At 67.0% G+C, this 113,137-nt stretch carries 104 protein-coding genes, 4 tRNA genes and 1 other RNA gene (2 of these 109 only partly in view); 66 read left to right on the top strand and 43 right to left on the bottom strand.

Annotated elements, in window-relative coordinates:
• From SBI20_RS12845 to SBI20_RS12810, 8 genes are all read left to right on the top strand, one after another.
• Window positions 1-40: the 3' portion of a chemotaxis protein CheA gene (locus SBI20_RS12845; protein WP_317975391.1), read on the top strand. Its footprint begins 2,303 nt before the window's first position; only the last 40 of its 2,343 coding nucleotides appear in the window; its start codon lies off the left edge, out of view; the stop codon is at window positions 38-40.
• Window positions 37-906, top strand: coding sequence for a CheR family methyltransferase (locus SBI20_RS12840; protein ID WP_317975390.1), 870 nt, complete (start codon window positions 37-39; stop codon window positions 904-906). The genes SBI20_RS12845 and SBI20_RS12840 overlap by 4 nt, the downstream gene beginning before the upstream one ends.
• On the top strand, window positions 903-1,946 hold the full coding sequence (locus tag SBI20_RS12835; RefSeq protein WP_317975389.1) for a protein-glutamate methylesterase/protein-glutamine glutaminase: 1,044 nt from the start codon (window positions 903-905) through the stop codon (window positions 1,944-1,946). Before SBI20_RS12840 ends, SBI20_RS12835 begins: the two co-directional genes overlap by 4 nt.
• Window positions 1,947-1,949: 3 nt before the next feature.
• The gene (locus tag SBI20_RS12830) at window positions 1,950-2,507 is read left to right on the top strand and encodes a chemotaxis protein CheD (RefSeq protein WP_317975388.1); all 558 of its coding nucleotides are present in this window, start codon (window positions 1,950-1,952) and stop codon (window positions 2,505-2,507) included.
• A 20-nt stretch (window positions 2,508-2,527) separates the two neighbouring features.
• Complete coding sequence (locus tag SBI20_RS12825; RefSeq protein ID WP_022677527.1) at window positions 2,528-2,899, top strand: response regulator; 372 nt, start codon at window positions 2,528-2,530, stop codon at window positions 2,897-2,899.
• A 39-nt stretch (window positions 2,900-2,938) separates the two neighbouring features.
• The gene (locus SBI20_RS12820; RefSeq protein ID WP_317975387.1) at window positions 2,939-3,382 is read left to right on the top strand and encodes a chemotaxis protein CheW; all 444 of its coding nucleotides are present in this window, start codon (window positions 2,939-2,941) and stop codon (window positions 3,380-3,382) included.
• Between the two features lie 83 nt (window positions 3,383-3,465).
• Complete coding sequence (locus SBI20_RS12815; RefSeq protein WP_317975386.1) at window positions 3,466-3,720, top strand: hypothetical protein; 255 nt, start codon at window positions 3,466-3,468, stop codon at window positions 3,718-3,720.
• A gap of 167 nt (window positions 3,721-3,887) precedes the next feature.
• The gene (locus SBI20_RS12810) at window positions 3,888-4,559 is read left to right on the top strand and encodes a glutathione S-transferase family protein (protein WP_317975385.1); all 672 of its coding nucleotides are present in this window, start codon (window positions 3,888-3,890) and stop codon (window positions 4,557-4,559) included.
• Window positions 4,560-4,613: 54 nt separating this feature from the next.
• On the opposite strand, the gene SBI20_RS12805 is transcribed toward SBI20_RS12810, so the two are convergent.
• Window positions 4,614-5,528: an NAD(P)H-binding protein gene (locus SBI20_RS12805; protein WP_317975384.1), complete on the bottom strand. Its 915-nt coding sequence runs from the start codon at window positions 5,526-5,528 to the stop codon at window positions 4,614-4,616.
• 189 nt (window positions 5,529-5,717) lie between these two features.
• Between SBI20_RS12805 and SBI20_RS12800 the strand changes: the two genes are divergently transcribed.
• Window positions 5,718-5,804, top strand: a tRNA-Leu gene (locus SBI20_RS12800).
• A gap of 63 nt (window positions 5,805-5,867) precedes the next feature.
• On the opposite strand, the gene SBI20_RS12795 is transcribed toward SBI20_RS12800, so the two are convergent.
• Together SBI20_RS12795 and SBI20_RS12790 are read right to left on the bottom strand one after the other, a co-directional pair.
• Complete coding sequence (locus tag SBI20_RS12795; RefSeq protein WP_317975383.1) at window positions 5,868-6,293, bottom strand: DoxX family protein; 426 nt, start codon at window positions 6,291-6,293, stop codon at window positions 5,868-5,870.
• The gene (locus SBI20_RS12790) at window positions 6,290-6,565 is read right to left on the bottom strand and encodes a BufA1 family periplasmic bufferin-type metallophore (RefSeq protein ID WP_317975382.1); all 276 of its coding nucleotides are present in this window, start codon (window positions 6,563-6,565) and stop codon (window positions 6,290-6,292) included. Before SBI20_RS12790 ends, SBI20_RS12795 begins: the two co-directional genes overlap by 4 nt.
• A gap of 165 nt (window positions 6,566-6,730) precedes the next feature.
• Here SBI20_RS12790 and SBI20_RS12785 point away from each other — a divergent pair, with 165 nt between their 5' ends.
• From SBI20_RS12785 to SBI20_RS12755, 7 genes are all read left to right on the top strand, one after another.
• Window positions 6,731-7,270 carry a sigma-70 family RNA polymerase sigma factor gene (locus SBI20_RS12785; protein WP_317975381.1) on the top strand — a complete coding sequence of 180 codons (540 nt, stop codon included), beginning with the start codon at window positions 6,731-6,733 and terminating at the stop codon, window positions 7,268-7,270.
• Window positions 7,267-7,908, top strand: a complete 642-nt coding sequence (locus SBI20_RS12780) for a DUF1109 domain-containing protein (protein WP_317975380.1) — start codon at window positions 7,267-7,269, stop codon at window positions 7,906-7,908. Before SBI20_RS12785 ends, SBI20_RS12780 begins: the two co-directional genes overlap by 4 nt.
• 124 nt (window positions 7,909-8,032) lie before the next feature.
• A complete protein-coding gene (gene bufA2 / locus SBI20_RS12775; protein ID WP_317975379.1) occupies window positions 8,033-8,320 on the top strand; it encodes a BufA2 family periplasmic bufferin-type metallophore in 288 nt (95 codons plus the stop codon).
• A gap of 127 nt (window positions 8,321-8,447) precedes the next feature.
• Window positions 8,448-9,314: an MNIO family bufferin maturase gene (bufB, locus tag SBI20_RS12770; RefSeq protein ID WP_317975378.1), complete on the top strand. Its 867-nt coding sequence runs from the start codon at window positions 8,448-8,450 to the stop codon at window positions 9,312-9,314.
• Complete coding sequence (locus SBI20_RS12765; protein ID WP_317975377.1) at window positions 9,305-10,066, top strand: HvfC/BufC N-terminal domain-containing protein; 762 nt, start codon at window positions 9,305-9,307, stop codon at window positions 10,064-10,066. Before bufB ends, SBI20_RS12765 begins: the two co-directional genes overlap by 10 nt.
• Window positions 10,067-10,620: 554 nt before the next feature.
• Window positions 10,621-13,257: a TonB-dependent receptor plug domain-containing protein gene (locus SBI20_RS12760; protein ID WP_317975376.1), complete on the top strand. Its 2,637-nt coding sequence runs from the start codon at window positions 10,621-10,623 to the stop codon at window positions 13,255-13,257.
• A 203-nt stretch (window positions 13,258-13,460) separates the two neighbouring features.
• Entirely contained in the window at window positions 13,461-14,030 is a 570-nt protein-coding gene (locus SBI20_RS12755; RefSeq protein WP_317975375.1) for a GNAT family N-acetyltransferase, read from the top strand.
• 57 nt (window positions 14,031-14,087) lie between these two features.
• Here SBI20_RS12755 and SBI20_RS12750 read toward each other — a convergent pair whose 3' ends face one another.
• From SBI20_RS12750 to SBI20_RS12720, 7 genes are all read right to left on the bottom strand, one after another.
• Window positions 14,088-14,711, bottom strand: a complete 624-nt coding sequence (locus SBI20_RS12750; RefSeq protein WP_317975374.1) for a TetR/AcrR family transcriptional regulator — start codon at window positions 14,709-14,711, stop codon at window positions 14,088-14,090.
• A 201-nt stretch (window positions 14,712-14,912) separates the two neighbouring features.
• The gene (locus tag SBI20_RS12745; protein WP_317975373.1) at window positions 14,913-16,388 is read right to left on the bottom strand and encodes an efflux transporter outer membrane subunit; all 1,476 of its coding nucleotides are present in this window, start codon (window positions 16,386-16,388) and stop codon (window positions 14,913-14,915) included.
• Window positions 16,389-16,390: 2 nt separating this feature from the next.
• Entirely contained in the window at window positions 16,391-19,576 is a 3,186-nt protein-coding gene (locus SBI20_RS12740; RefSeq protein WP_317975372.1) for an efflux RND transporter permease subunit, read from the bottom strand.
• Between the two features lies 1 nt (window position 19,577).
• Entirely contained in the window at window positions 19,578-20,648 is a 1,071-nt protein-coding gene (locus SBI20_RS12735) for an efflux RND transporter periplasmic adaptor subunit (protein ID WP_317975371.1), read from the bottom strand.
• A 497-nt stretch (window positions 20,649-21,145) separates the two neighbouring features.
• A complete protein-coding gene (locus tag SBI20_RS12730) occupies window positions 21,146-22,261 on the bottom strand; it encodes an IS110 family RNA-guided transposase (RefSeq protein WP_004206949.1) in 1,116 nt (371 codons plus the stop codon).
• Window positions 22,262-22,487: 226 nt separating this feature from the next.
• Complete coding sequence (locus SBI20_RS12725) at window positions 22,488-23,213, bottom strand: helix-turn-helix domain-containing protein (protein WP_317975370.1); 726 nt, start codon at window positions 23,211-23,213, stop codon at window positions 22,488-22,490.
• 95 nt (window positions 23,214-23,308) lie between these two features.
• Window positions 23,309-24,400: an acyltransferase family protein gene (locus tag SBI20_RS12720; RefSeq protein WP_317975369.1), complete on the bottom strand. Its 1,092-nt coding sequence runs from the start codon at window positions 24,398-24,400 to the stop codon at window positions 23,309-23,311.
• 593 nt (window positions 24,401-24,993) lie between these two features.
• Between SBI20_RS12720 and SBI20_RS12715 the strand changes: the two genes are divergently transcribed.
• The gene (locus SBI20_RS12715; RefSeq protein ID WP_317975368.1) at window positions 24,994-25,890 is read left to right on the top strand and encodes a pirin family protein; all 897 of its coding nucleotides are present in this window, start codon (window positions 24,994-24,996) and stop codon (window positions 25,888-25,890) included.
• A 245-nt stretch (window positions 25,891-26,135) separates the two neighbouring features.
• On the top strand, window positions 26,136-27,017 hold the full coding sequence (locus tag SBI20_RS12710; protein ID WP_317975367.1) for a TorF family putative porin: 882 nt from the start codon (window positions 26,136-26,138) through the stop codon (window positions 27,015-27,017).
• 121 nt (window positions 27,018-27,138) lie between these two features.
• Here SBI20_RS12710 and SBI20_RS12705 read toward each other — a convergent pair whose 3' ends face one another.
• The 5 genes from SBI20_RS12705 to der form a co-directional block, all read right to left on the bottom strand.
• Window positions 27,139-27,834 (bottom strand): carbonic anhydrase, encoded by a 696-nt coding sequence (locus SBI20_RS12705; protein WP_317975366.1) that lies wholly within the window; start codon window positions 27,832-27,834, stop codon window positions 27,139-27,141.
• Window positions 27,835-27,943: 109 nt separating this feature from the next.
• Window positions 27,944-29,365 (bottom strand): ATP-binding protein, encoded by a 1,422-nt coding sequence (locus SBI20_RS12700; RefSeq protein ID WP_317975365.1) that lies wholly within the window; start codon window positions 29,363-29,365, stop codon window positions 27,944-27,946.
• A gap of 49 nt (window positions 29,366-29,414) precedes the next feature.
• A complete protein-coding gene (locus tag SBI20_RS12695; protein WP_317975364.1) occupies window positions 29,415-30,152 on the bottom strand; it encodes a response regulator transcription factor in 738 nt (245 codons plus the stop codon).
• Window positions 30,153-30,425: 273 nt separating this feature from the next.
• Window positions 30,426-30,788, bottom strand: a complete 363-nt coding sequence (locus SBI20_RS12690; protein WP_317975363.1) for a DUF983 domain-containing protein — start codon at window positions 30,786-30,788, stop codon at window positions 30,426-30,428.
• Between the two features lie 41 nt (window positions 30,789-30,829).
• Window positions 30,830-32,206, bottom strand: coding sequence for a ribosome biogenesis GTPase Der (gene der, locus SBI20_RS12685; protein WP_317975362.1), 1,377 nt, complete (start codon window positions 32,204-32,206; stop codon window positions 30,830-30,832).
• 203 nt (window positions 32,207-32,409) lie between these two features.
• On the opposite strand from der, the gene SBI20_RS12680 reads away from it, so the two are divergent.
• Window positions 32,410-33,198 (top strand): CHAP domain-containing protein, encoded by a 789-nt coding sequence (locus SBI20_RS12680; RefSeq protein WP_317976135.1) that lies wholly within the window; start codon window positions 32,410-32,412, stop codon window positions 33,196-33,198.
• A 65-nt stretch (window positions 33,199-33,263) separates the two neighbouring features.
• On the opposite strand, the gene SBI20_RS12675 is transcribed toward SBI20_RS12680, so the two are convergent.
• Window positions 33,264-33,593, bottom strand: coding sequence for a DUF3297 family protein (locus SBI20_RS12675; RefSeq protein ID WP_317976134.1), 330 nt, complete (start codon window positions 33,591-33,593; stop codon window positions 33,264-33,266).
• Window positions 33,594-33,716: 123 nt separating this feature from the next.
• Here SBI20_RS12675 and SBI20_RS12670 point away from each other — a divergent pair.
• Window positions 33,717-33,791, top strand: a tRNA-Val gene (locus SBI20_RS12670).
• Window positions 33,792-33,970: 179 nt separating this feature from the next.
• On the opposite strand, the gene katG is transcribed toward SBI20_RS12670, so the two are convergent.
• Complete coding sequence (gene katG, locus SBI20_RS12665; RefSeq protein ID WP_317975361.1) at window positions 33,971-36,196, bottom strand: catalase/peroxidase HPI; 2,226 nt, start codon at window positions 36,194-36,196, stop codon at window positions 33,971-33,973.
• A 225-nt stretch (window positions 36,197-36,421) separates the two neighbouring features.
• Here katG and SBI20_RS12660 point away from each other — a divergent pair, with 225 nt between their 5' ends.
• Window positions 36,422-36,805, top strand: coding sequence for a winged helix-turn-helix domain-containing protein (locus tag SBI20_RS12660; RefSeq protein ID WP_317975360.1), 384 nt, complete (start codon window positions 36,422-36,424; stop codon window positions 36,803-36,805).
• Window positions 36,806-36,821: 16 nt separating this feature from the next.
• On the opposite strand, the gene SBI20_RS12655 is transcribed toward SBI20_RS12660, so the two are convergent.
• Entirely contained in the window at window positions 36,822-37,070 is a 249-nt protein-coding gene (locus tag SBI20_RS12655; protein ID WP_317975359.1) for a hypothetical protein, read from the bottom strand.
• A gap of 2 nt (window positions 37,071-37,072) precedes the next feature.
• Window positions 37,073-39,610: a DNA topoisomerase (ATP-hydrolyzing) subunit B gene (gyrB, locus tag SBI20_RS12650; protein ID WP_317975358.1), complete on the bottom strand. Its 2,538-nt coding sequence runs from the start codon at window positions 39,608-39,610 to the stop codon at window positions 37,073-37,075.
• A 144-nt stretch (window positions 39,611-39,754) separates the two neighbouring features.
• On the opposite strand from gyrB, the gene SBI20_RS12645 reads away from it, so the two are divergent.
• Window positions 39,755-41,179, top strand: a complete 1,425-nt coding sequence (locus tag SBI20_RS12645) for a M20/M25/M40 family metallo-hydrolase (protein WP_317975357.1) — start codon at window positions 39,755-39,757, stop codon at window positions 41,177-41,179.
• 166 nt (window positions 41,180-41,345) lie between these two features.
• Window positions 41,346-41,981: an HNH endonuclease gene (locus tag SBI20_RS12640; protein ID WP_317975356.1), complete on the top strand. Its 636-nt coding sequence runs from the start codon at window positions 41,346-41,348 to the stop codon at window positions 41,979-41,981.
• A 44-nt stretch (window positions 41,982-42,025) separates the two neighbouring features.
• Here SBI20_RS12640 and SBI20_RS12635 read toward each other — a convergent pair whose 3' ends face one another.
• A complete protein-coding gene (locus SBI20_RS12635) occupies window positions 42,026-43,237 on the bottom strand; it encodes an MFS transporter (protein ID WP_317975355.1) in 1,212 nt (403 codons plus the stop codon).
• Between the two features lie 58 nt (window positions 43,238-43,295).
• A complete protein-coding gene (locus tag SBI20_RS12630; protein WP_317975354.1) occupies window positions 43,296-44,306 on the bottom strand; it encodes an NAD(P)H-dependent flavin oxidoreductase in 1,011 nt (336 codons plus the stop codon).
• Between the two features lie 261 nt (window positions 44,307-44,567).
• On the opposite strand from SBI20_RS12630, the gene SBI20_RS12625 reads away from it, so the two are divergent.
• Window positions 44,568-44,708 (top strand): hypothetical protein, encoded by a 141-nt coding sequence (locus SBI20_RS12625; RefSeq protein ID WP_317975353.1) that lies wholly within the window; start codon window positions 44,568-44,570, stop codon window positions 44,706-44,708.
• 40 nt (window positions 44,709-44,748) lie between these two features.
• On the opposite strand, the gene SBI20_RS12620 is transcribed toward SBI20_RS12625, so the two are convergent.
• Window positions 44,749-46,008 carry a UbiH/UbiF/VisC/COQ6 family ubiquinone biosynthesis hydroxylase gene (locus SBI20_RS12620; protein ID WP_317975352.1) on the bottom strand — a complete coding sequence of 420 codons (1,260 nt, stop codon included), beginning with the start codon at window positions 46,006-46,008 and terminating at the stop codon, window positions 44,749-44,751.
• Between the two features lie 107 nt (window positions 46,009-46,115).
• Between SBI20_RS12620 and SBI20_RS12615 the strand changes: the two genes are divergently transcribed.
• From SBI20_RS12615 to SBI20_RS12590, 6 genes are all read left to right on the top strand, one after another.
• A complete protein-coding gene (locus SBI20_RS12615) occupies window positions 46,116-48,305 on the top strand; it encodes a protein-disulfide reductase DsbD family protein (RefSeq protein ID WP_317975351.1) in 2,190 nt (729 codons plus the stop codon).
• Between the two features lie 37 nt (window positions 48,306-48,342).
• Window positions 48,343-48,416: transfer RNA gene (locus SBI20_RS12610), tRNA-Gly, on the top strand.
• A gap of 76 nt (window positions 48,417-48,492) precedes the next feature.
• On the top strand, window positions 48,493-48,909 hold the full coding sequence (locus tag SBI20_RS12605; RefSeq protein WP_317975350.1) for a nuclear transport factor 2 family protein: 417 nt from the start codon (window positions 48,493-48,495) through the stop codon (window positions 48,907-48,909).
• A gap of 462 nt (window positions 48,910-49,371) precedes the next feature.
• Complete coding sequence (locus SBI20_RS12600; protein WP_317975349.1) at window positions 49,372-49,833, top strand: helix-turn-helix domain-containing protein; 462 nt, start codon at window positions 49,372-49,374, stop codon at window positions 49,831-49,833.
• Window positions 49,833-50,282, top strand: coding sequence for a terminase small subunit-like protein (locus SBI20_RS12595; RefSeq protein WP_317975348.1), 450 nt, complete (start codon window positions 49,833-49,835; stop codon window positions 50,280-50,282). The genes SBI20_RS12600 and SBI20_RS12595 overlap by 1 nt, the downstream gene beginning before the upstream one ends.
• A 67-nt stretch (window positions 50,283-50,349) precedes the next feature.
• The gene (locus tag SBI20_RS12590; RefSeq protein WP_317975347.1) at window positions 50,350-51,864 is read left to right on the top strand and encodes a terminase; all 1,515 of its coding nucleotides are present in this window, start codon (window positions 50,350-50,352) and stop codon (window positions 51,862-51,864) included.
• Between the two features lie 110 nt (window positions 51,865-51,974).
• Here the strand turns inward: SBI20_RS12590 and SBI20_RS12585 are convergent, their stop codons facing one another.
• The gene (locus SBI20_RS12585; protein ID WP_317975346.1) at window positions 51,975-53,423 is read right to left on the bottom strand and encodes a methyl-accepting chemotaxis protein; all 1,449 of its coding nucleotides are present in this window, start codon (window positions 53,421-53,423) and stop codon (window positions 51,975-51,977) included.
• Between the two features lie 260 nt (window positions 53,424-53,683).
• On the opposite strand from SBI20_RS12585, the gene SBI20_RS12580 reads away from it, so the two are divergent.
• The 14 genes from SBI20_RS12580 to SBI20_RS12515 all read left to right on the top strand — a co-directional run bounded on the left by SBI20_RS12580 (window position 53,684) and on the right by SBI20_RS12515 (window position 66,181).
• Window positions 53,684-53,881 (top strand): hypothetical protein, encoded by a 198-nt coding sequence (locus SBI20_RS12580; RefSeq protein WP_317975345.1) that lies wholly within the window; start codon window positions 53,684-53,686, stop codon window positions 53,879-53,881.
• Entirely contained in the window at window positions 53,874-55,562 is a 1,689-nt protein-coding gene (locus tag SBI20_RS12575; RefSeq protein ID WP_317975344.1) for a portal protein, read from the top strand. The genes SBI20_RS12580 and SBI20_RS12575 overlap by 8 nt, the downstream gene beginning before the upstream one ends.
• Window positions 55,563-55,871: 309 nt before the next feature.
• Window positions 55,872-56,525, top strand: a complete 654-nt coding sequence (locus SBI20_RS12570) for a hypothetical protein (protein WP_317975343.1) — start codon at window positions 55,872-55,874, stop codon at window positions 56,523-56,525.
• Between the two features lie 12 nt (window positions 56,526-56,537).
• The gene (locus tag SBI20_RS12565; protein ID WP_317975342.1) at window positions 56,538-57,554 is read left to right on the top strand and encodes a major capsid protein; all 1,017 of its coding nucleotides are present in this window, start codon (window positions 56,538-56,540) and stop codon (window positions 57,552-57,554) included.
• A gap of 89 nt (window positions 57,555-57,643) precedes the next feature.
• Window positions 57,644-58,072 (top strand): Bbp16 family capsid cement protein, encoded by a 429-nt coding sequence (locus SBI20_RS12560; protein WP_317975341.1) that lies wholly within the window; start codon window positions 57,644-57,646, stop codon window positions 58,070-58,072.
• Between the two features lie 230 nt (window positions 58,073-58,302).
• Window positions 58,303-58,953 (top strand): hypothetical protein, encoded by a 651-nt coding sequence (locus SBI20_RS12555; protein WP_317975340.1) that lies wholly within the window; start codon window positions 58,303-58,305, stop codon window positions 58,951-58,953.
• The gene (locus SBI20_RS12550) at window positions 58,950-59,600 is read left to right on the top strand and encodes a hypothetical protein (RefSeq protein ID WP_317975339.1); all 651 of its coding nucleotides are present in this window, start codon (window positions 58,950-58,952) and stop codon (window positions 59,598-59,600) included. Before SBI20_RS12555 ends, SBI20_RS12550 begins: the two co-directional genes overlap by 4 nt.
• Window positions 59,600-61,408 (top strand): phage tail protein, encoded by a 1,809-nt coding sequence (locus SBI20_RS12545; protein WP_317975338.1) that lies wholly within the window; start codon window positions 59,600-59,602, stop codon window positions 61,406-61,408. Before SBI20_RS12550 ends, SBI20_RS12545 begins: the two co-directional genes overlap by 1 nt.
• Entirely contained in the window at window positions 61,405-61,902 is a 498-nt protein-coding gene (locus tag SBI20_RS12540) for a hypothetical protein (protein ID WP_317975337.1), read from the top strand. The genes SBI20_RS12545 and SBI20_RS12540 overlap by 4 nt, the downstream gene beginning before the upstream one ends.
• Window positions 61,902-62,399, top strand: a complete 498-nt coding sequence (locus tag SBI20_RS12535; protein WP_317975336.1) for a hypothetical protein — start codon at window positions 61,902-61,904, stop codon at window positions 62,397-62,399. The genes SBI20_RS12540 and SBI20_RS12535 overlap by 1 nt, the downstream gene beginning before the upstream one ends.
• Window positions 62,400-62,447: 48 nt before the next feature.
• Complete coding sequence (locus tag SBI20_RS12530) at window positions 62,448-65,315, top strand: right-handed parallel beta-helix repeat-containing protein (RefSeq protein ID WP_317975335.1); 2,868 nt, start codon at window positions 62,448-62,450, stop codon at window positions 65,313-65,315.
• Window positions 65,316-65,319: 4 nt separating this feature from the next.
• Window positions 65,320-65,616, top strand: a complete 297-nt coding sequence (locus SBI20_RS12525) for a hypothetical protein (RefSeq protein ID WP_317975334.1) — start codon at window positions 65,320-65,322, stop codon at window positions 65,614-65,616.
• Window positions 65,613-65,849, top strand: coding sequence for a hypothetical protein (locus SBI20_RS12520; protein ID WP_317975333.1), 237 nt, complete (start codon window positions 65,613-65,615; stop codon window positions 65,847-65,849). The genes SBI20_RS12525 and SBI20_RS12520 overlap by 4 nt, the downstream gene beginning before the upstream one ends.
• A gap of 47 nt (window positions 65,850-65,896) precedes the next feature.
• Window positions 65,897-66,181, top strand: coding sequence for a hypothetical protein (locus SBI20_RS12515; RefSeq protein ID WP_317975332.1), 285 nt, complete (start codon window positions 65,897-65,899; stop codon window positions 66,179-66,181).
• 64 nt (window positions 66,182-66,245) lie between these two features.
• On the opposite strand, the gene SBI20_RS12510 is transcribed toward SBI20_RS12515, so the two are convergent.
• Both SBI20_RS12510 and SBI20_RS12505 read right to left on the bottom strand, forming a co-directional pair.
• Window positions 66,246-66,677 carry a VOC family protein gene (locus tag SBI20_RS12510; protein ID WP_317975331.1) on the bottom strand — a complete coding sequence of 144 codons (432 nt, stop codon included), beginning with the start codon at window positions 66,675-66,677 and terminating at the stop codon, window positions 66,246-66,248.
• Window positions 66,678-66,779: 102 nt separating this feature from the next.
• On the bottom strand, window positions 66,780-67,523 hold the full coding sequence (locus SBI20_RS12505; RefSeq protein ID WP_317975330.1) for an SDR family oxidoreductase: 744 nt from the start codon (window positions 67,521-67,523) through the stop codon (window positions 66,780-66,782).
• 106 nt (window positions 67,524-67,629) lie between these two features.
• On the opposite strand from SBI20_RS12505, the gene SBI20_RS12500 reads away from it, so the two are divergent.
• Both SBI20_RS12500 and mtgA read left to right on the top strand, forming a co-directional pair.
• Window positions 67,630-68,019, top strand: coding sequence for a winged helix-turn-helix transcriptional regulator (locus SBI20_RS12500; RefSeq protein ID WP_317975329.1), 390 nt, complete (start codon window positions 67,630-67,632; stop codon window positions 68,017-68,019).
• Between the two features lie 45 nt (window positions 68,020-68,064).
• On the top strand, window positions 68,065-68,793 hold the full coding sequence (mtgA, locus tag SBI20_RS12495) for a monofunctional biosynthetic peptidoglycan transglycosylase (RefSeq protein WP_411911525.1): 729 nt from the start codon (window positions 68,065-68,067) through the stop codon (window positions 68,791-68,793).
• Between the two features lie 87 nt (window positions 68,794-68,880).
• Here mtgA and SBI20_RS12490 read toward each other — a convergent pair whose 3' ends face one another.
• The 7 genes from SBI20_RS12490 to SBI20_RS12460 form a co-directional block, all read right to left on the bottom strand.
• A complete protein-coding gene (locus SBI20_RS12490; protein WP_317975328.1) occupies window positions 68,881-71,484 on the bottom strand; it encodes a TonB-dependent receptor in 2,604 nt (867 codons plus the stop codon).
• A gap of 365 nt (window positions 71,485-71,849) precedes the next feature.
• Window positions 71,850-72,686 (bottom strand): metallophosphoesterase, encoded by an 837-nt coding sequence (locus SBI20_RS12485; protein ID WP_317975327.1) that lies wholly within the window; start codon window positions 72,684-72,686, stop codon window positions 71,850-71,852.
• Window positions 72,687-72,827: 141 nt separating this feature from the next.
• Complete coding sequence (locus SBI20_RS12480) at window positions 72,828-74,429, bottom strand: efflux transporter outer membrane subunit (RefSeq protein ID WP_317975326.1); 1,602 nt, start codon at window positions 74,427-74,429, stop codon at window positions 72,828-72,830.
• Entirely contained in the window at window positions 74,426-77,605 is a 3,180-nt protein-coding gene (locus tag SBI20_RS12475; RefSeq protein ID WP_317975325.1) for an efflux RND transporter permease subunit, read from the bottom strand. Before SBI20_RS12475 ends, SBI20_RS12480 begins: the two co-directional genes overlap by 4 nt.
• A complete protein-coding gene (locus tag SBI20_RS12470; protein WP_317975324.1) occupies window positions 77,605-78,813 on the bottom strand; it encodes an efflux RND transporter periplasmic adaptor subunit in 1,209 nt (402 codons plus the stop codon). Before SBI20_RS12470 ends, SBI20_RS12475 begins: the two co-directional genes overlap by 1 nt.
• A 275-nt stretch (window positions 78,814-79,088) precedes the next feature.
• Complete coding sequence (gene rpoH / locus SBI20_RS12465) at window positions 79,089-80,000, bottom strand: RNA polymerase sigma factor RpoH (RefSeq protein ID WP_317975323.1); 912 nt, start codon at window positions 79,998-80,000, stop codon at window positions 79,089-79,091.
• Window positions 80,001-80,167: 167 nt separating this feature from the next.
• Window positions 80,168-81,112, bottom strand: a complete 945-nt coding sequence (locus SBI20_RS12460; protein ID WP_317976132.1) for an RluA family pseudouridine synthase — start codon at window positions 81,110-81,112, stop codon at window positions 80,168-80,170.
• A 55-nt stretch (window positions 81,113-81,167) separates the two neighbouring features.
• On the opposite strand from SBI20_RS12460, the gene SBI20_RS12455 reads away from it, so the two are divergent.
• From SBI20_RS12455 to SBI20_RS12435, 5 genes are all read left to right on the top strand, one after another.
• Window positions 81,168-81,623, top strand: coding sequence for a M67 family metallopeptidase (locus SBI20_RS12455; protein WP_411911524.1), 456 nt, complete (start codon window positions 81,168-81,170; stop codon window positions 81,621-81,623).
• Window positions 81,624-81,726: 103 nt separating this feature from the next.
• Window positions 81,727-82,389 (top strand): histidine phosphotransferase family protein, encoded by a 663-nt coding sequence (locus SBI20_RS12450; protein WP_317975321.1) that lies wholly within the window; start codon window positions 81,727-81,729, stop codon window positions 82,387-82,389.
• Window positions 82,390-82,406: 17 nt separating this feature from the next.
• Window positions 82,407-83,111 carry an N-acetylmuramoyl-L-alanine amidase gene (locus tag SBI20_RS12445; RefSeq protein WP_317975320.1) on the top strand — a complete coding sequence of 235 codons (705 nt, stop codon included), beginning with the start codon at window positions 82,407-82,409 and terminating at the stop codon, window positions 83,109-83,111.
• Window positions 83,112-83,121: 10 nt separating this feature from the next.
• An RNA gene (gene rnpB, locus SBI20_RS12440) (RNase P RNA component class A) lies at window positions 83,122-83,549 on the top strand.
• Window positions 83,550-83,578: 29 nt separating this feature from the next.
• The gene (locus tag SBI20_RS12435) at window positions 83,579-83,926 is read left to right on the top strand and encodes a RidA family protein (protein ID WP_317975319.1); all 348 of its coding nucleotides are present in this window, start codon (window positions 83,579-83,581) and stop codon (window positions 83,924-83,926) included.
• Window positions 83,927-83,938: 12 nt separating this feature from the next.
• On the opposite strand, the gene SBI20_RS12430 is transcribed toward SBI20_RS12435, so the two are convergent.
• Window positions 83,939-85,216: a nucleotide sugar dehydrogenase gene (locus tag SBI20_RS12430; RefSeq protein ID WP_317976131.1), complete on the bottom strand. Its 1,278-nt coding sequence runs from the start codon at window positions 85,214-85,216 to the stop codon at window positions 83,939-83,941.
• 240 nt (window positions 85,217-85,456) lie between these two features.
• Between SBI20_RS12430 and bioB the strand changes: the two genes are divergently transcribed.
• From bioB to SBI20_RS12405, 5 genes are all read left to right on the top strand, one after another.
• The gene (gene bioB, locus SBI20_RS12425; RefSeq protein ID WP_317975318.1) at window positions 85,457-86,521 is read left to right on the top strand and encodes a biotin synthase BioB; all 1,065 of its coding nucleotides are present in this window, start codon (window positions 85,457-85,459) and stop codon (window positions 86,519-86,521) included.
• 4 nt (window positions 86,522-86,525) lie between these two features.
• A complete protein-coding gene (locus SBI20_RS12420; RefSeq protein WP_317975317.1) occupies window positions 86,526-87,665 on the top strand; it encodes an 8-amino-7-oxononanoate synthase in 1,140 nt (379 codons plus the stop codon).
• 2 nt (window positions 87,666-87,667) lie between these two features.
• Window positions 87,668-88,288: a dethiobiotin synthase gene (bioD, locus tag SBI20_RS12415; protein ID WP_317975316.1), complete on the top strand. Its 621-nt coding sequence runs from the start codon at window positions 87,668-87,670 to the stop codon at window positions 88,286-88,288.
• Window positions 88,285-89,565 (top strand): adenosylmethionine--8-amino-7-oxononanoate transaminase, encoded by a 1,281-nt coding sequence (locus tag SBI20_RS12410; protein WP_317975315.1) that lies wholly within the window; start codon window positions 88,285-88,287, stop codon window positions 89,563-89,565. The genes bioD and SBI20_RS12410 overlap by 4 nt, the downstream gene beginning before the upstream one ends.
• Before the next feature lie 280 nt (window positions 89,566-89,845).
• Entirely contained in the window at window positions 89,846-91,627 is a 1,782-nt protein-coding gene (locus SBI20_RS12405) for a glycoside hydrolase 5 family protein (RefSeq protein ID WP_317975314.1), read from the top strand.
• A gap of 29 nt (window positions 91,628-91,656) precedes the next feature.
• Here SBI20_RS12405 and SBI20_RS12400 read toward each other — a convergent pair whose 3' ends face one another.
• Window positions 91,657-92,403, bottom strand: coding sequence for a peptidylprolyl isomerase (locus tag SBI20_RS12400; protein ID WP_317975313.1), 747 nt, complete (start codon window positions 92,401-92,403; stop codon window positions 91,657-91,659).
• Window positions 92,404-92,475: 72 nt separating this feature from the next.
• Between SBI20_RS12400 and SBI20_RS12395 the strand changes: the two genes are divergently transcribed.
• The gene (locus SBI20_RS12395; protein WP_317975312.1) at window positions 92,476-93,417 is read left to right on the top strand and encodes a methyl-accepting chemotaxis protein; all 942 of its coding nucleotides are present in this window, start codon (window positions 92,476-92,478) and stop codon (window positions 93,415-93,417) included.
• On the opposite strand, the gene SBI20_RS12390 is transcribed toward SBI20_RS12395, so the two are convergent.
• The 3 genes from SBI20_RS12390 to SBI20_RS12380 form a co-directional block, all read right to left on the bottom strand.
• Window positions 93,411-94,019, bottom strand: a complete 609-nt coding sequence (locus tag SBI20_RS12390; protein WP_317975311.1) for a LuxR C-terminal-related transcriptional regulator — start codon at window positions 94,017-94,019, stop codon at window positions 93,411-93,413. The genes SBI20_RS12395 and SBI20_RS12390 overlap by 7 nt on opposite strands.
• Window positions 94,020-94,094: 75 nt before the next feature.
• Window positions 94,095-94,181 (bottom strand) — tRNA-Leu (locus SBI20_RS12385).
• Between the two features lie 217 nt (window positions 94,182-94,398).
• Entirely contained in the window at window positions 94,399-95,274 is an 876-nt protein-coding gene (locus tag SBI20_RS12380; RefSeq protein WP_317975310.1) for an MJ0042-type zinc finger domain-containing protein, read from the bottom strand.
• Between the two features lie 211 nt (window positions 95,275-95,485).
• Here SBI20_RS12380 and ftsE point away from each other — a divergent pair, with 211 nt between their 5' ends.
• Genes ftsE through thiD form a run of 5 tightly spaced genes read left to right on the top strand, consistent with a single transcriptional unit; the run spans window position 95,486 to window position 99,281 of the window.
• Window positions 95,486-96,241 carry a cell division ATP-binding protein FtsE gene (gene ftsE, locus SBI20_RS12375; RefSeq protein WP_317975309.1) on the top strand — a complete coding sequence of 252 codons (756 nt, stop codon included), beginning with the start codon at window positions 95,486-95,488 and terminating at the stop codon, window positions 96,239-96,241.
• A gap of 10 nt (window positions 96,242-96,251) precedes the next feature.
• A complete protein-coding gene (locus tag SBI20_RS12370) occupies window positions 96,252-97,196 on the top strand; it encodes a cell division protein FtsX (RefSeq protein WP_317975308.1) in 945 nt (314 codons plus the stop codon).
• A 35-nt stretch (window positions 97,197-97,231) separates the two neighbouring features.
• On the top strand, window positions 97,232-97,780 hold the full coding sequence (locus tag SBI20_RS12365) for a YdcF family protein (RefSeq protein ID WP_317976130.1): 549 nt from the start codon (window positions 97,232-97,234) through the stop codon (window positions 97,778-97,780).
• Window positions 97,781-97,782: 2 nt separating this feature from the next.
• On the top strand, window positions 97,783-98,529 hold the full coding sequence (locus SBI20_RS12360) for a lysophospholipid acyltransferase family protein (RefSeq protein WP_317975307.1): 747 nt from the start codon (window positions 97,783-97,785) through the stop codon (window positions 98,527-98,529).
• Complete coding sequence (gene thiD, locus SBI20_RS12355; protein WP_317975306.1) at window positions 98,526-99,281, top strand: bifunctional hydroxymethylpyrimidine kinase/phosphomethylpyrimidine kinase; 756 nt, start codon at window positions 98,526-98,528, stop codon at window positions 99,279-99,281. Before SBI20_RS12360 ends, thiD begins: the two co-directional genes overlap by 4 nt.
• 58 nt (window positions 99,282-99,339) lie before the next feature.
• Here the strand turns inward: thiD and SBI20_RS12350 are convergent, their stop codons facing one another.
• From SBI20_RS12350 to SBI20_RS12325, 6 genes are all read right to left on the bottom strand, one after another.
• Complete coding sequence (locus SBI20_RS12350) at window positions 99,340-100,272, bottom strand: electron transfer flavoprotein subunit alpha/FixB family protein (protein WP_317976129.1); 933 nt, start codon at window positions 100,270-100,272, stop codon at window positions 99,340-99,342.
• On the bottom strand, window positions 100,272-101,018 hold the full coding sequence (locus SBI20_RS12345; protein WP_317975305.1) for an electron transfer flavoprotein subunit beta/FixA family protein: 747 nt from the start codon (window positions 101,016-101,018) through the stop codon (window positions 100,272-100,274). Before SBI20_RS12345 ends, SBI20_RS12350 begins: the two co-directional genes overlap by 1 nt.
• A 119-nt stretch (window positions 101,019-101,137) precedes the next feature.
• Window positions 101,138-103,159 (bottom strand): acetyl-CoA carboxylase biotin carboxylase subunit, encoded by a 2,022-nt coding sequence (locus SBI20_RS12340; protein WP_317975304.1) that lies wholly within the window; start codon window positions 103,157-103,159, stop codon window positions 101,138-101,140.
• 12 nt (window positions 103,160-103,171) lie between these two features.
• Window positions 103,172-105,307: a methylmalonyl-CoA mutase gene (scpA, locus tag SBI20_RS12335; protein WP_317975303.1), complete on the bottom strand. Its 2,136-nt coding sequence runs from the start codon at window positions 105,305-105,307 to the stop codon at window positions 103,172-103,174.
• 141 nt (window positions 105,308-105,448) lie between these two features.
• Complete coding sequence (mce, locus tag SBI20_RS12330; RefSeq protein WP_317975302.1) at window positions 105,449-105,892, bottom strand: methylmalonyl-CoA epimerase; 444 nt, start codon at window positions 105,890-105,892, stop codon at window positions 105,449-105,451.
• Window positions 105,893-105,944: 52 nt separating this feature from the next.
• Complete coding sequence (locus SBI20_RS12325) at window positions 105,945-107,471, bottom strand: acyl-CoA carboxylase subunit beta (protein WP_317975301.1); 1,527 nt, start codon at window positions 107,469-107,471, stop codon at window positions 105,945-105,947.
• A 137-nt stretch (window positions 107,472-107,608) separates the two neighbouring features.
• On the opposite strand from SBI20_RS12325, the gene SBI20_RS12320 reads away from it, so the two are divergent.
• From SBI20_RS12320 to bcsA, 4 genes are all read left to right on the top strand, one after another.
• The gene (locus SBI20_RS12320) at window positions 107,609-109,048 is read left to right on the top strand and encodes a helix-turn-helix domain-containing protein (protein WP_317975300.1); all 1,440 of its coding nucleotides are present in this window, start codon (window positions 107,609-107,611) and stop codon (window positions 109,046-109,048) included.
• A 245-nt stretch (window positions 109,049-109,293) separates the two neighbouring features.
• Window positions 109,294-109,788, top strand: coding sequence for a hypothetical protein (locus SBI20_RS12315; protein WP_317975299.1), 495 nt, complete (start codon window positions 109,294-109,296; stop codon window positions 109,786-109,788).
• Window positions 109,788-110,618, top strand: a complete 831-nt coding sequence (locus tag SBI20_RS12310; protein ID WP_317975298.1) for a cellulose synthase operon protein YhjQ/BcsQ — start codon at window positions 109,788-109,790, stop codon at window positions 110,616-110,618. The genes SBI20_RS12315 and SBI20_RS12310 overlap by 1 nt, the downstream gene beginning before the upstream one ends.
• Window positions 110,615-113,137 carry the 5' portion of a UDP-forming cellulose synthase catalytic subunit gene (bcsA, locus tag SBI20_RS12305; RefSeq protein ID WP_317975297.1) on the top strand. It continues 1,950 nt past the right edge of the window, so only the first 2,523 of its 4,473 coding nucleotides appear in the window; its start codon is at window positions 110,615-110,617; the stop codon falls past the right edge of the window. Before SBI20_RS12310 ends, bcsA begins: the two co-directional genes overlap by 4 nt.

Raw genomic sequence — 113,137 nt, 5'->3', positions numbered from 1 at the left:
CGGCCCTGGCAGCGGCAGCGGATTGGCCCAGGCCGCATGAGCGTCCATTCCGCCTTTGAAGTCGCGATGCCCGGCGTCAGTCCGGGGGTCTACGACGCCGCCGACTTTCAGGCGATCAGCGAGATCGCCCACCGCGAGGTGGGGATCGTGCTGCCGCCGGGCAAGGCGATGCTGGTCTATTCGCGCCTGGCCCCGCTGGTGCGCGATTCGGGCTGCCAGACCTTTGCCGCCTATGTCATGCGCATCCGCGAGGACACCGCCGAGCGGACCCGCGCGATCTGCGCGCTGACCACCAACCACACGTTCTTCTACCGCGAATCGCACCATTTCGAGCACTTCGCGCGCGAGATCCGCCCGCGCCTGATCGAACAGCTCGAACGCGGTGGCCGGGTGCGGATGTGGTCGGCGGGCTGTTCGAGCGGCGAGGAAGTCTGGTCGCTGGTCATGACCCTGCTCGGCCCCGACCGCAACGCCGGGCTGCAACTGGCCCGGCGCGACATCCGCGTGCTGGCCAGCGACATCGCCACCCACGCGATCACCAAGGCCCAGGCCGCACGCTACCGGCAGGAAGACCTCAACCCGGTGCCCGAGCCCCTGCGCCGCGCCTGGACCGTGCCCGACGGCGCGGAGGCCACCATCGCCCCGGAAGCCCAGGCGCTCCTGCGCTTCCGCCACCTCAACCTGCTGGGGGACTGGCCCATGGCCGGCACCTTCGACGTGATCTTCTGCCGGAACGTCATGATCTATTTCGACACCCCGACCAAGGAACGGCTGGTGGCCCGCTTTGCCGAAAAGCTCCCGCCCGGCGGCCACCTCTACATCGGCCACAGCGAGCGGGTGACCGGCCCGGCGCTGGGCACTTTGGCCAATACCGGCCCCACGATCTACGAGAGGAGGGCGGCATGACGATCCGCGTGGTGATTGTCGAGGATTCGCCCACGATGCGCGCGATCCTCACCAACCGGCTCTCGCGCGAGCCCGACATCGAAGTCGTGGCCGCCGCCGCCAATGCCGCCGAAGGGCGCCAGATGATCCGCGAGCTGGACCCCGACGTGGTCACCCTCGACGTGGAAATGCCCGGCATGAACGGGCTCGATTTCCTCGAAAAGATCATGCAGCTGCGCCCGACCCCGGTGATCATCGTCTCGGGCGCGACGCAGAAGGGCGCCGATACCACCGCCCGCGCGCTCGCGCTCGGCGCGGTCGACTGCTTCGCCAAGAGCGAACTGGGTGGCGGGGGCAGCGCCTTTGGCGATGGCGACCAGCTGGCCGCCATGATCCGCTCGGCCTCCAAGGTGCGCTTTGCCCCGCGCCAGGCCCCGCCGCCCGCGGCCTCGACCGCGCGCGTGGCCAGCCAGGCGCGCCTCTCGATCGTCGACCGCCCGCGCCTGATCGCGATCGGCTCGTCGACCGGCGGGGTCGAGGCACTCCAGACCCTCCTGGGCGATTTCCCCGTCGATTGCCCGCCCACGATGATCGTCCAGCACATCAACGAGCGTTTTGCCCCCGCCGTGGCGCGCACGCTCGACCAGAATTGCCCGCCGCGCGTCCAGCTGGCCGAACCGGACATGCCGCTGCGCGAGGGCAACGTCTATCTGGCGCCGGGCGATGATCGCCATCTGGGCGTGGGCGGCACCAGCCAGCTCCATGCCAAGCTGCGACGCGGCGAGCCGGTGTCCGGCCATGTGCCCTCGGTCGACGTGCTGTTCGCCTCGGTCGCCGAACTGGTCGGCGCCCAGGCGGTGGGCATCCTGCTCACCGGCATGGGCTCGGACGGGGCCAAGGGCCTGCTGGCCATGGCCCAGAAAGGCGCGCGCACCATCGCCCAGGACGAGGCCACCTGCACCGTCTTTGGCATGCCGCGCGCGGCGATCTCGCTGGGGGCGGCCAAAGTCATCGCGCCGATCGGGCATATCGCCCGCCACGCCTTCCACAAGGCTGCCTGACCCATGTTTCACAAACCCATTCTTCCCCACCCCCACGGCCTCGACCGCGTGACGGTGATGCAGGGCCAGGCCCTGGCCAGCGGCGACAAGAACCTGGAATATTCCACCGTTCTGGGCAGTTGTGTGGCCACCTGTCTCTACGATCCCGAAGCCCACGTGGGCGGCATGAACCACTTCCTGCTGGCCGAGCCCCCGCCCGGCTATGGCGGGTCGTCGCTCGACGAGCACTACGGGCTCTATCTGATGGAACTGCTGGTCAACGAGATGATGGCAAAGGGCGCGCGCAAGTCGAAGCTCAAGGCGCATCTCTATGGCGGGGCCAACGTCAACCGCAACATGATGAAGATCGGCACGGTCAACGCCGAGTTCGCCCGCCGCTTCCTCAAGGATGAAGGCATCGTGCTCATGCGCGAGGATCTGGGCGGAACCCAGGCCCGCCGCGTCGATTTCCGCCCCGCTTCGGGTCAGGTCCGCCTCCGCACGGTGGAAGACCGGCTCGCGCCTCCCGTGCAACCCACCGCTCGTCCCGCCAAGGCGCTGGGCGATGTCGATTTTTTCTGAATGGAAAAGCGAGTCACCGCATGACCACCACCACCCGTATCCTGACCGTAGACGACAGCCCGTCGATGCGGGCCCTGCTCAACCACGCGCTCACCTCGCAAGGCTTCGATGTCTCGCAGGCCGAAGACGGCATCGCCGCGCTCGACTGGCTGGCGCTCAATGAAGTCGACGTGGTGATCACCGACATCAACATGCCCCGGCTGGACGGGTTCGGGCTGATCGAGCGCCTGCGCGAAGGCAGCCGCCACCGCGACCGCCCGATCCTGGTGCTCACCACCGAAAGCTCGGAAGAAAAGAAGGCCCGCGCGCGCGCCGCCGGGGCCACCGGCTGGATCGTCAAGCCCTTCGATCCGGCCAAGCTCGTCGCCGCAGTGCGCCGCGTGTCGCACTGATCTTTCAACCTTTCAACCAAGCATGACGGGAGACGTTCAATGATCCGCGAGTTGATCACCTTCGAGGTGGAGGGCCAGGTTTTCGGGCTCGACATCATGGCCATCCGGGAAATCCGCGCCTGGACCCCGACCACGCGCCTGCCGCGTGTACCCCATTACGTGGCCGGCGTGGTCAACTTGCGCGGCACGGTGCTGCCGGTGGTCGATCTGGCCGCCCGGCTGGGCTGGCGCGCGACCGAACCGACCCCGCGCCACGCGATCATCGTGACCCAGCTGGGCACGCAGATCGGCGGCTGGATCGTCGATTCGGTGAGCGACATCGTGACCGTCCCGGACGAGGCGATGCAGCCCCCGCCGCCCGCTTCGGGCAACGACACCGTCGTCCCCTTCCTCGATGGCCTGGCCGCGATCGAGGACAAGATGGTCATGGTGCTCAACCTCGCGGCGCTGGCCGACAGCGATTCGATGGCCGAGGCGGCCTGAGATTCCGCAGCACAGGCCTCCCCAAGCGTTCCCACGGAGCCGTTCCCGTGCCTCCCTCACCCCCTCATCGGAGATGCCCCCCAATGACCCATGATGCGACACGTCACCAAGTCGCCATCGTTCTGGGCGAACTGTCGCAGGAAGTGGAAGACCTGGGCGCACGGCTGTGCACCGACATGGACATCGCCATGCGCCACATGGACATCCTTCAGGCCATCGACCTGATCGCGCAGAAACAGCGCTCGCTCGCGTTCCTGCTCGAAGCCGACAGCCCGGTCAGCGCGATCGAGAAAATCGCCATCGATGTCCTGCGCGACCGGATGCGCCTGTTCCACTGAAGCCCCCGACCGGACTTCAGCACCGGATTTCAGGCCGGTCAGCAGGGGCGGGCCAACCCCGTCAACGGCCCGCCCCTGCTGCTTTCGCCGCTTCATTCCCGCAAAAATCGCCCTTGCCCGCGCGCAGTGCTGGACTTGGCCCCGCGCCATCGTCCATGGAGCAAGGCATGTGGCAGCTCTATCAATTTCCCCTCTGTCCGTTCAGCCGCAAGGTTCGCCTGCTGATGGCGGAAAAGGGCATTCCCTATGAACTCGTCCGCGAGAATCCGTGGGACTATCGCGAGGAATTCCAGAAGCTGAACCCGGCGGTGCGCACCCCCGTCCTGCGCGACGAAGGTCGCGGCCTTACGCTCGTCGACAGCCGGGCGATCTGCGAATACCTCGAAGAAACCAGCGACAAGAACCCGATGATCAACGGCACGGCGGCCAATCGCGCCGAAATCCGCCGTCTGGTCGCGCTGTTCGACGAAAACTTCTTCGCCGACGTAACGATGCCCCTGCTCGAAGAACGCATGAAGAAGCGGCTGGTCTATCGCCAGTCCCCCGATTCGCGCGCCCTGCGCGAGGCGCTGCGGCTGGCCCACGACCACCTCTATTATATCGACCACCTGATCGACAATCGCCCGTGGCTGGCCGGTTCGACGATGAGTCTGGCCGACCTGACCGCCGCCGCCCAGCTTTCCGTCGCCGACTATCTGGGCGGGATCGACTGGAACGGCCACGACCAGGCGCGCGACTGGTACGCCGTGTTCAAGAGCCGCCCGAGCTTCCGCCCGCTGCTCTCCGAACGCATGGACGTGATCCAGCCCCCCACCCACTACGCCGACGTCAACGCCTGACACCTTCCGGAGCAGGGCCCCGGATCACGTCCGGGGGCCCTCCCCTCTCGCCCTTTACCGCGCAAACCGCGCCATCCAGGCCTTCAGGAACAGCCCCAGGGGCCGCGCGGGAACCTCCAGGTCTTCCAGCCCCGGAAACGCCCCGCTGGCCACATTCCCCGCCCGCAGCAAGGTCAACTGGTCCATCGACAGAGGCGTGCCGGGCAGCCGCGCAAACAGATCGGCCAGCCCCTCGGGTACGGCCAAAAACCGCCGCCTGCGCCCTTGCGCCGCCGCGATCCGCACATTGAGATCGAGCATCGTCACCACTTCGGGCCCGGCCAGTTCGAACGTGCGCCCCGCATGGGCCGGCCAGCCAGCCACGATTTCCGCCACCGCGCGCGCCGCATCATCGACGAACAAGGGCTGCAAGCGCGCATGGGGCGCAAACACCGGCACGAGCGGAAACTGCGCGATGACTTTGGCAAACAGCCCCAGAAAGGCATCGTCGGGCCCGAACAGGACCGAAGGCCGCACGATCGCCGCGCCGGGAAAGGCTGCCGCCACGGCGACCTCCCCGGCAGCCTTGGTCCGCGCATAGGCCACCGGCGATCCGGCATCAGCCCCGATCGCCGAAATCTGGACAAAGCCCTGCACCCCCGCCGCCCGCGCCAGCGCGGCCACCCGCCCGGCCCCGCTGCCCTGCACGGCATCGAGATCGCCGGTAAACGCACCGACCAGATTGACCACCGCATCAGCCCCCGCAACGGCCGCGGCCACCTCCTGCTCGACCCGCATGTCGAGCCGCACCACCTGCATCTGCCCCAGATTGGCCAGCGGCTTGATCGCAAAGGCCCGCTCGACATGGCGACACCCGATCCGCACCCGCGCCCCGCGCCCGAGCAGTTCCTGGGTCAACCGACTCCCGAAAAAGCCGCTGCCGCCGATCAGCGTCACCAGCCTGCCTTCCAGATCACGCATGCCGCCCATGAACCGTCTCCTGTCTTTTCCGTACCTTTGGCCTTACCCTTGCGCCGTGCAACGGCGCAGACTTTGCCAAAACGCCCTGTGGAAAAATAGTTGTCCTCAAAATGACATTCCGCGTGTTGACACCCCCGCCCCTCCCCCGTATTGGCCCGTCCACACCAACGGTGAGTGCCCCGGCCCTCACTGAAAAGTGCCCAGGTGGCGGAATTGGTAGACGCACCGTCTTCAGGTGGCGGCGCTCGTAAGGGCGTGGAGGTTCGAGTCCTCTCCTGGGCACCATTCTTTCCCGACAGGGAAAGAGGCGCAAACGAAAAAGCCCGGCTTGGCCGGGCTTTTTGCGTTTCAGGGCTGGCGGGAGGCGAAGCGGGCGTCGAGGGAGTAGCGGCCTGCGCCCTGGACCAGCAATGGGACGAGGAGGCCCGCCCAGCTCAGGTGCGTGGGCCAGGCGTCGGGGTAGACGAAGACCTCGATCACCGTGGTCATCCCCAGCAAGCCGAGCGCGGCCACGCGCGTGCCCAGCCCCAGCACCAGCAGGATCGGGAACAGGTGCTCGGCACTGGCGGCGGCCCAGGCGGCCACGACCGGCGGAAGCAGGGGCAGCGCATATTCGGTGCGGAACAGTTCGATCGTGCTGTCGGTGAGCGTGAACAGGCCTTCCACCTTGGTCCGGCCCGACAGGAAGAAGACCGGCGCGATGGCCAGCCGTGCGAGCAGCAGGAGCGCGCTGTCGCGGCGCCCCTGTACTGTGGCAACGAGGCGCCCGGTCATGCCTTGGGAGCTAGCGAACCAGCCCCCTTGGGCGTGTGGATCGACGTGCAGGTGCCTGCTTTCACGAACTTCCATGCGTCGCCCTGATAATCGACGCGCGAGGTGCCCGCGCAACTCGTGCCCGCGCCCGCCTTGCAATCGTTGCGTCCGGCCTTGGCCACGCCATAGCATTTTTCCATGTGCGGCGCCGGGGCCGCCTGGGCGGAGAGGGCAGCGGGCCCGGCGGCAAGGGCGACGAGAGCGGCGGCCAGGGCGGCCTGATGGGGTGTCATGCGCGATTTCCTTTGCTGATGATGTGTCGGCCCGTCCGATTGCGACCGGCCTGACGGGGAGTTCGGCGGCCCCGCCCTCTCGGTTACGAAAAAAATTTCTGGGCAGCCGGGCTCCTGCCTGTAACCATCGCGCCGATCGCCCCGAATAGCCGGTCGGGAAACGATATGCGGGCAGACGAAAACCAACTCAGGGCATGGATGATCGGAGGGCTGGCGGGCAACCCCGCGGCCCACGATGCACTGTTGCGCGCGCTCCTGCCGATCCTGCGCGCCTTTTACCGGCGGCGGATGCACGGGCGCGAGGAAGACATCGAGGATCTCGTGCAGGAAACCCTGATTGCGGTCCACCAGCGCCGCGCGACCTACGACCCGGACCGCCCCTTCACCGGGTGGCTGTTCGCCATCGCGCGCTACAAGATGATCGACGGGTTCCGCCGTCAGGGCCGGTTTGTCGCGATCGGGGATTTCGACGACATGCTGGTCGAGGACAGCCACGAGGAAGCCAGCAACGCGCAGGCCGATGTCGCCCGGCTGCTCGCCGCGCTGCCCGACAAGCAGGCCGACGCGATCCGCGCGACACGGCTCGAAGGGCTCAGTACCCACGAAGCGGCCCGGCGCCTCGCGCTCGGGGAATCGGATGTGAAAGTATCCGTGCACAGGGGCCTCAAGGCCCTTGCCGCACGGGTCAGGGATACATGGAAATGAACAGCGAAGACCTGATCGCCACTCTTGCACAAGACGTGCGGCCCCTGCGCCGTCACCCGCTGGCGCGCAGGCTGCTCGCGGGCCTTCTGGCCGGAAGCCTGGCGACCGCGCTGATCGTGGGGTGCGCGCTCGGCTTCCGGCCCGATCTGTGGCTCGCCATGCATGGATCACCGTTCTGGGTGAAGTGGATCTACACGGCCTCGCTCGCGCTGTGCGCCACGCGCGCCACGGCCAGCCTGGCCCGGCCCGATACGCCCCGGATGGGGTGGATGTGGATCATGGTCGTGCCCGTGCTGGGGCTTGTGGCGATCAGCATGGCCGAACTGGCCGAGGCGCCCCCCGCGCAATGGCTGGCCATGTGGCTGGGGGGGAGCTGGAAAGTCTGCTCCAGTCTGGTTCTGCTGCTTTCGCTGCCGATCTTTGGTGGGCTGCTGTGGTCGTTCCGCCGCCTCGCGCCCACGCGGCTGCGGCTGGCCGGAGCAACTGCGGGCCTGAGCGCCGGGGCCTGGGGCGCCACGCTCTATTGCCTGCATTGCCCGGAAGTCTCGGCGATCTTCGTGCTCACCTGGTATTCGCTGGGGATCGCGCTGGCCAGTCTGCTGGGCGCGGCGCTGGGGCCCCGGCTGTTGCGCTGGTGATACCGGACTGGTGATACCAGGCCGGTTCCGGGATAATTTCAGGCTGCCGAAAAAACCTGTAACCGGCCCCTGCGTCTCCACGAATTGCCTGATGCCGATCCGGCATGATTTCAGGAGACCCGCAATGAACGCCCTTACCCCTTCCGGCATCACCACCTCTGGCACCCGTCTGGGCCTTGCCGCTGCCGTCGCCCTCGTGGCGCTGGCCTCGGCGGCCACGGGCACCATGGCCGAAGCCAAGACCTCCAAGGTCGTCGCCTGTTATGGCATCAATGCCTGCAAGGGCCAGTCGGACTGCAAGTCGGGCAACCACGACTGCAAGGGCCTCAACGACTGCAAGGGCCAGGGCTTCAAGGACACTTCCGCCAAGGCCTGCGCCACCGCCGGCGGCAGCCTGACGGCTCCCAAGTAAGGTCAGGCACGCCCCCGGTACGTCGTCCCCATGCGGACCGGAGGGCGGGAGGCGGGCCGGTCGTCCCCACCTGCCCGCAGCAGGCCGCCCGCCTCCCCTTTTTTTACATCGCCCGAAAGGCACGACGATGAAAACCCACAGCACAGCGCGCCTGGCGTTCGGGCTGGGCCTGCGCAAGCCGCACTATCAGGACTTTCTGGCCGGTGACGGGCCCGACGCGGTGGTCCCGGTCGATTTCGTCGAGGTGATCTCGGAAAACTTCATGGTTCCCGGCGGGCGCCCGCGCGACATCCTGCGCCGCGTGCGCGCGCGCCATGCGGTCGCGCTCCATGGGGTCTCGCTCTCGCTCGGCGCGGCGCAAGGGGTGGACCAGGTCTATCTGCGCACGCTGCGCCAGCTCGTCGACGAGATCGAGCCCTTCATCGTTTCTGACCACTTGTGCTGGACGGGCACGGTCGGCTTCAATTCGCACGACCTCCTGCCCCTGCCCTATACCCACGAGGCACTGGCCGTTGCCTGCGCCAATATCGGACGCGCGCAGGACATTCTCGGGCGGTCGCTGGTGGTCGAGAACCCGTCGAGTTACCTGCAATTTTCCCCCGCTGACTGGAGCGAGTGGGACTTCATCGCCGAACTGGCCGCGCGCACGGGCTGCGAGCTTCTGCTCGATCTCAACAATGTCCATGTCAGCGCGACCAACCACGGCTTTTCTGTCGTCGACTATCTCGCCGGGATTCCGATGGCGCGCGTGCGCCAGATCCATCTGGCCGGGCATTCGCAGGGTCGCGAACTGCTGATCGACACCCACGACCAGCCAGTGGCCGATCCGGTCTGGGCCCTGCTCGCACATGTCGCGCCCGTGCTTGAAGACGTGGCCGTGATGATCGAGCGCGACGACGCCATCCCGCCCTTGCCCGAACTTCTCGCCGAACTCGACCACGCCCGCGCGCTGTGTCACCAACCTGCGCGAGTGGAGACCCGGCAATGGGCCTGAGCGCATTTCAGGACGACTTCCGCGCCTGGCTGACCCGATCCGATGAACTGGCCGCCGACCGGCTCGCCCTGGCCGACCGGCGGGGGCTTGCGGTCTACCAGAACACCTATCGCGCGCAGTTGATGGCCTGTCTGGAAGAAAGCTATCCGCAGACCATGGCGCTGATCGGCCTCAGGTTCGGCGAGGCCGCCTTTCATGCCGCCGCCGCCCGTCACATCGACAGCGTGCCGCCGTCGCGCTGGACGCTCGATGCCTATGCACAGGGATTTCCCGCCAGCTTGCGCCGCCTGTTTCCCGATGCGCCCGCAATCGGCGAACTGGCCGATCTGGAACTGGCCCTTGGCGAAACCTTCGTCGCTCCCGATGCCACCGCGCTGACGCTCGCCGACCTGCAATCCGGGGCGCTCGACGAAACCGCCATCGCGCTGGTGCCCGGCACCGTTTTCCTGCCCCTGCGCACCAATGCCGATACGATCTGGAGCGCGCTGTCAGCGCAGGAGCCCTGCCCGGCGCCCCATGTGCGCGGAAGCGCGGATACTCCGGTGATGATCTGGCGACAGGATTTCGTCTGCTGCTTCCGCCGCCTCGAAGACGATGAAGCCGCGCTGCTGCCCTCGCTCGTGACAGGCACGCCTTTTGCGCAGATGTGCGAAGACCTCGTGGCGCGGCTGGGCATGGAAGACGGGATCACCCGCGCGGGCGCCCTGCTGGCCCGCTGGACCCAGGCCGGGCTTTTGACGCGCCAGCCCTGACCCGCCCGTTTGCCCCCTGCGTCATTCTCCTGCCGGACGGAACGATCCCGCGCTGTCCGGCGGTGGACAGCGCCTCAAAGATCACACCGTGAGCCATTCCGCCCCCTCAGGTGAGATAATTCTGCAACATTGGCGACATCTGGCGACAATTCGGGATATTTTCGCTTGCAACCAGCGCCACTCCATGATGAATTGCCCACATAACAAACAATTGAATGTTATAAATCCAAACATATCCTGTAATTTATGCGATTCACTCCTGTCGCAGGGAGGTTTGCGCCAAAAGCTCGCAATATTGGTCGAAATATAGTCCATTTTGAACATAACAATCGGCGACTTTAGTTGAATTTTGTCCAAAATGACGGGAATTGCCGGCACGAATGACTGTCTCCATAGGAGCATCCGTCATTTCAAAGGCGGTTTTCGCTCTTCACCACAATGAGCCCAGCGTGAGATCACAAATGATCCGCGACCATCAGCCCCGGACCACCGGGCAAAACCACAGGGCCACAGGGAAGGATGCCTCCAGGCGCAATTGACATGAGGGGCTACGAATGATCAGGATTACGACTTCGGTCACAGCTTTGGCAGTCGCACTCGTTTCATCGGCTGCCGCATTCGCGCAGGACGCTCCTGCCCCGGCCGATGCGCCCGCGGCTTCGTCCGACGTGGCCGAATCCATCGTCGTGCTGGGCACGCGCCGCACCGACCGTACGCTGACCAACTCGGCCTCGCCGGTCGATGTGATCAGCTCGGACGAGCTGACCGCGCAACCTTCCGCCAACATGATGGACGCGCTCAAGAACATCATCCCGTCGTTCTACGTCGGCCAGAACACGATTTCCGACGCCTCGACGTTCGTGCGCTCGCCCTCGTTGCGCGGCCTTTCGGGCGACCAGGTGCTGGTCATGCTCAATGGCAAGCGCTACAACCGCTCGGCGCTCGTGCAGGTCTATGGCGGCAGCGACACCGGCCTTGGCCGCGGCGCGCAAGGCCCCGACATTTCGGCGATTCCGGCGCTGGCCGTGGGCAATGTGCAGGTCCTGCGTGAAGGCGCGACCGCGCAATATGGCTCGGACGCGATTGCCGGCGTGCTCAACTACGGCCTGCGCGAGGATCAGGGCTTCGAGGTCGTTGGCCGCATGGGCCAATATTACGCCGGTGACGGCGAGAGCTACCAGATCGCGGCCAATGGCGGCCTCAAGGGCGACTGGGGCTTCATCAACCTGACCGCCGAATACGACGACGATGGCCAGACCAGCCGCGGCAAGCAACGCCCCTCGGCGGCCAATTTCGCGAAAAACTATCCCGATCTGGCCTCGCAGCTGCCCAACTATCCCGATCCGGTGCAGAACTGGGGCAGCTCGCCCAGCCACGGCTTCAAGTCGGTGGTCAACGCCGCCCTCAATGTCACCGACAACAGCAAGATTTATTTCTTCGGCAACTATGCCCGCAGCCGCGGCGACCAGAGCTTCAACTATCGCGCCTCGGTCAGCAGCACCGCCACCGATGCCAGCGGCGTCGTGCGCAACCAGGGGGCCAACAGCGCCTTCAACAACATCTTCTACCTCACGCCCTGCCCGGCCGGGAATGCCACGTGCCCGTCCGGCGGTTTCGTGAAGGATGGCAACACTTTCCGCTTTGGTTCGCTCTATCCGGCCGGTTTCACTCCGCGCTTCGTGGGCAAGACCGAGGAAATCTACGGCGTCCTGGGCTACAAGGGCCATACCGGCGACTTCACCTACGATCTCTCGGGTTCGTGGGCGCGCAACGCCCTTTCGCTCTCGATGCACAATTCGGCCAACTTTTCCTATGGCCCCGAAACCCAGACGACGTTCCAGTTCGGCGACCTGATCCAGAAGGAACTGAACTTCAACGCCGACTTCACCTATGCGCTCAATCTGGGCTTGGCCGCCCCGCTGACCATTTCGGCCGGCGCCGAATACCGCAAGGAAATCTACGCCCAGACCTCGGGCGACGAGCAATCCTATGGCGCGGGACCCTATGCCGTTGCCCAGCCACTCTATGCGATGACCGCGCCGGGCGTTTACACCTCCGCTGGCACGACCAAGGCCCAGGGCGTGGGCGCCAGCGGCTATGCCGGGACCAGCCCGGAGACCGCCGGGAAATGGAGTCAGCAGTCCTACGCGTTCTACCTCGGCCTCGAAACCGACCTGACCAAGTCGCTGACGGTCGGCGCTGCCGGGCGCTATGAACACTACAACACCTTCGGCGATGCCTGGGTGGGCAAGGTCAACGCGCTCTACAAGATCATTCCGGGTCTCTCGATCCGCGGCAGCGTGGGCACCGGTTTCCACGCCCCCTCGCCCGGCCAGTCGAACGTGTCGATCGTGACGACCTCGTTCAACAACGGCGTCGCCTTCCAGAGCGGCACCTACCCGACCACCAATCCGGTCGCCCAGTATTACGGCGCAACCACCCTTACCCCTGAAAAGTCGACCAACTACGGCGCGGGCGTGATCATCGAGCCGGTCCGCAACATGACGCTGACGGTCGATGCCTACCAGATCAGCCTGCGCAATCGCATCGGCCTGACCCAGCCGTTCACCGTCACCGCCGCCGACCTCGCCACGCAGCCCGCGCTGCTGCCGGTGGGCGTAGACGGACAGGTTCAGTATTTCACCAACGGCTTCCGCACCCGCACCCGCGGCATCGACGCGGTGGCCACCTACCGCACGACGCTGGCCCGCGCCAAGCTCAACTTCTCGCTGGCCTACAACTACAACAAGACCAAGGTCACCGGCTACAATCCGCAGGTCGTGAGCACGGCCCAGCTGATCGACGCCGAGAACCTCTCGCCCAAGCACCGCGCGGTGTTCACCACCAACTGGTCGCTCGACAACGTGGGCCTGACCATCCGCGAGAACTACTACAGCTCGTGGACCGCAGCTCAGGACTATGGCGAAACCAACGGCGTCGCCAACCAGATCTTCGGCTCCAAGTTCACCACCGACATCGAGCTGAGCTATACCTTCCACGACCACTACACGCTTTCGGTCGGTGCGCAGAATTTCCTCGACGAGCACCCCGATCGCCTGAAGCAGACCTCCTCGGTGCAGATCTATCCGATGACCGGCGGCACCAGCGACGGTCAGGTCTATCCGCGCAACGGGGGCCCCTTCGGCTTCAACGGCGGCTTCTACTATGTGCGCCTTCGCGTGAAGTACTGAGTCTTTCCTGCCACCGGACAGGACGCGAAGGGGCCGAAAGGCCCCTTCGTTGTCATTACGCCCCGGTATGCCAGACCGCTTTATGGCCACCTGTCCGGGCAGGGCTGCCCTTGCACGGATTTACGGCCTATGAGCAGGACAGCACCCTTCGCGCTCATGAAGCGCACAGGACGAGGAACCCGCAAAGGGGAGACAAGGACGGCATGATGACGCAGGTGCAAGCGGACAACGGGACTTTCACGATGCGCTGGGCAACAATGGACGACGCGCCCGCGCTCGACGCGCTGATCCGTCTGGCCATCGATACCCTTCAGGCCGACGTGCTCACCCCCGAGCAGGTCGTGGCCAGCCATGCGGTCATGGGGCTCGACCGCCAGTTGATCGCCGATGGCACCTACCTGATTGCCCAGCGCGATGGCCAGATCGCCGGTTGCGGTGGCTGGAGCCGCCGCGCCACGCTCTATGGCGGCGATCACAGCGCCGACTTGCGCGATCCCGCCCTGCTCGACCCGACCCGCGATCCGGCCCGCATCCGCGCGATGTATACCCACCCGGCCTTCGTGCGACAGGGCGTGGGACGGCGCGTGCTCCATGGTTGCGAGCAGGCCGCCGCCCGCCATGGCTTTGTCCGCGCCGAACTCATGGCCACGATGAGCGGCCAGCCGCTCTATGTTGCCGCCGGATACCAGCCGATCGAACCGACATCCGTCAACGCGAACGGCGTCGTGGTGCCGATGGTGCGGATGGGCAAGGCCCTGGTGATCGAAGATTGAAAGGGAGGGCGGGGCCGGCTTGCGGATGGCCCGGCCCCCCGGACCCTCGTTTTTTTTTCAGCCCGCCGGGCGCACGGCATGGGCGGCCAGGAAGGTCGAAACCGCCATCTGCGCGATGATCCGGGTCTGTTCGTCATCGGGCTGGATGGGCGAGCCGAGCAGGATTTCCTCGTTCGGGCCGATCTTGCACAAGGCGATGAATTGCCGGGCCAGCAGTTGCGGATCCTGCGGACGCAACTCGCCCCGCTCGATCCGCCTGGCCATCCACTCGGCCAGAAAGTCGTAGCTGCGCTGCGGGCCGCTCAGGAAGAAGGTGCGCCCCATCGCCGGGAAGCGAGCCGCCTCGGCCACGGCCAGACGATAGGAGGCAATCGCATCGGGCAGCACCACGAAGCGCCCGAGCGCGAGCGCGAGCGCGCCCAGCACGTCTTCCAGGCTCTGGTTCGGCTGGCTTTCGAGAACTTCGAGAACTGGCAGGAAATGTTCGTCGAGCAGATCCTGCACAACGGCCCCGAACAGGGCCTCCTTGTTGGCGAAATAGCCGTAGAGTGTCCCCTTGGAGCCCCCGACCAGCGCGGCAATCGCAGCCATCGAGGTAGCGCTGTAGCCCCGCTCCAGGAAAGCCGCACGGGCGATGGCCAATATATCGCGTCGCCGACTTTCACACTTTTTGCGCGCCATAGACTCCTCGGTGTGCAGGGGGCCAGCCCGGAGCCGCGAGTGCGTGACATCGCGCAAGCTGGCCGACAAGTCCGTAGAACAGGACTCCGTAAAAAGGACTTTCTTGGGGAAAATGCCCGGAAGCCGCCGCGCTTCCTGTGCCTGCGATGGGGGGGATAGGCGGCAGGAAACGCGGCGGCGGCGGGGCGGACCGACCGGGGCTCAACCGGAGGGGGAGGGAGTCCCGGCGGTCCATCCACCGCCAAGCGCGCGATAGAGCGAGATTTCGCTCGTCTGCTGCGCGAGACGGTCGGTCAGGTATTGCTTCTGGGCGCTGAACACCGTGCGCTGGGCATCGAGCACCACGATGTACTGACTCACCCCGCCGCGCCAGGCCTTGGTCGCGAGATCGAGGTAGGATTGCGACGATCTCACCTCGCGGCGCTGGGCATCGAGCTGGCTGCCGAACGTGGCGCGCGCGGCCAGCCCGTCGGCCACTTCGCGAAAAGCAGTCTGGATCGCCTTCTCGTAAGTGGTCACGGCGATGTCGCGGTTGGCCTGCGCATAGTGCAGGTTGCCCTTGAGGCGTCCGCCGCTGAAGATCGGCAGGCTGATCTGCGGGGCAAACGACCAGGCGCCCTGTCCCGCGCCGAACAGGCCCGTGACACTCTGGCTGACCGTTCCGCCCGACCCGGTCAGCGTGACCTTGGGGAAGAAGGCGGCGCGCGCGGCACCGATATCGGCATTGGCGGCCTTGAGCTGGTGCTCGGCCTCAAGGATGTCGGGGCGGCGTTGCAGCAGGTCGGCAGGAAGACCGGCAGGGACCGGGGCCAGCACAGGAAGGCCCTGACCACTGCCGATGGCCATGTCCTGATCCATGAATCCGGCGTCGAATCCGTCGGGAAGATCGGCACCCACCAGCAGGCGCAGGGCGTTGGTGTCGGTCTCGACCAGACGGACCCCGCGCTGCACTTCGGCCTCGGTCTGGGCCACGAGGGTCGCGGCCTGACGGCGGTCGAGTTCGGTGGCGGTGCCCGCTTGCAGGCCCCGTTCCACCAGCCTGAGCGCGGCCCGGTAGTTTTCGAGCGTGGCCTTGCTGAGCGCAAGCTGCTGGCGGTCGGTTTCGAGCGTGAGGAAGGCCACGCCGATATTGGCCACGAGCGAGATCTGCGTCGCGCGCCGGGCCTGTTCGGTGGCGAAGAAGGTTTCGAGCGCGGCGCTGTTCAGGCTGCGGATACGCCCGAACAGGTCGAGTTCATAGGACGTGACGCCCAGCGTCGCTCCATATTGCTCGAACACCCGCGCCTGCCCGGTCTGCGACACGTCGCCCGGCAGGCGCTGGAGCGAGGCGCTCCCCCCTGCGTTGAGCGTGGGCATGAGGTCGGCATGGGCGATCCGGTATTGCGCGCGGTAGGCTTCGACATTGAGCGCCGCCTTGCGCAAGTCGCGGTTGTTGGCCAACCCCTGGGCGATCACCGCGCGCAATTGCGGCGAGCGGTAGAAATCCTCCCAGGCGATGTCGGCGGCGACAGGGGCCGTGGCCCCCTCCCCGGCGGATGCCGGAGAGGGTGTGGCCACGTCCTTGAGACGGTCGGGCCATTGCGCCGAGACGGGACTTGCCGGGCGCACGTAGTGAGGGGTGAACGAACAGCCGGCCAGCAACAGGCCGAGCGTGGCGGAAAGACAGGTCTTGCGCATCGTCAGGCTCCCTGCGGGGTCGGTTCAGGGCTGGCGTGGCCGGGCCCGTCCTGATGGTCAGGGCCGGACTGGTCGGGGCCAGCAAGCTTCCGGCGCGGAATCTTGAACGCCTTCATCACCACCACGAAGAAGGCCGGGACCAGGAACACCACCAGGATGGTGGCGCCCACCATGCCGCCCACGACCGCCGTACCGATGGCGATGTGCGAGCCGGCCCCCGCCCCGCTGGCCACGGCCAGCGGCAGCGTGCCCAGCACGAAGGCGAACGAGGTCATCAGGATCGGACGCAAGCGTTCCTTGGCGGCAACAATCGCGGCATCGACCAGTTCGCGTCCGTGATCATAGCCTTCGCGGGCGAATTCGACGATCAGGATCGCGTTCTTGGTGGCCAGCCCCACGGTGGTGAGCAGGCCGACCTGGAAGTAGATGTCGTTGTTGAGACCACGCATTAGCGAAGCCAGAACCGCGCCCAGCACGCCCAGCGGAACCGCCAGGATCACCGCGATGGGCACGCCCGCACTTTCATAGAGCGCGGCAAGGCACAGCAGCACCGCCACGATCGAGACCGCATAGAGCTTGCCCGCCTGACCCGACGACTGTTCCTGTTCGAACGAGACCGAAGTCCATTCCGACGCAATGCCTGCGGGCAGCTTCGAGGCATATTCCTTCATGATCTCCATGGCCTGCCCGGTGCTGACACCCGGCACACCCTGGCCCAGGATTTCGACAGCCTCGACGCCGTTGTAGCGTTCGAGCTTCTGCGCGCCGATCTTCCAGTCGATGTGGACGACGCCCGAGAGCGGAACCATCTGGCCCTGGTTGTTGCGCAAGTACCACTTGGTCAGGTCGTCGGGCTCCATGCGCGAGTCGGGCTCGCCCTGGATGAACACGCGCTTGGTGCGGCCCGAGCGGGTGAACTGGTTGACGTAGAGCTGCCCGAACGAGCCTTGCAGCGTCGAGTTGATGTCGGCGATGCTCACGCCCTGCGCCTCGGCCTTTTCGCGGTCGACCACGAAGTGGGCCTGGGGCATGTCGTCGAGGCCGTTGGGGCGCACGGCCATCAGGCGCGGGTCCTTGGCGGCCATGGCCAGAAGCTGGTTGCGCGCGGCGATCAGCTTTTCGTGGCCCAGATGCCCGCGATCCTCGAGTTCGAAGTCGAAGCCGCTGGCATTGCCCAGTTCCATCACCGCAGGCGGCAGGAACGGGGTGATCCGGGCCCCCTTGTAGGTGGCAAAATGGGCAAAGGCGCGGCCAGTCACCGCCGCGGCGGTCTGGTCCGCCCCCTTGCGATCCTCGAAGTCCTTGAGGCCGACAATGATGATACCGGCATCCTGCGCGCGGCCACCGAAGTTGAAGCCCATGACCGACAGCACGTTCTGGACTGCGGTCTTTTCCTCGTTCGCAAAGTACTGGCGAATGTCGGCGTTGACCTTTTCGGTCTGCTCGGCGGTCGAACCGGGCTTGAGCTGGACCTGCACGAAGATCGTGCGCTGGTCCTCGTCGGGCATGAAGCCGCCGGGAATGAGCTGGAGGCACCACAGCGCAAGGCCCGTCAGCGCGACATAGACCACCGCCGCAGGGCGGACATGGCGCAGCACGCCCGCCACGCCGCCGCCATAGCGCACGACCATGGCGTCATAGCGGGTGTTGAACCAGTGGAAGAAACCGCGCGGCTGATGGCCGGGCGCATGGGGCTTGAGCAGGGTGGCGCACAGCGCCGGCGTGAACGTGATCGCCACGAACGCCGAGAGCAGCATCGCCGAGATGATGGTGATCGAGAACTGGCGATAGACCACGCCCGCCGAGCCGCCGAAAAAGGCCATCGGCAGGAACACGGTGGAAATGACCAGCGCGATACCCACCAGCGCGCCGGTGATCTGGTCCATCGACTTGCGGGTGGCTTCCCTGGGGTCGAGGTGTTCCTCGGCCATCAGGCGCTCGACGTTCTCGACCACGACGATGGCGTCGTCGACCAGCAGGCCGATGGCCAGCACCATGCCGAGCATGGAGAGCGTGTTGATGGTGAACCCGAAGAAGCCGAGCACGGCGAATGTGCCGAGCAGGACCACCGGCACCGCGATGGTCGGAATCAGCGTGGCGCGGATGTTCTGGAGGAACAGGTACATCACCGCCACGACCAGCACGATCGCGATCAGCAGCGTCTCGACGACTTCCTCAAGGCTCAGCTTGACCACCGGCGCGGTGTCGTAAGGGAAGACCACGTCGAGCCCGTGGGGGAAATAGGGCTTGAGGTGATCGAGTTCGGCCTTGATCGCGGTGGCCACTTCCATCTGGTTGGCGCCGGGCGCCAGATTGATGGCGATGCCTGCGGTGTCCTGCCCGTTGAGCAGGGCGCGCGGCGACATGTTCTGGCGGTTGAGTTCGACATCGGCGACATCGCGCAGGCGCACCTGCGCCCCGTCGGTGTTGACCTTGAGCAGGATGTTGCGGAACTGCTCGGGATCGGTGAAGCGCGTGGGGCCGACCACCGTCGCATCGAGCAACTGGCCCTTGCGCGCGGGGATGCCGCCGATTTCACCCGAGGAGACCTGGATGTTCTGGCTGCTGATCGCCGCGCTCAGGTCGCTGATGGTCAGGCCATAGCTTTGCAGGCGCTCGGGCTTGACCCAGATGCGCATCGCATATTCCGAGCCGAACAGCGTGTAGTCGCCCACGCCGCTGATCCGCGCGAGCGGGTTGGTCACGTTGGAGGCCAGATAGTCGCCGATCGCGGCGCCATCCATCGAATGGTCGCGCGAGACGAAGCTGGCCACCAGCATGAAGTTGCGGGTCGCCTTGGTCACCGAAAGCCCCTGCGCCACCACTTCGGTGGGCAGCATCGGCTGGGCCAGCGACAGCTTGTTCTGCACCTGGACCTGGGCGATGTTGGGGTTGGTGCCCTGCTTGAAGGTCATGACGATCTGCGCCGAACCGTCCGCCTGGGCATTGGCGGACATGTATTCGAGGCCGTCCAGACCGTACATCTGCTGTTCGATCGGCTGGATCACGGTATCGCGCACGGTCTCGGCCGAGGCGCCCGGATAGACGACCGCCACGGTGATCGGCGGGGGCGCGATATTGGGATATTGCGCGATCGGCAGCGAGATCGTGGCAATCGCGCCGACCAGCATGATGATCAGCGCGATAACCCAGGCAAATATCGGCCTGTCGATGAAATAGCGGGCCATATCAGTTGGCCCCCGCGTCCGTCTGGGTTCCGTTGACGGACTTGTCGATCGTCACCTTGGTGCCAGAATTGACCGCTTCGAGGCCGTTGGAAATCACCCGGTCGCCCGGATGGAGGCCCCCGGTCACGACCCAGGCATTGCCCTGCGTGCCATCGATGGTGACCTTCACCTGCCGGGCCTGGCCCTGGGCATCGACCACGTAGACGAAAGGATCGGCGTGGATGTCGCGCTCGACGCAGTTCTGCGGAACCAGATAGCTGGCCTTGGCAGGCGCCGTGCGGACCCTGGCGCGCACATACATGCCCGGCAGCAGCAGGTGCTGCGGGTTGGGGAAGATCGCGCGCAAGGTGGTCATGCCGGTGCCCGGGTCGACGCTGACTTCCGAGAACGCCAGCCTGCCCTTGATCTCATAGGGCTTGCCGTCTTCGAGCGTCAGTTCAACGGGGATATTGCCCCCCTTGCCCGCCGTCAGGTTCTTGTCGGTGAGCGAGCGGCGCAGTCGCAGCAGGGCATCGCTCGACTGCTGGATATCGACGAAGATCGGGTCGAGCTGGGTCACCGTCGTGAGCGCAGTGGCCTGATCGGCGGTCACCAGCGCGCCCTCGGTGGTCAGCGAGCGGCCGATACGGCCCGAGATCGGGGCATAAACGCGCGCGCGCTGAAGATTGATCCGGGCCGACTGGACATCGGCCTGGGCCTGACGCCAGGCCGCGACGGCATCGTCGCGCTGCTGCTTGCTGACAACGCTATCAGAGACGAGCGCTTGATAGCGGCGCGCCAGAGCCCCGGTCGATGCGGCCGTCGCCACTGCGCGATCATAGACGGCCTGATAGGTCGAGGGATCGACCTGGTAGAGCGTCTGGCCCTTGACCACGTCGGTGCCTTCCTCGAACTGGCGCCGCTGGAGAATGCCGCTGACCTGGGGGCGAATCTCGGCGATGCGATAGGCCGAAGTGCGGCCCGAGAACACCATGTCGCGCTCCACATCGCCCGGCTGCATGACGATCACGTCGACATGCGGCGGCGCCTTGGGCGCGGGAGCCGGAGCCCCTCCGCAACCCGCCAGCAGCATGCTCACCCCCAGGGCCAGCCCGCCATAAAACACCTGCCCCCGCCGCCGCAGGGATGCACGGGATCGCCCACTGCCGGGCACCACATCACAGGATCCGAAAACCAAGGCCGATCACTCCATAACCGTACAGTTCGGTCGCGTATGTGCGTCGCTTTGACCTGCGTCAATAGACCATACTGTACGGTCTCATGACTGCCATCCGAGACGCTGACCGAGTTTACTCCTTCGCTGGTCGCAAGACCAGCGGTCGCATTGACCTTGGCGGGTGTGCCGCGGACGCCTGATCGACGACGATTGATCATGCTCTCATCCGCGGGTTGGTTACCGCACTACCCGTATCCGTCGCTGGGCCTATCCTCCGTCTAAGTTCGGGCGTCGGACGAACCTGCCCCACCGTACATCGTGGATTGCCCATCACAGTCGGGTGCCCGCGGCACGCCGGCCAAGGCTATGCAGTTGGTGCGCTGGCGCCTCCTCTCGTTAATGTCGTGCGCGGATCAGCCGGCTATCGCCGGCGACACCCGACGGGCGATGTCCCAGGCATAGCCGACCAGTTCACGCGCGATCGCGGTGGTCACCTTGGGCTGAGGCTTGCCCGTGGCCGCCAGGCGACGGTAGCGCTGGCACAGGCGAACCTGCGCTTTCCACCCGATCGCCTGGATGTCCTCGGACAAGTCGATGACCCGCTCACGGTAGCGTCGTTCCTCGCGAGCGGGCAGTCGATACGACCAGCCCGCCTCAATCAGCATGGTTCGTGCCTGCGCGTTGCCCGCGCGGGTGATCCGGCCCCGTTTGGTCCGAGCGCCGCTGGAGTGCTCGGACGGCACCAAGCCGACATACGCCATCAGTTGCTTGGGATTGTCGAAGCGGGTGAGATCGCCTACTTCAGCGACCAGCGTCGCAGCGCTGACCAGCCTGATACCGCGCAGGACCTGTAGATTGCGGACCAGCGGCGCAAAACACCATGCGTCCACCGCTTCAGTCAGCGCCGCTTCTAAGCGCCCAACCCGTGCCTGCGCCTCCAGCACCCGCTTCTGCATTTCCTCGAATGCCAGCTGTTGGTGGGGAAAATCGAACCGCTGCTCGGACAACCACCGCCAGTACATTTTCGTCCAGGCCGCCTTGCCGCCGAAACGACGATCATGACGCAACAGGAAGCTGCGCACTGTCTGCTTGGCTCCGATGGCATCATCTTGCGCGCTGCGTCGCGCGCGGATGAGATCGCGTACCGCCTCGTGCGCTTCGTCCGGTATCCAGATTGCGGTGAGTTCGCCAGCGCGTAGCAGCCGCGCCAGGGTCATCGCGTCACGCCGGTCCGTCTTTACATGGTCACCCGGGCGCCGCGGCATCATCGAGGGGGCGATGACGATGCAATTCTGTCCCAGCTTCGTCAGCAGCCGATGCAAGCCATACCCGCAGGGACCAGCTTCGTAGCAGACGTTCAACGTCACGCCCGGTCCAGTCAGCCGCTTGACCAGCTTCCTGATCGCATCGTCCTCGTTGGCGACCGTGCCGACGAAACGCACCTCGCCTCCGCGTTCCCCATCGGCAACCGCGACCGCAATGGTTTCCTTATGAACGTCCAGACCAACGTATTTCACCGTCTCCGTCATGACTCGTCTCCGCTGCTGACAAATCCATCATCAGCATCTCAGATTCGAGCCTCCGAGGCTCTGGCAGTCATGGGGTCTATTTCGCAGAAGCAGTTGCACAAAACGCAGTAACGAGTGCGCCGCGCGCAGACGCGGGCGCTCCGGGCCCATCATGGCCCGGAGCGCCCGGCTGTCTTGGCGAATTCTAATGCATTAGCGGAAAAGTGTGCGCGCCACCGCGCGGCGCTTATCCGCCGCGGCTGCCGCGCGGATAGACGATGATCGAGAGATAGCGCAGCGTCCCCTCGCCCAGTTCCTCCGGGCCATGCTGGGCCTGGCTGTCGAACAGCAGCGTATCGCCCGGCGAGAGCTTGTAGAGCCGGTTGCCGTGGCGATAGGACAGCGTCCCTTCGAGCATGTGGATCAACTCGGTCCCGGCATGGGCAAAGCTGGTATAGGGCACCGCCCCGTCGGACAGGGTGATCAGATAGGGTTCGATCGCCATCTCCCCGCTCAGGAGATGGCCGAGCAACTGGTAGACATGGCCCGACTTGGTGCCGCGCCGCTCGATCTTGACGCCTTCCCCGGCAGCCACGAACGAGCAGTCGTGCCGCTCCTCGGCCAGCGCGAACAGCGATGACATCGGCACGCTGAGCGCCTGCGCGAGCGAATGGATCGAGGTCAGCGAGGCGGAAATCTGGCCATTCTCGATCTTGGAGAGCATGCCGGTCGACAGGCCCGCGCTCGACGCCAGGTCGGCGACCGACAAGTCCTGCTGGCGGCGCAATTGCCGGATGCGCAGGCCCAGCGCCTTTTCAAGCGCGCGCGGATCGTTGCTGGGGGCGCCCGAAACGGTTCGCACGGCTTCCACCACATCCTCGGGAACGGGCGGGACATCGACCACGTCGACGCCATCAGCCATCTCGACTGGGCTGGTCCGGGTACTGTGGTCTTGCGCGGCGCGTCGGGGCATCGTGTTCTCCTGCGATTCCCTGATGGGGTGCAAAGTCCTCAAAGACAAGCCATGTCCCGAAAGCCATTTCCCGGAACCGATGTCCGGGCAACAGGTCAAGCCGGAACAGCCATTGTGCCCCGGTTCCCCCGCGCAGGCGCGAAGCGGCCGACGAACCGCAGCAAAGGCCGTTCGACCAGGCTGTGCGCCATGCAGCCCCCGGCCACCGCCAGAACGGCGACCCCGAAATAGGTCAGCACCGGATCGAGGCGCGCCAGCGCCGGCACACGGGCCGCCACGATGAAGCACAGCGAAATCACCGCCGAGTGCACGAGATAGAGACTGTACGACGCATCGCCCAGATAGCGCAGCCCCCGCCCGCACCACGGCGCCAGCAGGGCATCGGCCCGCGCCATGCCCGCGATCACGAGCGCGAAGGACAGGGCGATCAGCACCACCACCTCGTTGTTCGATCCATCAATGGGTTCGAGCCGGAAATCGGTCAGCGCCACGCTGAGCGCCAGTCCGCCCAGACCGAGCCCGATGGCCCCCAGCGCCGGCACCTGCCCGCTCATGCCCTGCCCCACCCCACTCTGGCCAAACCGCCGGTACAGCCAATAGGCCCCGCACCCGAGGAAGAAATGCGCATTCCACAACGTCCACAGCCGGAACGGATCGGCCAGACCAAACCGATAGCTGGCCGCCAGATAGACCAGCCAGACCGCAAAAACCCCGATTCCCAGAGCCCGATTCCAGATCAGTACGCCAAATGCGAGGTAGAACTTCACCTCGTAGAAGAGCGTCCAGGCCACCAGCAGCGGCGGCAGCGGGGATTCCACGAAAGGCAGCAGAGTCACCGCCGAGAGGATATGGCCACTATCGTAGATGAAATCCGAATCCCCCAGCCCTGCAAGCGCTGCCGAGACATAGAGCAGCGAAAAGATCCAGTATGTCGGATAGATCCGCGCAAACCGCTTCCAGCAATAGCGCCCCAGCCGATCAGGCGCCCCGATGTCGCGGCGGTGGGCAAAGCAGATGATGAAGCCGCTCAACACGAAGAACAGGCTGACCCCCATCCGCCCGACTTCGGCCCAGCGCCCGATGAAGGCCCCGAAATCGAAACCGCGCTGCCCTCCGATGATGTGGACATGGTAGAAAACCACCCCCAGGGCCGCAACCGCGCGAAGAACCTGAACGGTTACAAGCAATGGTTTGCCATTTTCCGCCATCGCCACCAAGTCCCCCCGGAAGTGATCCGATCAAAACAGCAAATCGAATCGAAAGATTCGTAAAATAACAGAATAAAGGGAAATCACGAACACGCCCCGACAAGCCACACAAACGACAGCACAAAATCAATTCGCGCAGATCAATCCACGACAACAGCCACCGCTGTCAGAATTTCAGGCCTCTTTCAGAGCCCGACCCAAAAGTCGGGCGGCGGAGGTTTGGCGAGGGATTTTGGGTCACCACAAGAAGGCTGAGAGCCCAGCGATGCTGGAGGCATCGTGGCGAACAGCCGACGCCGTGGTGGCACAAAAGACCCGCCGAACCGACCCGAAGGACTTTTGGGTCGGGCTCTCAGAGGGGGAGGGGGAGGGGGAGCAACCATAGCTTGATCGACCGGACGGCAGGCTGCTGACGGCCTGACCGGATATGCTGCCTGATGGCCGCCCCAGCGCCACCATTTCGACAATCCTGAACATTTTGACGATTTCTATCGGCATACCGTCGAAAGGGGAAAGCCACTATTCCTGCCTCATGCCCGGCCCATGCGGGCCCCAACGGGAAAGGCCCTGCCATGTCGATCCGCAATCCCCATATCGAAGGCGTCGAATTTGCCCTGCTGCCGCCCGTCCGCGATCTGGGGGATGGCTTTCAGGTCCGCCGGGCCCTGCCCTCGGCCCACCGCCGCATGGTCGGCCCGTTCATCTTCTATGACCAGATGGGCCCGGCGACCTTTGCCGCGGGCGAAGGGCTCGACGTGCGCCCCCATCCCCATATCGGGCTGGCCACGATCTCCTACCTCGTCGAAGGCGAGATGCTGCACCGCGATTCGCTCGGGGCCGTCCAGACCATCCGCCCCGGCGAGGTCAACTGGATGACCGCCGGGAGCGGCATCGTCCATTCCGAGCGCACCGGCCCCGAAGTGCGCGCCAAGGGCGGCCCCCTGTTCGGGCTTCAGGCCTGGGTGGCCCTGCCCGTCGCCGACGAGGAATGCGATCCGGCCTTCGACCACTACAAGGCCGACGCCATCCCGACCGTCGAGCAGGACGGCACCCGCATGACGCTGATCGCGGGCAGCAGCGAAGGCCTTGTCTCGCCGGTACGGACAGCCTCGGACCTGATCTATGCCGATCTCGTCATCACGCCGGGCGGGCGCTACCGAATCACCGCCGAGCATGTCGAGCGCGCGCTCTATGTCGTTCAGGGCGAAATCGCCGTGGACGGGCAGACCGGCGCCTTTGCCACGCACGAACTGGTCGTGCTCAAGCCGGGCGCCGAAGTGGTGATCACCAGTGCGCGCGGCGCGCGGGTGATGCTGATGGGCGGGGAGCCTTTTCCCGAACAGCGCCACATCTTCTGGAATTTCGTGTCCTCGCGTCCCGAGCGGCTCGAACAGGCCAAGGCCGACTGGAAGGCCGACCGTTTCGCCCATATTCCGGGCGAACACGAGTTCATCCCGCTTCCCGGATGAACCGCCCCGCCCCATGCGCCGCCCCCCTATTGTGACCACAATGTCACGCACAGGTGCCGAATGGCTTCGGTTATCTTCCAATAAATGGACCTGACGCGAAATACGTGTATGACGGACGGGCAACGGTGAAATCAGCAGCCGGAACAAGATTTTACAGTGTAATGCACTGTAACAGTCCTGTCCGAGACTGGCAGACACCGGGCACGCAGGCGGATCTGTTGAAACTGTAGGGGAGACCGTTTCCGATGCTTCATCGTCCCGCGCACGCCCGGCCCGCGCGCCTTGCCCTGGCCATCGCGATTGCAAGTGCCAGCCTGAGTCTGGCCACCACCGCCAAGGCCGAAGAAGAAACCGCGCCGCCCTCCGCCTTCACCGTTTCGGGCAGCGCAGCCATCGTGTCCGACTATCGCCTGCGCGGCGTCTCGCAGTCGAACAACGGCTTTGCCATTCAGGCGGGCGTGACCGTTGCCCATCAAAGCGGATTTTACGCTGGCGCCTGGGGTTCGAACCTGGCCGGCTGGGGCACCTTTGGCGGTCCCAACCTCGAAGTCGACCTCATCGGCGGCTACAAGAAGACCGTCGGCCCGGCCACGATCGACGCCGGCCTGACTTGGTACATGTATCCGGGCGGCGCCAACAAGACCGACTATGCCGAACCTTTCGTCAAGGTTTCGACCACGGTCGGCCCGGTCTCGATGCTCGGCGGCGTGGCCTATGCCCCCAAGCAGCAGGCCCTGGGCAAGTGGTACAATTCGGGCGCCTCGGCCGCCACGGGCATCTATGACCACCCCGGCGCCAAGATGGACAACCTCTATCTGTGGGGCGACGTGAACGGCGGCGTGCCGCATACGCCGGTCAACCTGAAGGCGCACCTGGGCTATTCGAAGGGCAACTCGGGCCTTGGCCCGAACGGCACCAGCGTCGCCCCGAGCGGCCAGTACCTCGACTGGATGCTCGGCGCCGAAGTCGTCCTCGGCAGGTTCGTGCTCGGCGTGTCCTATGTCGACACCAACATCACCAAGGCCGACCGCGACCACCTGAGCCCCAACTTCACCAAGTTCCAGACCGCCGGTGGCGATTCGATCTCGTCGGGCCGCGCCGTGTTCTCGGCCACCGTCAATTTCTGAGGAACCAGCGCCTGGGGCTCCTTGCCGTGCCTCGTGCTGACCACCCATAGAAAACCCCCCGCTGGCCTGGCCAACGGGGGGTTTTTCCTGTCGATCCCGGCCTTTCCGGGCCCGGCTGGCCTTATTCGGCCGCTTCGCGCAGCATTGGCTCGGCCGCCACGCGCACCGCCGCCGGAAGGGCCACGGGAAGCGGGCGATCCTCGCGCAGGGGCACGAACTGGCCGGTGTCGCCATCGAGGCCCAGCACCTGCCCCGCCGCGATGTCGACGAACCAGCCGTGAAGCGACATCTCGCCCCGCGCGATGGCCGCCGCCACCGAAGGATGCGTGCGCAAGTGGGCGATCTGGGCAATCACGTTTTCAAGGGCAACCGCGCGCACGCGCTCCTTGCCTTCGAGATGGGGCGAGCAGCTCGACACGACATGCTCGGCCGCCGCGCCATGGCGCAGCCAGGCCACCACGTTGGGCATGCCTTCGGGCGCTTCAGGGGCGGCCAACGCCTTCATCGCGCCGCAGTCGGAGTGACCGCACACGATGATGTCGCGCACGCCCAGCGCCACGACGGCATATTCGACCGTCGAGGAAACGCCGCCGTTCATCGTCGAATAGGACGGCACCATGTTGCCCGCATTGCGGCACACGAAAAGATCGCCCGGCTGGGCCTGAACGATCTGTTCGGGCACGACGCGCGAATCGGCGCACGAGATCATCAGCGCCTTGGGCTCCTGCCCATGGGTGGAGAGCTGCGAATAGAGGTCGCTGCTTTGCGGAAAGGTCGTCTTCTCGAAGCTGAAGACCCGGCCGATGAGTTCGTTCATCAGAAATCACCCCATCTTGTCTGTCATGATGCACGGAGCCATCTGCACCGCGCTTGCAGAAATGAGGTAAGCATCGGTTTTTGCCCCGATCCGTCGGGGCTGTAAGAAACTATTTCCGCGATGCAGCAGGGCGCTGACCCGGCCCCAGCGGCAGACGAACCGTGACGATCAGCCCGCTGGCAGCCCCGCCGGGAGCCCCCTCGGGCCCCGCCCCATCAGGTCCCGTCCCATCAGGCCCCGTCCCATCAGGCCCCGTCCCGCCAGCCCGGTTGGCCAGAGTCAGCGAGCCCCCTTCCGCACGAATCGAGCGGCGCACGATGGCCAGCCCCAGCCCCATGCCCGGCGTATCGCGCGAACGCGCCGCATCGAGCCGCACGAACGGTTGCAAGACATCCTCGAAGCGATCGGCAGGAATGCCCGGACCATGGTCGGAGACGATCACCTCGGCCCATTCGCCGCCCTTCTGTTCAACCACCCGCGCGACATGAACCTCGACACTGCCGCCATAGTGCACGGCGTTATCGACCAGATTGCCCAGCGCCCGGCGCAAGGTGACCGGGCGCGCCTCGATCACCAGACTGTCGGGGCCTTCGTAGACCGCCTCGTGCCCCTGGTCGCAGGCATTGTCGACCAGCGTCATCGCCATGGCCGCCAGATCCATCCGCTCGGCGGGAATCTGGCGGCCCTCGCCTTCGACATAGGCCTGAAGCGAGGCGAGCAGGTGCATCATCTCGTCGATGTCGTGGACCATGTCGGCCTGGTCCTGCGGGGCGATGCCCGCGTCGTCGAGGCGCAGCCGCAGCCGCGCGAGCGGGGTGCGCAGATCGTGGCCGATCGCCAGCATCGACTGGGTGCGGTCGACCATCTGGCGATGAATGCGGCTCTGCATGCGGTTGAACGCGCGGATCAGGCGGCGCACTTCGTCCGGACCGCTCTCGGCCAGAGGTTCGGGCGCCCCCGCGCCCACGCGCCCGGTCGCCGCCACCAGCGCCCGCAAGGGCCGCACCGTGGCACGAAACAGCACCCAGGCCAGAAGCGCCAGCAAGGGCGTGGGCAACAGGAAGACCGCCAGTTGCCCGACATTGAGCGTCCAGGCCTCGCGCGCCTGGGTGTGGAAGACCAGCCCCGACCCGTCGGACAGGCGCATGACCCCGCTCACGCTGCCCGGCGCCGAAATCGACCGCAGCGCAAAGCGCGGATCGTTGTGGGCCAGTTCGGGTGCCGCATCGAGCACCTGGCTGCGCAGCCGGTCGAGCGGCAGGGCATCGACCGCATGGGGCAGATGCGGGCGCCAGGTCAGCGCAAGGTGCGCCGACGACAGCTTCTCGGCCATGGCCGGGCGCCGCGCGGGCGCTTCGGCTTCCAGAGCGCGGCTGGCGATCGTCAGGTTCTCGGCAATGCGCGCGGCATCGTCGGAGCGCAGCGCGAAATTGCTGACCCGGTCGAACAGGACCGCATTGGCCCCGAAATCGATGACCGCCATCAGCACGAGAATCGCCAGCAACCGCTCGGGCAGGCCGATTCGGCGCACGATGGGCAAGCGTGTGGACAGGCTCAGGATACGCGGCCTCCCACCACCGTCAGGCGCGCGTGACCGGGGCCTTGAACATGTAGCCCACCCCGCGCACGGTCACGATCGGCGCCTCGCCCCCGGCGGCGGCCAGCTTGCGGCGCAGGCGGCTGACCAGCACGTCGATGCTGCGGTCAGAACTGTCGCCCAGCCGCGTGCGCGACAATTCGATCAGGCGTTCGCGCCCGAGCACGCGCTGGGGCTGGGCCACGAACGTGGCCAGAAGGTCGAATTCGGCGCCGGTCAGATCGACCATGATCCCGCCGGGCGCATGCAACTCGCGCCGGGCCAGCGAGAGCGTCCAGCCCTCGAAGCGGATCTCGCTCGCGCGTTCGCCCGGCTCGGTGCCACCAGCCGCTTCCCCGCCCTGTCCGCCGCGCCGCAGCACGGCGCCCACCCGCGCGACCAGTTCGCGCGTGCCAAAGGGCTTGGCCAGATAGTCGTCGGCGCCCAGTTCGAGGCCGAGCACACGGTCTTCCTCGCTCCCGCGCGCGGAAATGAAGATGATCGGCACGTCGCTCAACCGGCGCAGCTTGCGGAACAGATCGATCCCGCTGGTGCCCGGCAGCATGATGTCGAGCACGACGAGATCGGCAGGCGCGCTTTCGAGCAGAACCCACATTTCCGCGCCCGTGGCCGCAGGGCGCACATCATAGCCATGTTCGCGCAGCGCGCGCGCGGTCAGCGTGCGCAAGGGGCCGTCGTCTTCGACAAGCACGATGGAAGGGGCAAGTCCGGTCGCCAACATTTTCCCGTTACGCGGCTGCGCCCCTTTCAGTTCCGGCTCGGCCGCCGGGTCGGATCCGGCGCTCATCCTTGCGCACCGGCCCGGCGAGGGCAAGACCGCTTTCCCCGGCGATCGACAGGCAAAAGACGCAAAAGGTGGGCCATCAGGAACTCTCCGGCAAACAGGGGCGGTTCTTCCGCATGCCCGATGCCTACCACCCCCCTTTTTGCGCGCATGCCACAGCTTCGCGACAAAACATTGCCGCCCTCCGAAAGTGCGAACCCGATTTTCCGCTTATTTCTCCACCAGATCACGCCCCGGCGCGGTGGCAAAGCCATGCAGCCCGAGCCACCATTGCAGCGCGATCACCGCACCCTTGGCCACCGGCAACAGGCCCAGCACCAGCCCCGCCGTCGGAACCAGGCACAGCGCCATCATCACCGGCGCCGAAAGGGTCGTTTCAAGGCCCAGCGCGATGAGCACCGGGGCCATGACATGGCCTGTGACCAGAATCGCGATGTAAGGGGGAAAATCGTCGGCGCAGTGGCCGCGCCAGTCCTGCCCGCAGGCCGGGCAATGGTCCACCGGCTTGAGCCAGCGGGCAAACAGCCGCGCCTGCCCGCAACGCGGACAGCGCCCCCGCCCCCCGCGCGCCATGGCCTGAACCAGGGATCGCGGGAGGGCGGGGCGCGTGGCCGTCATTTGGGAGCGAAAGGGTTCTTGGGGCTGCGCAGCGTCAGGCGGATCGGCACCGCATCGAAGCCCAGTTCGCGGCGGATGCCGTTGACCAGATAGCGCCGGTAGCTTTCGGGCAGCATGTCCAGACGCGTGCCGAACAACACGAAGCCGGGCGGGCGGGTCTTGGCCTGGGTGATGTAGCGCAGCTTGATCCGCTTGCCGCCGGGTGCCGGCGGCGGATTGGCGGCAAGCGCATCGTCGAACCAGCGGTTGAGCGCGGCGGTCGGCACGCGGCGGCTCCACGCATCGCGCAAGCTGAACGCGGCGCCCAGCAGGGTGTCGAGCCCCTTGCCCGTGCGCGCCGAGACCGCCACGAGCGGCACCCCGCGCACCTGGGCAAGGCCATCGTCGAGCGCCTGACGCACGCCGTTGAACAGCCCGCTGGCATCCTCTGCCACGTCCCACTTGTTGATCGCGATGATCAGCGCGCGGCCTTCTTCGAGGACCATCGAGGCGATCTTGAGATCCTGGTGTTCGAGCCCGCGCGTGGCGTCGAGCAGAAGCACGACCACTTCGGCAAAATCGATTGCACGGCGCGCGTCTGCAACCGAAAGCCGCTCAAGCTTGTCAACGACTTGCGCCTTCTTGCGCATGCCCGCCGTGTCGATCAGGCGGATCGGGCGGACCTCGCCGTCCTTCGGATCGGTCCACGACCAGTCGATGGCGATCGAATCGCGGGTGATCCCGGCCTCGGGCCCGGTCAGCAGGCGGTCCTCGCCCAGAAAGCGGTTGATCAGCGTGGACTTGCCCGCATTGGGGCGGCCCACCACGGCCAGCTTGAGCACGGCCTTGGGGTCGTACTCGACTTCCTCGTCGCTGGCCTCGTCCTCGTCGTCCTGCTTCTCGCCGATATGGGGGAGCAGCGCCTCGAACAGGTCACCCATGCCCTCGCCATGTTCGGCCGAAACGCCGACCGGATCGCCAAAGCCCAGCGAGAACGCCTCGAACAGGCCATGGTCGCCCGCGCGGCCTTCGGCCTTGTTGGCCAGCAGGATCACCGGCACGTCGTGCCCGCGCAGATAGCGGCCGATTTCCTCGTCGAGCGGGGTGATCCCCGCACGCGCATCGACCACGAAGAGCGCGACATCGGCGCCTTCGAGGCTGGCCTCGGTCTGCTGGCGCATACGGCCCGGCAGGCTTGAGGGATCGTCGTCTTCCCACCCCGCGGTGTCGACGATGGTGAATTCGAGGCCCAGCAGCGAGGCATCGCCGAAGCGACGGTCGCGGGTGACGCCGGGCTGGTCATCGACCAGCGCCAGCTTCTTGCCGACGAGCCGATTGAACAGGGTGGACTTGCCCACGTTGGGCCGTCCGATGATGATAACCTGGGGACGCATAGCTCCCGTTGGCCCGGCTTGGCGCCAAAGGCAAGCGGCCGTTGCATCGGTGTATGCGATGTTAACCAAGCCGGTCAGCCTGACATTGACCAATTGGCTGGCACATCAGCCTCATGAGCAGGTGGACGACAGCAAGCTTCTGGGCCCTGACCGGCAGCATGGCCCTGATCGCGGCATATCCCGCAAGGGCTGCCCCGGTGGCCATGATTCCCGGCCCCGAACAGGCCGACAGCATCCCGACGGACACCGCAGGATCGGGCCTGCCTTATCTGCAATGCGTGCCCTACGCCAGAAAAGTTTCAGGGATTCAGCTATTTGGCGATGCCCATACGTGGTGGGACCAGGCCGAGGGGCGCTATGAGCGCGGGTTCACCCCGAAAGTGGGCGCGGTGATGAGCTTCCATGCCCATGGCGCCATGCGGCTCGGCCATGTGGCGATGGTGAGCAGGATCATCGATTCCCGCACGGTGCTTTTGCGGCATGCCAACTGGTCGCCGATCAATGGTATGCGCGGCCAGCCCGAGGACGATGTGCGGGCGGTCGATGTCTCGGATTCGAACGACTGGAGCGAAGTTCGTGTCTGGTATGCGCCGATTCAGGATCTGGGAACGACTCACTGGCCGGTCGACGGATTCATCTACAACCGCACCCCGCACGGAAAACCGGGTATGGGCGGGCCGATCCATCTGGCCCGCGGCGAAAGCGCTGTCCCCGCAGGCACGACACCCCGGCTTACCCTGCTCTCGGCCCCGGCGCCGAAACCGGCCGCTGCAAGCCGCAACCGCATCGACGCCAGTTTTCTCGATGGCCTGAGCAGCGACAAGCCGTCCCAATCTTCGAGAACCGCGCGTCGCACCTATCTGGCCGCACACATCGAACCGGCCCGCGCGCAAGCGACCTCGACGCGCCGGGAAAGCCGCGCCGTACTGTCGGACGACCCGATTGGCCGGATCATCGCCAGCCACATGAGCCCCGCCGCGCGCCTGCGCTGAGGCTCTCTGCCCGGAAACACACATAAAGTGGGGGCCGCAATCATGCAGCCCCCGAAACCGGCGAATCAGCCAGCCTTGGCCACGGGCGCGCCTTCACCCAGATCCTCGTACCAGGCTTCGACCGGGCCCGAGAGCTTGAGCGTGAGCGGGTTGCCCTTGCGGTCCATCGTCTTGCCGGCCTGCACGCGCACCCAGCCTTCGGAAATGCAATATTCCTCAACGTTGTTGCGCACGGTGCCCTTGAAGCGGATGCCGATACCGCGCTGAAGCTTGTCGGCATCGAAATGCGGGCTGCGCGGGTTGATCGCCAGGCGATCGGGCGGCACGTCCGCGCCGCTGGTGGTGGGGGCAGCGGCGGGAGCCGCGTTTTCGGGAGTTTCGATCTCGTCGGTCATGGTCATGCGAAATATCTTCACAACCCCACTTGTCAACGCTGCGAGAGCCCGTTAGAGGCGCCCTCCACACCCCAAGCGGACGGCACGGCACCCAGCCCGCCTCCACCGGGGCCGCCAGAAGGCGGGCGCGTAGCTCAGCGGTAGAGCACACCCTTCACACGGGTGGGGTCACAGGTTCAATCCCTGTCGCGCCCACCATCATCTTCCTGAAAACAGGGACGTGATGGTGACACTTTTCCCCCCTCGAAATCGCTGTTCCTCCTCGTTCCGGCCCACGCACGGTGCTGTTGCGCGCCCTGCCCGCGCCGTTTGCAGCGACGGACGGCCAGAACAGGCAGCCCCGAAGGACTGCCTGTTCTGATCAGGAATGGCCGCGGTCAGAAGCGATCCGCGTTCATCACCTTGCCCCAGGCCAGGGCAAAATCTTCGGCGAACTTCTGGCCTGCATCGTCGCTGGCGTAGACTTCGGCAACGGCGCGCAGTTCCGAATTCGACCCGAAGATCAGGTCGACCGGCGTGGCGGTCCACTTTTCCGTGCCCGCCGCGCGGTCCTTGCCGTCATAAAGGCCCGGCTGGGCCGACTTCGACCAGACCGTGTCCATCGAGAGCAGGTTGACGAAAAAGTCGTTGCTCAGCACGCCGGGACGGCTGGTGAACACACCATTGGCCGAGCCGCCCGCATTCGCGCCCAGAACCCGCATGCCACCGACCAGCACGGTCATTTCCGGGACGGTGAGGTTCAGCGTGTCGGCCTTGTCCACCAGCGCGGAAGCCGGGTCCACGTAGGCCCCGTCCGAATAGTAGTTGCGGAAGCCATCGGCCCTGGGTTCGAGATAGCCGAACGAGGTGATGTCGGTCTGGGCCTGGGTGGCGTCGACACGGCCCGGCGTGAACGCCACCGTGACCTTGTGGCCAGCCTTGGCTGCGGCCTGCTCGACCGCCGCATCGCCGCCCAGCACGATCAGATCGGCCAGCGAAACCTGCTTGCCGCCCGTCGCCCCCTTGTTGAAGGCCGTGCGGATCGTGTCGAGCCGGGCCGTGACCTTGAGCAGTTCGGCCTTGTCGTTGACGGCCCAGCCGAGCTGGGGCTGAAGGCGGACGCGCGCGCCATTGGCGCCGCCGCGCATGTCGGTCCCCCGGAAGGTCGAGGCCGAAGCCCAGGCCGTGCGCACCAGTTCGGGGCCGGTCAGGCCCGAGGCGAGAATCTTCGCCTCCAGCTGCGCGGCATCGGCCTGGTCGATCAGGGCATAGGTCGGCTTGGGCAGCGGGTCCTGCCAGGCGAACGTCTCGGTCGGGATGTCCTTGCCCAGATAACGCGCCTGCGGCCCGAGGTCGCGGTGCGTCAGCTTGAACCACGCCCGCGCAAAGGCCTTGGCAAACAAGTCGGGGTTCTTCTGCCAGCTGACCAGAATCTTGCGGAACGCCGGGTCTTCCTTGAGCGCGATGTCGGTGGTGAACATCATCGGCGCGTGAAAAACACCGGGCAGGTGGGCATCGGGCACCATCTGCGCGGCAGCCGGATCGGTGGGGGTCCACTGGATCGCGCCGGCCGGGCTCTTCGTCCTGACCCAGGTGAAGTTGAGCAGGTTGTCGATGTATTGCTGCGTGAAGCGGGTGGGCGCCGCCGACCATGCGCCTTCGAGGCCGCTGGTGATCGTATCCTCGGCATTGCCCTTGCCGCATGTGTTCTTCCAGCCCAGCCCCTGCTGCTCGACACCGGCGGAAGCCGGATCGGCGCCCAGGCATTCATCGGGCTTGTGCGCACCATGGGCCTTGCCGAACGTGTGCCCGCCTGCGATCAGGGCCAGCGTCTCTTCATCGTTCATGGCCATGTTGCCGAACGCGCGGCGGATGTCGGCGGCGGCCGAGACCGGATCGCCATTGCCGTTCGGCCCCTCGGGATTCACATAAATCAGGCCCATCTGAACCGAGGCCAGCGGGCCCTTGAGGTTGCCCCTGGCATCGCGGCGCTGGTCGGCCAGCATCTTCGTTTCCGGGCCCCAATAGACCACGTCGGGCTGCCAGGCATCGATACGGCCACCGGCAAAGCCGATGGTCTTGAAGCCCATGTCCTCGAGCGCGACATTGCCCGTCAGGACCATGAGATCGCCCCACGAGAGCTTGCGTCCATACTTCTGCTTGATCGGCCAGACCAGGCGGCGGGCCTTGTCGAGGCTGACATTGTCGGGCCAGGAGTTGAGCGGCTCGAAACGCTGCTCGCCGCCATCCGAACCGCCCCGGCCATCGCCCACGCGATAGGTTCCCGCACTGTGCCACGCCATGCGGATGAAGAACGGGCCATAGTTGCCATAATCGGACGGCCACCAGGGCTGCGAGGTGTGCAGGACCTTGCGAATATCGGCCTTGACCGCATCGAGGTCGAGCGTGGCGAAGGCGCGGGCGTAATTGTAGTCCGGGCCATAGGGATTGGCCTGATCTTCATGCTGGCGCAAGGCGGTCAGGTCGAGGCTCTTGGGCCACCAGTCCTTGTTGGTCTGGCCCTTGGCCATCGGGGTTCCCGCGTCCTGCGCCATCGCGGGTGCCGCCACCAGCGACAGCGCCGTCGCCAGCACGGAGGACGCAATAATATTTACGCTTTTCATGATCTTAAACCCCATGTCCGAGTGTGAATACCCGGCAGGACTACGGCACGCCCCCCTCGAACAAGAAACAAATCATCCCGGTCACAGAGATCGATAAACTGGATGACTTTCGAAAAAATGATCGTTTTTCTGGAATAACAACCCATTCCGGGCACAGCGCGGCACAGAGCGGCGGCACAGGCCGGACGGCTTGAGCCATCGGTCTTGCAAGCCTAAACGCATGGCATGACTCAGGCCGCGCAGATCAAGATCAAGATTCAGCTCTATTGCGGCGAGGCCATCGCCATTGGCCCCGGCAAGGCCGACCTGCTCGACGCCATCATGCGCGAGGGGTCGATCTCGGCGGCGGGGCGGGCGATGGGGATGAGCTATCGCCGGGCCTGGCTGCTGGTCGATGTGATGAACCGCTGCTGGACCCAGCCGCTGGTCGAGACCTTTCCGGGGAGCGCCCACGGCGGCGGGGCGCGGCTGAGCGAGGCCGGCAAGGCCGTTCTGGCCCATTATCGCGCGCTTCAGGCCCGGCTGGCGGGCGAGGCCGCCTGCCACGAGGCAGAGGCCCTGACGGGCCTGCTGCGCCCCGCCCCGCTCGAACACCAGAGCGAAGGCTGAGGGCTTTTCCGGTCGCTTACTGGGTCTCGCGCTTCAGGCGGTCGGACAGGGCCGCGATTTCGGGCGGATCGAGCAGCCAGGTGCGCGTCTTGCGGCCTTCGCGGTGAACCGGGACAGTCAGCAGCACGCGGGCATTTTCGCGCGCGTGGGGCTTGTAGAGCGCGAAGTGCATCGCGCAGTCGCGGATCGTGCCGATGATCGGCGTGCGGCCTTCGAGGTCGATCATCGTTGCCGCCTGATCCCAGGGGATGGTGTCGGTGCTCATGATCAGACGTCCAGATTGGCCACGTTGAGGGCGTTTTCCTGAATGAAGTCGCGGCGCGGTTCGACCACGTCGCCCATCAGGCGGGTGAAGATCTCGTCGGTGACGTCGGCGTCCTCGACCTTGACCTGAAGCAGCGAGCGGACCTCGGGATCGAGCGTGGTTTCCCAGAGCTGCTCGGCGTTCATTTCGCCAAGGCCCTTGTAGCGCTGGATCGACAGGCCCTTGCGGCCATTGGCCAGAACCGCTTCGAGCAGTTGCGAAGGCCGGGTGATCGCGCCGTCCTTGGCCTCTGCACGCGTGGCGGCAACGGGGGTGTCCTCGCCCTCGGTCCCGGCAGCTTCGGGTTCGCTTGCCGCGGCGCTCGCGCGCACGAGGCGGGCAATGCCGGTGTAGACGTCGGCATGTTCGGCGACCAGACGGGCGAGCTTGCGTGCCTCGGCACTGGTGAGGAAGCCGGGCTCGATCATGTGATGGTCGGTCACCCCGCGCCAGGCGCGCTGGACGTGGTAACCGCCTTCTTCGCTCATCCCGGCGGTCCAGCGTGCTTCGGGGTCACCCCGGTCGAGCCAGTCGGCGGCACGGGCCAGCGCGGCCTCGCGCGCGTCGTCCGAAAGGTCGGGATCGAAGGCGCCGCCCAGCGCCAGCGCCTCGACGATGTCGGGGTTGTAGCGACGGGGGACGAAGCCCATCAGGTTGCGCAGGCGCAGCGCATGCTCGACCAGCTCGGTCAGTTCCTTGCTGCCGCGCGCACCGCCCGGCGTTTCCAGAATGCGCCCCGCGGTGCCCGCTTCAACCAGATAGCGGTCGAGCGCGGCGTTGTCCTTGAGGTAGACCTCGCTGCGGCCCTTGGCGACCTTGTAGAGCGGCGGCTGGGCGATGAAGAGGTGCCCGGCGCGGATGATCTCGGGCATCTGGCGGTGGAAGAAGGTGAGCAGCAGCGTGCGGATATGCGCGCCGTCGACGTCGGCGTCGGTCATGATCACGATCTTGTGATAGCGCAGCTTTTCGAGGTTGAACTCGTCGCGGATGCCCGTGCCCATGGCCTGAATCAGCGTGCCGACCTCGCGCGAGGAGATGATGCGGTCGAACCGCGCGCGCTCGACGTTGAGGATCTTGCCGCGCAGGGGCAGGATCGCCTGGATCTTGCGATCACGGCCCTGCTTGGCCGAACCCCCTGCCGAATCGCCTTCGACCAGGAACAGTTCGCACTTGGACGCGTCGCGCTCCTGACAGTCGGCCAGCTTGCCCGGCAGGCTGGCGATGTCCATCGCGCCCTTGCGGCGGGTCAGTTCGCGGGCGCGGCGCGCGGCCTCGCGCGCGGCAGCGGCGTCGATCACCTTGTGGATCACCGCCTTGGCATGGGCGGGGTTTTCCTCCAGCCATTCGCTCATCTTGTCGGCCATCAGGCTTTCGAGCGGCTGGCGCACTTCGGAGGAAACCAGCTTGTCCTTGGTCTGGCTCGAAAACTTGGGATCGGGCAGCTTGACCGAGACGATCGCGGTGAGGCCCTCGCGCATGTCGTCGCCCGAGAGCGAGACCTTTTCCTTCTTCAGCAGGCCCGAGCGGTCGGCATAGCCGTTGAGCGTGCGGGTGAGCGCCGCGCGGAACGCGGCCAGATGGGTGCCGCCGTCACGCTGGGGGATGTTGTTGGTGAAGCACAGGACGTTTTCGTAGTAGCTGTCGTTCCATTCGAGCGCCACGTCGATGCCGATGCCGTCGCGGTCCGCCGAAATGGCGATCGGCTCGGGGATCAGGGCCTGCTTGTTGCGGTCGAGGTACTTCACGAAAGCGGCGATGCCGCCTTCATAATAGAGATCGTGTTCCTTGACTTCGGCATGGCGCTTGTCGCGCAGGAGGATGCGCACGCCCGAGTTGAGGAAGGCCAGTTCGCGATAGCGGTGTTCGAGCTTGTCGAAGTCGAACTCGGTGACGTTCTTGAACGTCTCGTGGCTGGCAAAGAAGGTGACACGGGTGCCCTTCTTGGGCTGTCCGGCGCGGCTCGACGCCGGGTCTGCCAGCGGGGCGGGCCCGGTGATCTTGAGCGGGGCCACGGCGTCGCCATGGGCGAACTTCATCCAGTGTTCCTGGCCATCGCGCCAGATCGTCAGTTCGAGCCACTCGGACAGCGCGTTGACCACCGAGACACCCACGCCGTGCAGGCCGCCCGAGACCTTGTAGGCGTTGTCGTCGGAGGTGTTCTCGAATTTCCCGCCCGCGTGGAGCTGGGTCATGATCACTTCGGCCGCCGAAACGCCCTCTTCGGCATGGATGCCGGTGGGAATGCCGCGCCCGTTGTCTTCGACCGAGACCGAGCCATCGGGGTTCAGTTCGATCAGCACGAGGTCGCAATGCCCGGCCAGAGCCTCGTCGATGGCGTTGTCCGACACCTCGAACACCATGTGGTGCAGGCCCGAGCCGTCGTCGGTATCGCCGATGTACATGCCGGGGCGCTTGCGCACCGCGTCCAGGCCCTTGAGGACCTTGATCGAGTCGGCGCCATAGGAGTTGGTGTTGGGCGTGTTTTCGTTGGTGCTGGCCATAGTTTTGCACATAGGCACTTTGCCCGCAAAACCCAAGCCAAATGGGGCCGTTTTACACAAGCGCGCGGCACGGCGTGCCCTCTTGCCAGCGCGCCCCTTGCCCGTCACTTTCGTTGCGTTTGAAAACAGGGGAAACACAGAGACATGCGTTCTATCCTGAGCGGCGCCGCCACGGCGCTGGCGCTGGCATCGGCCCACCCGGCCCTGGCCGCACCGAAGCCGGCCGATGAAGGCGAAGCCACCTTCCGCGCGACCTACAAGGAGCTGGTGGAGACCAACACCGCCGTCTCGGACGGCTCGTGTACGCTGGCCGCCCAGCGCATGGCCGCGCGGCTGACCGCGGCGGGCTATGGGGCCGACCAGATCACCCTGTTCGCCACGCCCGAGCACCCGAAGGACGGCGGCCTCGTCGCCGTGCTGCCCGGCACCGCCAAGGGGCTCAAGCCGATCCTCCTGCTCGCCCATCTCGACGTGGTGGAGGCCAAGCGCGCGGACTGGACCCGCGACCCGTTCACCCTGATCGAGGAAGGCGGCTATTTCTATGGCCGGGGCGTGGCCGACGACAAGGCGATGGCGGCGATCTGGGTCGATACGATGGCCCGGCTCAAGGCGGAAAAGCCGCTCAGGCGGACGGTGAAACTGGCGCTGACCTGCGGAGAGGAAACCACCTGGGCCTTCAACGGCGCGCAGTGGCTCGCGGCCAACAAACGCGAGCTGATCGACGCGGCTTTCGCCCTCAACGAGACGGGCGGCGGCAAGACCAACGGCAAGGGCCTGTCCGAAGGGGGCAGGCTCGTCAGCCAGTCGATCCAGGTCGGCGAAAAGGCCGTGCAGAATTATCGCCTCGAAACCCGCAATCCGGGCGGCCACAGCTCGACCCCGGTGCGCGACAACGCGATCTATGAACTGGCCGATGCGCTGGTGCGGCTGCGGGCCTATGAATTCCCGCTCGAATTTTCGGACACGACGCGCACGTTCTTTGCCAAATCGGGCGCGGCGCGGGGCGATGCGATGGGCAAGGCGATGATGGCGCTGGCCGCCAACCCCGCCGACCACGCGGCCGAAGCCCTCGTCAACACCGACCGCTCGTATCATTCCAAGCTGCGCACGACGTGCGTGGCGACCCTGCTCGACGGGGGCCATGCCAACAACGCCCTGCCCCAGCGCGCGGGCGCCAATGTCAATTGCCGCATCCTGCCCGGCCACAGCGCGGAGGAAGTGCAGGCAGACCTGCAACGCGTGGTGGCCGACACGGGCGTGACCGTCACGATCCTCGAACCGCGCCGCCCCCAGGCCAAGGCCCCGCCACTCGACCCGGCGGTAATCGGGCCGATGGAAAAGCTCGCCGCGCGCTATTTCCCCGGCGTTCCGGTCATCCCCGACATGTCGACCGGGGGAACCGACGGGATCTTCCTCGATGCGGTCGGCATCCCGACCTATGGCGTGCCGGGCGGCTGGGGGAACCCCGATGGCAATGGCGTCCACGGCCTCAACGAGCGGATCGAGGTCAAAGCGGTGATGACCGAGCGGGCCTATCTTCACGATCTGGTGAAACTCTACGCCCAATAAGGCCCGGCTATTCAGGACCCGTGCGAGCGCAGGCTCAAACGGGTCTTGACCGGGGCCCGACAAAGGTGTTCGTAGCACATATGCGTCATGAAGCGGTCATGCCTGTCCCTCATGCCTCGGCCCGGCCGGGTTTGAGGCCGATATGGCACAGGAGCGCGAGCGGAGCATGCTGCACCAGGCGCTGATCGAGAGGGCGGCTGCGGCCAGGCCTCACAGCGGCGATAGCGCCGCCCTTCCCCGTTTGACGGCGTCCAACCGGCACCTCGACAATTGCCCCGCGCTGGTTCTCAACGCCGACTATACCCCGCTCAGCTATTACCCGCTCAGCCTCTGGCCGTGGCAGACGGCAATCAAGGCGGTCTTCCTCGAACGGGTGGACATCATCGCGACGTATGATCGCACGGTCCACAGCGCCTCGTTCGACATGCGCATCCCCTCGGTGATCGCGCTGCGGCAATATGTGAAGCCCAACGAGTTTCCCGCCTTCACCCGCTTCAACCTGTTCCTGCGCGACCGGTTCACTTGCCAGTATTGCGGCTGTGGCGACCACTTGACGTTCGACCACGTGATCCCGCGCCGTCTGGGCGGACGGACGACCTGGGAAAACGTGACCACCGCCTGCGCGCCGTGCAATCTGGCCAAGGGCGGGCGCACCCCGGCCCAGGCCCACATGCGCCTGATGGAAGAACCCATCCGCCCGACCACCTGGCAATTGCAGGAAAAGGGCCGCGCCTTCCCGCCCGGCCATCTCCATGAAAGCTGGCGGGACTGGCTCTATTGGGATGTCGAGCTGGAGAGTTGAGCGCACGGGCCCTGTTGTGCCCTGTTGGGCCCAGCCAGACTTTGTCAGGCTTTCTCGCCCGCCGCCCCTTTCAGGAACAGCGCCAGCGAAACGAAGCCGATGGTGGCCGCCAGCAGCATCGGCATGGCGGGCAGGTCGGCAATCGCCTGCGGGCCGCTGAACCGGGCGAGGGCCTGGGCATAGAGCGGCGGGCCGACGATCTGCGCGATTGAGCCGATGGATTGCACCGCGCCCTGCAACTCGCCCTGGCTGCGCGCATCGACCGCGCGGCTGTTCATCGCCGAGATCGAGGGCAGGACCGCCCCCTGAAAGGCGCCAATGGCAATCGCCAGATAGACCTGCCAGATATGCGTCGCCCAGGCATAGGCCAGCGCCGAAAGGCCCAGCGAAATCACGCCGACGATGACCGCGCGCCGCTCGCCCAGCACGGGCAGCAGATAGCGCATGCCCACCCCCTGGAACAGCGCCGCCGTCAGCCCCACGACCGCCAGCGCGATGCCCACCGCCTTGGTCGACAGGCCATAGGCGGCAATCGCGAAATAGGTCCAGATCGCCGGATAGACGACATTGGCCAGTTGCCAGACGCCCAGCGCGGCCACGTACCACAGCACCTGCCGCCCCTGCCCCTTGAGCACGGCGAGGCTGGAAAGCGCATTGGCCCGGCGCCAGTCGAACGCGCGGCGATGGTCGGCATCGAGCGATTCGCGCAAGGTGAACCAGCCGAACACGAAATTGGCGAGGCTGAGCGCGGAGGCCGCCATGAACGGCACGCGCGGCCCCAGCGTGCCGAGCAGCCCCCCCGCCGCCGGGCCGACCACGAAGCCTATGCCAAAGGCCATGCCGATCAGCCCGAAGGCCGAAGCGCGTTTTTCCGGCGGGGTGACATCGGCGATATAGGCATAGGCCGCCGAGAAACTCGCGCCCGTGATCCCCGCGATGATCCGCCCGGCCACCAGCCAGCTCATCGCCGGGGCAAAGGCCTGAAGCAGATAGTCGAGCCCGAGCGCCAGCACCGCCGCCAGCAGGACCGGACGCCGTCCGAAACGATCGGACAGGTTCCCGATGACCGGTGCGAACACGAACTGCATGGCCGCATAGCCCGCGCTCAGCCATCCAGCATATTGCGCGGCCTGCGTGATCGAGACATGGGCCAGATGCATGATCAGCCCCGGAAAGACCGGGATGACGATGCCAAAGCCGAGCATGTCGATCAGGACAATGCCCAGCACGAAGCCGAGCGAGGCGCGATGGGTCATGCGATCACCTTTCTGTCGCCCGCCCGGTGCCATGCGGCAGGGCAGGCGCGAGACAGGCTCAGCGACGGTCGAGCGCGGCCTCGCACTCGTCCAGAAGCTGGGCCATGATAGTGGCCACGGGTTCCTCGCGGGTGACCATGCCGACCGACTGACCCGCCATGATCGAGCCATGCTCGACATCGCCGTCGATCACCGCGCGGCGCAGGGCCCCGGCCCAGAAATGCTCGATTTCGAGCTGGGCGGCGTGCATGTCGACCTCGCCCGCGTCGAGACGGTGGGCCACCTCGATCTGCTTGGCGGTGAATTCCTCGGTGCCCTTGTTCTTGAGCGCGCGCACCGGGATCACCGGCAGGCGCGGATCGACCTGGACCGAGGCGACGGCATCGCGCGCATTGCCGCGGAAGAAGGCCTGCTTGAACGCGGGGTGGGCAATCGATTCGGTGGCGCAGGCAAAGCGCGTGCCGAGCTGGACACCCGCCGCGCCCATTTCGAGATAGCCGGCCACGGCCTCGCCCCGGCCAATGCCGCCAGCCACGAAGACGATGTGGTCCTGCGCCAGCGCGGGCAGGAATTCCTGCGCGAGGACCGAGGTGGAAACCGGGCCGATGTGGCCGCCCGCCTCGCTGCCCTCGATCACCAGCGCATCGGCGCCCGAGCGGAACAGCTTTTTCGCCAGCGCCAGCGTGGGCGCGAAGACGATGACCTTGGCGCCGAACGCCTTGATCGCCTCGACACTGCCCTTGGGCGGAATGCCGCCAGCCAGCACGACATGGCCCACGCCATGCTTTTCACAGACCGCGATCAGGTCGAAAAGCTGGGGGTGCATGGTGATCAGGTTGACGCCGAACGGCTTGGCGGTGAGCGCCTTGGTCCCGGCGATCTCGGCGTCGAGCAGGTCGGGGCTCATCGCGCCGCAGGCGATCACACCAAAGCCGCCCGCATTGCTGATCGCGGCCACGAGGTTGCGTTCCGAAACCCAGCTCATCGCGCCGCACAGGATGGCATATTCGGTGCCCAGAAAGGCGGCCCCGCGCGCCATGAGGGCGGAAGTCTTGGGTCTTACGGTCATTGCGATGGTGCCTCGTCTGGCATATAAAAAGGGGGGTGCACGGCAGAAATGCGCCGCGCGCTTTACGGCCCATGCCGCGTTGCGGCAAGGGCCCGCTGGCCTGCGCCATGCCGATTTGTGCAAGGGTGCGGCATTGCGGGCGCAACCGCGCCCAACACCATCAGGCCGCCAACAGGCCTTTCCTGCTTACGCACCGGCCTTTTTGCGGTATCCCCTCATCCCGTCCACACCCCAGCCCAAAGGGACCCCAGGTTTCCGGCCATGATGAAAGCCACGCTGGAAATTGTCCTGTTCCTGCTTTCGGGGCTGGCGCTGGCGGCAGCCAAAGTGGCCGCACTGGTGACCGCCGGGATGGCCGTGCCGATCCTGGGCCTGCTGTGGTGGCGGGCGCGGCGCAAATAGCGCCTGCGCCACATCACCGCCCGGCCAGCACCCCTGCGGTTTATGCCTTGAGCAGCTCGGGCAGTTTGCCACTCATCCCGCGCGCCTCGTCCATGAACCAGCGCTTGAGCGTGGGCAGGCGCTGCACACCGGCCATGCCGAGCCGGCGCACCGCGCTCGGCAGGCGACCGGGCAGGCCGAACAGGCGGGTGAGCACGTCGGTCGCGGTGGCGACCATGAACGTATCGGCCGCGCGCCAGCGTTCGTAGCGGGCGAGCAGCTGCGCATCGCCCGGCTCCAGCCCCAGCCGCGCGCCATCGGCCAGAACCTCGACCAGCGCGGCCACGTCGCGCAGGCCCACGTTCAGCCCCTGCCCGGCAATCGGGTGCATGCCATGGGCCGCATCACCCACCAGCGCGAGGCGCTGGTCGACGATCCGCACGGTGTGGTGGAAATTGAGCGGGAACGACGAACGCGGCCCGTTGAGCGCAATGGCGCCGAACACGCCGCCCATGCGCTGTTCCACTTCGGCGAGGAATGCGGCCTCGCCCATGCCCATCACCCCGGCGGCGTCCTTTTCGGAAACGGTCCACACCAAAGCCGAGCGGTGGGTGCCATCCGCCTCGTCGAGCAGGGGCAGCAGCGCGAAAGGGCCCGCCGGATAGAAGATTTCCCAGGCAACATTGCCATGGGGCTTTTCGTGGGTGAGCCCGGCGATGATCGCGCGGTGGCCATAGTCCCAGCGGGCAGGCGCAAAACCGGCTTCGTCGCGCGTCGGGCTGCGGCGGCCCTCGGCGCCGACCAGCAGGCTGCCGCGCAGCACGCGGCCATCGGCCAGCGTCACACACACGCCATGGTCGCCGCGCTCGCGCGTGGCGACGCGGGCATTGGGCAGGAACGTGATCAGGCTTTCGCGCGCGGCAGCCTCGTACATCGCCATGCGCAAGTCGCGGTTGGCATACATACGCCCCAGCGAGCCTTCCTCGGGCTTGGGACGGAAATCGATGCGACCGGGCTTGAGGCTGTCGAGCACGGCAATCGCGTCGATCGGGCAGCCCTTGGGGGCGAGCGCCTCGGCCATGCCGAGGTTGGTGTAGAGGTTCCAGCTCGCGGTCGAGATCGCCGAGGCGCGCCCGTCGAAGCCCTGCGCGGTCTGCGCCGCCGGGTCGGACGAATCGACGACAAGGCTCGACAGACCCTTCTTCGCAAGGCCGATGGCCAGCGTCATGCCGACCAGGCCACCACCCAGGATCACCACATCGCCGCTCAGCGCCGGAGTCACACCGTCCTGCCCGACCTGATCGACCGCCTGTTCACTCATCACTTCACTCCAACCCGTGCGCGCGCGCCCATCCGGCCATGCCCTCCCCCGGCCCAGCCCGCAAGCCCCCAGACAATTCCCCCCCAATCTGGACGGGGACCATCAGCTTGCCTACATCTTCTCCCATCAGGCCGATGGCGGCCTTGCGCAGCATGATCGAGGATGGCTTGCCCCACTTGCACTGGTTCCCGACCCGCGCCCTTGCGCGCGCAACCCCGCCGCTTCGCGCGGCAATGGCCGGGATCGTGCTGCTGCTCGGGGCCCTGCTGGGCGGCCCGCTGGCACAGGCCGCGCCCACCCACATCCACGCCAGCCTGCTCGCCGAGGGGCCCGCCCGCCCCGGCCAGAGCGTGACCATGGCCGTGCTGATGGAGCCCGAGCCGGGCTGGCACGGCTATTGGAGCAATCCGGGCGATGCAGGGCTGCCGCTCTCGCTCGAATGGACGCTGCCCTCCGGCGCCAGGGCGGGCGCGCTCCAGTTCCCGGTGCCGCGCACGCTGATGCTGCAAGGGCTGATGAACCATGTCTACGAGCAGGCCTATGCCGTGCTCGTGCCGGTCACCGTGCCTGCCGACGCGCGCCCCGGCGCGAGCCTGCCGGTCAGCGCCAAGGCCCGCTGGCTGGCCTGCACCGAACAGATCTGCGTGCCCGAAGAAACCCTGCTGATGGGCACGATCAGCGTAAGCGGCGCGAGCGACACACGGCAGGCGCCCGACACCCGCTTTACCGGATGGCGCGCGGCCCTGCCCGCCCCGCTCGACCGGCCCGGCCATTTCGCCGCCACGCCCAGGGGCCTGTCGCTGGCGATCCCGTTCCCGGCCAGCGCCAGCCTGCACGATCCGCACTTTTTCGTGAGCGGTCAGGGGCTGGTCGACTATGCCGCGCCGCAGACCTTCCGCCGCACCGGCGACTGGCTGATCGTCGATCTTGCCGCACCGAAACAACCGCTTCTGGCCGAACATCCCCAGAGCCTGAGCGGGGTACTGTCGCTCGGGCCGGGCGCAGGCGGACTGGCTGTTGTCGCCACGCCGGGCGCCGTGCCTCAGGGCGGCACCGCGATCGAAACCGGCGCGACAGTGACCTTTTCATGGGGCACGCTGGCCCTAGCCGTGCTCGGCGCGCTGGTCGGCGGGCTGATCCTCAACGTGATGCCCTGCGTGTTCCCGATCCTCAGCCTCAAAGCCATGGCGCTGGCCCGTGGCAACAGCCGCCATGCCCGCGCCGAGGGGCTGGCCTATGCCGCCGGGGTGATCCTGGCCTGTATCGCGCTGGGCACGGCGCTGCTCGCGCTGCGCGCCGGGGGCACCCAGGTCGGCTGGGCGTTCCAGTTGCAGAATCCGGGCGTCGTCGCGCTGCTGATGCTGCTGGCCGTGGCGATCACCGCCAATCTGGCCGGGCTGTTCGACCTGCCCGGCCTCTCGCTCGCGCGCAGCGGCAAGAGCGTGGGCACGCTGGGCGGCGCCTTTGGCACGGGGCTTCTGGCGGCCTTTGTGGCCACGCCCTGCACCGGCCCGTTCATGGCCGCGGCCATGGGCGTGGCGCTGGTGCTGCCGCCGGTGGCGGGGCTGGCGGTCTTTGCCGCGCTCGGGCTCGGGCTGGCGCTGCCGTTCCTGCTGATCGGCTTCGTGCCGCCGCTGCGCCGCCTGCTGCCGCGCCCCGGCCCGTGGATGGAGCGGTTCCGCAAGATCATGGCCGTGCCGATGGGGCTGACCGCGCTGGCGCTGGTCTGGCTGGCCTGGCGACAGGGCGGCTGGGGTCTGGCCGGATCGGCGGTTACGCTCAGCCTGATCCTGATCGCCGCGCTGTGGCTGGGTCGCCGCCGCCGCGCGCGCGGCCATGCCGTGCGTGGCTGGCTGGCGCCACTGGTGCTGGCCCTGTGTGCCGCAGCGCTGTTCTGGACGCCCTACCTTGCCCATCGCCCCGATGCCGAAGCAGGCGCTCTCCCCGGCGCCCGCCCCTTCAGCCAGGCCGCGCTCGACCGCGCACGCGCCTCGGGGCATCCGGTGTTCCTCTATTTTACCGCCGACTGGTGCCTCTCGTGCAAGGTCAATGAACGCCTCGCCATCGACACGGATGCGACAGCCGCCGCCTTTGCCAAGGCCCATGTCCAGGTCCTGACCGGCGACTGGACCCGCGCCGACCCGGCGATCACCGCCTTCCTGACCGCGCAAGGCGCAGCCGGTGTCCCGCTCTACCTGTGGTACGCCCCCGGCGCCGCCCAGCCGCAGACCCTGCCGCAGGTGCTCACCCCGCAGACCCTGCCCACCCTCGCACAAAAGGCCGCACAAGACAGTTGACCGCCCCGCCCCCCTGTGGCAATCGCCCCCGACCCGAGCGGGTGTAGCTCAATGGTAGAGCAGCAGCTTCCCAAGCTGAATACGAGGGTTCGATTCCCTTCACCCGCTCCATCTCCCCCCTTTTCGTTGAAACGTGGCTGGTCGTGGGGCTTGTCCGTGCGGGCTTTGCGCGGGTAGGGCGCGGGGTATGACTTTGTTTTCTTCTTCGGGCGGGGCTGCCCAGGCGGCGGAACTGGCTGTCCGGTTGCAGCGGGGCGTGTTCAATCGGGCGCTGGCCGAGGGGGATCTGGCGGCGATCGGGCCCTTGCTGGCGCGTGATGTCGTGCTGGTGACGGGAACCGACAGTGCGGTTCTGGCCGGGCGCAAGGTGCAACTGGCGGCGTGGAAGCGCGAGTTTTCGGCCGCGCGGCGCACGATTTACGTCCGCACGCCCGACACCATCGCGGTTTCCGGGGTGGAACCCATCGCGCTCGAACAGGGCGAATGGCAGGGGATCGAGGCGGCCAGCGGCGCGGTCGAGGCGCAGGGGCGCTATTGCGCGAAATGGCGGCAGGTCGATGGGCAATGGGTCATCATTGCCGAAATCTTCGTCACGATGGCCTGAAACCCGCACCACATCCACACGCGTGAACGACAAGACCGGGGGTGAGCCAGCACCCGTCCGGCCCTGCGCGCGCAGGCGACCAGATCTGCCAGGCGCGCCGGGCCAACGCGGCCATGCTGGCGTCTGTGTCATAGCCGAAACAGTGGGTGCGGCCATCGGGCAGCGCGGCGCGGAACCAGGCCCAGCCGGGAGGCAATTCAGCCCCGAAAGAGAGCCCTGAAACGGAGGCAGAGCAGGCCGGCGCGTGCATGGGAAACCTCGCGATGGGAGCAGGAATTTCCCTTGGCAGATGCGGTATTTTTCCTTTTTTTGAATCGCAATTTAGGAAAAACGCTGCAACATCGGCGGCATCTTGGCTTGGAATGTAGGATTTTTCCTTTATCCAAAGATCAACGCCAGCCGGAACCTGCTCCCCGCCTTGAGCTGGCTGGCGCCCTTCACGACAGATTGGGAGACCTGCCGATGACCGATTCGCGATCCGATGCCGCGTGCCCTGAAACCCCGTCCGCTGCCTCCCCCCGTGTATCGCCCCGCGTGAACCTCGCCGGGCTGACCTGGACCGAACGCACCACCTACCGCGCGCTGGAAGAGGCCGCGCGCAACGGCGAGCCCTGCCCCAGCAACATCGATATCGAGATGCTGTGTGGCTACAATTCGTGCTCGATGGGGCCGGTCATGGTGAAGCGGCTCGAACGCAAGGGGCTGATCCGGGTCGAGCGGTTCCAGCGCTATCGCATCGTCGAGATCGTCGCCACGGGCGAGCGCACCGCGCGCAGCGAGGCCATGAAGGCCGACTGGCCCCATGTTCCCAAAGGCGCACGCACGTCGCGACCGACCGACCGCAAGCCCTATCGCCAGCCGCGCGAGCGCGCCCAGCCGCAAGGTGGCTCCAAAGGGGGCGGCTCCCAGGGAGGGGAGGCCTGATGGCGCGGGCCCGCAAGGCCGAGCGCGATCCCGCGCTCGTCGAGGCCCTGCTGGGGGGGCTCGCCGAGGGGATCACCTTGCGCAAGCTGTGCCGCCGCCACGGTGTCTCGCCCGCGCTGGTCCATCGCTGGCGGCTGGAGGACAAGGATTTTGCGCGCACTTTCGCGCTCGCCCGCGAGGCCGGGTTCGAGGCGATTGCCGAAGAGGCGCTGGAAATCGCCGACGACGATGCACAGGATTTCCTCGAAAAGGAAAAAGCCGATGGCTCCACCACGCTGGCCAAGAACCCCGACAATGTCGCGCGGGCAAGGCTGCGCGTGGAGACGCGATTGAAACTGCTCTCGAAGTGGGCTCCGGGGAAATATGGCGAGGGCGCCGCTGCCGGTCCGGCCCCGGACTGGAGCGAGCGCCTGGCCGCCGCGCGGGCAAGGGTGCTCAAGGGGCGTTGATCGCTCGCGCCTCCCTTCGCTGCGCGGCCTGCCTTCGCCCCTCTCCTGCGCGCATGAAGGACCCGGCATGAGCAAGACCCCACAAGCGGCCCGATCTTCCTCTTTGGCGGATGCCATCGGCGGCTTTACCCACGATCCGCTCGGCCACGCGCTGTTTGCCTATCCGTGGGGCGAAGGGGCGCTGGCGGGGATGAACGGCCCGCGCGCCTGGCAGCGGGCGGTCTTGCAGGAGATCGGCGCCCATCTGGCCGATCCGGCCACGCGCCATGCCCCCTTGCGGCTGGCGCGGGCCTCGGGCCACGGGATCGGCAAGTCGGCGCTGGTGGCGATGGTGGTCAAGTGGGCGCTCGACACCTGCCCCGATACGCGCGTGCTGGTGACCGCCAATACCGAAAGCCAGCTCGACACCAAGACCGGGCCGGAAATCGCCAAGTGGGCGAACCTTGCGTTGACGGCCGACTGGTTTCGCCAGACCCGCCGCGCGTTGACCGCCACCGCGCCCGGCCACGAGCAGGGCTGGCGCTGTGACCTCGTGACCTGGAGCGAGCACAATACCGAGGCCTTTGCCGGGCTGCACAACCAGGGCAAGCGCATCGTGCTGATTTTCGACGAGGCCAGCGGCATTGCCGATACCGTCTGGGAAGTGGCGCTGGGCGCGCTGACCGATGCCGATACCGAGCTGATCTGGCTGGCGTTTGGCAACCCCACCCAGAACACCGGGGCCTTTCGCGCGTGCTTTGGCAAGCACCGCGCGCTCTGGCGTACTGCGCAGATCGACGCGCGCACGGTCGAGGGGGTCAACCACGCCTATCTCGACGAGCTGGTTGCCGCCTATGGCGCGGACAGCGACGTGGTGCGCGTGCGCGTGCGCGGGCTGTTCCCGTCGAGCGGGTCGATGCAGTTCATTCCGCTCGATCTGGTCGAGGCGGCGCGCACCCGCGACGTGCCGCCCGGCCTGCCCAGCGATCCGGTGATCTTCGGGGTCGATTGCGCGCGCTTTGGCGATGATGAAAGCGTGCTGGCGATCCGCTGTGGGCGCGACGCACGCAGCCGGGCCTGGAAAGCCTGGCGCGAGACGGACGCCATGCGCCTGGCAGGCGACATCGCGCTCGAAGCCCAGCGCCACCGGCCCGACGCGATCTTTGTCGACGCAGGCAATATCGGGGCCGCGGTGGTCGACCGGCTGCGCCAGTTGCTGGGGGACGTGCCGGTGATCGAGGTCTGGTTCGGGGGCAAGGGCCGCGAGGCCGAACTGGAGCCGGGCGTGAGCGTGCCGACCGCCAACAAGCGCGCCGAAATGTGGACCCGCATGCGCGCCTGGCTGGCCCGCGCCGCCCTGCCCGACCACGAGCGGCTGCGCGACGACCTGATCGGGCCGACATATGCGTTTGCCGCCGACGACACCCGCATCCAGCTCGAACGCAAGCCCGACATGAAGCGGCGCGGCTTGCCCAGCCCGGACTGGGCCGATGCGCTGGCCTGTACGTTTGCCGAAGCGGTGGGTCCGCGCGCGCGCCCCGCCTGGCTGGAGCCTGCCCCACGCGACGACGATGGCGCGGGGCGCTATGGCGAACTGGGCTGATCGCGCGGGCCGGCGCCCTTCCGAAACCTGAAAACGAAAAAGGAAGGGACTGACGGTCCCTTCCTTTCTTGTGTCCGATACGCAGGTTCGCTTCTGGCCGGTGGCCGGGGTCAGAACTCGCTCCAGTCGTCCTGCGCGGGGGCAGCCTTGAGGGCCGTGGCGCCGATGGTCTGCGGGCGCGGCGCGGCAGCAGCAGGGGGCGGTCCGGGCAGGCGCGGCGCCGCAGGCGACGGGCTCGCAGGCGCGCTGGATACCGGCTTGGGCAACTTGGCCGGAGCCGGGGCCATGGTGGTCATCGGAGCGACAGGGGCCCGCGTGGCCGTGGCGCCGTGGCGGCTCGACAGGTGGAAGGCGCCCACGATGTTCGACATGCGGCCCGCTTCATGGGTGAGCGCGTGCGAGGCCGCTGCCGACTCCTCGACCATGGCCGCATTCTGCTGGGTGAAGCGGTCGATCTCGGCCACCAGATCGTTGACGTGTTGCAGGTTGCTGGCCTGGGTCCGCGCGTTCGAGACGATCGTGTCGACGAGGGTGCTGATCTCGCCGACGCGGGTGGCAATGCGCGAAAGCACCGTCCCGGTATCGCCGACCAGCGCCACGCCATTGGCGACCTGCTGGCTCGATGCGGTGATCAGGGCCTTGATGTCGCGCGCGGCGTCGGCGCTGCGCTGGGCGAGCGCGCGCACTTCGGTGGCAACGACGGCAAAGCCCTTGCCCGCATCGCCTGCGCGGGCGGCCTCGACCCCGGCGTTGAGCGCGAGCAGGTTGGTCTGGAAGGCGATCCCGTCGATCACGCCGATGATCTGGTTGATTTCGCTGGCCGAGCGTTCGATGGCGGCCATGGCCTCGACCGCACGGGTGACGACCGCGCCACCGTCGGTGGCTTCATGGTGCGCCTCGCCCACCGAAGTCTGGGCCTCGCCCGCCGAGCGCGCGGTATCCTTGACCCCTTCGGTGACGGTGGACATCGCCGAGCTGGCATCCTGAAGGCTGGCGGCCTGGCGGATGTTGCGCTGCGAGAGGTCGTCGGCGGCGCGCTGGATTTCCTGGGCGCTGGTCAGGACCGAACTGCTGCTGTTGTTGATCGCCCCCACGGCGGTTTCCAGCGCCTTGGCCGCGCCGTTGAAATCGCGCCGGAGCTGCTCGTAGGCCTCAGGGAAGACCGTGGTGATCTGCACGGTCAGGTCGTTGCCCGCCAGCTTGCCCAGCGCCTTGGTCAGCGCGTCGACGACAAGCTGCTGGACCTCGCGGTTGCGCTGCACGGCCTCGGCATTGTCGCAGAAGGTGCCCATGGCCCGGCTCATCCGGCCCACGCAATCGGAATAGTCGGTAAAGCTGATCGGGCTCGTGGTGTCGCCTGCGGCCAGCGCCTCCATGCGGGAAACCGTGGCAACATAAGGGCGGCAAACCCGCTCGCCACCGGCCATCACGATGGCCAGATGGACGATCCCGGTCAATCCGACAGCGACCAGCCCGGCCCATACCGGCAACACATCGAGCACGACCGCGCCCATCACGGCCAAGGCAATCGCGAAGCACAAGGCATGGCCCATGGTCATGACACGGAACTTTTCGCGAATCGGCGCCTGTTTTTCAAACCACTCCAGCACAGCTCACTCCATCCCAGGCCGCACGCGATCCGCGCGTGTCGGGCACGAGGGGGACATTAGCGTGCCAAGAGTCCAAGCTTGCTCCACCAGGCGATAAGGAAAACACCCTAAATCCAAAGACCCATCGCCACGGGCTCAAAGCCCCGGCGATTCAAAGCCCGGAGCCCGCGCCATACAAGCACCTTCGATCCACGAAAGGTGCCCCCTTGATGTGCAGCACGCCCACCATCCCCACGAGCCCCGCACGGCAGAGCGCAAGGTTGCCAGACCAGGGCGCCCCCGCGAGTGCGGTTGACAGCACGCGCTGGCGCCGCGCGATCCTGGCCGGAATGGTCACCTCGCCCCAGGGCGTGAGCGGGGCCGCGCGGGTAACCTCGACTTTGCTGGGAGGAGGTTCGCTTGGCTGATTCCTCTCCCGCCACCAACCGTTCGCTGCGCGCCCATGGCGAGGCGCGGCTGGCCGTCCTCAAGTCCGTCCGGCAGGACTACGAGGCCGAAGCCGGGCAGATCGCCCGCTTCGCCCAGCCCGCACGCTCGCGCTTTCTGGCCCAGAGCCGCGACCGTTCTGGCGCGCGGCGGCGCCAGTGGAACCGCACGCTGTTCGACCCTCACGGGATCGAAGCCTTCCGCACGCTGACCAACGGGATGACCTCGGGCCTGTCGAGCGCCTCGCGCCCGTGGTTCGCGCTCAAGACCGCCGACGACGGGTTGATGGAGGCCGATGGCGTGCGCGCCTGGCTCTCGGCGGTCGAGCGGCGGATGTATGCGTTCCTGGCCTCGACCAACTTCTATGGCGCGGCCAAGTCGGGCTATGGCGAAATGGGCCTGTTCGGGACCGAGGCCTGCGTCATGGTCGAGCATCCGCTGGCAGGGGCCGTCTGCCATGCGCTGACCTTTGGCGAATACTGGATCGCGCTGTCCGACGCGCTCGTGCCCGACACGCTCTATCGCACTTGTCCGATGAGCGTGAAGCAGGCGGTCGAGACCTTCGGGCAGGCGGTCTCGCCCACGGTGCGCAATCTCTACGACCGCAGCCAGTACGAAGTGCTGGTCGAAATCTATCACGCCATCGAGCCCGACCCCGACCACGACCCCAACCGGTTTGGTTCGAAGGCCTGGCGCAGCTTCTACTGGGAAGCAGGCGCGCGCGGCGACAGCGTGCTCAAGGTGGCGGGCTACAACGAGCAGCCGTTCTGGGCGCCGCGCTGGGACGTCGTGGGCGGGGATACTTATGGCCACAGCCCCGGCATGGAGGCGCTGCCCGCGCTGCGCGAGCTTCAGATGCAGGCCAAGCGCCGCAACGAGGCCATCGACATGATGGTCAAGCCCGAGAAGATCGTGCCGCCCGGTATCAAGCTGACCGGCGAACCGGGCCGCACCGTCACCGCCTCGGGCCTCGACCGCGAGGGCGTGCTGATCCCCTATCAGATGCCCTATCAGGCCGTCGCCGCGATCGGCGAGGAAATGGACAAGTGCCGCCGCCAGATCGACGCGCTCTCGTTCGCCGACCTGTTCAACGCGATCACCAACATGGCGGGCATCCAGCCGCGCAATGTCGAGGAAATCGCCAGCCGCAACGAGGAAAAGCTGACCCAGCTTGGCCCGGTGATCGAGCGCGTGGCGGGCGAAAAACTGCAAGTGGCGATCGACCGCACGTTCGCGATCCTGAGCCGGGGCGGAATGCTGCCCCCTGCCCCGCCCGCGCTGGCAGGCCATGCGGTCAGGGTCGAGTTCGTCTCGATCCTCCAGCAGATGCAGCGCATGGTCGGCATTGGCCAGATCGAGCGGGTGGTCGGCTTTGTCGGCAATCTGGCGGGCGCGCATCCCGAGGTGCTCGACCGGATCGACTTCGACGAGGCGCTCGACGAATATGCGTGGCGCGCGGGCGCCCCGGCGCGGATCCTGCGCCCGGCGGGGCAAGTCGCCGCCTTGCGGCAGGCCCGTGCCCAGGCCGCGCAAGAAGCGCAGCAGGCCGCCCAGATCGGCCAGATGGTGCCCGCCATGAAGGATGCGGCCGCCGCCGCCGAGCTGCTCTCGCGCGCGGACGTGGGCGGGGAAAGCCTGCTCAAGCGGCTGATCCAGCCGTGAGCCTCCCGCTTTCGCCCCTTCCGCTCTCACTCGCGCGCGAGGATGCCGCCGCGCTGCTCGCGCTCCCCGCGTTCCGCCGCTTCCTGCACGCGGCGATTCAAGCGGCGGGAATCCTCGGGCATCACGCTCCTGTCGGCGGACAGGGTGGCCGCGACCTGAGCTTCCTCGAAGGGCGCCGCAGCCTTGGTTTCGAGCTGATCGCGATGATCCATCGCGGACAGGACGAGGCCCTGCGCGCCCTCGACCCCACCGGCCTGTTCACCCTTTCCGCCGCGCTTTGCGCCGCCCTTCCCAGCAAGGACACTGCCCTTGAGCGACCCCGCACCGCCTCTTCCGGCACCACCTCTTCCGGCCCCGACACCGCCCGTTACGACGAGCTTCCCGGCGACGAATCCAACCGATCCGGTTCCCGCGAGCAATCCCGCGTCCGCTGATCCGGCTCTTGCCGATCCGGTCCCTTCCGCTCCGGCTTCCGGCGTTCCCGAACACTATGCGCTCGCGCTCGAAGGGATGACCCTCGATGCCGGGCTGATGCAGGACGCCGATCCGGTCCTGCGCGAACTGGGCCTGTCGAACGAGCAGGCGGGCAAGCTGCTGCCGCTGGCGCAAGGCGTCATGGCGCGCACGCAGGAAGCCCTGCTCGCCCAGTTTCAGGACGCCGCCGCCGCGCAGAAGCGCGCCTGGGCCGAGGAATTCGCCGCCGATCCCGAAATCGGCGGGCCCCATCGCGCCCAGAGCGAACATCTGGCCGCGCGCGGTCTCGATGCGCTGGGCTTCACGCCCGACCATCCGTTTCGCCAGGCCCTGGCCGACAGCGGCTTTGGCAACCACCCCGACATGATCCGGGCGTTCCGCCGTCTGGGTCAGGTGCTGGGCGAAGACAGCGGTTTTGCCCGCTCGCATGCCGGTTCGGCCTCGCAACGCCCGGTGTGGGAACGCCTCTATCCCCAAGACACGCAGTAAGGAGATCGCTTCATGGCCATTCTCGGCGCAAGTTACTGGAACCTGATCGACGTGCTCAAGACCGGTGGCGACGGCCTGGGCGACGTGGTGGAGGCGCTCACCCAGCTCACCCCGTTCATGAAGGACGCCAATGTCGTGGCGTGCAACAGCGGCACCGAACATCGCTCGACCATCCGCACCGGGCTGCCCTCGGTCTCGTGGGGGGCGCTCTATCAGGGCATCGCCCAGTCCAAGGGCAACTATACCGAGGTCAAGGACACCACCGGCTTTGTCGAGGGGCTGTCCTCGGTCGATGAACGCCTGCTCAACCTCAAGCCCGCGGAAGCTGCCAAGCTGCGCCTGGTCGAAGGTCAGGGCTTCCTCGAATCCATCGCCCAGACGGTCGACAGCGCGATCTGGTATTCCGACGTCAAGGTCAACGGCAAGCAGTTCCACGGCCTCGCGCCGCGCTACAACGCCCTGTCGAACGCCAATGTGGTGAACGGCGGCGGCACGGGCAGCGACAACACCTCGATCTGGTTCGTCACCCATGGCGACATGCAGACCAGCGTGATCGTGCCCGATGCCGTGCCCGCCGGGGTCCAGCGCGAGGACATGGGGCGCCAGCGCGTGCTCGATGCCAATGGCAACCCCTACTACGTCAAGGAAGAGAAGTTCACCCAGCACCTTGGCCTGTGCGTCAAGGACTGGCGCTTCAACGGACGCATCGCCAATATCGACACGACCGACGTGGTGGCCGGGACGGTCGCGCTCAACCCGCTGCTGCGCAAGCTCTACTACAAGCTTCAGGGCCGCCGCGCCTATCACATGGAGCGCGAAGGGCAGGTCAGCCCCGGCCGCACCGTGATCTACATGAACCGCATGATGCTCGAAGCCCTCGACGCCGAGACCAACAATGGCCGTTCGGGCGTGGACAACTTCGTGCGCCTGACGCCCATGGAAATCCAGGGCGAGGAAGTCATGACCTGGCGCGGCATCCCGATCCGCGAGACCGACGCGCTGATCTCCACCGAAGCGCTCGTTTCGTAAACCACACCGGTTCCCCCCGGCTGGGCGCTGCCCGTTCCCCCCTTTGCGGGCGGCGCCCCTTTTTTTCCCCTTTTGCGAAGGACATGTGCATGATCCTCGACACTTCCCTCGTGCTCAGCGACGCACAAGGCATCACCGCCTCGGCGGCCTCGGCCAACGTGATCGATCTGGGGCCGACCGGCACGCCGTTTGGCGCGAACGCCACCCTCGGGCGCGACATTGGCCGGGGCCGCGACATCGACCTTGCCGTCAGCGTGCGCCAGACGTTCGCCACCCTCACCAGCCTGACCGTCGCGGTCCAGACCTCGCCCGACAACGCCACCTGGACGACCATCGCGAGCGGCGCGGCCGTTCCGCTGGCCAGCCTCGTTGCCGGCTATCAGTTCAAGGTGCCCGGCGAGATTCCCGAAGGCACCAATGCGCGCTACCTGCGGCTCTATTACACCGTTGCCGGATCGGCGGCGACGGCGGGGCAGATCAGCGCAGCGGTGGTCGCCAGCCGCCAGACCAATCTGTAGAAAAGAAAGAGGAAACCCGGGGGCCATCGCCCCCGGACCCCCGGGAGCTGGTGCTTGCTGGCAGGCCCAGCTTGGCCACCAACACAGCGCGGCCCAAGATAATGGGGTGAAGGGGCCTTTGGCCCCTTCGATTTCCCCTTTCCCTTTTTCCCCTTCCCCTCCGTCAGGCCTGCGGCCTGCCACCTCCCCGCCTTGCGGGGAGGATCGGAGATTGTCTCAGGGAGTCTGCCATGGCTCAGCTCATCGATATCTGTAACCGTGCGCTGGCGCTGATTGCGGCCGGGCAGATCGCCGATCTGGCCGAAGGCTCGATCGAGGCGCGCGAGGCGGCACGGTTTGCCCCGTCCCTGCTGGCCGAGCTGGCTGACTGGGCGGACTGGCCCTTTGCCCGCGCGCGGGTCGTGCTGGCGCAAGTGGCCAACGACCGGCCTGCCGAATGGCTTTTTGCCTATGCCCTGCCCACGGCCATGGCCCGGCCCATTGCGGTGCGCGCAGTGGAGGCCGATGCGGCCAGCCTGCCGCTGGGCGGGCCTTTTCCGTTTCCCGTGCAGGATGCGCTGCCCCTCGCCTTCCTGTGCGAGGGCGGGCGGCTCTATACCAATGTGGAGACGGCTGCCCTTGTCTATGTGCGCGGCAATCTGGGCGCGGCGGAGCTGCCGCCGCTGGTGGCGCGCGCGTTCGAGCTGGAACTGGCCGCGCGGCTGGCGATCCCGGTGAAGAAGGACGCCAGCGCCGCGCAGAGCCTGTCGCAGGCCGCCGAACTCGCCCGCCAGCGCGCCATTGCCGCCGAGGCCAACAAGCCTTCGGCCCGGCCCGCGCGCTTTGTCAGCGAGGCGGAAATGGCGCGCGCGGGGGTCTCGTTTCCGGGAGAGTGGGCATGAGCGGCTTTCGCACGGCCCAGGCCAATTTCTGCCGGGGTGAACTGGGGCCCCAGCTTTACGGGCGCTTCGATGTCGATGCCTGGGGCACCGCGCTGCGCCGCGCGCGCAATGTGATCGTGCTGAAATATGGCGGGCTTTCCAAGCGCCCCGGCACGCAACTGGTCGCCGAAGTGCTCGATGCCAGCCAGCCGGTGCGGCTCGTGCCGTTCCAGTTCTCGCTCGACCAGACGTATGCCCTCGAAATGGGGCAAGGGTATCTCAGCCCTTGCGCGATGGGCGGACGCCTTCTCGAAGAGGAACTGGCGATCACCGCGATCAGCAACGAGGAACAGGCCCTCGTCGCGATGGACTGGCACGGACTGGCTGTCGGCGACTTGCTCTATGTGACGGGCTGCGAAGGCGAAATCGGCGCGCTGCTCAACGGTCGGGCCTGGCCGGTGCGCGCGGTGGTCGACGCAAACCATCTGCGCATCGCCGCCGATACGCGCGACCTTGCCCCCTTCACGGCCTGCGCGGGTGGATCCACGCGCACCGCACCGCCCGTCGCCGCGCCCCCGCCCAGCGTGCCCCCGGTCACCGCCGCGCCCACCCCGCCGGTGATCTATTATGGCGGCTCGGGCCGCTTCGGGAGAGGAGAACTCAACTGATGGGCGGCGCACGCATCACCCGCATCGGATCGCCCTTCAACGGGGTGGAACTGGCCGATCTCGATTTCGAACAGACCGCTGATACGCTCTATCTGGCGCATATCGACCATCCCCCGACCAAACTGGTGCGCGCCTCGCACACCGACTGGTCGTTCCACGCTGTCGATTTTGCCCCGACGCTGGCCGCGCCTGCCACCTGCACCGCGAGCGCGACGGTCGCCAACACCGACAGCGCCAACCAGGGCGCGGCCTATTTTCCGCAGCTCGCCAGCTATTGCGTGTGCGCGGTAAACGACGACACCGGCATGGAAAGCCGCGCCAGCACAGAGGCCACCGTCACCAACGATCTCTCGCTCAAGCGCAACTTCAACACGGTGAGCTGGAGCCCGGTGGCCGGGGCCAGCCGCTACACCGTCTACAAGGCCGACAACTCGCAGTTCTTCGGCTATATCGGCACGACGCAGGCAACCAGCTTGCGCGACGACAACATCACCCCCGCGCTCGACCGTGCCCCGCCGCGCGCCAGCAATCCGTTTGCCGGGCCGGGCGACTATCCCTCGACCGTCGCGCTGTTCGAGCAGCGCGCGGTCTGGGCGCGCACGCGCAATGTGCCCCACGGCATCTGGACCACGCGCAGCGGCCAGCTTGAAAACATGGACCGCTCGCGCCCGCTGCGCGCCGACGATTCGATGGCCTTTGCGATTCAGGCCGGGCGGGTCAATTCGGTCAACCAGCTCGTCGCCACGACCAGCCTGCTCGCGCTGACCTCCGACAGCGTGTTCCGCATCGATGGCGATGGGTCGGGCGGGGTGCTCGACGCCACGCGCGCGCCCGCCGCGCGGCGCCAGATCGGGCGCGGATCGTCGCGCCTGCCGCCGCTCGTCGTCGACAATGTCGTGTTCTACCAGCCGGGCGTGGGCCATAGCGTGCGCACGATCGGCTATGATTTCACCATCGACGGGCTGAAATCGAACGACGTGTCGATCTTCTCGCCGCACTTCTTCGAGAGGATGGGCATCGTTTCGTGGTGCTATGCCCAGGAGCCGCGCAGCCTGATCTGGGCCGCGCGCGAGGATGGCGCGCTGCTGTGCCTGACCTGGGAGCAGGAGCAGAACGTCTGGGGCTGGACCTTGTGCGAGACGGACGGGAAAGTCCTCTCGCTCTGCGCCATTCCCGAGGGCGGGGAGGACCGCGTCTACCTCGTCGTCGAGCGGATGGTGGAGGGCGTCGCGCGGCGCTTTGTCGAGCGCATGGCCAGCCATGACTGGAGCGACATCCGCCAGACATGCTTCCTCGATTGCGCGGTCTCGGGCACGTTCGACACGCCCCGCACCAGCTTTTCCGGGCTCTGGCATCTCGAAGGGCGCAGCGATGTGGCCGGCCTCGTCGATGGCGTGGCGGTCATGGGGCTGAGCGTGTCGCAAGGCACGCTTGTCCTGCCCCCGCACATGGACGGGGCCACGCAGGCGACCTTCGGCATTCCCTACACGGTCGATATCGAGACCCTGCCGGTGCGGCTGACCACGCAAGGGGGCACCACACTGGGGCGTCGGCAACAGGTCGCGCAGGCGATCCTGACGCTGGCCGATACCCGCCAGATCGAGGTCGGCATCGATGCCAATGCCCTGTTCCCGCTCAAGGCCCGCAAGGGCGAGGCCTGGAGCACGCCCGACGCGCTGATGAACGGCGACTATCCGGTCTCCGTCGGCAACCGCGCGGGCGATGAATGCACGTTGTGGCTGCGCCAGAGCGCACCGCTGCCCTTCACCCTGCTGGGGATCGCGCTCGACGCGGTGGTCGGCGGGTGAACCGGCGGATCAATCTGCCCCTTGAAATCGTGCCTGCGCGCGCGCGCCACATCGGGTTTCTGGCGCGGCACATGCGCGCGGTCGACCGGCGCGAATGCGCCGCGATGATGGGCCGCGATCCGCGCGGAAGCCTGCGCCATGCCCTCGCCGCCTCGACCCAGGCCTGGACCGCGCTGGTCGAAGGGCGCCCTCACGCGATGTTCGGGCTGGTGATCGAATCGGCGCTGACGGGCCGGGGCGTGCCCTGGTTTCTGGGCACCGACGAAGTCTGGCGGCACCCGCGCGCGCTGCTGGCCATCGGGCCGCAGGTTCTCTCCACGATGCACGATTCAAGCCCGACCCTCGCCAACCTAGTCTCCGCCGACAACGCACCGGCGATCCGCCTGCTGCAAAAATGGGGATTCACCGTGAACCAGCACACCATCCTTGTGGGAGGCCTGGCCTTCCGTCCGTTCGAGCGCGTCCGCCTCCCTTCCATGCAGGAGAAGGCCTGATGTGCGGCCCCGCGCTTCCCCTCCTCGCCGCCGGGCTCGCCGTCGCGCGCACCGGCATCGGCACGATCAGCGCCATGCATCAGGCGCAGGCCCAGCGCGAAGCCGCGCTGCAACAGGCCGAGCAGGAACGCGCCGCCGCCCGCGATGCGCAGGACGAAACCGCCCGCGCGCTGGCCGACCAGTATCGCGCGATGGCCGCCACCGAGGGGCGCCAGCGCGTGGCCGCCGCCGCCGGCGGGGTCAGCGTCGATTTCGGCACCGCGCGCGAGGCCATCGACAGCACCCGCCTGACCGGCACGGCCCGCGCGCAGGACATCGCCGCGCAAGGGGCCAGCGCCCTGCGCCAAAACGATGCCGCCGCAGCGCAGGCCATGGGCCGCGCCAGCATGGCCGCCACGCAAGGCCAGACCGCCTTGTGGAACGGGGTGGTCGACATGGGCCAGTCGGTCCTTTCGGGCGTGCGCCAGTATCGCGCGCTGCGCAGCCGGATCGGCTGAACGCGCGCGCGTCTTCCCCTTCCCGTCTTTCAAAGGAACCTCGACCCCATGGCCGTGAGCACCACCAATGCCTATGACGGGCCGTTCAGCGCCAATGGCGTGACGCAATCGTTTCCCTTCACCTTCACCGCCCAGACGGCGGGCGATGTCGCCGTGCTGCTCAACGACCAGCCGATCATCGGGGGCTATTCGGTCGAGCTTTACGAAGGGGGCGGCGGCACCGTCACCTTTCCGGTCGCCCCCGGCCCGGGCAGTCTGGTGGTCTGGCTCGATCCCGATTTCACCCAGACGACCGCCTTCGAGAACGGCTCGGCCTGGCTGGCAGCGCCCGTCAACCTCGCCAACGATCGCGCGGCGCTGCGCGATCAGGCGCTCTCGCGCGATCTCAACCGCTGCATGCGCATGCCGCTGGGCGAAAGCGCGGGCACGCTGCCGTCCGCCTCGCGGCGGCGGGGCAAGTTCCTGTCGTTTTCGAGCATCGACGGCACGCCCAGCCTGGCCGACGCGGTGACCACCGATGCCCAGTTGCGCGCCGATGTCGCCTCGGTCGACGCCAACAAGGGCGCCACGCTGGTCGGCACGAGCGGCGGGGGCACGCTCCAGCAGCATCTCGACCGCACGACCCTGCCCAGCGTGGCCGCGCTGCTGGCCTCGCCCCTGCCCGCGCGCGGGGCGGGCACGATGTGGCGCGCGGGGCCCTATGCCTATCTGGAGGCAGCGCCCCTGGCCGCCGACCAGCACCTGACCACCGCGGGCGGGGTCAAGCTCTATGCCGTGCCCGAAGGGCGCACGGTCTGGGCCGAGCAGTTCGGCGCGGTGGGCGACGGGGTGACCAATTGCCTGGCGCAGATCCAGCGCGCGGTGAACACCGGCTACAACGTGATGCTGGGCGCGGGCGCGTTCAACATCGGCGCGGGCGCGATCGTGCCGGTGCTGGCCAACCAGGCGATCAGCGGGGCCAATGCGGGCACGCGCATCCTCTACAGCGGCACGCGCGCGATCTCGATCCGCCCGGCGCAGGGGATGACCGGCGCGGCGATGTTCACCACGTTTGCCACCAACTTGCGCGTGGCGCGGATCTATTTCCAGTACACCGGCACGAGCATCGGCAACGCGAGCGCCTATGCCGTGCGGGCGATCAACGTGCGCGGGCTGACCGTCGAGGACTGCGAGTTTCAGGACTGCGGGTTGCTGTTCGTGGCCATGGAGGCAGAAGAAAACAAGACCTACGACCGCACCACCGGCTCGACCACGGTCGATCCGGCCGTGCTCGCCGGGTTTTCCGCCACCGACATCAACGACCTCAACGAGCACATCTATGTGCGCCGCAACCGCAGCTGGAACACCGTCTATGGCAGCGGCGGCGTGCGCATCAACTGGGCGCGCTATGGCGAGATCAGCGACAACGTGCTGGGCTACAGCAATATCTCGTGGTGGGGTGGCGCGGCCGGTTTCGCGCAAGGGGGGGCCGTGCAGTTCCTGCGCCGCTTTGCCCATTTCCGTATCACCGGCAACTATTGCTCGTGGAACAACGGCGGCATCTACGGCAACAACGGCGAAAGCGTGATCGTCGCCAACAACACGCTCGAATATGCTACCGACACCGCGCTCGACTTCGAAGGGTGCAGCAATTGCCTGGCGATCGGCAACACGATCCGCCATTTCGGCAATTTCGCCTGCTCGGTGTTCTATGCGGCGCTGAACATCGCCTTTCGCGCCAACACCATCGAATGCACGCTCGAAGGCGCCTCGACCGCCGCACGCGCGGGCGCGACCACTTACATGCAGAGCGCGCCGATCACCGGCTATGCCGACGCGGGCAACGGGACCACCAAGGTCACCGTTTCGGGCGACCTCGACATCCAGACCGGCCAGCAGGTGCTGATCACCGAGATCACCCCCACGCCGCTTACCGTCACGCGTGTCTCGGCGAACGAATTCATCGTGCCGCTGGCCTGGAACGCGGCCCTTGCGGGCGGCTATCTGCGCTATCAGCAGGGGCGCACCTATTTTCAGGCCATCGCCGGCAATTCGACGACGCTGGCCTCTTCTGTTCAGGAAGTGGTCGAATTCTCGGGCAATGCCGTGACCGCGCGCGACGGATTGATCGGCCGGACCGGCGACGGGCCGACCGACCTCGTCGTGGTCTCGGGCAACATGCTCACCAATTGCGTGATCCACCTGACCTACGGCCTGGGCGGAACCAAGATTGTCGAGAACAACCGCCTGATGTTCAAGAGCGCCACCGTGCCCCCGCGCGGCAACTATGCGCTGATCGACATGCAGGGCCACCGCACGCGCGGCAGCGTGAGCGACAACCAGATCGTGCTGGCTTCCGCGCTGGCCTGGGTTCCGGCGGGCAGCGCGGCGATCAACGCAACGGTCAGCGCCTATACCCCGGCGGCAATCCTCACCTCGATCGAGCGCAACCGGATCCTCGTCGGCTCGGGCGCGAGCGTGGCGCTCGGCATCAACCATTCGTCCGAGAACACCCACCCGGCCTATGACGCAGTGGCGCGGATCACCGGCAATGTCGTGCCCTCTGCTGCCGATGTCAGTCCGGCGGGGACTTGCGCGACCCTCTGGCGTGACAATATCGCCCCGACCGGCCTCTCGCTCGACCGGCAGACCCTCGTGCCCGCCAACGGCAGCACGGTGACGCTCGGCGCGATGGTTCCGGCAACCTACCTCAACCACACCGCCGCGCTCGCCAGCCTCACCCTCGCCCTGCCGGTCGATCCGGCGGACGAGGCGGTGTTCCGCGTGACCAGCCGCGCAGGCGTTACCGCGCTCACGATCACCAATGCCACCACCGGCACCCCCACGGTCTATGGCACCGCGCCCACTGCGCTCGCCGCCGGACAGACCGTGCAGGTGCGCTTCGCCAAGGCCCTCAACGCCTGGATCTGGGAGTGATCCGATGACCGATGCTGCCCCGACGCCCTCCGACTATCCGGCCCTCACCTGCCAGTGCGGCGCGACCACGCTGACCGACCGCGATGCGGCGCCCCTGTGCCTGGGCTGTCCTTCATGCGGGACGGCCTTGCGCCTGCGGGGCCCCTGGCCCCGGCCCGAGCCGCACAATCCCGGCCCGCGCGACCGCGATGATCCGGCCAGCCCGGTCGTCTGCCGCGTCTGTGGCCAGCCCGATCCGGCCGTAACGGCACAGGCAGAAACACCGCTCGCCGGAGACGCTTTCGCAGGCGGTGGGGCATGACCGCGCCCACCCATTCCGACCTCCACCGGGACATCGGCCGCATGGAAGGACGCCTCGACGCCATGGAACACCGCCTCGCCCAGATGGTCGCCACGCTCGAAAGGATCGACAGCCGCCTCGCCACGATCGAGACGCGCGAAAACGAGCGGCGCGGGGCCTGGGTCGTGCTGGTGGCGCTGGGCAGCCTGCTGTCCGGGCTGGTGGCATGGGGCGTGGCAACGTTCGTGCGCTGAAGCACGCCGTCCCGTCCGGCACGCGTCCCGTTTCAAGGAACTTTGCCATGACCGATGCCATGACCAATACTACGCCCGTTTCCGGCCCGCTGCGCATTCCGGCGTCCCCGTTGCGCACGCAACTGACCACGGCCCTGCATCAGGCCCTGCCGCCGCTGATCGCCTTCGCGCTCGGGCGCGGCTGGCTGGCCGACGATACCGCGACCTTGCTGGTGGCGCTCATGGCCATCGGCGGGCCGATCCTCGACGACCAGCGCCGCACGCTCGCGCGCAGCCGCGCGCTCGCCCATCTGGCCCGCGCCGTGCCCGACAGCGTGGCCGTGGTCTGTTGAAGGGGCTGAAGGCCATGCGCCCCCGGCACCTGTGCGGCACCGGGGGCGCATGGCAATCGCGTTCTTACCAGCTGCCGGTGTTGGGCATCGAGGCCCAGGGTTCGGCCGGTGCGAGGTGGGTGCCCTTTTGCAGCAGCTCGATCGAGATGCCGTCGGGCGTCTTGACGAAGGCCATGTGGCCGTCGCGCGGGGGACGGTTGATCACCACCCCGGCATCGGCCAGCGTCTGGCAGGTGGCGTAGATATTCTCGACCCCGAACGCCAGATGGCCGAAGTTGCGCCCGCCGGTATAGGTTTCGGCGCTGCCGTCCTGCGCGGGCCAGTTCCAGGTCAGCTCCACTTCGCAATCCTGGCCGGGCGCGGCCAGATAGATCAGCGTGAAGCGGCCCTGTTCGCTCGAAAAGCGGCGGGTTTCCTCCAGCCCGAGCAGGTTGAAGAAAGCGACCGTCGCATCGGGATCGGTCACGCGGATCATGGTGTGCAGGAACTGGGTCACGTCAGGGGCTCCATGGATGGCGGGTCTTGCCTTGCCCTCACAAATAGCGGGCAAGGCGGGAAAACCCAATCCTCAAAGCCGATTGCCTCAAAGTCGATTGCCTCAAAGTCGATTGAGCATGGCAAAGGTCTGCTCATAACGCCCCTCGCGCTCGGCATTGCGCAGGAACAGGGTGTTGGGCACGCAGACTTCGGCAGGCGTGGGCACTTGCGCGAACAGGTCCATCGTCTGGGCGATATAGGTGGCCAGCGGCAGATAGCCCTCGCGCGTGGCCTGCCCCGGTGTGATGTCGGTCTGCACGCCGGGGGGCGCCAGTTCGATCACCTCCACCTTGCCCGCCAGCGCGACGCGCAAGGACTGGGTATAGGAATGGAGCGCCGCCTTGGTGGCATTGTAGGTCGGCGCGATCACCAGCGGCACGAAGGCCAGCCCCGACGAAACATTGACGATCGCCGCATCGGCCTGTCCTGCCAGATGATCGACGAGGGCGTCGGTCATGCGGATCGGGCCAAGCAGGTTGGTGGTGATCATCGCCTGCGCATCGCCCAGATCGCGCGCCGTGCCGATCTCTTCATAGCGCATGATCCCGGCATTGTTGACCAGCACGTTTAGCGCGGGAAAACGCGCCACGACCTGGGCCGCGAACGCCGCGATGGCCGCCGGATCGGTGACATCGAGGACCATGGCATGGAGCCCCTCGCGCCCGGCGACGGTTTCCTCCAGACTGGCCAGGGTCCGCCCGGTCACGATCACGACATTGCCCGCATCGTGCCAGGCATGGGCCAGCGCCCGGCCAATGCCGGTGCCACCGCCGGTGACGAGAATGGTGTTGCCGCTGGTTTTCATCGCAAGGCTCCTGAAGGGAAGAAAGGAGGGAGAGGGAACAGGCCCCCTTTGTGAACCCCATGCTCCCCGATGGAAAGAAGGCACCCTTTCGTGCCATACTTACCCGATGGATAGTGACCCTTCGCCCAACCCGCGCATCGGCGCCCTCGTCAACGACCTGATCGGCGCGGTGGCCGACAAGTGGACGATGCTCGTGCTCGAAGACCTTGAGGAACACGGCACCGCGCGCTTCACCGCCATCGGGCGCCGCCTGCCCGGCATCAGCCAGAAGATGCTGACCCAGACCCTGCGGCGCATGGAGCGCGACGGGCTGGTCACCCGCACCGTCCACCCGGTGGTGCCACCCCATGTCGACTATGCCCTCACCCCGCTGGGCGAAACACTGGGCGAGGCATTCTGCGGGGTCTGGATCTGGGCGAAGGCCCATTGCGACAAAGTGGAGGAAGCCCGCCAGAGCTTCGACCAGCGCGCCGCCGATGCCCTTATCCGGGGCTGATCGGGGCTGATTGATCCGCCCGCTGCGGCGCGGCATAACAGGGCCATGTTCAAGCAGCTGATGCCCACGCGCCCCTCCTCCACCAGCCGGTCCTCGCACAGGTCTTTCGCCGTCCGGCTGATCGGGTGGGCGGGCAAGGCCGTGCTCGCCTTCGTGGTGATCAGTCTGGTCTGGGTGGTGATCACCAAGTGGGTGCCGGTGCCCTATACCGCCACGATGCTGATGGATGGCAACGGGGTGACCAAGGACTGGACCCCGCTTTCGCGGATCGACCGTTCGATGGTCGATGCGGCCATTGCCGGCGAGGATTCGCGCTTCTGCTCGCACAGCGGCTTTGACGGGCAGGCCATGCTCCAGGCCTTCGAGCGCAACCAGCAGGGCGGGCGCATCCGCGGCGGCTCGACGATCAGCCAGCAGACCGCCAAGAACGTCTTCCTGTGGCAGGGCGGCGGCTATTTCCGCAAAGGCCTCGAAGCCTGGTTCACCGTGCTGATCGAAAAGATCTGGGGCAAGCGGCGGATCATGGAAGTCTATCTCAATGTCGCGGAGACCGGCATCGGGACCTATGGCGTGGAAGCGGGCGCCCAGCGCTATTACCACAAGGGCGCCGCGCATCTCTCGCGGATCGAGGCCGCGCGCATCGCCGCCGCCTTCCCCCAGCCCAAGGTCCGCGAAGTGACCGGCGCAAGCGGGCGCCAGCGCCGCCACGGCAATGCCATCGCCGCGCGCTCGGCCGTCGTGCGCGGGCAATACGACGTCTGCGTCTACAACTGAGCCTTTGGCGTTCCATAAAAAACCCCGGCGCACCCGTGAAAGGGTGCGCCGGGGCAATTGGCCATCAGATTCTGGTCACGCAGGCGATCAGAAGCCGAAGCTGATCGTGCCGATCACCGTGCGCGGCGGGCTGATCTGGGCATAGGTGATCGGGTTGCCGTTGGTCGCCTGGCTGATCAGGGTCCCGTCGAAGCCGCCCACGTAGGTCACGTCGAACAGGTTGGTCACGTTCATCTGGAAGAACGTGCGCTCGTTGAACATCGAGGAGATCTTCGAGAGCGCCAGCTTGGCGTCGAGATCGACGGTGGTATAGGCCGGGGCCTTGGCACCGAAGATCTGCACGCGGCCACCCTGGTTCACGTAGAACGGCAGGTTCTGGTCGTTGACATAGCGCGGACCAGTGCGCTTGGCCTGAACGCCCAGCGAGAACGGCCCGACCGTGCCATCGACGCGGCCACCGAAGGTGTAGACCGGGGCACCCGATTCCCGCTTGCCAGCCGTCTGGTAGAAGGCCTGGCCGCCTGCGGCGGTGCAGCCATACATCTGGAGCGTGACATTGGTGGCCGTGCACGAACCGCCGTCGACGTTGTCGCGGATCTTCGAGTGCAGGTACGACCCGAAGACGTAGATCGACAGGTCCTTCATCGGCGCATAGGCCAGCGAGCCGTCGAAGCCATACTTGTCGACGCGGCCCAGGTTGCGATAGATCGTGGTGTTCAGATCGCGGTCATAGGCCGAAGCGAGGCGGTTCTGGTAAATCGTGTACCAGGCCGAAGCCTGGGCCATGATCTTGCCGGTGCGATAACGCACACCCAGATCGAAGTTGTCGGTGGTTTCCGGATCGGGCTTGGCCGAAGCATTGCCCACCGGGAAGTAGAACGACTGGTACAGGTTATCCGTACCGGGAACCTGCATGCTCTTCGAGTAGTTGAAGAACACGCTGGCCGCGCGCGAGAGCGAGAGCGTCGCGCCGACATTGGGCAGCGGGCGCGAATAGGTGAACACGCGCTGCTGCGGCACGGCATAGCCCGAGACGGGAAGCCCGGTGGTGGGGTTCACGACATAAGGGTTGGCCGCAGCAAAAGCGGCATTGGCATCGCTCGAAGCGAAGCACGCATAGCCGCCGGTCGCATTGGTGAAGCAGTTCTGGTTGAGGTTACGCTTCAGGAACGGCACGCGCAGGCCTGCATTGAGCGTAACCGGGCCGAAGTGGCCGCGATATTCACCCGAAACCTGATGCAGGATCGCATAGGACAGGCGGTTGCGGCGCTCGACCGCATTGCCATAGACATCGGTGATCGGGCTATCGACCGGGAAGGGCGTGGAGGCAAAGCCGCTGTCGTAGAGACGGCCGAACTCGGCGGTCTGCTGGTGACGGCCACGGTCATAGGCATAGGCGATGCGGATCGTGTGATCCTTGGTGATGTCATAGCGCAGCGAGGCGTTGAGGCCCAGGCGCACGGTCTTGGTCTGGCTGGGGGCCATCAGGCGCGCGGTGTCGAGCGCATCGCCGTCGCCGTTGACATCCTTGCCGAAGTAGTAGGTCGAACCGTTGTAGCCGGTGATCCCGCTCACGCCGTTGATGGTCGTGGTCCGCTCGCTCACGGTATAGGCCAGCGTGCCGCCATTGGCGCTCGTCCACTGGATCGACGGGTCAACCGTCAGCACCAGCCCGTCGGCCAGGGTGAAGCGGCTGCTCATGCGGATATTGGCGGTGTCGGAGGGGTTGATGCGATATTCGTAGTCCGAACCGCACGTGCCCGCCACGTCGGCCACGCCAGCCACCGGCGCGGGCAGGACGCAACGCGCGGTCTGGTAGAAGCGCTCGTCGCCATAGAGCGGGTAGCGGTTGCCCGAACCGGCACCGACCACGCGCGAACCGTTGTTCATCGTCCACAGCGGCGACGAACCGAAGGCGTTGTTGCGGTTCTTGTTGTAGTGACCGGCGATCGAGATGAAGTCGCCGTTGCTGCCCAGCGGCTGGTAGACCTTGAAGTTGAACTGCTTCTTGTCGATCTTGCCCAGGCCGCCATAGACGGCATCGTTGGTCGCGCTCGACGCGGCCAGCCAGGCGCGCAGGCCACCGGCGGTCAGGTTGCCGGTATCGACTTCGCCGAAGATGCGCATGAAGCTGTATTCACCGGCCGAAGCCAGCACGCGGGCGTGGAAATCCTCGGTCGGGGTGCGCGAGAGATAGTTGACGGTCGAGCCGGTAGCCGAAGCCGTCGGCGAGTCCACGTCGGTCGTGCCCAGGTTCACGTTGACCTGTTCGATCAGCTCGGGGTCGAGCTGCTGGTTCGAATAGAGCGCATAGCCGCCGGTATCGTTGAGGGGGATACCATCGACGGTCTGCGAAATGCGGGTGTTGTCGAAACCGCGAATGAACAGCTTGCCGCCCGACGAACCGAACGGGTCATTGTTCTGGAAGCTGACGCCGGGGACCAGGTTGATGATGTCGTTGATCGACTGGCCGGGAACCTGGTGGGCGATGATCGTCTGATCGAGGACCTGCTTGGCCTTGGGCGTATCAGGCAGCTGGAAACCGTTGACCGACTTGGCGTTGCGGGCGCTCACGACGATGGACTGCTGTTCAAAGTCGAGCGAGCCGGTGGACTGGGCAAGGGCGGGCGTGGCAACAAGGGCCATTCCCAGCGCCAGCGCAGAGCCGGCGTAAAGAGTCGAGCGGTGCATTGGTGTCCCCATTGCAATCATGATGGCCGCCGCAGATGCCGGCGACCGGTTGCATCCTCCCCACCAGCCACCGGATTTCCCGATGACCCAGCAAGGAACCGGCCTGCCCACGCGGGAGCGCGGGCAAAGGCCGACACCAAGGCCTGACGGTTTTTGTGTGACACTGAAATGACAAAATTTCGCACACCGTCTCATTCAATTTCGAACGAGGAACGATAGCTTCACGCAAGCACCATGAAACGCATGGTTAATTACAAAAAAATCGCGAAAGCCCGAAATTTACTTTCAATTGTGACTTGCTCGCAACGGCAGCAAAGTTTTTCGCCACCGCAAAACGGCCCTGTCCGGCAGCCTGCGTGCGCCCTTCAGGCGGCCACATCCTCGCGCGGTTCCCCGCATATGCCAAGCACCCAGCGACCGGCCCCTTCAAGGCCCACGGCGGTCAACCGCCCCGAGGCATAGGCCCCGGTATCGATGCCGATCCGCAAGGGCAGGATCTCGGCCTCGGGGGTGATCGTGTGGCCATGGACCACGGCGAAATCGCGCGGGGTGCTGCTGCCGAGAAATTCGCCGCGAATCCAGCGCAAGTCGCTGGTCGCCTGCGCTTCGAGCGCCACACCGGGCCGGATCCCGGCATGGACGAAAAGATAGTCGCCGATGCGCACCTGATCCTCCATCGCCCGCACGAACGCGATATCCTCCGCCGGGACCAGCACGGGCATGGCCTCGCGCAGGTCCTCAAGGGTCATGCGTGCATAATCGTGCGGATCAAGACCATAGCTGAGCAGCGTCTCGCGCCCGCCATGCCGCAGAAAATGGCGCAACACCTCGTCGCTGTCGAAGGAATCGAGGAACATCTCCTCGTGATTGCCCGCCAGAATGCGCAAGGGGCGTTGCCGGGCCCAGTTCCGGGCCCGCGCGATCACGCCCGCGCTGTTCTCCCCCCGGTCGATCAGGTCGCCCAACAGCACCACACATGTCCGCGCCGGCCCCCGCGCGAGATCATCGGCCTCGATCCGCGCGATCAGCTGCTCGAACAGGTCCAGGCGTCCGTGAATATCCCCCACGGCATAGACCCGCTCCCCTTCGGGAATATGGGGCACAATGGCCGAGGCAGCCGGATGCGAGCCGGAAAACAGGGATTTGAGCTTCTTCAACATGCGCAGGGCACAACAGTCATCGACCGGGATATAGGGCTGCATGGCAGAACAACACAAGCGTTCCTGCCACCCTGCCCCCGCGCAAACCGTCCCTGCCCGGCAAAAGGCCCGCGCCGGAACACCGACGCGGGCCTTTTTACCGTGTAAAACCAGACAGCAACGAGAACCTGAAAAAAGTGGGCCTCAATGTCCGGGAAGATCGACCGGCTGCTCGTTGGAGAGCGGCGGCGGCAGGGGGACACCGCCTGCCGCATCGGCCTGCCCCCGATCGGGCGTGGCAGGCTGGCGCAAGCCCCCGCCCAGCGCGGTGAACAGGCCCACCGTATCCGACAGGCGCGCCGCGCGCGCGGCCACCAGTTGCGCCCGCGCGGTCTGGGCCGTGGCGCTGGCATTGAGCACCGCGAGGGTTCCCACCCCGCCCAGTTCGAGCTGGCGCCGGGCGAACGTCAGACTCTGGCTGGCCGCATCGTTGCCGCGCTCGGCAATGCCCAGCGCGGTCGCGTCGGTCGAAAGCGCGGTCAGCGCATTGCTGACATCGGCAAAGGCCTGGAGCGCGGTGCCCTTGTAGCTGGCCTTGGCCGCTTCGAGCGCATGTTCGGCAGATTCCTGCTGGCGCTTGAGCGCACCGCCATGGAACACCGGCGCGGCGATCCCGCCGATCAGGGTCCAGAATGGATTGCCGCTTGAGAACATCCTGCTGAAGTCCTCGGCGATGCCCCCGAAGCTGGCCGACAGGTTGATCTGCGGCAGGCGCGCGACCATGGCGACCTTCACGTCGGCAGCCGCCCCTTCGAGCGCGGCGGCCGCCCCGGCCACGTCGGGCCGGGTGGTCAGGAGATCGGCCGGCATGGTCAGCGGCAGGTCGCCGGGCAGGGCGAAATCGTCGAGCCCCGGCAGCTTCTCGATGGGCGACCCCGGCGCCAGCCCGAGCAGGACCGACAGCGCCGCCAGATTGGCCCCGCGCTGGCGCATGAGCGGGGGCAGCGCGCCCTCGATCGCGGCAATCGCGGCGGTCTGCGCGGCGACATCGGCATGGCCGACCGCCCCCAGCTTCTCGCGCTGGTGCAACAGGGCGAGAACTTGCAGGTTGCTGTCGATCGCGTCGCGCGTGGCGGCGATCTCGGCATTGTAGGCCGCGTCCTGGATCACCGCGAGCACGACCTGCCCGGCAACCAGATTGCGGATTGCCTGCTCCTGCGCCTGGGCCACGGCGGCAGCCGCCTTGGCCGAACGCAGGCGGGCCGCGCTCCCCCCGAACAGGTCGGGCGAGTAGCTCACGCTCACTTGCGCGGTGTGCAGCGAGAAGACCTGCGGATAGGGGTTGGTGAGCGGCGTGGAGAGCGTGCGCGACAGGCGCTGGCGCTCGCTGGTCAATCCGGCATCGACCTGAGGCAGCAGCCCCCCGCGCACCACGCCCACTTGTGCCTGGGCCTGTGCCAGCCGGGCCTTGGCCACGGCGATATCGGTATTGGCGGCCAGCGCGCGGGCCACCAGATCGTTGAGCGCCGGGCTGCCGAAGCCCTGCCACCAGTCGGGCACGACGGCCATGCCCGGATGGATCATCTGCGTCCCCGCGTCGGGCGGACCGAGCGGCTTGTCGAGGATCTGGCGCGGCGCATTGCCGGTCGGCACCGGCGGCAGGGGCACCACCACGCTCTGGCTCACCGGCGTGCGGGCCAGCGCGCCATCGGACAGCGCGGTGCTGCCCAGCAGCACGGCGCCAAGGGTTACCCCATTGATGAGACGGCTATGGATGAGGCGTCCATTGATGAGGCGGCCGATCATGCCGGTTCTCCCTCGCTGGGCGTTTCAGGGGTTCCTTCCTCTGCCGAAGCGCGCTTGAGCGGCCCGGCCAGACGGCTGGAGAAGCGGTTGATCAGCAGGGGCAGGACCAGCAGGATCAGCACGGGCGCCAGCGTCATGCCGCCCACCACGACGAGCGCGAGAGGCTTTTGCACCTGGCTGCCGATGCCCGTGGCCACCGCCGCCGGCGCGAGGCCAATGGCCGCCACGAGGCAGGTCATCAGCACCGGACGCAGGCAGTTCGAGGTGGCATGGCGCAGCGCATCGACCCGTCCGCGCCCTTCATCCATCGCATGGTTGAAGCTGGTGACGAGCAGGATGCCGTCCATCACCGCGATCCCGAACAGCGCGACGAAACCGATCGCCGCCGAGATCGAGAACGGCGTTCCCGTCAGCATCAGCCCGAGCACCCCGCCCACCACGGCCATCGGGATCACCGAGAAGGCCAGCAGCGTATCACGCAGCGAACGGAAGTTCATGTAGAGCAGGCCCAGCATGAGCATAAGGCTGATCGGCACGACGATTTCGAGGCGGGCGACGGCGTTCTTGAGGTTGCTCATCTCGCCAGCCCATTCGAGGCTGTAGCCCGGCGGCAGCGGCACGTTTTTGGCGATGCGCTGCTGGGCTTCCTCGACCGCGCTGCCAAGGTCGCGGTCGCGGACCGAGAACTTGATCGGGATGTAGCGCGTCTGGTGCTCGCGGTAGATGAAGCTGGCCCCACTGGTCAGGCGGATGTCGGCCAGTTCCGAAAGCGGCACGGAAATCGCGCTGCCATCGGGCCCGGTCGCCCCCACGGTGATCCGCTTGACCGCTTCGAGGCTGTCACGCTGGTTGGCCTGGAGGCGAACCATGATCGGGAAGTGGCGGTCGGTGTGGGGTTCATAGAGATCGCCCGGCGATGTCCCGCCGATGGCCGCAGCCACCGTCTGGTTCACATCGCCCACGCTCAGGCCATAGCGGGCGGCCTTCACGCGATCGACATCGATCCGCACGGTCGGCTGGCCCAGCGACTGGAAGATGCCGAGGTCGGTGATCCCGCGCACCTTGGCCATCTGGTCGCGGATCTGGCCCGCGATCTTTTCGAGGGTTTCCAGATCGGGCCCGAACACCTTGACCGAGTTGGCGCCCTTCACGCCCGAGGCGGCTTCCTCGACGTTGTCCTCGATGATCTGCGAGAACGAGAAGTCGACGCCCGGATACTTGGACTTCAGCTCGGCCGAAAGCTGGGCGACCAGCTTTTCCTTGTCCATGCCCTTGGGCCATTCGTCGAACGGCTTGAGCGGGACGAAATATTCGATGTTGAAGTAGCCGGTGGCGTCGGTGCCGTCGTCGGGGCGGCCATGGGCCGAGAGCACGGAGGTCACTTCGGGATACTTCATGATATCGCGGCGGATCGCGCGCGCCGCCGGTTCACCCGCATCGAGCGAGATCGCCGCGGGCAGCGAGGCGCGAATGTACATGTTGCCTTCTTCGAGCTGGGGCAGGAACTCGACCCCCAGCGTGCGCACGCCAACAAAGGCCCCGAGTACCATCGCCCCGCCAAGGCCCAGAGCCAGGACCTGGTTCTTGAACGCGAAGGCGGCGACCGGTTCGTAGACGCGGCGGATGCGCGAAACGACCCAGGTTTCCGTCTCGTCGAGCTTGTCGGGCAGGATCATCGCCGAAAGCGCGGGCGCCACGGTGAACGTGGCGATCAGCCCGCCCAGAATGGCATAGGCATAAGTCTTGGCCATCGGGCCGAAGATGTGGCCTTCCACGCCCGTGAGCGTGAACAGCGGCAGGAAGCTGGTGATGATGATGGCGGCGGCAAAGAAGATGCCGCGGCTCACCTCGTTGCTGGCCGAGAGCACCGAGCCGATGCGGCTGGCGAACGTGTAGCGCCCGCCTTCATGCGTTTCGACATGGTGGCTGCGCTCGGCCATGTGGCGGAAGATGTTCTCGACCATGATCACGGTCGCGTCGACGACGAGGCCGAAGTCGAGCGCGCCGACCGAGAGCAGGTTGGCACTCTCGCCCTGGATGGTCAGGATCAGCACGGCAAAGGCGAGCGCGAAGGGGATCGTGGCGGCCACGATCAGCGCGCTGCGCAAGTTGCCCAGAAACGCCCACTGGAGGAAGAAGATCAGCAGAACGCCCGCAACGAGGTTTTCCATGACCGTATGCGTGGTCACCCCGATCAGGTCCGAACGGTCGTAGACGCGTTCGAGCCTGACGCCGGGCGGCAGCACGCCGGTCGTGTTGATCTTCTCGATCTCGGCCTTCACGCCCTGGATCGTGGGCATCGACTGGGCGCCGCGGCGCATCAGCACGATGCCTTCGACGATGTCGTCGTCGGTGTTGAGGCCCGCGATGCCGTTGCGCGGCATGTTGCCGATCTTGATCGAGGCGACATCGCGGATCAGCACCGGCGCGGTGCCGTCGCGGCCCACGAGGGTCGATTCGAGCGCATTGACCGACTGGATCAGGCCCACGCCACGCACGATGGCGCTCTGCGCACCGAAGTTGATGGTCTGGCCGCCCACGTTGGCGTTGGCATTGCTGATCGCGCTGATCACCTGGCCCACGGTCATGTGGTGGGCCAGCAGGCGGTTGTTGTCGACCACCACGTCATAGCTGCGCAGCTTGCCACCCACGCCGGTCACGTCGACCACGCCGGGAATGGCGCGGAAACGGCGCTGGAGCACCCAGTCCTGCAAGGTCTTGAGGTCTTCGACCGAGTAGCCCTTGGGCGCGGCGATGCGATAGCGGTAGATTTCGCCCACCGGGCTCGTCGGCGAGATCGTCGGCACCGCGCCGCCGGGCAGCTGCGAGAGCTGGGCGAGACGGTTGATGACCTGCTGCTGAGCCTGTACGTAGTTGTAATCGTAGGTAAACTGGATCTTGACGTCAGACAGGCCGAACAGCGAGATCGCGCGGATCGCGGTCATGTTCGGCAGGCCCGACATCTGGACCTCGATGGGGATCGTGATGTTGCGTTCGATCTCCTCGGCCGACATGCCCGAGGACTGGGTGACGATCTCGACCATCGGGGGAACCGGGTCGGGATAGGCTTCGATGTTGAGGTTGTAGAAGGCGACCCCACCGGCCACGAGCATGGCCAGGAAGAACACCAGAATGGTCATGCGCTGCCCGAGCGCATAGCGGACGAGTTTGACCATCAGTCGAGCCCAGCCTCGTTCACGAAGATGGCGCCCTCGGTCACGACCTTCTCGCCCGGATTGAGGCCCGAGAGAATGGTGATGCGCCCGTCATGGCTCTCGCCGGTGACCACGTCGCGTTCCTTGACCCGGCCATGGCCGAGCCAGACCCACACGCGGGCGCTGTCACCCTCGTGGATCACCGCCTCGACCGGCAGGCTGAGCAGATGGGGGGTAACCGCCTGCGCCATGACTTCCTTGTCGGGCGTCTCGATGGTGAAATTGGCGAACATCTGCGGCTTGAGCGCACCGTCCGGGTTGGGGATCGTCGCGCGGACCTGAAGGCGGTGCGAGACCGGATCGATCTGCGCGGCGATGTTGTTGATCGTGGCGTCGAACGTGCGGCCCGGATAGGCCGTGGCGGTAACCACCACCTTGTCGCCCAGATGCACGCGCGAGGCGTCGCTTTCGGCCACTTGCGCCACCAGCCAGACCTGGCTGAGATCGGCGATCAGGAACGAGGGCGTCGAGCCGCCCGCCGTCCCGCCGCTCACATATTGCCCCTGCGCAATCGCGCGGGTGACCACCACGCCGCCGATCGGCGCGCGCAGAACGGCCTCGCCGCCCGAACCGCCATTGGCGCCGAACACCGAGAGCTTGGCGCGCGCGGCGGTGACCGCAGCGTCGGCAATGCCGACCTGGCTCTGCGCGGCAACGAGGTCGCTGCGGGCCTGTTGCAGGTCCTTGAGCGCGCCACCGGCGGTGCGGTAGACTTCCTCGGCGCGGGCGGCGTTGTCATTGGCCACGCGGACTTGCGCGGCGGCAGCGGTGCGCTGGGCTAGCGCGGCGGCGAGCGCGTTGCGCGCGTCGGCAATGTCGGTCGTGCGCACCGAGAGCAGCGGGCTGCCCGCGCTCACTCGGTCGCCGTTCTGCACGAAGACCTTCTGGACCTGCCCCGAATAGGGCAGGAACACCGGGGTTGAACGCGTATCGTCGACCGCGATCTGGCCGCTCGCGCCGGTGCGGGCAAAGCCATCGTCGGCGGCCACGGCCTCGATCTTGAGGCTCGACACCTGGCTGTCGGTCAACTGGACTTCACCGGCGGGCAGCGCGACAGGGGCAGGCTCGGGCTGGTGAAGCCAGGCGCGAAGGCCCGAAGCGCCAGCCGCCACGAGGGCCACGGCAGCAACGGACAGCGCCAGCACCCGGATCTGCCGGGCACGGGTCATTTGCGGGACAGCATGTTCGAAATTCATCTGCGTTTTCTTCGGTCCAAGAGGGCAGCTGCGCAACGCAACCCATAGCAGGCGCGCAACGATCGACTAGTAAGCCCTTTGGCCCAGTCCATCCCACACCCTGCTGGCGACCGCGTTAAATTACCGTAATGGAACCGGCACGCCGATTTTCCGCCGAAACCGGACAAAAAGAAGCCCCGGCAACCCAAAAGGGCCACCGGGGCTTCTTCGATTTTCAGGCGCCCGTGGTGGGCGCGCCAGCGCGGCGATCAGGCCGGCAGCAGGTGCCGTTCGCCCGCGATGCGCTGCATGGCCTTCTGGAGCTTTTCGAAGGCGCGCACCTCGATCTGGCGCACGCGCTCGCGGCTCACGTTGTAGACCTGGCTGAGTTCCTCCAGCGTCTTGGGATCGTCGACCAGACGGCGGTCGGTCAGGATATGACGCTCGCGCTCGTTCAGGCTGCCCATCGCCTCGACCAGCATGTCGTGGCGGACATGGGCTTCCTCGGCCTCGGCCACGGTCTCGTCCTGCAACGGGCGGTCATCGGCCAGCCAGTCCTGCCAGGTGCCCTCGCCGTCCTCGCGCAGCGGCACGTTCAGGCTGGCATCGCCACCCATGATCATGCGCCGGTTCATGTTGACCACTTCCTGCTCGGGCACGCCCAGATCGGTGGCGATCTTGCGGACGTCCTCGGGCGAAAGATCGGTGTCCTCGAAGGCTTCGAGGTTCTTCTTCATCCGCCGCAGGTTGAAGAACAGCTTCTTCTGCGCGGCGGTGGTGCCCATCTTGACCAGGCTCCACGAGCGCAGGATGAATTCCTGCATCGAGGCCTTGATCCACCACATCGCATAAGTCGCCAGACGGAAACCCCGGTCGGGCTCGAATTTCTTGACGCCCTGCATCAGGCCGATGTTCCCTTCGGAAATCAGCTCGGACACGGGCAGGCCATAGCCGCGATAGCCCATCGCGATCTTGGCCACGAGTCGCAGGTGGCTGGTCACGAGTTGCGCTGCGGCCTGGGGATCCCCATGTTCCTGATAGCGCTTGGCGAGCATGTATTCCTGCTCGGCCGTCAGCACCGGAAACTTGCGGATTTCGGAAAGATAGCGATTGAGGCTGGCCTCGCCGCCCAGAGCCGGGACGCTTGCGGGGGCACTCGCCACTGCGGTCTTGTTGCTCACCTGAACACATCCTTTCGTCGTGCCAGCTTCCCGATGGAGCGACCTTCCTCTTTGGAAAGAGACCCCGATCCGGAAAATTCCCCGAGTGGACAATCTCTAGCGAGCATTCTCCGGTGGGGCCACACATCCTTTGTGCATACAGTAATCGATCTGAAGCATAAGTTCTCTCAAGAACCGCTCAATTCGACAATCAGTTCCTGCATATCGACCGGCGTCGAGCTGGTGAAATGCAGGCGTTCGCCGCTGATCGGGTGAAGGAACCCCAGTTCGGCCGCATGCAGCGCCTGTCGGACAAAGCCGAGTCGCGCCAGAATCGGGCGGATACGGGAAGGCGCACGTCCATAAACAGGATCACCCAATAGAGAGTGACCTATTGATGCAAGGTGAACGCGCACCTGGTGGGTTCGCCCCGTTTCGAGCCGGCACTCGACCAGCGCAGCCCCCGAAAGCGGCCTGAGCGTGCGGTAATGCGTGACCGCGTGCTTGCCCCGCCCGTCCTCGACCAGCGCCATCTTCTTGCGATCATGGTTCGAGCGGGCGATCGCCCCGCGAATCGTGCCCGCCGCAGGCACCGGATGCCCGGCGGTGATCGCCTTGTAGGCCCGCTCGATCGAATGGTCGGCGAACTGGCGGGCGAGCCCCTCGTGCGCGGCATCGGTCTTGGCGACGACCAGCAGGCCCGAGGTATCCTTGTCGATCCGGTGGACGATGCCGGGCCGGGCCACCCCGCCGATCCCCGAAAGCTGCCCCCGGCAATGGTGGAGCAGCGCATTGACGAGCGTACCGTCCGGGTTGCCCGCCGCCGGATGGACGACCATCCCGGCAGGCTTGTCGATGACGATCAGCGCATCGTCTTCATAGGTCACGCGCAAGGGAATGTCCTGCGCCACGGCCTCGGCAGGGGCGGCGGCGGGCACCCGCACGGTGAACGTGGCCCCGGCCTCGACCTTGAGCGAGGCCTGCCGCACGGCCTTGCCGTCCACATCCACGCGCCCTTCGTCGAGCAGCGCCTTGACGCGCTCGCGCGAAAGCCCGCTGGACTGCGCCAGCGCCTTGTCGATACGCCCGGCCACATCGAGCGTGCCGGTCAGAAGTTCGTCGTTACCCCCCATCGGATCGCCGATATGGGGATGATGGACGCGCGCCACAAGAGTATGGCCGCTCCCCATGCGCTCCTGTCCCCCGCAATCCATCGCTATCCACAGCCCGGCCCACGCGGCCATGGTCGAAGCGGCCCTCCGCGCCTTCCCCGCCGAGGCCTGCGGCCTCCTGCTCGGAAAAGAAGGACACATCATGGAGGCAAGAGCCTGCGCCAATGTCGCGCCCGATCCGCTGCGCCATTTCGAGATCGACCCGGCCGCGCTGATCGCCGCCCACCGGGCCAGCCGGGCAGGCGGGCTTGCGGTGCTCGGCTATTTCCACTCGCACCCCAACGGCCTTGCCCGCCCCTCGGCCACCGATGCGCGCGCGGCGGCGGGCGACGGGCGGATCTGGGCGATCATCGCCCTGACCGATGCCGGCCCAAGCGATGTCGGCCCGAGCGGACAGGACGCGATGCTTACCCTCTGGCGCGATACACCATCCGGGTTCGAACCGCTTTCCTATCGCGACGCGGACGGGTAAGGCGAAAGACAGGAGAGCGTAACGCGCACCCGCGCCAAACCCGACCCCCTGCCGCCGACACATCGACCTTTTCGCACATTCGCAAAGGCTTCAACGCACTCTCATGACCACTTCCTCGCTCGATCTCGCCAGCCTGCTCTGCTCGCGGCTCTGCCACGACCTGCTCAGCCCGGTGGGTGCGCTGACCAACGGGCTCGAACTCCTGGCCGAGGAGAAAGACCCGGTCATGCGCCAGAAGTGCTTCGAACTGCTCGAACAGAGCGCCACGGCCTCGGCCAACAAGCTGCGGTTCTTCCGTCTGGCCTTCGGCGCGGCGGGCGGCTTTGGCGAGATGGTCCCCGTGGCCGAGGCACGCGCCCTGATCGACGCGCTGGTCGCCGCCAATCCGCGCATCACCGTGCAATGGTCGATGGCCGATGAAACCCTGCCCAAGTCGGCGATCAAGACCCTGCTCAACCTCTCGATGATCGGGATCGAGGCGCTCGTGCGCGGCGGCGTGCTCGACATCGCGGGCGAAGTGCGCGCCCATGGCGCCTCGGGCGCGGGCCTGGCCAGCGAACTGGTGATCCGCGCCTCGGGCCCGCGCATCGCCTTCGATCCGCTGGTCGCCCAGGCGCTGGCCGGCACCCTGCCGCTGGCCGACCTGTCGAGCCGGACGGCCCCGGCGGCCATGCTCTTCCAGCTCGCGCAAGGGCTGGGCGGCAGCTTCCAGACCCATGTCACCGCCGACGCGCTCGTGCTCGGCGCGGTCCTGCCGGTTCGCTGAAGGCGCCACGGGTCGGCATGAATCGCTGGCTGGTCCACCGCGAGGCGCCCTCGCCCAACTTCAACGAGCGGCGCCTGCCGGTCTCGATGGCGGTGCTCCACTACACCGGCATGGAGAGTGCAGCCGCCGCGCTCGACCGCCTGTGCGACCCGGCGGCCGAAGTCTCGGCCCACTACCTGATCGACGAGGAGGGCACCGTCACCCGCCTCGTCGACGAGAGCAAGCGCGCGTGGCACGCGGGCCGCGCGTTCTGGCGCGGGATCACCGATGTCAATTCGGCGAGCGTGGGGATCGAACTGGTCAATCCCGGCCACGAATTCGGCTATCGCCCGTTTCCCGATGCCCAGATGGAGGCGCTCGTCCCCCTGCTGGCCGACATCGTGCGCCGCCACGACATCCCGCGCGCCAACGTGGTCGGCCATTCCGACGTGGCCCCGGCGCGCAAGACCGATCCGGGCGAGCTGTTCGACTGGGACATGCTCGCCCGCTACAACCTGACGCTGGCCCGCCCGCGCCCGAAAATGCGCCTGCTCTACGACAACGAGGGCGCGTTTTTCCTCGCCCTCGAACGCTTCGGCTATGACGTGACCGACAAGGCCGCCGCCGTCGCCGCGTTCCAGCGCCGCTGGCGCCCGCACAAGATCGACGGGGAAGTCGATGGCCAGATCGGCGCGCTCCTGTTCGAACTGCTGTTGGCGCGCGACCTCGGCCATGCTAGGTGACCCCCTCGCGCCGGGGAGCCGGGCAGCCGCGTCATCACTTCGTCTGATGCCGAGGAAAGTCCGGGCTCCACGAAACAAGGGTGGCGGGTAACGCCCGCCGGCCCGGCTTTGGCCGGGCAAGGGAAAGTGCCACAGAGAGCAGACCGCCGACGGGGCTTTCAGCCTCGGGCAAGGGTGAAAGGGTGCGGTAAAAGCGCACCGCGCGACCGGCAACGGAAGCGGCAAGGCAAACCCCACCCGGAGCAAGACCGAATAGGGACAACACGCAAGGAAGCCTTTCGGGGCCCCTTGCAGGCGGGTTTCGCGCCAGTTGTCCGGGTTGGTTGCTGGAGCGGCCTGGCAACAGGTCGCCGAGAGGAATGGCTGCCCGCGCCGATACGGTCCACCCGTGGGATACCGTCGGTGCGACAGAACCCGGCTTACAGGCTCCCCGGCGCGAAAATTCCCCTTTTCACGGAGATTTTCCGATGTCCATCACCCGGATCGAAGAAGGCCCGCGCATGAGCGAAGCCGTGGTCCACAACGGCGTCGTCTATCTCGCCGGGCAAGTCGGCGAGGCAGGCCAGAGCGTGGCCGAGCAGACCGCCACCGCCCTTGCCGAGATCGAGCGCCTGCTCGTGCTGGCCGGCAGCAGCAAGGCCCACATGCTGACCGCGATGGTCTGGCTGGCCGACATGGCCGACTTCGAGGAGATGAACAGCGCCTGGGACGCCTTCGTCGCCGGCGTTCCCAAGCCCACCCGCGCCACCGGCCAGTCGAGCCTTGCCGACCCGGCCTGGCGCGTGGAAATCGTCGTCACCGGCGCGGTGAAGTAAAAAAACTCCCTTTTACAGGCTCCAGTAGCGCACGCCCGGCGCCAGTGCGTCGGGCGAAAGCGCCGATTTCACGTCGACCAGCACCCCGCCCGGACGCAGCATCGCGGAAATCGCCGCCCCGCCCATCGCCGCATAGTCGCGATGGGAAACGGCATAGATCACCGCGTCGAGGTCGGTGAAGGCCTCTAGGCTGCTGAGCGTGACCCCGAATTCGTGCGCGGCAGCCGCCGGATCGGCCATGGGATCGTGGATCAGCGGATCGATCCCGAAATCCTTCAGCTCGCGCCAGATGTCTTCCACCTTGGAATTGCGGATGTCGGGCACGTTTTCCTTGAACGTCAGGCCCAGGATGCCGACCCGCGCCTGCCCGAGGGCGCGCCCCGTGGCCGCCAGCATCTTGACCGTGCGCTGGGCGATATAGGCGCCCATGCCATCGTTGATGCGCCGCCCGGCCAGGATCACCTGCGGGTGATAGCCCAGTTGCTCGGCCTTGGCGGTCAGGTAGTAGGGATCGACCCCGATGCAGTGCCCGCCCACGAGGCCGGGATAGAAGCGCAGGAAGTTCCACTTGGTGCCCGCCGCGGCCAGAACCTCGCTGGTGCGGATGCCGACAAGGTCGCAGATCTTGGAAATCTCGTTCATCAAGGCGATGTTGATGTCGCGCTGGGTGTTCTCGATCACCTTGGCGGCCTCGGCCACCTTGATCGAGCTGGCCTTGTGGATGCCCGCCTCGACGACCGCGCCATAGAGATCGGCCAGAAGGTCGAGCGTGGGCCCATCCTCTCCGGCCACGACCTTGACGATCTTCTCGAACGGGTGCTCCTTGTCGCCCGGATTGATCCGCTCGGGGCTGTAGCCGAGCTTGAAATCGACCCCGGCCTTCAGGCCCGAGACCGCCTCGATCACCGGCGCGCAGACTTCCTCGGTCGCGCCGGGATAGACGGTCGATTCAAAGACGATCACCGTGCCGCGCGCGATCACCTTGCCCAATGTCTCGCAGGCCATGCGAACGGGGGTGAAATCGGGGCGGCGGCTCTCGTCGACCGGGGTGGGCACGGTCACGATGATCACCGGGCAGGTGCCCAGCTGCGCCGGATCGTCGGTCAGCACGAGGCGCGAGGCGGCCAGATCCTGCGTCGAAACTTCGCCGGTATAGTCGTGATGGTCGCGCAAGGTGGCGATGCGATGGGCGCTCACGTCAAAGCCCACCACCTCGAACTTGCGCGCAAAGGCCACCGCCAGCGGCAGCCCCACATAGCCCAGCCCGACCACACCGATTCTGGGTTGCATCACCGTTTCGCCTGCCTGCACGCCTGTCGTATCCTAACCGTTTGCTTGAAAACCGCCCTAGCGCAAAGGGCGTTACGATTCCCCAAATGGCCCGAAAAACAGAGGCCAGGCCCCGGCGCCCGAAGGCCCGCCGATACATCCAATGGTCGCAGACACCTCCTTGGACCCTTCCCTAGGCCTTTCACATTCCCTAAGGGCACGCTGAAAGATCCCTTCCCGCATTCCTAACGGAGTCGCCCGATGTCCGACCTTGCCACTCTCGAAGCCCCCGCCACCACGGCGCCGGTGCGCACCGACTGGAGCCGCGAGGAAATCGCCGCGCTGTTCGACCTGCCCTTCACCGAACTGGTCTTCCGTGCCGCGCAGGTTCACCGCGAACGCCACGCCGCCGATGAAGTGCAGCTGTGCACGCTGCTCTCAATCAAGACCGGCGGCTGCCCCGAGGATTGCGGCTATTGCTCGCAGAGCGTCAAGGCCGAAAGCGGCGTTCCGGCCAGCAAGCTGATGGAAGTGCAGGCCGTGCTGCAATCGGCAGCCCAGGCGCGCGATGCGGGCTCCAAGCGTTTCTGCATGGGCGCAGCCTGGCGCAACCCCAAGGACCGCGACATGGACGCCATCGTCGAGATGGTGAAGGGCGTGCGCGAAATGGGCATGGAAACCTGCATGACGCTGGGCATGCTGACCCCTGAACAGACCGCGCGCCTCGCCGAGGCGGGTCTCGATTACTACAACCACAACATCGACACTTCGCCCGAACGCTATGGCGACGTGATCACCACCCGCAGCTTCCAGGACCGCCTCGACACGCTCTCGCGCGTGCGCGAAGCGGGCATCAATGTCTGCTCGGGCGGGATCGTGGGCATGGGCGAGACCCGTTCGGACCGCGTCGGCTTCGTCCACGCGCTCGCCACCCTCGAACAGCACCCCGAAAGCGTGCCGGTCAACGCGCTCGTGCCGGTCAAGGGCACCGTGCTGGGCGACATGCTGGCCGATACCCCGCTGGCCAAGATCGACGACATCGAATTCGTGCGCACCGTGGCGGTCGCGCGGATCACCATGCCGCTCTCGATGGTGCGCCTCTCGGCGGGCCGCGAAAGCATGAGCGAGGCGACCCAGGCGCTGTGCTTCCTGGCCGGGGCCAACTCGATCTTCACCGGCGACAAGCTGCTGACCGCCCCCAACGCGGGCGACGACAGCGACGCGGCCATGTTCGCACGCCTCGGCCTCAAGCCGATGGAAGGCGAGGAACCGATGCGGGCGGCCAAGGCACAGGTCGGCGGTTGTAAGGGCGGCTGCGCGGCCTGATCGGATGGAACCGTTAGAAGCCACGCAGCTGTGGCAGGCCCAGGCCGCCGATCTGGCGGCGCTGGCGGGCAAGGCGCGCCTGCGCACTCTGGCGCCGCGCACCGGGATCGACTTCGCCTCGAACGACTATCTGGGTCTTTCGGGCGCGCCCCGCCTGCGCGCCGCGCTGGCCGAGGCCCTCGCACGTGGGGTGCCCACCGGCTCGGGCGGCTCGCGCCTGCTGCGCGGCAACGATCCCGAGCACGAGGCCCTCGAAGCCGAGGCCGCCGCCTTCTTCGGCTGCGAAAGCACGCTGTGGTTCGGCGCGGGCTATGCCGCCAATGTCGCGCTGATCGCCACGCTTCCCCAGCGCGACGACCTGATCATTTATGACGAGCTGATCCACGCCTCGGTCCACGAAGGCCTGCGCCTCGCCCGCGCGGCCACGGTCATGGCCGCCCACAACGATGCCGATGCCTTCGAGGATGCCGCCCGCCAGTGGCGCGCCGCGGGCCACAAGGGCCGCATCTGGCTGGCGGTGGAAAGCCTCTATTCGATGGACGGCGACCGCGCCCCGCTCGACGATCTGGCGCAGGTGGCCCGGCGCCACGGCGGCATTCTGGTGATCGACGAGGCCCATGCCACGGGCGTCTTCGGCCCCGAGGGACGCGGCCTTGCCGCCCATCTCGATGGCCGCCCGGATGTGATCTGCCTGCGCACCTGCGGCAAGGCGCTGGGCGCGGAAGGCGCGCTCGTGTGCGGGCCTGCCATCGTGCGCGATTTCCTCGTCAACCGGGGCCGCCCGTTCATCTTCTCAACCGCGCCCTCGCCGCTGATGGCCAGCGCCGTGCGCGAGGCCTTGCGCATCTGCGCCGACGAGCCCGAACGCCGCGCCGCGCTCGCCGCGCTGATCGACCATGCCGCCACCGTGCTCGGCCCGCTGGGCGCCACGGTTTCGGGCACGCAGGTCATGCCGCTGATCGTGGGCGAGGATGCCCGCACGATGGCGCTCGCCGCTCACCTGCAAGCCGCCGGTTTCGACGTGCGCGGCATTCGCCCGCCCACGGTGCCCGCCGGCACCAGCCGCCTGCGCATCTCGCTCACGCTCAACGCCACCCCCGGCGATGTCGATGCGCTGGCCGCCGCCCTTCGCGAGGTTCTTTGATCATGTCCCGTTTCGTCGTCACCGGCACCGATACCGGCATCGGCAAGACCGTGTTCAGCGCCGGCCTCGCCGGGGCCCTGCGCGCGCACTACTGGAAGCCCGTCCAGTCGGGCCTCGATGAAGGCGCCGACCGCGATCATGTCGCCCACCTCGCGCAGCTGCCGCCCGAACTCGTGCTCGAAGAGGCCTATCGCCTGACCGAGCCGCTCTCGCCCCATCGCGCCGCCGAAATCGACGCCATCCAGATCGACCCGGCCCGGCTTTCGCCCCCCGCGCTCGATCCGCTGGTGATCGAGGGCGCGGGCGGTGCGCTCGTCCCGATCACGCGCAGCACGCTCTATGCCGACCTGTTCGCCTGGTGGAACCTGCCGGTGATCGTGGTCGCGCGCACGGGCCTTGGCACGATCAACCACACCCTGCTCACCATCGAGGCCCTGCGCGCGCGCGGCGTGCCGCTCCATGGCGTGGCCTTCGTGGGCGATGCCAACGACGACAACGAGCAGACCATCGCCGCGATGGGCAAGATCCGCCGCCTCGGGCGCCTGCCCCGGCTCGACCCGCTCACCCCGGAAACCCTCGCGGCCGCCTTTGCCGAGGCGTTCCCTGCCGAGATGTTCCTGTGAGCGCGTCCCCGGTCTGGCACCCGTTCTGGCAGCACGGGCTGGGCGAACCGATCCCGATGGTCGCGCGCGCGCAAGGGGCCGCGCTGTTCCTCGAAGACGGGCGCCGGGTGATCGACGGCATTTCCTCGTGGTGGGTGACCACCCATGGCCACAACCACCCGCGCATCATGGCCGCCATCCGCGAGCAGACCGAAAAGCTCGATCAGGTGATCTTTGCCGGCTGGACGCATGAACCGGCCGAACAGGTGGCGCGCGGGCTGATCTCCATGCTGCCCGAAGAACTGACCCGCGTGTTCTTCTCCGACAGCGGCAGCACCTGCGTCGAAGTGGCGCTCAAGATGGCACTGGGCTTCTGGGCCCACCGGGGCGAACCGCGCCACCGCATCCTCGTGCTCGAACACTCGTATCACGGCGATACCATCGGCACGATGTCGGTGGGCGAACGCGGCGTCTACAACGCGGCCTATGGCAAGCTGCTGTTCGACGTGGAGACGATCCCCTTCCCGACCGGGGTCGGCACCAACACCCTCGCCGCGCTCGAAGCAGCCTGCGCGAACCATGCAGACGGCAGTCACGAGGGCGGCCCGCCCGCCGCGCTGATCGTCGAGCCGCTGGTGCTTGGCGCGGGCGGCATGCTGTTCTATCCCCCCGCCGTGCTCACCGCGATGGCCGAGATCTGCCGCCGCCATGGCGTGCTGCTGATCGCCGACGAGGTGATGACCGGGTTTGGCCGCACGGGCACGATGCTTGCCTGCGAACAGGCCGGGGTTGTGCCCGACATCCTGTGCCTGGCCAAGGGGCTGACCGGGGGCTCGATGCCGCTGGCGGTCACCGTCGCGCAGGAGCCAATCTTTGCCGCCCACTGGTCGACCGACCGCGCGCGCACGTTCTACCATTCGTCGAGCTATACCGCCAATCCGATCGCTTGCGCTGCGGCAGTGGCCAATCTGGCGATCTGGCGCGAGGAACCCGTGCAGGCGCGCATCGCCACCCTCGCCACGCGCCAGCAGGCGCTGATGGCGCGACTCGCTCCGCTTCCCGGCGTGCGCGCCCCGCGCACCTGCGGCACCATCGCAGCCTTCGACGTGGAGGCCACCGACGGGGGCTACCTGTCGAATCTGGCCCCGCGCCTGATGAATTATTTCCGCGATGCGGGCGTCCTGCTGCGGCCACTGGGAAACACGGTCTACGTATTGCCCCCATACTGCATCGACGAAACCGACCTCGCGCGGATCGGCGATGTCATCGAAGAGGCGCTCGCTACGATCAAATCGTAAGACCATTCGCGTAACGGCCAGAGCGCTTCCCGACCGAAAAAAACACCCGGAAAGCCTGAAACGCGGCAAAACAGGAGCCCGGAACAGTTAATCCGGCATAAACGCCCGGCACAGCACCCTAAGTATAATCCCGTATTGGCGTGTCCGAAAATAATAAGAAAGAATGCCGGCGCATCAACTTCGTTTGAGGCGCTTCGCGTTAAAATTTTAAAGCAAAAAGGGTCGGCAAGGACGGCATGAACGTGCCGCCATCCAGACCCCTCTTGCAGGACCGCCGATCATGGCTCGCATCAAGAAGACCCGCTTCCGTCACTCCGCCCTGATCAGCGCGGTGACCATGGCTGCTCCGGCGCTGGCCGCCACCGCGATCCTGTCGGCCCAGAGCGCACCCTCCACCCAGAGCGCCAGCCCGGCGCTGGCGGCGGTGACCCTGACCACCACGGCCCAGGCCGCCCCCACCGCCGCCGCCCCGTTCGCCGCGCTCGCCCCCGCCACGGCGGGCGGCGAACCGCTGGTGCTGGGCGCGCAGACCCATTTCAGCCAGAACTGGTCGGGCACGGCCAACGATCTGGCCAGCCAGGCCAAGGCCCCCCTGCTGCGCGATTCGCTGCCCTGGGCGGCGGGCGAGACCGTCAAGGGCCGCTACAATCTCGACACCCCGGCGGCCCGCAACCTCGCCAATGCCTGCGCCGCCGGGCGCCGCCTGATCCTCACCCAGATCCCGACCAACCCGCTCTACGATGGCGGCCTGTGGGTCACCTCCGAAGAAGGCCGCCAGGCCTATGCCGCCTATCTCGACGCGCTGCGCCAGAAGTTCGGCACCTGCCTGGTGGCCATCGAACTGGGCAACGAGATCAACGGCGCGCGCGCCATGGCCTTCCCCGCCGGGGTCGACCCGACGAGCGCCTATGTCCGCATCGCGGCCACGGCCCATGCCACTTTGGGCGGCACTCCCGCGCTGCTGGGCGGCTCGACCAACATGGTGGGCACCGGCTTCCTGCGCCCGCTGTTTGCGGCGGGCCTGCTCGATCAGGTCGATGGCCTTGCCGTCCATCCCTATCGCAACCGGGGCGAGGCACTCGACCTCGAAATGGCGCGCCTCAACGCGGCGATGGACGAGGCAGGCAAGCGCGTGCCGGTCTGGGCCACCGAATTTGGCCTTGCCACCACCGACCAAACCACCGCGGCGGGCGAGCTGATCAAGCAGGCCACCCTGCTCTCGGCCAGCGGCGTCGCGCAGGCGAGCTGGTATGCCCTGATCGATCAGGCCGGCTTCCCCACGATGGGCCTGTTCACCGGCACCGCGCTCAAGGACCAGGGCCGCGCCTTCCGCTTCGTGCAGGACAGCGTGCTGGGCAAGGGCCGCGCCACCCGCATCGACATGGGCGATCCGCTGCTCTTCGCCTATCGCTTCGGCACCGATACCACGGTGATCTGGGGCGCCCCGCGTGGCCTGATGCTGGGCAAGGGCACCCGCGCCTATGGTCCGACCGGCCTCGCCCTGCGCTCCCCGGTGATCGGCGACGAACCGATCGTGCTGGTGGGCAAGGCCTTCACGCCGGGCACCTCGGGGGTCGTGGCCGATACCCTGCTGGGCTGGGGCGGCACGGGCTGGCGCTATTTCGTGCGCGACAAGGCCGAACGCGACACCGCGCTCGACTGGGTCGACGACAGCTGGACCGGCTATTTCGGCAACAGGTATTCGCGTCCCTTACGCATCAACAACACCTCGGCAGCCCCGGCCGGAACGGCTGCGGCCCCCCTGCGTGCGGTCTGGCGCTATACCGCGCCGGTGGCCCAGATGCTGGACTGGCGCGCCTGCTTCGCCAAGTCGGCGTCGGGCGACGGGGTCGACCTCACCCTCAAGCAGAACGGCAAGGTCGTGTGGCAGGGCCTGCTGACCAGCACCCTCACCGTCGCCCCGGTCAAGCTCGTCGTGGCCAAGGGCGACACCATCGACATGATCGCCGGGCCCAACCAGACCGCCGGGGGCGACGCCTTCTTCTATCGCGCCACCCTGTCCCAGCGTGGCAGGAGCCAGGCCGTCACCTGTCCCAATTGATCGGCCCCAACTGAACGGGTCCGAACCGATCAGGGAACAGGTGCAGGCGCGGGTGCCGGGGCAGCCACGGGGGGCGGCTCCGGCACTCTGCGTGCGCTGATCACTTTCACCGGCTTTTCGAGCATCTGCCCCTTCATCACCCCCTCGCCCAGCGTGGCCGAGCGCGGCTGGTCCCAGATCTTGCGGACCACATCCATCCCCTCCACCACATGGCCAAAGGCCGCATAGCCGAGCTTGAGATCGGGGTCCGTCCCCGCCGGATCGGCATCGAGCCCGGGCATGTCGGCCAGCAGGATCGAGAAATCGGCCATCGCCGTTCCGGGCGCGCGCCGCGCGAGCGAAAGCGTGCCCGCCTTGTGGAGGATGCCGGTCTGGTTGGTCGGCTCGTGCGCGATGGGCTTGAACAGCAGGCGGGAATCGCGAATCCCGCCTTGCAGCAGGCCATTGGGCTGCTTGCCCCAGTCGAGGTGCATGGCCCGGTAGAACGTCATCCCGTCATAGTGCCGCGTATCGACGTAGTGGAGGAAATTGCCCACGCTGACCGGCGCATGGGCGCCATCGAGTTCGACCACGATGCGCCCCTGATCGGTCTGCAAGGCCACCCAGGCGACAGCAGGCACCGGAGCAGGCGCAGATGCGTGATGAACAGGCGCATGACGGGCCGGAGCGGCCAGTGCCCCCGTGGGCAAGGCCAGGGCGCCAGCCAGCAGGGGGGCCAGTACAGGAGCCAGAGCCACGGTCCGCGCAACGGAAAAAGGATCGAATCGCAAGGTCATGCCACCATGCTGCCGCGTTTACCCTTCGTCAGCAATGTTCCGCAGGCTTGTCCTAACCATTATGCGAAAGGAGTGGCCGCACACTGGCCCGGCTTTTCCAACCTGCCGGAGCTTGCCGCCATGTACTATTTCCAGATCGCCGCAACGCTGATTTCGCTGGTCGCCGCCGCACTGGCGCTGATCGCCACGATGGCCGGGCACAAGCGCCGAACAGGCCCCGATCCCGAAACACAGAGTGCCCCCGAACCGCCCGCCGCTGCTCCGCCCGCCGCTGCTCCAGTCGAGGCTTCCCCGGTCGAGGCCCCGCCCGTCGAGGCACCGATCGCTCCTCCCCCCAGAGACGCCCGACTCGACGCCCGGCCCGAACCCCAGCCCGCATCTTCTCCGGTCCCCCGGTCCCCCGCGACCGGTCTTCCCATGGCCTCCACCCCGCTCGAACGCATGGCCAGCGCCCATCAGGCGATCCGGCAGGGCATGGACACCATCACCTCGGCCTGCGCCGACCTGTCGGCACGCCAACACCATCAGGACAGCGCCTTCGATCAGGCCGCGCAGGCCGTGGACGGCTGCCTCGACCTCGCCCGGTCCGCCGCGCAGAGCGCCAGCCGCATGGGCGGCCTTGTCGCCCTGATCGACGACATCGCCTTCCAGACCAACCTCGTCGCGCTCAATGCCGGGGTCGAAGCCTCGCGCGCGGGGGAAAGCGGGCAAGGCTTCGCGCTGGTGGCCGCACAGGCCCGCGATCTGGCCCGCCGCTGCGCCGAAGGCGCGCGCGAGGCCAAGGCCATGGCCCTCAACGATCCCGACCAGATCGCCGCGATCCTTGCCCTGACCGACAAGGCCGCCGCCGCCCTGCAAACCGCGCGCAACCACAGCGAAAGCCTGCCCCTGCCCCATGGACAGGCCATGGGACCGGGTTTGGCCATGGAACAGGGATGGCCCCTGCCCGGCCTCGATGCCTGCCTGGCCCCGTTCGCCCCGCTCTTGGCCCCTTCCCCGGCCGGGCTTCAATAACCGGCTTCGACCGCCAGACGGATGGCTTCGGCACTCGTGCGCAGGCCCAGCGCGCGGATCACGGCGCCACGGTGCATCTTCACCGTGCGCTCCGACAGGCCCAACGCATGGGCGATCTGCTTGTTGAGCCTGCCCGCGGCCATGGCCCCGAGAATCTCGCGCTGGCGCGGCGAGAGCAGGGCCACCCGCGCGCGCGCATCCTGCTGCGCGGCATTGGGCGCCCCGCTGCCCACCTCCATCTGCGAGCCCATGAAATAGGCCAGTTCGCCCTCAGGGCCGAAGATCGGCGCGATCATCACCGCATTGCGGAACGCGCTGCCATCCTTGCGATAATTGAGAATCTCGACCAGCGCGGGCCGCACCGCCTGAATCGCCGCGCGCAACCGCGCACTGTCGCGCGCATCGGTATCCGCCCCGCGCAGGAACCGGCAATTGCGCCCGACGATCTCGCTCCGGGCATAGCCGGTCAGCGCCTCGAACGCGGCATTGCAATCGACGATGGGATTGTCGCTCTGGCGCGGATCGGTGATCACCACGGCCACCGCGCTGGCCCCATAGCCCAGACCGGCCAGAATAGCGTCAGATGGTGCCGAAGAAGACAAGATGGTTCCCCCTCCAGTGACCGGGCCTCGATGAAGCGAGGGGTGCCCGAAGGCAAGGATCACATTTTTCAGGGATGGTGCGGTCGAGAAGACTCGAACTTCCACGGGCTTTCGCCCACAACGACCTCAACGTTGCGCGTCTACCAATTCCGCCACGACCGCATATCGCTCCGGGCTGTTCACCTTTCGATGAGAACCCGTCGGGGTAGGAGCGCGCCCCTAGCAGCGGGTTGGGGGGTGCGCAACAGGAAACGAAAACTTTTTATCCCCAGCCCCTGTGTAAAACTCGAAAAACGCCCATTCCGCCTGCCCCGACCCGGGCCGACGTTTTTTTCGACAGGCACGCCAACCGCTTGGGCACCTGCCCGGCTCGGCCCGCTTATTCGGGCTTCCAGCCGATCTCGGCCACTTTGGCGCTGGCGGGCACGTCGGTGACGGCTTCGTTGATCGTCGCGCTTTCACCCGGACGCAGCTTGTCGCGCGGGGGGGCCACGTCCCAGGTGTAGACGATGCGGTTCTTCGCATCGCGCAGTACGATCTGGATCGCGGGCACCTCGCGCAAGTCCTTGCCCACGTTCGTCACCGTCCCGCTCGCCCCGAAATATTCGGTGCCGTTGGGCAGCGTGCGGCGGTCCTGCCGCGCCGGGGGGAACGAAAGCACGAGATCGGACGGCCCGTTGCCGAAAGTCGGACGGCTGACCGGCAGCCAGTCGGGCAGGCCCAGCCACGAGACCAGCGCGATCATCACCGCCACGGCCACCGCAAAGGTCACCCCGGCAGCCGTCCACAGGCGGGCCGGATTGCGGCGGGGACGGAACGGGGGCTGATGCTCGAAGCTCGACATCGCCGAAACAAACTCGCCCGATCCGGCAGCGCCCGCCCCATCGGCCCCAGTCATGTTGGAGCCAGCCATGTTGGAGCCAGCCGTGTTGGAGCCGGCCATATCGGGCCGGTCGATCCGCTCAGCCGGAGCAGGCGGGGCCTGCGGGCCGGAGGCGGCCTGAGCGGCAGGCTGCGGCGCTTGTGCGGCTGGTGCGGGTTCGGGCCGGGCAGGTTCAGGTCGGGCCGCTTCAGAAAGCGGGCTGGCCACGGCAGCAGGCGCCGCCTCCGCCACCGGCTCGCGGGGCGGCAGTTCTGGACCGGCCTGGAACCAGCTGTGCCGGCACTTGGCACAGCGCACGGTGCGGCCGTCCACACCGATCGCGCTGTCGGGAACGACATAACGCGTCGCGCAGGCGGGACAGGCGATGATCATGAAACAGGTCTAAGCATGGTGCCCCCCCCTGAAACAATAGGGCATGTCCCTGCAATTCATGATGACGCCCTTTTTTCCACATGCATTGACGCCTATAGCCCTTGTTGCCAATCGCGCGCCATGCCGACATACCGGGCGGCACCAACCGCAGTGCGGCGCACACCAACGGGCGTTCCTGCCACACCATCTGATCGGGGCCGACTTTCCCTCCATGAACCAGCCTGCCGCCGAGATTGTCCAGTTCGACAATGTCGGACTGCGCTATGGGGCCGGACGCGAGGTTCTGGCCGATGTCTCGTTCACGCTCTATCCGGGCTGCTTCTACTTCCTGACCGGCGCCAGCGGCGCGGGCAAGACCAGCCTTTTGCGCATGCTCTACCTCGCCCAGCGCCCCTCGCGCGGGCTGATCCGCATGTTCGGCACCGATGCCATCACCCTCCCGCGCGAGCGCCTGCCCGGCTTTCGCCGCCGCATCGGGGTGGTTTTCCAGGATTTCCGCCTCGTCCCCCATCTTTCGGCGTGGGACAATGTCGCCCTGCCCCTGCGCGTGGCCGGACAGGCCGAGCGCGACATTGCCAAGCCCGTCACCGACATGCTCGAATGGGTGGGGCTGGGGGATCGCATCCACGCCCGCCCGGCCACGCTCTCGGGCGGGGAACAACAGCGCGTGGCCATCGCCCGCGCGGTGATCGCCCGGCCCGACATCCTCGTGGCCGACGAACCGACCGGCAACGTCGACCCGGACATGGCGATCAAGCTGCTGCGCCTGTTCGAAAGCCTCAACCGGCTGGGCACCACGGTGGTTGTCGCCACCCACGACCTCCACCTGATCCGCAAGGTGCCCGATTCGCTGATCATGCGGCTCGACAAGGGCAAGCTGGCCGATCCCACCGGCGCCTTGCGCTATCCCCCGCGCCGCCCGGTCGGACCGGGGCCGGGGATCATCGATGCGGCAGCCCTTCCATGAAGGCCCTGCCATGAAACGCCTGATCGACACGCTGGGCCGTGCGCTAGGCCGCACGCTGGGCGGGGCCTTTGGCGGCGGCGGCGAATCCCCGCTCCTGCCCGAGGCGCGCCTGTCGGGCCCGATGCCCTGGGTCATCGCGATCATGATCGGGCTGACCGTCGTGGCCGCAGCCAGCGCGCTGGCGCTGCGCCACGCCGCACAGGCCGCCAGCGCCGACCTCGAAGGCGGGGTCACGGTCCAGATCGTCACCGCCGCCCCGCACGAGCGCGAGCGTCAGGCGGCCGCCGCGCTCGCCCTGCTGCGCCACACCCCCGGCGTCGCCAGCGCCAGCGCCGTGCCCCAGCAGCAACTCGACGCCCTCGTCGAACCCTGGCTGGGCGCGCGCGCGGGCGACGATCTCGATGCCCTGCCGATCCCCGCGCTGATCGATGTCCGGCTCGACGGCCCGGCCAGCCCGCGCCGGCTCGATGCCCTGCGCGGCGCCATCGTGCGCGCGGCGCCCACCGCCCGCGTCGATGCGCAATCGAGCTGGCTGGCTCCGGTTTTCCACGCCATCGGCACGCTGCAATGGGCGGCAGGCGGCATGATCGCGCTGTTCGCCTTCGCCACGGCCTCGGCAGTGCTGCTCGCCGCGCGCAATGCGCTGGGCATCCACCGCGAGACGATCGAGGTCGTCCACATGCTGGGCGCCACCGATGTCCAGATCGCGCGGGTGTTCCAGCGCTCGATGGCGACCGACGCCGCGCTGGGCGGGGTCGTGGGGCTGATGGCGGGCGTGGTCACGGTGCTCGGGCTCGGTCGGCAGTTTGCGACGTTGGGCTCGGGCATGGTAGCGCAAGGCGCGCTGGCCTGGACCGACTGGACGGCGCTGGCCATGATTCCGATTGCGGGGGTCTTGCTGGTGATGGTCACCGCACGCCTCACCGTACTCTCGGCCCTGAGGCGCATGCTGTGAAAAAACGCCGCTTCCGTTTCCGCAAGCCCGAGGGGCTGTTCCGCCGCATCGGCTCGGCGCTGCTGCTGGTGTGGATACTGGGCTTCCTGTGGTTCGCCTGGTTCCTGCCCCAGCCCGCGCCCGATGGCGCGCGCACACAGGGCATCGTCGTGCTGACCGGCGGGGGCGGGCGCATCCCGCGCGCACTGGCCATCCTGCGCGCCGACCATGCGACACGCCTGCTGGTCAGCGGGGTGGACCGTCAGGTCCGCCCCAGTGAATTTGCCGCGCAATACGATGTCGAACCCAGGCTGATGGCCTGCTGCATCACGCTCGGCTTCGATTCGGTCGATACCCGCTCCAACGCGCGCGAGGCGGCGGGCTGGATCGCGCAATACCATGTCCGCTCGGTGCGTCTGGTCACCACCGACTGGCACATGCGCCGCGCCGCCTTCGACCTGTGGGTCGCCACGCGCCGCAACCGGGCCTCTCCCGAACCGGCCATCGTGCGCGATGCGGTTCCCTCGCACCCCAGCCTCAAGATCCTGTTTCTGGAATACAACAAGCTGCTGGCCCGGATGGTGGCCTGGCTGACGGGATTGTAACCATGCAAGAAAGCAAGATGCCGCCCCCGGCGACCCCCATCCGCGACCGGCCCGCCACCCCCGGCGAAGTGCTGCGCAGCCTGGTCTTCTACCTGCTGTTCTACAGCTACACCGTGATCATGCTGCTGGTGCTGTCCGTTTCGCTGCGGCTGGCCCCGCGCAGCATCTTCCCGATGGTGCGCGGGTGGACATCGGCGCACCGCTGGCTGGTGCGCCATGTGCTGGGCATCCGGGTCGAAGTCGAAGGCCATCCGGTCGAAGGCCCCGCGCTCTATGCGCTGCGCCACGAAAGCTTCTTCGAGGCGATCGACCTTCCCGAACTGCTCTACCGCCCCAGCGTCTTTGCCAAGATGGAACTGATGCGCCTGCCGGTCTGGGGCAAGGGCGGCTGGGTCTACGGGCTGATCGGGGTGGAGCGCGACGCGGGCGCCAAGGCCCTGCGCTCGATGCTGTCCTATGCCCGTGCACGGCTGGCCGAAGGGCGCCCGCTGGCGATCTTCCCGGAAGGCACGCGCGTTCCCTCGGGCGAGCGCTATCCGCTGCAATCGGGCTTTGCCGGGCTCTACAAGCTGCTCGCCCTGCCGGTCGTGCCGGTTTCGGTCCACAGCGGGCCGCTCTACCACCGCACATGGAAGCGCCGCGGCACGATCCGCTACGTGATCGGCAAGCCGATCCCCCCCGGCCTCCCGCGCGAGGAAGTCGAGGCGCGGGTGCTGGATGTCATCGCCCCCCCGGCTACTCCCGCATGACCCATCCTGTCCCCCCTCGCGTGCTCTCCATCGCCGGCTCTGATTCGGGCGGCGGCGCGGGCATTCAGGCCGACATCAAGACGATCACCATGCTCGGCGGCTTCGCGATGACCGCGATCTGCGCGCTGACCGCCCAGAACACGCTGGGCGTCAGCGCGGTCGTGGCCATCGACCCGGCGATGGTCGCCTCCCAGATCGACGCCTGCGCGCAGGACATCGGCATCGACGCGATCAAGATCGGGATGCTCGGCTCACCCGCCATCGCCGAAGTCGTGGCCGACCGGATCGAAGCGCTCAAGGTTCCGGTCGTGTTCGATCCGGTGATGATCGCCACCAATGGCGCGGCGCTGGCCGACCCGGCCACGATTGCCGGGTTCGAACGCCTGATGGCGCTCGCCACGCTCACCACCCCCAATGTGCCCGAACTGGTCGCGCTGGGCGGCGACGAGGCGATGGCCGCGCGCGGGGTGGCCTATCTGGCCAAGGGCGGCGACGCGCATGGGCCGGTGGTCGAGGATCGGCTGGTCGTGCCCGGCGCTCCCGTGCGCCTGTGGCATTCGCCGCGCATCGAAACCCGCCATGCCCACGGCACCGGCTGCACGCTATCGAGCGCCATCGCCACCGAACTGGCGCGCGGGGCCGATCTCGAACAGTCCATCGAGCGCGCCCGCGCCTTCGTGCGCGCCGCGCTGCTGGCCGCGCCGGGCTTTGGCGCCGGAAATGGCCCGATGGGCCACCACGCGGTTCGCTAAGTTCTGGAGAAACAGGAAAAGGCGCGCGGGACGATAGCCCCCGCGCGCCTTCCCCGGATCAGAGCTTGCCCACCAGTTCGGGCACGGCCTCGAACAGGTCGGCGACAAGGCCCACGTCGGCGACCTGGAAGATCGGCGCGTCCTCATCCTTGTTGATGGCGACGATGATCTTGGAATCCTTCATCCCCGCCAGATGCTGGATCGCGCCGGAAATGCCCACCGCGATATAGGCTTCAGGCGCCACGATCTTGCCGGTCTGGCCGACCTGATAGTCGTTGGGAACATAGCCCGCGTCGACCGCCGCGCGGCTCGCGCCGATGGCTGCGCCCAGCTTGTCGGCCAGCGGGGTGATCGTCGCGGCGAAGGTTTCCGCATCCTTGAGCGCGCGGCCACCCGAGACGATGATCTTCGCGCTGGTCAGTTCGGGACGTTCGCTCTTGGCGATTTCGGAGCCCACGAAGCTCGACAGCCCCGCGTCGCCCGCGCCGCCCACGGCTTCGACAGCCGCCGAACCGCCGGTCGCGCCGGCCTTGTCGAAGGCGGTGGCACGCACGGTCACCACCAACTTGGCGTCGCTCGCCTCGACCGTGGCGATGGCATTGCCCGCATAGATCGGACGGGTGAAGGTCTTGGGACCCTCGACCGACAGGATTTCGGAGACTTGCGCCACATCGAGCAGCGCGGCCACGCGCGGGGCGATGTTCTTGCCGGTCGTCGTGGCCGGGGCCACGAACACGTCGTAACCGGCCATCAGGCCCACCACCAGCGGCGCGACGTTTTCGGGCAGCGCATGGGCATAGGCGGCGTCATCGGCCACCAGAACCTTGGCAACGCCCGCGATCTGCGCGGCAGCGGCGGCCACGGCATCGACGCCCTGCCCTGCCACCAGCGCGGTCACGGTGCCGATCTGCGCGGCGGCGGTCACGGTGTGAAGCGTCGCGTCCTTGACCGCGCCGCCTTCGTGTTCAACCCAGACGAGAGTATTGGTCATCATGCGACTCCCAGTTCCTTGAGCTTGGCCACAAGCGCGTCGACATCGGCGACCTTCACGCCCGCCGCGCGCACCGGCGGCTCGGCCACTTTCAGCGTCTTGAGACGCGGGGCCACATCGACACCCAGATCGGCCGGGGTCTTCGTCGCCAGCGGCTTGGACTTGGCCTTCATGATGTTGGGGAGCGAGGCATAGCGCGGCTCGTTCAGGCGCAAGTCGGCGGTCACCACGGCGGGCAGGGCCAGCTTGACCGTTTCAAGGCCGCCATCGATCTCGCGCTTGACGATCAGCGCATCGCCCTCGACCGCAATTTCATTGGCGAACGTGCCCTGCGGACGGCCCAGCAGCGCGGCGACCATCTGGCCGACCTGGTTGGCATCGTCGTCGATCGCCTGCTTGCCGGTGATGATCAGGCCCGGCTGTTCTTCATCCGCCACGGCCTTGACGATCTTGGCCACGCCCAGCGGCTCGACCTCGTCGTCGCTCTGCACCAGCACGGCGCGATCCGCGCCCATGGCCAGCGCCGTGCGCAGCGTGTCGGTCGCCTTGGCAGGCCCAACCGAAACCACCACCACTTCGCTCACCACGCCCTTTTCCTTCAGGCGAATGGCTTCCTCAACCGCGATCTCGTCGAACGGGTTCATGCTCATCTTGACGTTCGCAAGCTCGACACCCGTGCCATCCGCCTTCACACGCGGCTTCACGTTGTAGTCGATCACCCGCTTCACGCAGACCAGGGCTTTCATGTGTCCATGCCTTTCGTTGTTCGGCGGCCGGCCCCGAAAAGGACCGACCGCCGACCGGATCACGACAGGCTGTATTTCACGCTTACGTAAACGTCAACGTGTGGACCGGTGTCGGTCGATCATTCCATCTCCAGAATGACCGCGTCGACCGCAAGGCTCTCGCCCGCCTTGGCCTTCACCGTCTTCACCCGGCCCGCCTTCTGGGCGCGCAGGATGTTTTCCATCTTCATCGCCTCGACCACGGCGAGCGGCTGCCCGGCCTCGACCGCGTCGCCCTCGCCGACATGGAGCGCCACCAGCAGGCCCGGCATCGGGCAGATCAGGAAGCGCGAGAGATCGGGCGGGATCTTCTCGATCATGTGCTTGGCATAAGGCGCCACGTGGGCAGGCAGGACCTGCACCTTGTGGATCGCCCCGCGCGTGGTCAGCACGAAGCCGCTGCGCGTGGGTACGACCTTGACGCTCAGCACCACGCCATCAACCTCGGCCTCGACCAGACGGTCGCCGGGGGTATATTCGAGCGACAGGTCGAGCGCCGTGCCATCGACGGTCACTTCATCGGCGGTCAGCGCCACGTCGAACGTGGTCTTGTCGAAGGTGACAGCCCAGTGTGCCGGCGGACGCAGGCGGCGGCCCAGCTGGCCGTCGATGCGGCGTGCGCGGTCGGCCCGTGCCGTCGCCATGAACGCGGCGATCCCGGCCAGCGCGCGCTGGAGTTCGGGCGAAGCCGGAGCGCCATGGAAGCCCTCGGGATATTCCTCGGCGATGAAGCCGGTGGTCAGCTCGCCCGAGCGGAAGCGCGGGTGCTGCATGATCGCGCTCAGGAAGTCGATGTTGTGGCCCAGCCCGTCGAGCTGGAACGCATCGAGCGCGGCAACCTGCTTGTCGGCAGCCTCGTCGCGCGTCTCGCCCCAGGTGATCAGCTTGGCGATCATCGGATCGTAGAACATCGAGACTTCGCCGCCTTCATAGACGCCGTCGTCCACGCGCACGCCGTCGATCCCGCGACGGCCATGGGCCGCGCCATCGTCGGTCCAGCCCGCCACCGGCGGCTGATAGTGGACCAGACGCCCGGTCGAGGGCAGGAACCCGCGATAGGGGTCTTCGGCGTAGACGCGGTTTTCGATCGACCAGCCCTCGATCTTCACGTCGTCCTGCGTGAAGCCGAGCGGCTCGCCGGCAGCAACGCGGATCATCTGCTCGACAAGGTCGATCCCGGTGATCGCTTCGGTGACCGGGTGTTCGACCTGAAGGCGGGTGTTCATTTCGAGGAAGTAGAACGACTGGCCGGTCTTGTCGGCGCCCGAGACGATCAGTTCGACGGTGCCGGCCGAGAAATAGCCGACCGCGCGGGCGAGCGCGACGCACTGTTCGCCCATGGCCTTGCGCATTTCGGGGCTGACGAATGGCGAAGGCGCTTCTTCGACCACCTTCTGGTGGCGACGCTGGATCGAGCATTCACGCTCGTTCAGGTAGACGATGTTGCCGTGCTGGTCGCCCAGGATCTGGATTTCGATGTGGCGCGGGTTCTCGATGAACTTCTCGATGAACACGCGGTCGTCGCCGAACGAGTTCAACCCCTCGCGCTTGACGCTCTCGAAGCCCTCGCGCACGTCCTGCTCGCTGTAGGCCAGGCGCATGCCCTTGCCGCCGCCGCCAGCCGACGCCTTCATCATCACCGGATAGCCGATGTCGTTGGCGATGCGCACCGCGTGGTCGGTGTCGTCGATCTCGCCGACATAGCCGGGCACGACGTTGACGCCTGCGGTCTTGGCCAGCTTCTTGGATTCGATCTTGTCGCCCATCGCGGCAATCGCGCCGACGGGCGGCCCGATGAACGCGATGTTCTCTTCAGCCAGCGCCTGGGCAAAGCTGGTGCGTTCCGACAGGAAGCCATAGCCGGGGTGAACGGCCTCGGCGCCGGTCGCCTTGCAGGCCGCGATGATCTTTTCAGGGATCAGGTACGACTGTGCGGCAGGGGCCGGGCCGATATGCACGGCCTCGTCGGCCATGGCCACGAACGGGGCGCGGGCATCGGCATCGGAATAGACCGCCACCGTCTTGATGCCCATGGCACGCGCGGTCTTGATCACGCGGCAGGCGATTTCGCCGCGATTGGCGATCAGGATCTTCTTGAACATCGTTGCCTCTCCTCAGGCGTCAAGCGGTGGCATGTTGTGGCCGAGCAGGCGCAGCACGTCGGCGGCGCATTCGACCACGTTGGTGCCCGGGCCGTAAATGCCCTGGACCCCCGCTTCGCGCAGGAATTCATAATCTTGCGGCGGGATGACCCCCCCTGCAATAACCTTGATGTCACCCCGGCCAGCTTCGCGCAGGCGCGCGATCAGTTCGGGGATCAGGGTCTTGTGTCCGGCAGCCAGGCTGGAGGCGCCGATGGCGTCGACCCCCTTTTCGAGCGCGAGGGCGCAGGTTTCCGCCGGGGTCTGGAACAAGGGGCCCGAAGTCACGTCGAAGCCCATGTCGCCAAAGGCCGAAGCGATCACATTGGCCCCGCGGTCGTGACCGTCCTGACCCATCTTGGCCACCAGCAGACGCGGCGCGCGGCCCAGACGGCTGGTCACCGCCTCGACCCCGGCCAGCACCTGCGCATAGCGGGAATCATCCTTGTAGGCCGCGCCATAGACGCCCTTGACCGGGGTCGGCACGGTGCCATGGCGCCCGAACACGGCTTCCATGGCATCGGAAATCTCGCCCAGCGTGGCGCGATGGCGCGCGGCCTCGACGGCGAGGGCCAGAAGGTTGCCACCTTCCGTGGCCCCCTTGGTGATCGCGTCCAGCGCGGCGCGGCAGGCGGTCTCGTCGCGCGCGGCCCGCACGGCGGCGAGCCGGGCGATCTGCGCCTCGCGCACCGCGTGGTTGTCCACTTCGAGGGTCTCGATGCGGTCTTCCTGCGCAAGGCGATACTTGTTGACGCCGACGATCACGTCCTCGCCCCGGTCGACACGGGCCTGACGCGCAGCGGCGGCTTCCTCGATCATCGCCTTGGGCCAGCCGGCGGCAACCGCCTTGGCCATGCCGCCTTCGCCCTCGACCCGCTCGATGATCGCCCAGGCCTGATCGACCAGCTGCCCGGTCAGCGCCTCGATGTAGTACGAGCCGCCCAGCGGATCGACCACGTTGCACATGCCGGTCTCTTCCTGGATCACGATCTGCGTGTTGCGCGCGATACGGGCGGAAAAGTCGGTGGGCAGGGCAATCGCTTCGTCGAGCGCATTGGTGTGGAGCGACTGGGTGCCGCCCAGCATCGCGGCCATGGCCTCGATCGTGGTGCGGATGACGTTGTTGTAGGGGTCCTGCTCCTGCAACGACACGCCCGAGGTCTGGCAGTGGGTGCGCAGCATCTTCGAGCGTTCGTCCTTCGCGCCCAGCTGCGTCATCGCCCGGTGCCAGAGCACGCGCGCGGCGCGCAGCTTGGCCACTTCCATGAAGAAGTTCATGCCGATGGCGAAGAAGAACGACAGGCGTCCGGCGAACTTGTCGATGTCGAGGCCCGAGGCCATGCCGTACTTCACGTATTCCATGCCGTCGGCAATCGTGAAGGCCAGTTCCTGAACCTGCGTCGCGCCCGCTTCCTGCATGTGATAGCCGGAAATCGAGATCGAGTTGAACTTGGGCATGTTCGCGCTGGTATAGGCGAAGATGTCCGAGATGATCCGCATCGAGGGCTCGGGCGGATAGATGTAGGTGTTGCGCACCATGAATTCTTTGAGAATGTCGTTCTGGATGGTGCCATCCAGCTTCTCGGTGGGCACGCCCTGTTCCTGACCCGCGACGATGAAGAACGCCAGGATCGGGATCACCGCGCCGTTCATCGTCATCGAGACCGACATCTGGTCGAGCGGAATCCCGTCGAACAGGATCTTCATGTCCTCGACGCTGTCGATGGCCACGCCTGCCTTGCCCACGTCGCCCACCACGCGCGGGTGGTCGCTGTCATAGCCGCGATGGGTGGCAAGGTCGAAGGCGACCGACAGGCCCTTCTGCCCGGCCGCCAGATTGCGGCGGTAGAACGCGTTCGATTCCTCGGCGGTCGAGAAGCCCGCATACTGGCGGATCGTCCACGGACGCCCGGCATACATGCTCGCGCGCACGCCGCGCGTGAACGGGGCAAAGCCCGGAAGCCCCGGATCGTGGGTCACGTCCGCCTCGGTGTAGAGCGGCTTGACCGCAATCCCCTCGGGGGTGTGCCAGGTCAGATCCCGGCCCTTCACCTCGCGGGTGGCCAGCGCGGCCCAATCGTCGATTCCGGGCTTTTTCTCTTGTGTCATCAGGCCATCCTCAAGCCCCGCTCAGGAACACACCGAGGGGGACAAACTGGGTTGGAGAGGGGACAGTGGACCGAATATGCCCCCTCTCCAGATCATGCGCATGCGGGGGGTTAGGCACGCGCATAAGGCATCTTTAAGGTATCAATGGGCCCCGTCGTGGGCGGGCACTTCCATGATCTCGGTGAGCTGCCCGCCCATGTCGCGCGGGTGGACGAAGAAGATCATCGTGCCATGCGCCCCGATGCGCGGCTCGCCCAGCACACGCTTGCCCTGCGCCTCGAACCAGGCCTTGGCGGCATGGATGTCGGGCACTTCGAAGCAGACGTGATGCTGGCCGCCCAGCGGGTTCTTTTCCAGCCACTTGCCCACCGCGCTGTCAGGGGTGGTGGGCTCGATCAGCTCGATCTGGGTGCCCGCCGTGCCGCCCTCGCCGGGCGTATCGACGAAGGCCACGCGGACCTGCTGGCTTTCGAGCACGAAAGGCGTGGTGATGTGGGTTGCCCCCATCACATCGCGATAGAACGCGATCGAGGCATCGAGATCGGGCGTGGCCACGCCCACATGGTTCAAACGGCCCAGCTTCATGATGCGAAACTTTCCCTGGCAACCTTATCCTGAACGCTCCGGGCTCGAAAACTCAGAGCGGGATGTTGTCGTGCTTCTTCCACGGATTTTCGAGGCTCTTGCCACGCAGCTTGCGAAGTCCGAGCGCGATGCGACGGCGGGTCGAATGGGGGTGGATCACCTCGTCCACGAAGCCCTTGCTCGCCGCGACAAACGGGTTTGCAAAGCGGTCTTCGTATTCGCGGGTCTTTTCGGCCTGCTCTTCGCCCGAAAGCCCGCGGAAGATGATCTCGACCGCGCCCTTGGCACCCATCACCGCGATTTCGGCGGTCGGCCAGGCATAGTTGAGATCGCCGCGCAGGTGCTTGGAGGCCATGACGTCATAGGCGCCGCCATAGGCCTTGCGGGTGATCACGGTGATCTTGGGAACGGTCGCTTCGCCATAGGCGAACAGCAGCTTGGCGCCATGCTTGATGATGCCGTTGTGCTCCTGCGCGGTGCCGGGCAGGAAGCCGGGCACGTCGACGAACGTCAGGATCGGAATCTCGAAGGCATCGCAGAAACGCACGAAGCGCGCGGCCTTCTTCGACGAGGCAATGTCGAGCACGCCGGCCAGAACCATCGGCTGGTTGGCAACGATGCCCACCGTGCGGCCCTCGATGCGCCCGAAACCGCAGATGATGTTGGCGGCATGGCCCGGCTGGATTTCAAAGAAATCGCCTTCGTCCACGACCTTGGCGATCACCTCGTGCATGTCGTAAGGCTGCGTGGGCGAAGCCGGGATCAGCGTGTCGAGGCTTTCGTCGAGACGGTCCCACGGGTCCGAAGTCGGCTGCTCGGGCACGCCGGTACGGTTGGTGAGCGGCAGGAAATCAAAGAACTCGCGCGCGGCCAGCAGGGCCTCGACATCGTTTTCGAGCGCGAGGTCGGCCACCGAAGTCTTGGTCGAATGCGTGACCGCACCGCCCAGTTCTTCCTGGGTCACGATCTCGTTGGTCACCGTCTTGACCACGTCGGGCCCGGTGACGAACATGTAGCTGGAATCCTTCACCATGAAGATGAAGTCGGTCATCGCCGGAGAGTAGACCGCGCCGCCCGCGCAAGGCCCCATGATCAGCGAAAGCTGCGGCACCACGCCCGAGGCCAGCACGTTGCGCTGGAAGATCTCGGCATAGCCACCCAGCGAGGCAACGCCTTCCTGGATGCGTGCGCCGCCCGAATCGTTGAGGCCGATCACCGGCGCGCCAACCTTGAGCGCCATGTCCATGATCTTGCAGATCTTCATCGCGTGGCGCTCGGAAACGGCGCCACCAAAGACGGTGAAGTCCTGCGAGAAGACGAAAACCAGACGGCCATTGATGGTGCCCGAGCCGGTCACCACGCCATCACCCGGAATGGTGGTTTCGGGCATACCGAAATCGACACAATTATGCTCGACATAGGCATCGATTTCTTCGAAGCTGCCCTCGTCGAGCAGAACATCGAGCCTTTCACGCGCCGTCAGCTTGCCCTTGGCATGCTGCGCGTCGATCCGCCGCTGGCCGCCGCCAAGGCGCGCCGCTGCGCGCCGCCGCTCCATTTCGGCAATGTTCGCTGACACCCCGCATCTCCCGCTTTGCAAGTTTGCTAATTATGGTTCGCGATGCACCGCCCGCCCGGTGCTGTCCAATGTTAATCTGCAAAGTTGCGAAGCCCTGCTTTGCAAAGCCGGTGCCTCGTGATAGCCCTTGGCCGGTCATGGCTCGCCACCCCCTCTTTGCCGGAAAGGCACTGCGCGCCCTGCGCACCCGCCGCGCCCTGCGTCAGGCCGATATGGCCCAGGCGCTGGGCATCAGCGCCTCCTACCTCTCGCAACTGGAGAACGACGAACGTCCGCTCACTGCCGGACTCGTCGATGCCCTGGGCGCCACGTTCCCGGTCGACTGGGCCGATCTGGCCCCTCCGGCGGCCGACGAACTGGCCGAGGCCCTGCGCGCGGCGCTGGCCGACCCGCATCTGGCGGCCTCCAACCCCTCGGCCCCACACGCATTGACCGGCCCGCCAAGCGAGCAGATCGAGCGCCTTGCCCGCCAGTTCCCCGATCTGGCCCGTCAGGTCGTCCAGCTCCACGGCCTCTATACCCAGACCCGCCACCGCCTCGACATGATGGACGACACCATCGGCGCCAGCCTGGCCGCAGGCGGACGCCTGCCGTGGGAGGAAGCACGCGACTGGTTCCACCAGGCCAACAACTATGTCGACACGATCGATCGCGGGGCCGAGGAACTCGCCGCGCGGATCGGCGGGGGTGAACCCTCGCCCGACATCGCGCAAATGCAGCACTGGCTTTCGGGGGAAGGCGTCTCGGTGGTCTGGCGCGGGGGCGGCCCCGTGCGCCGCTACGACCCGGAACGCCGCGTGCTCACGCTCGATTCCATCCAGCCACTTGAATCGAGCCGGTTCCAGCTGGCCTATCAGGTCTGCGTGACGGCGCTAGCCGACGAGATCGCCTCCATCGTCGATGCCGCCCCCTTGCGTTCGGAGGCCGCGCGCCATCTGCTTGCGGTCGGGCTCGGCAACTATGCGGCTGGCGCGCTCACGATGCCCTACGAGGCTTTCCGACAGGCCGCGCGCGCGCTGCGCCACGACGTGGACCGCTTGCGCCAGCCGTTCCACACCAGCTTCGAGCAGACCTGCCACCGCCTCTCGACCCTGCAACGCCCACAGGCGCGCGGCATTCCGGTGTTCTTCTACCGCGTTGACATGGCCGGCAACGTGACCAAGCGCCATTCGGCCACCCGGCTCCAGTTTGGCCGCTATGGCGGGGCCTGCCCGTTGTGGATCGTCCACGAGGCCGTCGCCATCCCCGACCGCATCCATGTCCAGCTCGCCGAAATGCCCGACAAGGTGCGCTATGTCTCGATTGCCAAGGGACTCGTGAAGCCTTCGGGCTCCTACTACCGCCCGCCGCGCCGCTATGCAGTGGCGCTGGGCTGCGAGGCGGCGCTGGCGAGCGAATTCGTCTATGCCGACGGCCTCAACCTGACGAGCGAGGATGCCGTGGCGCGGATCGGCGCCTCGTGCCGGACCTGCCCGCGCGACACCTGCGACCAGCGCGCGTTTCCGCCCAGCGACAAGGCCATCCGCGTCGACCCGGCCGAACGCGACCGGGTGCCCTACCGGATCGTGGCAGACTGAGCCCCGCCCGCGCGCCCCACTCTCCCCCACTCTCCCCCACGCTCCCGGTCGACTCGATTCTCCGCCACGACCGGGAGCTGAAGATTCAGGACCGGCCCTCTGATCCGGCGTAAAGGGTCCAAAATGGGCTTTTGCGCCCGGATTCCCCAAAAACAGGGCCTTTTTGAGCGCCCGAGGGCCGTCCGTTAGGCTTTGTTAACCATTGTCTGCAACGTCTGCTGGTACGAATACTAAGGGGTAGGGCTATGCGGGCAGATGCAAAGGTCTTGTTGGAGCGGCTGGGCAGGAGCGACTTTCGCTATCGCGAATTCGTCGACCGCTTTGCCGAACTGGAAAGCTGGCCGATCTTTGAAGCCCTGCTCAAGGATCCGCGCATCATGCCCCAGAGCGAGGCCGCAGCCATCGAGGCCGCCGAGCCGGGCGACAGCGAACGCCAGCCCGCGCCGCGCGCGCAGGCACGCCCTGTCGAGCCCGAACAGCCCCGGCCCGCCACGCCGCCCCACGCCGCAGCCCTGCACCATGCGCCCCCGCCTGCCCCCGCTCCGGCGCAAGAGCCCGTGCCCCCGGTCGACATGCCCGCCGCCATCCCGCTGGTGACCTCCACCCATGCCCAGGGCGGCGCCCCGTCCGCCCGGCAACCCGACAGCCTGTTTGGCCGCTATGGCCGCCCCGAACGCGCGCAGAACATCCGCTCGCTGCTGCAACGCCTGTCCGATGCCGTCGAAGGGGGAGACGTCTGATGGCCCTGATCCTGTTCCACAGCCCGCGCGGCGGCACCGGCACCTCGTTTCTGGCGGCGACCACCGCCATCGCGCTCTCGCGGGCCGGCCACGACGTGACCGCGCTCGATTTCGCGCGCAACGGCACGCTCAAGCTGCACTTCGGCCTCGGGCCGGGCGACAGCCTGCCGCGCCTCGATGCGCCGGTCGAGGAGACCGCCAGCGCCTCGGCGCAGGGCGTCGCGCTGCGCCGGGCCTGGGAGATGAGCCTCCAGCCCGATTTCGCGCAGGGCTTGGCCAATGGCGACTTCGGCTTTGGTGGCGACTCGATCTTCGTGGCCGACATTCCCTCGGACAATCACGAACTGCGCGACCTGCTGATGCCCTATGCGGCCTTCGAGATCTGCCCGCTCACGGCCACCGCCGAATGCCTGATGATGCTGCCGGGCGCTTCGAGCGCGGGCATCGCCAAGACCTGGTTCGTGCTCTCGATGATCGAGGACACCCGCCGCTTTGCCCGTCACACTGCCGGGTTCCTGCGCGAACTGCTCGGGGACCGGCTGATCGGTCAGGTGCGCCGCGATGAATCGGTGATCGAGGCGGGCGCCATGGTCCAGACGCTGGGCCGCTATGCCCCGCACAGCGCGGCCCTGGCCGATACCATCAAGCTGGGCGCCCAGGTCGCCGAACTGCTGGCCGAAACCTGGGGCGACGACGACGATGGCGGCGATGGCGACCACCGCGACACGGAAACCGACGAGGACGCCGGCTTTTCCGACGCGCCTCTGGCCGCCCCGGCCAAGGCCGGCATGACCTCGGCCCTCAACACCGGAAAGACCCGCGCGGCATGATCGCCCTGCTCCGCAACCCCGCCAATCTGGTGCGTCTGGCCACCTTCATGGTGCTGGGCCTGACCGCGATCGTGGTGATCGGCGTTCCGCTCGACATCAAGCAGCAGTGGACGCTGGCAGCCGGGACGATCGTGGGCATGGCGGTGCTCTCGCGCTGGAAATCGCGCAAGGGGGCGATCGCCATCGGCATTCTGGCGATCATCACCTCGACCCGCTACATCTTCTGGCGCACGACCCAGACGCTGGCCTTCGGCACCCCGCTCGAAGCCCTGTTCGGCACCGGGCTCTATCTGGCCGAACTCTATGCCTGGGTGCTCATGCTGCTCGGCTTCCTCCAGACCTCCTGGCCGCTCGAACGCCCGGTGGTGGAGATCGAGGGCGAGCCCGACACCTGGCCCACGGTCGATGTCTACGTGCCGACCTACAACGAGAGCCTCGACATCGTGCGCAACACCGTGTTCGCCGCGATGGACATGGATTACCCGCACGACCGCTACCGGGTCTTCATTCTCGACGATGGTCGCCGCCCCGAATTCCGCGCCTTCGCGCGCGAGGCGGGCTGCGGCTACATCACCCGCGACAACAACCTGCACGCCAAGGCGGGCAACCTGAACGCGGCGATGAAGAAGACCGATGGCGAACTGATCGCGATCTTCGACTGCGACCACGTGCCCACCCGCGCCTTCCTCCAGCTGACGGTCGCCTGGTTCCAGAAGGAAGAGAAGCTGGCGCTGATCCAGACGCCGCACTTCTTCTATTCGCCCGACCCGGTGCAGCGCAATCTGGCCGTCGCCAAGAACATGCCGGGCGAAGGCGACCTGTTCTATGGCCCGGTGCAGGGCGGCAACGACTTGTGGAACGCCACCTTCTTCTGCGGTTCGTGCGCGGTCATCCGCCGCGAGGCGCTGATGCAGACCAACGGCTTTGCCGGTGAAACGGTGACCGAGGACGCCCACACCGCGCTCAAGCTCCAGCGCATGGGCTGGGACACCGCCTATATCAGCGCGCGCCTGTCGGCGGGTCTGGCGACCGAACGCCTCGTGCTCCACATCGGCCAGCGCATCCGCTGGGCGCGCGGGATGACGCAGATCCTGCGCATCGACACCCCGCTGTTCCGCCCCGGCCTCAAGTGGCAGCAGCGCCTGTGCTACCTCAATGCGATGATCAGCTTCCAGTTTCCGCTGCCGCGGATCTGCTTCCTGACCAGCCCGCTGGCCTACCTGATCTTCGGCCAGAACATCATCGCGGCTTCCGCCTCGCTGATCTTCTCCTATGCCGCGCCCCACCTGTTCTGCTCGCAGGTCACCAGCCAGCGCTCGCAGGCGGGCGAACGCCGCCCGTTCTGGGGGGAAATCTACGAGACGATCCTGGCCTTCCACCTTGTCGCGCCCACGGTCATGACCTGGTTCAACCCGCGCAAGGGCAAGTTCAACGTGACCGACAAGGGCGACCTGCTCGACCGCACGTTCTTCGACTGGGCGATCGTCAAGCCGCACCTGATCTGCATCGGCCTGATCGTGTTCGGGATCGTGCTGGGCGTGGGCAAGCGCGTGTTCTTCCCGCACCTGTTCAATGTTCAGCTCGACACGCTGGCCCTGAACGTGAGCTGGGCGCTGTTCAGCCTCGCGATCCTGATCGGGGCCGTCTCGGTCGCCCGCGAGACCCGCCAGGCCCGCCAGACCATCCGCGTCAACGCCGAACTGCCGGTGGCCGTCCACTATTCCTCGGGCCATGTCGTCGACGGCACGACCATCGACATCTCGATGGGCGGCGCGGCCATCCAGCTGCCCGCCGAACTGCCGGTGGGCGACGCGAAGGTGACCGACATCGTGCTGGCGATGGGCGATGACCGTCTGGCCATCCCGGTCGACACCATCCGTCTGGCCCATGGCCGCGCCTATGTGCGCTATCGTCCACTTGACACATTGGGCCAGCGTCGGCTTGTTCGCGCCGTTTTGGGGCGCGCAGACGCCTGGCAACGGTCTGCGCCTCCGCCGATCGTGCCCGGCCTGCGTTCGTTGAGGGATATTCTGGTGGTCGACGGGGTGACGATCAAGCGCATGCTGCTGCTCAATTTTGCCGAGCGCAAGCATATGCGCGACGAACAGCGCCGCGCCGCCGAAGTGGCCCGAATCGCCGCCCGCGCCGCCGAGGAAGACGCCAGGGCCAAGGCCGCCGAAGCCAAGAAGGACAAGAAGCGCAAGAAGCGCGAAGCCCTCGCCGCCGCTGCCGCGCTGCTGGTCACCCTGCCGATGGTCGGCGCGATGTTCGCGCCCGGCCGGGCACAGGCCGCCCCGCTGGCAACCTCTTTGGCCGCCCCTGCCTCCACCAATGCGGCCACATCGGGCGGAGGCGTCGTTCGCGAACGGCTGACCTTCAAGGACCTGCGCATCCGCAACGCGGTGCGCCTGCAAGGCACCCACGGGGAAATCTCGATCCCCTTCGGCGTGCGCAAGAACCAGGTCGTCACGCAGGCGACGATCACGCTGCAACTGGCCTGGTCGCCCGCCCTGCTGGGC

The sequence above is a fragment of the Novosphingobium sp. IK01 genome, from assembly GCF_033242265.1.
Lineage (GTDB): Bacteria > Pseudomonadota > Alphaproteobacteria > Sphingomonadales > Sphingomonadaceae > Novosphingobium > Novosphingobium pituita.
Note: the sequence above shows the minus strand (reverse complement) of the source record. Positions and strands in the feature narration are given on the sequence as shown.

Excerpts from the sequence above, each read along its gene's own strand:
- SBI20_RS12840 (WP_317975390.1), top strand. The coding sequence starts at position 37 with ATGAGCGTCCATTCCGCCTTTGAAGTCGCGATGCCCGGCGTCAGTCCG.
- SBI20_RS12835 (WP_317975389.1), top strand. The coding sequence starts at position 903 with ATGACGATCCGCGTGGTGATTGTCGAGGATTCGCCCACGATGCGCGCG.
- SBI20_RS12830 (WP_317975388.1), top strand. The coding sequence starts at position 1,950 with ATGTTTCACAAACCCATTCTTCCCCACCCCCACGGCCTCGACCGCGTG.
- SBI20_RS12825 (WP_022677527.1), top strand. The coding sequence starts at position 2,528 with ATGACCACCACCACCCGTATCCTGACCGTAGACGACAGCCCGTCGATG.
- SBI20_RS12820 (WP_317975387.1), top strand. The coding sequence starts at position 2,939 with ATGATCCGCGAGTTGATCACCTTCGAGGTGGAGGGCCAGGTTTTCGGG.
- SBI20_RS12815 (WP_317975386.1), top strand. The coding sequence starts at position 3,466 with ATGACCCATGATGCGACACGTCACCAAGTCGCCATCGTTCTGGGCGAA.
- SBI20_RS12810 (WP_317975385.1), top strand. The coding sequence starts at position 3,888 with ATGTGGCAGCTCTATCAATTTCCCCTCTGTCCGTTCAGCCGCAAGGTT.
- SBI20_RS12805 (WP_317975384.1), bottom strand. The coding sequence starts at position 5,528 with ATGGGCGGCATGCGTGATCTGGAAGGCAGGCTGGTGACGCTGATCGGC.
- SBI20_RS12795 (WP_317975383.1), bottom strand. The coding sequence starts at position 6,293 with ATGACCGGGCGCCTCGTTGCCACAGTACAGGGGCGCCGCGACAGCGCG.
- SBI20_RS12790 (WP_317975382.1), bottom strand. The coding sequence starts at position 6,565 with ATGACACCCCATCAGGCCGCCCTGGCCGCCGCTCTCGTCGCCCTTGCC.
- SBI20_RS12785 (WP_317975381.1), top strand. The coding sequence starts at position 6,731 with ATGCGGGCAGACGAAAACCAACTCAGGGCATGGATGATCGGAGGGCTG.
- SBI20_RS12780 (WP_317975380.1), top strand. The coding sequence starts at position 7,267 with ATGAACAGCGAAGACCTGATCGCCACTCTTGCACAAGACGTGCGGCCC.
- bufA2 (WP_317975379.1), top strand. The coding sequence starts at position 8,033 with ATGAACGCCCTTACCCCTTCCGGCATCACCACCTCTGGCACCCGTCTG.
- bufB (WP_317975378.1), top strand. The coding sequence starts at position 8,448 with ATGAAAACCCACAGCACAGCGCGCCTGGCGTTCGGGCTGGGCCTGCGC.
- SBI20_RS12765 (WP_317975377.1), top strand. The coding sequence starts at position 9,305 with ATGGGCCTGAGCGCATTTCAGGACGACTTCCGCGCCTGGCTGACCCGA.
- SBI20_RS12760 (WP_317975376.1), top strand. The coding sequence starts at position 10,621 with ATGATCAGGATTACGACTTCGGTCACAGCTTTGGCAGTCGCACTCGTT.
- SBI20_RS12755 (WP_317975375.1), top strand. The coding sequence starts at position 13,461 with ATGATGACGCAGGTGCAAGCGGACAACGGGACTTTCACGATGCGCTGG.
- SBI20_RS12750 (WP_317975374.1), bottom strand. The coding sequence starts at position 14,711 with ATGGCGCGCAAAAAGTGTGAAAGTCGGCGACGCGATATATTGGCCATC.
- SBI20_RS12745 (WP_317975373.1), bottom strand. The coding sequence starts at position 16,388 with ATGCGCAAGACCTGTCTTTCCGCCACGCTCGGCCTGTTGCTGGCCGGC.
- SBI20_RS12740 (WP_317975372.1), bottom strand. The coding sequence starts at position 19,576 with ATGGCCCGCTATTTCATCGACAGGCCGATATTTGCCTGGGTTATCGCG.
- SBI20_RS12735 (WP_317975371.1), bottom strand. The coding sequence starts at position 20,648 with ATGCTGCTGGCGGGTTGCGGAGGGGCTCCGGCTCCCGCGCCCAAGGCG.
- SBI20_RS12730 (WP_004206949.1), bottom strand. The coding sequence starts at position 22,261 with ATGACGGAGACGGTGAAATACGTTGGTCTGGACGTTCATAAGGAAACC.
- SBI20_RS12725 (WP_317975370.1), bottom strand. The coding sequence starts at position 23,213 with ATGCCCCGACGCGCCGCGCAAGACCACAGTACCCGGACCAGCCCAGTC.
- SBI20_RS12715 (WP_317975368.1), top strand. The coding sequence starts at position 24,994 with ATGTCGATCCGCAATCCCCATATCGAAGGCGTCGAATTTGCCCTGCTG.
- SBI20_RS12710 (WP_317975367.1), top strand. The coding sequence starts at position 26,136 with ATGCTTCATCGTCCCGCGCACGCCCGGCCCGCGCGCCTTGCCCTGGCC.
- SBI20_RS12705 (WP_317975366.1), bottom strand. The coding sequence starts at position 27,834 with ATGAACGAACTCATCGGCCGGGTCTTCAGCTTCGAGAAGACGACCTTT.
- SBI20_RS12695 (WP_317975364.1), bottom strand. The coding sequence starts at position 30,152 with ATGTTGGCGACCGGACTTGCCCCTTCCATCGTGCTTGTCGAAGACGAC.
- SBI20_RS12690 (WP_317975363.1), bottom strand. The coding sequence starts at position 30,788 with ATGGCGCGCGGGGGGCGGGGGCGCTGTCCGCGTTGCGGGCAGGCGCGG.
- der (WP_317975362.1), bottom strand. The coding sequence starts at position 32,206 with ATGCGTCCCCAGGTTATCATCATCGGACGGCCCAACGTGGGCAAGTCC.
- SBI20_RS12680 (WP_317976135.1), top strand. The coding sequence starts at position 32,410 with ATGATTCCCGGCCCCGAACAGGCCGACAGCATCCCGACGGACACCGCA.
- SBI20_RS12675 (WP_317976134.1), bottom strand. The coding sequence starts at position 33,593 with ATGACCGACGAGATCGAAACTCCCGAAAACGCGGCTCCCGCCGCTGCC.
- katG (WP_317975361.1), bottom strand. The coding sequence starts at position 36,196 with ATGAAAAGCGTAAATATTATTGCGTCCTCCGTGCTGGCGACGGCGCTG.
- SBI20_RS12660 (WP_317975360.1), top strand. The coding sequence starts at position 36,422 with ATGACTCAGGCCGCGCAGATCAAGATCAAGATTCAGCTCTATTGCGGC.
- SBI20_RS12655 (WP_317975359.1), bottom strand. The coding sequence starts at position 37,070 with ATGAGCACCGACACCATCCCCTGGGATCAGGCGGCAACGATGATCGAC.
- gyrB (WP_317975358.1), bottom strand. The coding sequence starts at position 39,610 with ATGGCCAGCACCAACGAAAACACGCCCAACACCAACTCCTATGGCGCC.
- SBI20_RS12645 (WP_317975357.1), top strand. The coding sequence starts at position 39,755 with ATGCGTTCTATCCTGAGCGGCGCCGCCACGGCGCTGGCGCTGGCATCG.
- SBI20_RS12640 (WP_317975356.1), top strand. The coding sequence starts at position 41,346 with ATGCTGCACCAGGCGCTGATCGAGAGGGCGGCTGCGGCCAGGCCTCAC.
- SBI20_RS12635 (WP_317975355.1), bottom strand. The coding sequence starts at position 43,237 with ATGACCCATCGCGCCTCGCTCGGCTTCGTGCTGGGCATTGTCCTGATC.
- SBI20_RS12630 (WP_317975354.1), bottom strand. The coding sequence starts at position 44,306 with ATGACCGTAAGACCCAAGACTTCCGCCCTCATGGCGCGCGGGGCCGCC.
- SBI20_RS12625 (WP_317975353.1), top strand. The coding sequence starts at position 44,568 with ATGATGAAAGCCACGCTGGAAATTGTCCTGTTCCTGCTTTCGGGGCTG.
- SBI20_RS12620 (WP_317975352.1), bottom strand. The coding sequence starts at position 46,008 with ATGAGTGAACAGGCGGTCGATCAGGTCGGGCAGGACGGTGTGACTCCG.
- SBI20_RS12605 (WP_317975350.1), top strand. The coding sequence starts at position 48,493 with ATGACTTTGTTTTCTTCTTCGGGCGGGGCTGCCCAGGCGGCGGAACTG.
- SBI20_RS12600 (WP_317975349.1), top strand. The coding sequence starts at position 49,372 with ATGACCGATTCGCGATCCGATGCCGCGTGCCCTGAAACCCCGTCCGCT.
- SBI20_RS12595 (WP_317975348.1), top strand. The coding sequence starts at position 49,833 with ATGGCGCGGGCCCGCAAGGCCGAGCGCGATCCCGCGCTCGTCGAGGCC.
- SBI20_RS12590 (WP_317975347.1), top strand. The coding sequence starts at position 50,350 with ATGAGCAAGACCCCACAAGCGGCCCGATCTTCCTCTTTGGCGGATGCC.
- SBI20_RS12585 (WP_317975346.1), bottom strand. The coding sequence starts at position 53,423 with ATGACCATGGGCCATGCCTTGTGCTTCGCGATTGCCTTGGCCGTGATG.
- SBI20_RS12580 (WP_317975345.1), top strand. The coding sequence starts at position 53,684 with ATGTGCAGCACGCCCACCATCCCCACGAGCCCCGCACGGCAGAGCGCA.
- SBI20_RS12565 (WP_317975342.1), top strand. The coding sequence starts at position 56,538 with ATGGCCATTCTCGGCGCAAGTTACTGGAACCTGATCGACGTGCTCAAG.
- SBI20_RS12560 (WP_317975341.1), top strand. The coding sequence starts at position 57,644 with ATGATCCTCGACACTTCCCTCGTGCTCAGCGACGCACAAGGCATCACC.
- SBI20_RS12555 (WP_317975340.1), top strand. The coding sequence starts at position 58,303 with ATGGCTCAGCTCATCGATATCTGTAACCGTGCGCTGGCGCTGATTGCG.
- SBI20_RS12550 (WP_317975339.1), top strand. The coding sequence starts at position 58,950 with ATGAGCGGCTTTCGCACGGCCCAGGCCAATTTCTGCCGGGGTGAACTG.
- SBI20_RS12545 (WP_317975338.1), top strand. The coding sequence starts at position 59,600 with ATGGGCGGCGCACGCATCACCCGCATCGGATCGCCCTTCAACGGGGTG.
- SBI20_RS12535 (WP_317975336.1), top strand. The coding sequence starts at position 61,902 with ATGTGCGGCCCCGCGCTTCCCCTCCTCGCCGCCGGGCTCGCCGTCGCG.
- SBI20_RS12530 (WP_317975335.1), top strand. The coding sequence starts at position 62,448 with ATGGCCGTGAGCACCACCAATGCCTATGACGGGCCGTTCAGCGCCAAT.
- SBI20_RS12525 (WP_317975334.1), top strand. The coding sequence starts at position 65,320 with ATGACCGATGCTGCCCCGACGCCCTCCGACTATCCGGCCCTCACCTGC.
- SBI20_RS12520 (WP_317975333.1), top strand. The coding sequence starts at position 65,613 with ATGACCGCGCCCACCCATTCCGACCTCCACCGGGACATCGGCCGCATG.
- SBI20_RS12515 (WP_317975332.1), top strand. The coding sequence starts at position 65,897 with ATGACCGATGCCATGACCAATACTACGCCCGTTTCCGGCCCGCTGCGC.
- SBI20_RS12505 (WP_317975330.1), bottom strand. The coding sequence starts at position 67,523 with ATGAAAACCAGCGGCAACACCATTCTCGTCACCGGCGGTGGCACCGGC.
- SBI20_RS12500 (WP_317975329.1), top strand. The coding sequence starts at position 67,630 with ATGGATAGTGACCCTTCGCCCAACCCGCGCATCGGCGCCCTCGTCAAC.
- mtgA (WP_411911525.1), top strand. The coding sequence starts at position 68,065 with ATGTTCAAGCAGCTGATGCCCACGCGCCCCTCCTCCACCAGCCGGTCC.
- SBI20_RS12490 (WP_317975328.1), bottom strand. The coding sequence starts at position 71,484 with ATGCACCGCTCGACTCTTTACGCCGGCTCTGCGCTGGCGCTGGGAATG.
- SBI20_RS12485 (WP_317975327.1), bottom strand. The coding sequence starts at position 72,686 with ATGCAGCCCTATATCCCGGTCGATGACTGTTGTGCCCTGCGCATGTTG.
- SBI20_RS12480 (WP_317975326.1), bottom strand. The coding sequence starts at position 74,429 with ATGATCGGCCGCCTCATCAATGGACGCCTCATCCATAGCCGTCTCATC.
- SBI20_RS12475 (WP_317975325.1), bottom strand. The coding sequence starts at position 77,605 with ATGGTCAAACTCGTCCGCTATGCGCTCGGGCAGCGCATGACCATTCTG.
- SBI20_RS12470 (WP_317975324.1), bottom strand. The coding sequence starts at position 78,813 with ATGACCCGTGCCCGGCAGATCCGGGTGCTGGCGCTGTCCGTTGCTGCC.
- SBI20_RS12460 (WP_317976132.1), bottom strand. The coding sequence starts at position 81,112 with ATGGGGGGTAACGACGAACTTCTGACCGGCACGCTCGATGTGGCCGGG.
- SBI20_RS12455 (WP_411911524.1), top strand. The coding sequence starts at position 81,168 with ATGCGCTCCTGTCCCCCGCAATCCATCGCTATCCACAGCCCGGCCCAC.
- SBI20_RS12450 (WP_317975321.1), top strand. The coding sequence starts at position 81,727 with ATGACCACTTCCTCGCTCGATCTCGCCAGCCTGCTCTGCTCGCGGCTC.
- SBI20_RS12445 (WP_317975320.1), top strand. The coding sequence starts at position 82,407 with ATGAATCGCTGGCTGGTCCACCGCGAGGCGCCCTCGCCCAACTTCAAC.
- SBI20_RS12435 (WP_317975319.1), top strand. The coding sequence starts at position 83,579 with ATGTCCATCACCCGGATCGAAGAAGGCCCGCGCATGAGCGAAGCCGTG.
- SBI20_RS12430 (WP_317976131.1), bottom strand. The coding sequence starts at position 85,216 with ATGCAACCCAGAATCGGTGTGGTCGGGCTGGGCTATGTGGGGCTGCCG.
- bioB (WP_317975318.1), top strand. The coding sequence starts at position 85,457 with ATGTCCGACCTTGCCACTCTCGAAGCCCCCGCCACCACGGCGCCGGTG.
- SBI20_RS12420 (WP_317975317.1), top strand. The coding sequence starts at position 86,526 with ATGGAACCGTTAGAAGCCACGCAGCTGTGGCAGGCCCAGGCCGCCGAT.
- bioD (WP_317975316.1), top strand. The coding sequence starts at position 87,668 with ATGTCCCGTTTCGTCGTCACCGGCACCGATACCGGCATCGGCAAGACC.
- SBI20_RS12405 (WP_317975314.1), top strand. The coding sequence starts at position 89,846 with ATGGCTCGCATCAAGAAGACCCGCTTCCGTCACTCCGCCCTGATCAGC.
- SBI20_RS12400 (WP_317975313.1), bottom strand. The coding sequence starts at position 92,403 with ATGACCTTGCGATTCGATCCTTTTTCCGTTGCGCGGACCGTGGCTCTG.
- SBI20_RS12380 (WP_317975310.1), bottom strand. The coding sequence starts at position 95,274 with ATGATCATCGCCTGTCCCGCCTGCGCGACGCGTTATGTCGTTCCCGAC.
- ftsE (WP_317975309.1), top strand. The coding sequence starts at position 95,486 with ATGAACCAGCCTGCCGCCGAGATTGTCCAGTTCGACAATGTCGGACTG.
- SBI20_RS12370 (WP_317975308.1), top strand. The coding sequence starts at position 96,252 with ATGAAACGCCTGATCGACACGCTGGGCCGTGCGCTAGGCCGCACGCTG.
- SBI20_RS12360 (WP_317975307.1), top strand. The coding sequence starts at position 97,783 with ATGCAAGAAAGCAAGATGCCGCCCCCGGCGACCCCCATCCGCGACCGG.
- thiD (WP_317975306.1), top strand. The coding sequence starts at position 98,526 with ATGACCCATCCTGTCCCCCCTCGCGTGCTCTCCATCGCCGGCTCTGAT.
- SBI20_RS12350 (WP_317976129.1), bottom strand. The coding sequence starts at position 100,272 with ATGACCAATACTCTCGTCTGGGTTGAACACGAAGGCGGCGCGGTCAAG.
- SBI20_RS12345 (WP_317975305.1), bottom strand. The coding sequence starts at position 101,018 with ATGAAAGCCCTGGTCTGCGTGAAGCGGGTGATCGACTACAACGTGAAG.
- SBI20_RS12340 (WP_317975304.1), bottom strand. The coding sequence starts at position 103,159 with ATGTTCAAGAAGATCCTGATCGCCAATCGCGGCGAAATCGCCTGCCGC.
- scpA (WP_317975303.1), bottom strand. The coding sequence starts at position 105,307 with ATGACACAAGAGAAAAAGCCCGGAATCGACGATTGGGCCGCGCTGGCC.
- mce (WP_317975302.1), bottom strand. The coding sequence starts at position 105,892 with ATGAAGCTGGGCCGTTTGAACCATGTGGGCGTGGCCACGCCCGATCTC.
- SBI20_RS12320 (WP_317975300.1), top strand. The coding sequence starts at position 107,609 with ATGGCTCGCCACCCCCTCTTTGCCGGAAAGGCACTGCGCGCCCTGCGC.
- SBI20_RS12315 (WP_317975299.1), top strand. The coding sequence starts at position 109,294 with ATGCGGGCAGATGCAAAGGTCTTGTTGGAGCGGCTGGGCAGGAGCGAC.
- SBI20_RS12310 (WP_317975298.1), top strand. The coding sequence starts at position 109,788 with ATGGCCCTGATCCTGTTCCACAGCCCGCGCGGCGGCACCGGCACCTCG.